At 64.9% G+C, this 107,386-nt stretch carries 128 protein-coding genes, 29 tRNA genes and 6 pseudogenes (1 of these 163 running past the window's edge); 117 read left to right on the top strand and 46 right to left on the bottom strand.

Annotation, left to right across the window (positions count from 1 at the left end; all coding sequences use genetic code 11):
- Together AAHS21_RS14940 and AAHS21_RS14935 are read right to left on the bottom strand one after the other, a co-directional pair.
- Positions 1-458 carry the 5' portion of a CoA-transferase gene (locus AAHS21_RS14940; protein WP_342928394.1) on the bottom strand. Its footprint begins 487 nt before the window's first position, so the window shows 458 of its 945 coding nt (coding positions 1-458); its start codon is at positions 456-458; the stop codon falls past the left edge of the window.
- 177 nt (positions 459-635) lie between these two features.
- A complete protein-coding gene (locus AAHS21_RS14935) occupies positions 636-1,550 on the bottom strand; it encodes a LysR substrate-binding domain-containing protein (protein ID WP_342928516.1) in 915 nt (304 codons plus the stop codon).
- 85 nt (positions 1,551-1,635) lie between these two features.
- On the opposite strand from AAHS21_RS14935, the gene AAHS21_RS14930 reads away from it, so the two are divergent.
- Both AAHS21_RS14930 and AAHS21_RS14925 read left to right on the top strand, forming a co-directional pair.
- On the top strand, positions 1,636-2,859 hold the full coding sequence (locus tag AAHS21_RS14930; protein WP_342928393.1) for a CaiB/BaiF CoA-transferase family protein: 1,224 nt from the start codon (positions 1,636-1,638) through the stop codon (positions 2,857-2,859).
- Positions 2,860-2,888: 29 nt separating this feature from the next.
- Positions 2,889-4,037 (top strand): acyl-CoA dehydrogenase family protein, encoded by a 1,149-nt coding sequence (locus AAHS21_RS14925; protein WP_342928392.1) that lies wholly within the window; start codon positions 2,889-2,891, stop codon positions 4,035-4,037.
- A 74-nt stretch (positions 4,038-4,111) separates the two neighbouring features.
- Here the strand turns inward: AAHS21_RS14925 and AAHS21_RS14920 are convergent, their stop codons facing one another.
- Positions 4,112-5,914 carry a helix-turn-helix domain-containing protein gene (locus AAHS21_RS14920; RefSeq protein ID WP_342928391.1) on the bottom strand — a complete coding sequence of 601 codons (1,803 nt, stop codon included), beginning with the start codon at positions 5,912-5,914 and terminating at the stop codon, positions 4,112-4,114.
- Between the two features lie 324 nt (positions 5,915-6,238).
- Between AAHS21_RS14920 and AAHS21_RS14915 the strand changes: the two genes are divergently transcribed.
- From AAHS21_RS14915 to AAHS21_RS14895, 5 genes are all read left to right on the top strand, one after another.
- Positions 6,239-7,138, top strand: coding sequence for an alpha/beta hydrolase (locus AAHS21_RS14915; RefSeq protein WP_342928390.1), 900 nt, complete (start codon positions 6,239-6,241; stop codon positions 7,136-7,138).
- A gap of 65 nt (positions 7,139-7,203) precedes the next feature.
- The gene (locus AAHS21_RS14910; protein ID WP_342928389.1) at positions 7,204-8,793 is read left to right on the top strand and encodes an NAD(P)/FAD-dependent oxidoreductase; all 1,590 of its coding nucleotides are present in this window, start codon (positions 7,204-7,206) and stop codon (positions 8,791-8,793) included.
- Between the two features lie 74 nt (positions 8,794-8,867).
- Positions 8,868-10,343: an NAD-dependent succinate-semialdehyde dehydrogenase gene (locus AAHS21_RS14905; RefSeq protein ID WP_342928388.1), complete on the top strand. Its 1,476-nt coding sequence runs from the start codon at positions 8,868-8,870 to the stop codon at positions 10,341-10,343.
- Positions 10,344-10,378: 35 nt separating this feature from the next.
- A complete protein-coding gene (locus tag AAHS21_RS14900) occupies positions 10,379-11,131 on the top strand; it encodes a glucose 1-dehydrogenase (protein ID WP_342928387.1) in 753 nt (250 codons plus the stop codon).
- A gap of 137 nt (positions 11,132-11,268) precedes the next feature.
- Positions 11,269-12,381, top strand: coding sequence for an NDMA-dependent alcohol dehydrogenase (locus tag AAHS21_RS14895; protein WP_342928386.1), 1,113 nt, complete (start codon positions 11,269-11,271; stop codon positions 12,379-12,381).
- A gap of 36 nt (positions 12,382-12,417) precedes the next feature.
- On the opposite strand, the gene AAHS21_RS14890 is transcribed toward AAHS21_RS14895, so the two are convergent.
- Positions 12,418-13,152, bottom strand: coding sequence for a TetR/AcrR family transcriptional regulator (locus AAHS21_RS14890; protein ID WP_342928385.1), 735 nt, complete (start codon positions 13,150-13,152; stop codon positions 12,418-12,420).
- A gap of 122 nt (positions 13,153-13,274) precedes the next feature.
- Between AAHS21_RS14890 and AAHS21_RS14885 the strand changes: the two genes are divergently transcribed.
- The 5 genes from AAHS21_RS14885 (at position 13,275) to AAHS21_RS14865 (ending at position 20,392) form a co-directional block, all read left to right on the top strand.
- On the top strand, positions 13,275-14,414 hold the full coding sequence (locus tag AAHS21_RS14885; protein WP_342928384.1) for an acyl-CoA dehydrogenase family protein: 1,140 nt from the start codon (positions 13,275-13,277) through the stop codon (positions 14,412-14,414).
- Positions 14,411-15,964 (top strand): acyl-CoA carboxylase subunit beta, encoded by a 1,554-nt coding sequence (locus AAHS21_RS14880; protein WP_342928383.1) that lies wholly within the window; start codon positions 14,411-14,413, stop codon positions 15,962-15,964. The genes AAHS21_RS14885 and AAHS21_RS14880 overlap by 4 nt, the downstream gene beginning before the upstream one ends.
- Before the next feature lie 26 nt (positions 15,965-15,990).
- Positions 15,991-17,946, top strand: a complete 1,956-nt coding sequence (locus AAHS21_RS14875) for an AMP-binding protein (RefSeq protein WP_342928382.1) — start codon at positions 15,991-15,993, stop codon at positions 17,944-17,946.
- Positions 17,947-18,066: 120 nt separating this feature from the next.
- Positions 18,067-18,567, top strand: coding sequence for a MaoC family dehydratase (locus tag AAHS21_RS14870; protein WP_342928515.1), 501 nt, complete (start codon positions 18,067-18,069; stop codon positions 18,565-18,567).
- A 76-nt stretch (positions 18,568-18,643) separates the two neighbouring features.
- A complete protein-coding gene (locus tag AAHS21_RS14865) occupies positions 18,644-20,392 on the top strand; it encodes a biotin carboxylase N-terminal domain-containing protein (RefSeq protein ID WP_342928381.1) in 1,749 nt (582 codons plus the stop codon).
- 89 nt (positions 20,393-20,481) lie between these two features.
- On the opposite strand, the gene AAHS21_RS14860 is transcribed toward AAHS21_RS14865, so the two are convergent.
- The 3 genes from AAHS21_RS14860 to AAHS21_RS14850 all read right to left on the bottom strand — a co-directional run bounded on the left by AAHS21_RS14860 (position 20,482) and on the right by AAHS21_RS14850 (position 24,481).
- Positions 20,482-20,985 (bottom strand): SRPBCC domain-containing protein, encoded by a 504-nt coding sequence (locus AAHS21_RS14860; RefSeq protein ID WP_342928380.1) that lies wholly within the window; start codon positions 20,983-20,985, stop codon positions 20,482-20,484.
- 81 nt (positions 20,986-21,066) lie between these two features.
- Complete coding sequence (locus tag AAHS21_RS14855) at positions 21,067-22,233, bottom strand: acyl-CoA dehydrogenase family protein (protein ID WP_342928514.1); 1,167 nt, start codon at positions 22,231-22,233, stop codon at positions 21,067-21,069.
- A gap of 346 nt (positions 22,234-22,579) precedes the next feature.
- The gene (locus tag AAHS21_RS14850) at positions 22,580-24,481 is read right to left on the bottom strand and encodes a helix-turn-helix domain-containing protein (protein WP_342928379.1); all 1,902 of its coding nucleotides are present in this window, start codon (positions 24,479-24,481) and stop codon (positions 22,580-22,582) included.
- Positions 24,482-24,588: 107 nt separating this feature from the next.
- Here AAHS21_RS14850 and AAHS21_RS14845 point away from each other — a divergent pair, with 107 nt between their 5' ends.
- The 5 genes and pseudogenes from AAHS21_RS14845 to AAHS21_RS14825 form a co-directional block, all read left to right on the top strand.
- Positions 24,589-26,142: an aromatic/alkene/methane monooxygenase hydroxylase/oxygenase subunit alpha gene (locus AAHS21_RS14845; protein ID WP_342928378.1), complete on the top strand. Its 1,554-nt coding sequence runs from the start codon at positions 24,589-24,591 to the stop codon at positions 26,140-26,142.
- Positions 26,139-27,194, top strand: a complete 1,056-nt coding sequence (locus tag AAHS21_RS14840; RefSeq protein ID WP_342928377.1) for an aromatic/alkene monooxygenase hydroxylase subunit beta — start codon at positions 26,139-26,141, stop codon at positions 27,192-27,194. The genes AAHS21_RS14845 and AAHS21_RS14840 overlap by 4 nt, the downstream gene beginning before the upstream one ends.
- Positions 27,191-27,523 carry an MmoB/DmpM family protein gene (locus AAHS21_RS14835; protein WP_342928376.1) on the top strand — a complete coding sequence of 111 codons (333 nt, stop codon included), beginning with the start codon at positions 27,191-27,193 and terminating at the stop codon, positions 27,521-27,523. The genes AAHS21_RS14840 and AAHS21_RS14835 overlap by 4 nt, the downstream gene beginning before the upstream one ends.
- A 10-nt stretch (positions 27,524-27,533) precedes the next feature.
- Complete coding sequence (locus tag AAHS21_RS14830; protein WP_342928375.1) at positions 27,534-28,559, top strand: 2Fe-2S iron-sulfur cluster-binding protein; 1,026 nt, start codon at positions 27,534-27,536, stop codon at positions 28,557-28,559.
- A gap of 423 nt (positions 28,560-28,982) precedes the next feature.
- A pseudogene (locus AAHS21_RS14825) lies at positions 28,983-29,629 on the top strand (transposase); the annotation flags it as partial.
- Between the two features lie 61 nt (positions 29,630-29,690).
- Here AAHS21_RS14825 and AAHS21_RS14820 read toward each other — a convergent pair.
- Positions 29,691-29,935: pseudogene (locus AAHS21_RS14820) on the bottom strand (integrase core domain-containing protein); the annotation flags it as partial.
- A 253-nt stretch (positions 29,936-30,188) separates the two neighbouring features.
- Between AAHS21_RS14820 and AAHS21_RS14815 the strand changes: the two are divergent.
- Positions 30,189-31,227 (top strand): annotated as a pseudogene (locus AAHS21_RS14815) (IS21 family transposase); the annotation flags it as partial.
- 145 nt (positions 31,228-31,372) lie between these two features.
- On the opposite strand, the gene AAHS21_RS14810 reads toward AAHS21_RS14815, so the two are convergent.
- The 4 genes from AAHS21_RS14810 to AAHS21_RS14795 form a co-directional block, all read right to left on the bottom strand.
- Complete coding sequence (locus AAHS21_RS14810; RefSeq protein WP_342928374.1) at positions 31,373-31,693, bottom strand: 2Fe-2S iron-sulfur cluster-binding protein; 321 nt, start codon at positions 31,691-31,693, stop codon at positions 31,373-31,375.
- A gap of 21 nt (positions 31,694-31,714) precedes the next feature.
- Positions 31,715-32,989: an FAD-dependent oxidoreductase gene (locus tag AAHS21_RS14805; protein ID WP_342928373.1), complete on the bottom strand. Its 1,275-nt coding sequence runs from the start codon at positions 32,987-32,989 to the stop codon at positions 31,715-31,717.
- Positions 32,989-34,251 (bottom strand): cytochrome P450, encoded by a 1,263-nt coding sequence (locus tag AAHS21_RS14800; RefSeq protein ID WP_105387583.1) that lies wholly within the window; start codon positions 34,249-34,251, stop codon positions 32,989-32,991. Before AAHS21_RS14800 ends, AAHS21_RS14805 begins: the two co-directional genes overlap by 1 nt.
- Before the next feature lie 469 nt (positions 34,252-34,720).
- Entirely contained in the window at positions 34,721-36,052 is a 1,332-nt protein-coding gene (locus AAHS21_RS14795) for a HAMP domain-containing sensor histidine kinase (protein WP_342928372.1), read from the bottom strand.
- Between the two features lie 35 nt (positions 36,053-36,087).
- Between AAHS21_RS14795 and AAHS21_RS14790 the strand changes: the two genes are divergently transcribed.
- The 6 genes and pseudogenes from AAHS21_RS14790 to AAHS21_RS14765 all read left to right on the top strand — a co-directional run.
- The gene (locus AAHS21_RS14790) at positions 36,088-36,792 is read left to right on the top strand and encodes a response regulator transcription factor (RefSeq protein WP_099250440.1); all 705 of its coding nucleotides are present in this window, start codon (positions 36,088-36,090) and stop codon (positions 36,790-36,792) included.
- Positions 36,793-36,978: 186 nt separating this feature from the next.
- Positions 36,979-38,085 (top strand): NDMA-dependent alcohol dehydrogenase, encoded by a 1,107-nt coding sequence (locus AAHS21_RS14785; RefSeq protein WP_099250439.1) that lies wholly within the window; start codon positions 36,979-36,981, stop codon positions 38,083-38,085.
- Positions 38,086-38,402: 317 nt separating this feature from the next.
- The gene (locus AAHS21_RS14780; protein ID WP_087140121.1) at positions 38,403-39,902 is read left to right on the top strand and encodes an aldehyde dehydrogenase family protein; all 1,500 of its coding nucleotides are present in this window, start codon (positions 38,403-38,405) and stop codon (positions 39,900-39,902) included.
- Positions 39,903-39,950: 48 nt separating this feature from the next.
- A complete protein-coding gene (locus tag AAHS21_RS14775) occupies positions 39,951-40,355 on the top strand; it encodes an SCP2 sterol-binding domain-containing protein (protein WP_006438776.1) in 405 nt (134 codons plus the stop codon).
- Positions 40,356-40,389: 34 nt separating this feature from the next.
- Positions 40,390-42,021 carry a long-chain fatty acid--CoA ligase gene (locus tag AAHS21_RS14770; RefSeq protein WP_099250438.1) on the top strand — a complete coding sequence of 544 codons (1,632 nt, stop codon included), beginning with the start codon at positions 40,390-40,392 and terminating at the stop codon, positions 42,019-42,021.
- 276 nt (positions 42,022-42,297) lie between these two features.
- A pseudogene (locus AAHS21_RS14765) lies at positions 42,298-42,519 on the top strand (IS256 family transposase); the annotation flags it as partial.
- 53 nt (positions 42,520-42,572) lie between these two features.
- On the opposite strand, the gene AAHS21_RS14760 reads toward AAHS21_RS14765, so the two are convergent.
- Entirely contained in the window at positions 42,573-44,348 is a 1,776-nt protein-coding gene (locus AAHS21_RS14760; protein WP_105387579.1) for an acyl-CoA dehydrogenase, read from the bottom strand.
- Between the two features lie 113 nt (positions 44,349-44,461).
- Between AAHS21_RS14760 and AAHS21_RS14755 the strand changes: the two genes are divergently transcribed.
- Positions 44,462-45,058: a TetR/AcrR family transcriptional regulator gene (locus AAHS21_RS14755; RefSeq protein ID WP_105387578.1), complete on the top strand. Its 597-nt coding sequence runs from the start codon at positions 44,462-44,464 to the stop codon at positions 45,056-45,058.
- A gap of 576 nt (positions 45,059-45,634) precedes the next feature.
- Here AAHS21_RS14755 and AAHS21_RS14750 read toward each other — a convergent pair.
- The 5 genes from AAHS21_RS14750 to AAHS21_RS14730 all read right to left on the bottom strand — a co-directional run bounded on the left by AAHS21_RS14750 (position 45,635) and on the right by AAHS21_RS14730 (position 49,239).
- Complete coding sequence (locus tag AAHS21_RS14750) at positions 45,635-46,402, bottom strand: hypothetical protein (RefSeq protein ID WP_342928371.1); 768 nt, start codon at positions 46,400-46,402, stop codon at positions 45,635-45,637.
- Positions 46,403-46,496: 94 nt separating this feature from the next.
- Positions 46,497-47,414: a hypothetical protein gene (locus AAHS21_RS14745; protein ID WP_342928370.1), complete on the bottom strand. Its 918-nt coding sequence runs from the start codon at positions 47,412-47,414 to the stop codon at positions 46,497-46,499.
- Positions 47,411-48,019, bottom strand: a complete 609-nt coding sequence (locus AAHS21_RS14740) for a hypothetical protein (protein ID WP_342928369.1) — start codon at positions 48,017-48,019, stop codon at positions 47,411-47,413. The genes AAHS21_RS14745 and AAHS21_RS14740 overlap by 4 nt, the downstream gene beginning before the upstream one ends.
- Positions 48,000-48,149 carry a hypothetical protein gene (locus AAHS21_RS14735; protein WP_342928368.1) on the bottom strand — a complete coding sequence of 50 codons (150 nt, stop codon included), beginning with the start codon at positions 48,147-48,149 and terminating at the stop codon, positions 48,000-48,002. Before AAHS21_RS14735 ends, AAHS21_RS14740 begins: the two co-directional genes overlap by 20 nt.
- 19 nt (positions 48,150-48,168) lie before the next feature.
- Positions 48,169-49,239, bottom strand: coding sequence for an ArdC-like ssDNA-binding domain-containing protein (locus tag AAHS21_RS14730; protein ID WP_342928367.1), 1,071 nt, complete (start codon positions 49,237-49,239; stop codon positions 48,169-48,171).
- 150 nt (positions 49,240-49,389) lie between these two features.
- On the opposite strand from AAHS21_RS14730, the gene AAHS21_RS14725 reads away from it, so the two are divergent.
- A complete protein-coding gene (locus AAHS21_RS14725; RefSeq protein WP_342928366.1) occupies positions 49,390-50,166 on the top strand; it encodes a hypothetical protein in 777 nt (258 codons plus the stop codon).
- Complete coding sequence (locus tag AAHS21_RS14720; protein ID WP_342928365.1) at positions 50,163-50,822, top strand: hypothetical protein; 660 nt, start codon at positions 50,163-50,165, stop codon at positions 50,820-50,822. The genes AAHS21_RS14725 and AAHS21_RS14720 overlap by 4 nt, the downstream gene beginning before the upstream one ends.
- Positions 50,823-50,826: 4 nt before the next feature.
- On the opposite strand, the gene AAHS21_RS14715 is transcribed toward AAHS21_RS14720, so the two are convergent.
- Positions 50,827-51,357, bottom strand: coding sequence for an Imm61 family immunity protein (locus AAHS21_RS14715; RefSeq protein ID WP_342928364.1), 531 nt, complete (start codon positions 51,355-51,357; stop codon positions 50,827-50,829).
- A gap of 2 nt (positions 51,358-51,359) precedes the next feature.
- Positions 51,360-51,695: a hypothetical protein gene (locus AAHS21_RS14710; protein ID WP_342928363.1), complete on the bottom strand. Its 336-nt coding sequence runs from the start codon at positions 51,693-51,695 to the stop codon at positions 51,360-51,362.
- An 86-nt stretch (positions 51,696-51,781) separates the two neighbouring features.
- Between AAHS21_RS14710 and AAHS21_RS14705 the strand changes: the two genes are divergently transcribed.
- From AAHS21_RS14705 to AAHS21_RS14665, 9 genes are all read left to right on the top strand, one after another.
- Complete coding sequence (locus AAHS21_RS14705) at positions 51,782-52,324, top strand: hypothetical protein (protein WP_342928362.1); 543 nt, start codon at positions 51,782-51,784, stop codon at positions 52,322-52,324.
- Positions 52,321-53,313 carry a DNA-binding protein WhiA gene (gene whiA / locus AAHS21_RS14700; RefSeq protein WP_342928361.1) on the top strand — a complete coding sequence of 331 codons (993 nt, stop codon included), beginning with the start codon at positions 52,321-52,323 and terminating at the stop codon, positions 53,311-53,313. The genes AAHS21_RS14705 and whiA overlap by 4 nt, the downstream gene beginning before the upstream one ends.
- Positions 53,310-55,103 carry a hypothetical protein gene (locus tag AAHS21_RS14695; protein WP_342928360.1) on the top strand — a complete coding sequence of 598 codons (1,794 nt, stop codon included), beginning with the start codon at positions 53,310-53,312 and terminating at the stop codon, positions 55,101-55,103. Before whiA ends, AAHS21_RS14695 begins: the two co-directional genes overlap by 4 nt.
- 85 nt (positions 55,104-55,188) lie before the next feature.
- Positions 55,189-55,476, top strand: a complete 288-nt coding sequence (locus AAHS21_RS14690; RefSeq protein ID WP_081661302.1) for a hypothetical protein — start codon at positions 55,189-55,191, stop codon at positions 55,474-55,476.
- Complete coding sequence (locus AAHS21_RS14685; protein WP_342928359.1) at positions 55,473-55,829, top strand: hypothetical protein; 357 nt, start codon at positions 55,473-55,475, stop codon at positions 55,827-55,829. The genes AAHS21_RS14690 and AAHS21_RS14685 overlap by 4 nt, the downstream gene beginning before the upstream one ends.
- Positions 55,826-56,551: a DUF5131 family protein gene (locus AAHS21_RS14680; protein WP_342928358.1), complete on the top strand. Its 726-nt coding sequence runs from the start codon at positions 55,826-55,828 to the stop codon at positions 56,549-56,551. Before AAHS21_RS14685 ends, AAHS21_RS14680 begins: the two co-directional genes overlap by 4 nt.
- Before the next feature lie 13 nt (positions 56,552-56,564).
- On the top strand, positions 56,565-57,443 hold the full coding sequence (locus AAHS21_RS14675) for a sce7726 family protein (RefSeq protein ID WP_342928357.1): 879 nt from the start codon (positions 56,565-56,567) through the stop codon (positions 57,441-57,443).
- A gap of 43 nt (positions 57,444-57,486) precedes the next feature.
- Positions 57,487-57,945, top strand: coding sequence for a hypothetical protein (locus AAHS21_RS14670; RefSeq protein WP_342928356.1), 459 nt, complete (start codon positions 57,487-57,489; stop codon positions 57,943-57,945).
- Between the two features lie 131 nt (positions 57,946-58,076).
- A complete protein-coding gene (locus AAHS21_RS14665; RefSeq protein WP_342928355.1) occupies positions 58,077-58,298 on the top strand; it encodes a hypothetical protein in 222 nt (73 codons plus the stop codon).
- On the opposite strand, the gene AAHS21_RS14660 is transcribed toward AAHS21_RS14665, so the two are convergent.
- The 3 genes from AAHS21_RS14660 to AAHS21_RS14650 form a co-directional block, all read right to left on the bottom strand.
- Positions 58,295-58,606: a hypothetical protein gene (locus tag AAHS21_RS14660; protein ID WP_342928354.1), complete on the bottom strand. Its 312-nt coding sequence runs from the start codon at positions 58,604-58,606 to the stop codon at positions 58,295-58,297. The two genes, AAHS21_RS14665 and AAHS21_RS14660, sit on opposite strands and share 4 nt — an antisense overlap.
- 162 nt (positions 58,607-58,768) lie before the next feature.
- A complete protein-coding gene (locus AAHS21_RS14655) occupies positions 58,769-58,948 on the bottom strand; it encodes a hypothetical protein (protein WP_342928353.1) in 180 nt (59 codons plus the stop codon).
- A complete protein-coding gene (locus AAHS21_RS14650) occupies positions 58,948-59,256 on the bottom strand; it encodes a hypothetical protein (protein WP_342928352.1) in 309 nt (102 codons plus the stop codon). The genes AAHS21_RS14655 and AAHS21_RS14650 overlap by 1 nt, the downstream gene beginning before the upstream one ends.
- Before the next feature lie 46 nt (positions 59,257-59,302).
- Between AAHS21_RS14650 and AAHS21_RS14645 the strand changes: the two genes are divergently transcribed.
- The 5 genes from AAHS21_RS14645 to AAHS21_RS14625 all read left to right on the top strand — a co-directional run bounded on the left by AAHS21_RS14645 (position 59,303) and on the right by AAHS21_RS14625 (position 60,812).
- Entirely contained in the window at positions 59,303-59,560 is a 258-nt protein-coding gene (locus tag AAHS21_RS14645; protein ID WP_342928351.1) for a helix-turn-helix transcriptional regulator, read from the top strand.
- 63 nt (positions 59,561-59,623) lie between these two features.
- A complete protein-coding gene (locus AAHS21_RS14640) occupies positions 59,624-59,962 on the top strand; it encodes a hypothetical protein (protein ID WP_342928350.1) in 339 nt (112 codons plus the stop codon).
- Positions 59,963-60,003: 41 nt separating this feature from the next.
- Positions 60,004-60,204: a hypothetical protein gene (locus AAHS21_RS14635; RefSeq protein WP_342928349.1), complete on the top strand. Its 201-nt coding sequence runs from the start codon at positions 60,004-60,006 to the stop codon at positions 60,202-60,204.
- Positions 60,205-60,247: 43 nt separating this feature from the next.
- Positions 60,248-60,595 (top strand): hypothetical protein, encoded by a 348-nt coding sequence (locus AAHS21_RS14630; protein WP_342928348.1) that lies wholly within the window; start codon positions 60,248-60,250, stop codon positions 60,593-60,595.
- 37 nt (positions 60,596-60,632) lie between these two features.
- Positions 60,633-60,812, top strand: coding sequence for a hypothetical protein (locus AAHS21_RS14625; RefSeq protein WP_342928347.1), 180 nt, complete (start codon positions 60,633-60,635; stop codon positions 60,810-60,812).
- Here the strand turns inward: AAHS21_RS14625 and AAHS21_RS14620 are convergent, their stop codons facing one another.
- Positions 60,813-61,148 (bottom strand): hypothetical protein, encoded by a 336-nt coding sequence (locus tag AAHS21_RS14620; RefSeq protein WP_342928346.1) that lies wholly within the window; start codon positions 61,146-61,148, stop codon positions 60,813-60,815.
- Positions 61,145-61,477: a hypothetical protein gene (locus AAHS21_RS14615; protein ID WP_342928345.1), complete on the bottom strand. Its 333-nt coding sequence runs from the start codon at positions 61,475-61,477 to the stop codon at positions 61,145-61,147. The genes AAHS21_RS14620 and AAHS21_RS14615 overlap by 4 nt, the downstream gene beginning before the upstream one ends.
- A 93-nt stretch (positions 61,478-61,570) precedes the next feature.
- Here AAHS21_RS14615 and AAHS21_RS14610 point away from each other — a divergent pair, with 93 nt between their 5' ends.
- Positions 61,571-62,089 (top strand): peptidoglycan endopeptidase, encoded by a 519-nt coding sequence (locus tag AAHS21_RS14610; protein WP_342928344.1) that lies wholly within the window; start codon positions 61,571-61,573, stop codon positions 62,087-62,089.
- A gap of 316 nt (positions 62,090-62,405) precedes the next feature.
- Positions 62,406-63,722: a hypothetical protein gene (locus tag AAHS21_RS14605; protein WP_342928343.1), complete on the top strand. Its 1,317-nt coding sequence runs from the start codon at positions 62,406-62,408 to the stop codon at positions 63,720-63,722.
- Between the two features lie 49 nt (positions 63,723-63,771).
- Here AAHS21_RS14605 and AAHS21_RS14600 read toward each other — a convergent pair whose 3' ends face one another.
- A complete protein-coding gene (locus tag AAHS21_RS14600) occupies positions 63,772-63,927 on the bottom strand; it encodes a hypothetical protein (protein ID WP_342928342.1) in 156 nt (51 codons plus the stop codon).
- Between the two features lie 4 nt (positions 63,928-63,931).
- Between AAHS21_RS14600 and AAHS21_RS14595 the strand changes: the two genes are divergently transcribed.
- Genes AAHS21_RS14595 through AAHS21_RS14585 form a run of 3 tightly spaced genes read left to right on the top strand, consistent with a single transcriptional unit; the run spans position 63,932 to position 65,528 of the window.
- On the top strand, positions 63,932-64,783 hold the full coding sequence (locus AAHS21_RS14595; RefSeq protein ID WP_342928341.1) for a hypothetical protein: 852 nt from the start codon (positions 63,932-63,934) through the stop codon (positions 64,781-64,783).
- Between the two features lie 2 nt (positions 64,784-64,785).
- Positions 64,786-65,067, top strand: a complete 282-nt coding sequence (locus AAHS21_RS14590) for a DUF4031 domain-containing protein (protein WP_342928340.1) — start codon at positions 64,786-64,788, stop codon at positions 65,065-65,067.
- Positions 65,058-65,528, top strand: a complete 471-nt coding sequence (locus AAHS21_RS14585; RefSeq protein ID WP_342928339.1) for a DUF6283 family protein — start codon at positions 65,058-65,060, stop codon at positions 65,526-65,528. The genes AAHS21_RS14590 and AAHS21_RS14585 overlap by 10 nt, the downstream gene beginning before the upstream one ends.
- Before the next feature lie 15 nt (positions 65,529-65,543).
- Here AAHS21_RS14585 and AAHS21_RS14580 read toward each other — a convergent pair whose 3' ends face one another.
- From AAHS21_RS14580 to AAHS21_RS14560, 5 genes are read right to left on the bottom strand one after another with little or no spacing between them, the layout of a single operon-like run.
- Positions 65,544-65,774 (bottom strand): hypothetical protein, encoded by a 231-nt coding sequence (locus tag AAHS21_RS14580; protein WP_342928338.1) that lies wholly within the window; start codon positions 65,772-65,774, stop codon positions 65,544-65,546.
- Entirely contained in the window at positions 65,774-65,956 is a 183-nt protein-coding gene (locus AAHS21_RS14575) for a hypothetical protein (protein ID WP_036423054.1), read from the bottom strand. The genes AAHS21_RS14580 and AAHS21_RS14575 overlap by 1 nt, the downstream gene beginning before the upstream one ends.
- Complete coding sequence (locus AAHS21_RS14570) at positions 65,953-66,132, bottom strand: hypothetical protein (RefSeq protein WP_036423056.1); 180 nt, start codon at positions 66,130-66,132, stop codon at positions 65,953-65,955. Before AAHS21_RS14570 ends, AAHS21_RS14575 begins: the two co-directional genes overlap by 4 nt.
- On the bottom strand, positions 66,129-66,473 hold the full coding sequence (locus AAHS21_RS14565) for a type II toxin-antitoxin system PemK/MazF family toxin (RefSeq protein WP_342928337.1): 345 nt from the start codon (positions 66,471-66,473) through the stop codon (positions 66,129-66,131). Before AAHS21_RS14565 ends, AAHS21_RS14570 begins: the two co-directional genes overlap by 4 nt.
- Positions 66,473-66,709, bottom strand: coding sequence for an antitoxin MazE5 (locus AAHS21_RS14560; RefSeq protein ID WP_342928336.1), 237 nt, complete (start codon positions 66,707-66,709; stop codon positions 66,473-66,475). Before AAHS21_RS14560 ends, AAHS21_RS14565 begins: the two co-directional genes overlap by 1 nt.
- 48 nt (positions 66,710-66,757) lie before the next feature.
- Between AAHS21_RS14560 and AAHS21_RS14555 the strand changes: the two genes are divergently transcribed.
- Genes AAHS21_RS14555 through AAHS21_RS14540 form a run of 4 tightly spaced genes read left to right on the top strand, consistent with a single transcriptional unit; the run spans position 66,758 to position 68,751 of the window.
- A complete protein-coding gene (locus AAHS21_RS14555; RefSeq protein WP_342928335.1) occupies positions 66,758-67,348 on the top strand; it encodes a hypothetical protein in 591 nt (196 codons plus the stop codon).
- A 53-nt stretch (positions 67,349-67,401) separates the two neighbouring features.
- On the top strand, positions 67,402-67,761 hold the full coding sequence (locus tag AAHS21_RS14550) for a hypothetical protein (protein WP_342928334.1): 360 nt from the start codon (positions 67,402-67,404) through the stop codon (positions 67,759-67,761).
- Positions 67,758-67,988 carry a hypothetical protein gene (locus AAHS21_RS14545; RefSeq protein ID WP_342928333.1) on the top strand — a complete coding sequence of 77 codons (231 nt, stop codon included), beginning with the start codon at positions 67,758-67,760 and terminating at the stop codon, positions 67,986-67,988. The genes AAHS21_RS14550 and AAHS21_RS14545 overlap by 4 nt, the downstream gene beginning before the upstream one ends.
- 25 nt (positions 67,989-68,013) lie before the next feature.
- Positions 68,014-68,751, top strand: a complete 738-nt coding sequence (locus tag AAHS21_RS14540; protein WP_342928332.1) for a hypothetical protein — start codon at positions 68,014-68,016, stop codon at positions 68,749-68,751.
- Between the two features lie 11 nt (positions 68,752-68,762).
- Here the strand turns inward: AAHS21_RS14540 and AAHS21_RS14535 are convergent, their stop codons facing one another.
- Entirely contained in the window at positions 68,763-69,257 is a 495-nt protein-coding gene (locus AAHS21_RS14535; protein WP_342928331.1) for a hypothetical protein, read from the bottom strand.
- 61 nt (positions 69,258-69,318) lie between these two features.
- Positions 69,319-69,489, bottom strand: a complete 171-nt coding sequence (locus AAHS21_RS14530; RefSeq protein WP_342928330.1) for a hypothetical protein — start codon at positions 69,487-69,489, stop codon at positions 69,319-69,321.
- Here AAHS21_RS14530 and AAHS21_RS14525 point away from each other — a divergent pair.
- From AAHS21_RS14525 to AAHS21_RS14515, 3 genes are all read left to right on the top strand, one after another.
- Positions 69,476-69,808 carry a hypothetical protein gene (locus tag AAHS21_RS14525; RefSeq protein ID WP_342928329.1) on the top strand — a complete coding sequence of 111 codons (333 nt, stop codon included), beginning with the start codon at positions 69,476-69,478 and terminating at the stop codon, positions 69,806-69,808. The genes AAHS21_RS14530 and AAHS21_RS14525 overlap by 14 nt on opposite strands.
- A 274-nt stretch (positions 69,809-70,082) precedes the next feature.
- Positions 70,083-70,370 carry a type II toxin-antitoxin system Phd/YefM family antitoxin gene (locus AAHS21_RS14520; RefSeq protein ID WP_342928328.1) on the top strand — a complete coding sequence of 96 codons (288 nt, stop codon included), beginning with the start codon at positions 70,083-70,085 and terminating at the stop codon, positions 70,368-70,370.
- Positions 70,367-70,624 (top strand): Txe/YoeB family addiction module toxin, encoded by a 258-nt coding sequence (locus tag AAHS21_RS14515; protein ID WP_342928327.1) that lies wholly within the window; start codon positions 70,367-70,369, stop codon positions 70,622-70,624. Before AAHS21_RS14520 ends, AAHS21_RS14515 begins: the two co-directional genes overlap by 4 nt.
- A gap of 78 nt (positions 70,625-70,702) precedes the next feature.
- Here AAHS21_RS14515 and AAHS21_RS14510 read toward each other — a convergent pair whose 3' ends face one another.
- From AAHS21_RS14510 to AAHS21_RS14495, 4 genes are read right to left on the bottom strand one after another with little or no spacing between them, the layout of a single operon-like run.
- Positions 70,703-71,044 carry a hypothetical protein gene (locus AAHS21_RS14510; protein WP_342928326.1) on the bottom strand — a complete coding sequence of 114 codons (342 nt, stop codon included), beginning with the start codon at positions 71,042-71,044 and terminating at the stop codon, positions 70,703-70,705.
- Positions 71,045-71,082: 38 nt separating this feature from the next.
- On the bottom strand, positions 71,083-71,754 hold the full coding sequence (locus AAHS21_RS14505; protein ID WP_342928325.1) for a hypothetical protein: 672 nt from the start codon (positions 71,752-71,754) through the stop codon (positions 71,083-71,085).
- Positions 71,751-72,011, bottom strand: a complete 261-nt coding sequence (locus AAHS21_RS14500) for a helix-turn-helix domain-containing protein (RefSeq protein ID WP_029367908.1) — start codon at positions 72,009-72,011, stop codon at positions 71,751-71,753. The genes AAHS21_RS14505 and AAHS21_RS14500 overlap by 4 nt, the downstream gene beginning before the upstream one ends.
- A 42-nt stretch (positions 72,012-72,053) precedes the next feature.
- A complete protein-coding gene (locus AAHS21_RS14495; RefSeq protein WP_342928324.1) occupies positions 72,054-73,349 on the bottom strand; it encodes a hypothetical protein in 1,296 nt (431 codons plus the stop codon).
- A 69-nt stretch (positions 73,350-73,418) separates the two neighbouring features.
- Here AAHS21_RS14495 and AAHS21_RS14490 point away from each other — a divergent pair, with 69 nt between their 5' ends.
- The 4 genes from AAHS21_RS14490 to AAHS21_RS14475 all read left to right on the top strand — a co-directional run bounded on the left by AAHS21_RS14490 (position 73,419) and on the right by AAHS21_RS14475 (position 75,484).
- A complete protein-coding gene (locus AAHS21_RS14490) occupies positions 73,419-73,712 on the top strand; it encodes a hypothetical protein (RefSeq protein WP_342928323.1) in 294 nt (97 codons plus the stop codon).
- On the top strand, positions 73,709-73,945 hold the full coding sequence (locus AAHS21_RS14485) for a hypothetical protein (protein WP_342928322.1): 237 nt from the start codon (positions 73,709-73,711) through the stop codon (positions 73,943-73,945). Before AAHS21_RS14490 ends, AAHS21_RS14485 begins: the two co-directional genes overlap by 4 nt.
- A 74-nt stretch (positions 73,946-74,019) precedes the next feature.
- Entirely contained in the window at positions 74,020-74,451 is a 432-nt protein-coding gene (locus AAHS21_RS14480) for a hypothetical protein (protein ID WP_342928321.1), read from the top strand.
- 139 nt (positions 74,452-74,590) lie between these two features.
- A complete protein-coding gene (locus AAHS21_RS14475; RefSeq protein WP_342928513.1) occupies positions 74,591-75,484 on the top strand; it encodes a DUF1942 domain-containing protein in 894 nt (297 codons plus the stop codon).
- A gap of 425 nt (positions 75,485-75,909) precedes the next feature.
- On the opposite strand, the gene AAHS21_RS14470 is transcribed toward AAHS21_RS14475, so the two are convergent.
- Together AAHS21_RS14470 and AAHS21_RS14465 are read right to left on the bottom strand one after the other, a co-directional pair.
- The gene (locus AAHS21_RS14470; RefSeq protein WP_342928320.1) at positions 75,910-76,464 is read right to left on the bottom strand and encodes a hypothetical protein; all 555 of its coding nucleotides are present in this window, start codon (positions 76,462-76,464) and stop codon (positions 75,910-75,912) included.
- A 142-nt stretch (positions 76,465-76,606) separates the two neighbouring features.
- On the bottom strand, positions 76,607-77,719 hold the full coding sequence (locus AAHS21_RS14465) for a hypothetical protein (protein WP_342928319.1): 1,113 nt from the start codon (positions 77,717-77,719) through the stop codon (positions 76,607-76,609).
- A gap of 207 nt (positions 77,720-77,926) precedes the next feature.
- On the opposite strand from AAHS21_RS14465, the pseudogene AAHS21_RS14460 reads away from it, so the two are divergent.
- The 4 genes and pseudogenes from AAHS21_RS14460 to AAHS21_RS14445 all read left to right on the top strand — a co-directional run.
- Positions 77,927-78,292 (top strand): annotated as a pseudogene (locus AAHS21_RS14460) (MerR family transcriptional regulator); the annotation flags it as partial.
- A 120-nt stretch (positions 78,293-78,412) separates the two neighbouring features.
- Entirely contained in the window at positions 78,413-78,877 is a 465-nt protein-coding gene (locus tag AAHS21_RS14455; RefSeq protein ID WP_342928318.1) for a hypothetical protein, read from the top strand.
- A 224-nt stretch (positions 78,878-79,101) separates the two neighbouring features.
- A complete protein-coding gene (locus AAHS21_RS14450; RefSeq protein WP_029367942.1) occupies positions 79,102-79,383 on the top strand; it encodes a hypothetical protein in 282 nt (93 codons plus the stop codon).
- Between the two features lie 344 nt (positions 79,384-79,727).
- Positions 79,728-79,970 carry a hypothetical protein gene (locus AAHS21_RS14445; protein WP_342928317.1) on the top strand — a complete coding sequence of 81 codons (243 nt, stop codon included), beginning with the start codon at positions 79,728-79,730 and terminating at the stop codon, positions 79,968-79,970.
- Between the two features lie 18 nt (positions 79,971-79,988).
- Here the strand turns inward: AAHS21_RS14445 and AAHS21_RS14440 are convergent, their stop codons facing one another.
- On the bottom strand, positions 79,989-81,173 hold the full coding sequence (locus AAHS21_RS14440) for a Fic family protein (RefSeq protein ID WP_342928316.1): 1,185 nt from the start codon (positions 81,171-81,173) through the stop codon (positions 79,989-79,991).
- Positions 81,174-81,338: 165 nt separating this feature from the next.
- On the opposite strand from AAHS21_RS14440, the gene AAHS21_RS14435 reads away from it, so the two are divergent.
- The 5 genes from AAHS21_RS14435 (at position 81,339) to AAHS21_RS14415 (ending at position 83,964) form a co-directional block, all read left to right on the top strand.
- Positions 81,339-81,644, top strand: coding sequence for a hypothetical protein (locus tag AAHS21_RS14435; RefSeq protein WP_342928315.1), 306 nt, complete (start codon positions 81,339-81,341; stop codon positions 81,642-81,644).
- Entirely contained in the window at positions 81,641-81,952 is a 312-nt protein-coding gene (locus AAHS21_RS14430; RefSeq protein ID WP_342928314.1) for a type II toxin-antitoxin system PemK/MazF family toxin, read from the top strand. Before AAHS21_RS14435 ends, AAHS21_RS14430 begins: the two co-directional genes overlap by 4 nt.
- 261 nt (positions 81,953-82,213) lie before the next feature.
- Positions 82,214-82,546, top strand: a complete 333-nt coding sequence (locus tag AAHS21_RS14425) for a hypothetical protein (RefSeq protein ID WP_342928313.1) — start codon at positions 82,214-82,216, stop codon at positions 82,544-82,546.
- Positions 82,547-82,576: 30 nt separating this feature from the next.
- Complete coding sequence (locus tag AAHS21_RS14420; protein WP_342928312.1) at positions 82,577-83,062, top strand: hypothetical protein; 486 nt, start codon at positions 82,577-82,579, stop codon at positions 83,060-83,062.
- A 161-nt stretch (positions 83,063-83,223) separates the two neighbouring features.
- On the top strand, positions 83,224-83,964 hold the full coding sequence (locus AAHS21_RS14415; protein ID WP_342928311.1) for a hypothetical protein: 741 nt from the start codon (positions 83,224-83,226) through the stop codon (positions 83,962-83,964).
- A gap of 69 nt (positions 83,965-84,033) precedes the next feature.
- Here the strand turns inward: AAHS21_RS14415 and AAHS21_RS14410 are convergent, their stop codons facing one another.
- On the bottom strand, positions 84,034-84,276 hold the full coding sequence (locus AAHS21_RS14410; RefSeq protein ID WP_342928310.1) for a hypothetical protein: 243 nt from the start codon (positions 84,274-84,276) through the stop codon (positions 84,034-84,036).
- Between the two features lie 338 nt (positions 84,277-84,614).
- Here AAHS21_RS14410 and AAHS21_RS14405 point away from each other — a divergent pair, with 338 nt between their 5' ends.
- The 10 genes and pseudogenes from AAHS21_RS14405 (at position 84,615) to AAHS21_RS14360 (ending at position 92,624) form a co-directional block, all read left to right on the top strand.
- Positions 84,615-85,145, top strand: coding sequence for a hypothetical protein (locus AAHS21_RS14405; RefSeq protein ID WP_342928309.1), 531 nt, complete (start codon positions 84,615-84,617; stop codon positions 85,143-85,145).
- A complete protein-coding gene (locus AAHS21_RS14400) occupies positions 85,145-85,585 on the top strand; it encodes a hypothetical protein (protein ID WP_342928308.1) in 441 nt (146 codons plus the stop codon). The genes AAHS21_RS14405 and AAHS21_RS14400 overlap by 1 nt, the downstream gene beginning before the upstream one ends.
- Positions 85,586-85,681: 96 nt before the next feature.
- Complete coding sequence (locus tag AAHS21_RS14395) at positions 85,682-86,026, top strand: hypothetical protein (protein WP_342928307.1); 345 nt, start codon at positions 85,682-85,684, stop codon at positions 86,024-86,026.
- A gap of 39 nt (positions 86,027-86,065) precedes the next feature.
- Complete coding sequence (locus AAHS21_RS14390; protein ID WP_342928306.1) at positions 86,066-86,608, top strand: hypothetical protein; 543 nt, start codon at positions 86,066-86,068, stop codon at positions 86,606-86,608.
- Positions 86,609-87,747: 1,139 nt separating this feature from the next.
- A pseudogene (locus tag AAHS21_RS14385) lies at positions 87,748-88,104 on the top strand (restriction endonuclease); the annotation flags it as partial.
- A gap of 174 nt (positions 88,105-88,278) precedes the next feature.
- Positions 88,279-88,566 carry a hypothetical protein gene (locus tag AAHS21_RS14380; protein ID WP_342928305.1) on the top strand — a complete coding sequence of 96 codons (288 nt, stop codon included), beginning with the start codon at positions 88,279-88,281 and terminating at the stop codon, positions 88,564-88,566.
- Positions 88,567-88,691: 125 nt separating this feature from the next.
- A complete protein-coding gene (locus AAHS21_RS14375) occupies positions 88,692-89,378 on the top strand; it encodes a hypothetical protein (protein WP_342928304.1) in 687 nt (228 codons plus the stop codon).
- Positions 89,379-89,388: 10 nt separating this feature from the next.
- Positions 89,389-91,785 carry a hypothetical protein gene (locus AAHS21_RS14370; RefSeq protein ID WP_342928303.1) on the top strand — a complete coding sequence of 799 codons (2,397 nt, stop codon included), beginning with the start codon at positions 89,389-89,391 and terminating at the stop codon, positions 91,783-91,785.
- A gap of 240 nt (positions 91,786-92,025) precedes the next feature.
- The gene (locus AAHS21_RS14365) at positions 92,026-92,220 is read left to right on the top strand and encodes a hypothetical protein (protein ID WP_342928302.1); all 195 of its coding nucleotides are present in this window, start codon (positions 92,026-92,028) and stop codon (positions 92,218-92,220) included.
- Positions 92,211-92,624, top strand: coding sequence for a PIN domain nuclease (locus AAHS21_RS14360; RefSeq protein ID WP_342928301.1), 414 nt, complete (start codon positions 92,211-92,213; stop codon positions 92,622-92,624). The genes AAHS21_RS14365 and AAHS21_RS14360 overlap by 10 nt, the downstream gene beginning before the upstream one ends.
- Before the next feature lie 46 nt (positions 92,625-92,670).
- Here AAHS21_RS14360 and AAHS21_RS14355 read toward each other — a convergent pair whose 3' ends face one another.
- Together AAHS21_RS14355 and AAHS21_RS14350 are read right to left on the bottom strand one after the other, a co-directional pair.
- Positions 92,671-93,096, bottom strand: a complete 426-nt coding sequence (locus AAHS21_RS14355; protein ID WP_342928300.1) for a hypothetical protein — start codon at positions 93,094-93,096, stop codon at positions 92,671-92,673.
- Positions 93,097-93,098: 2 nt separating this feature from the next.
- Positions 93,099-93,335: a hypothetical protein gene (locus AAHS21_RS14350; protein WP_342928299.1), complete on the bottom strand. Its 237-nt coding sequence runs from the start codon at positions 93,333-93,335 to the stop codon at positions 93,099-93,101.
- A 327-nt stretch (positions 93,336-93,662) separates the two neighbouring features.
- Here AAHS21_RS14350 and AAHS21_RS14345 point away from each other — a divergent pair, with 327 nt between their 5' ends.
- The 6 genes from AAHS21_RS14345 to AAHS21_RS14320 all read left to right on the top strand — a co-directional run bounded on the left by AAHS21_RS14345 (position 93,663) and on the right by AAHS21_RS14320 (position 98,327).
- A complete protein-coding gene (locus AAHS21_RS14345; RefSeq protein WP_342928298.1) occupies positions 93,663-94,481 on the top strand; it encodes a hypothetical protein in 819 nt (272 codons plus the stop codon).
- A gap of 85 nt (positions 94,482-94,566) precedes the next feature.
- Positions 94,567-95,820: a helix-turn-helix transcriptional regulator gene (locus AAHS21_RS14340; protein ID WP_342928297.1), complete on the top strand. Its 1,254-nt coding sequence runs from the start codon at positions 94,567-94,569 to the stop codon at positions 95,818-95,820.
- Positions 95,817-96,155, top strand: a complete 339-nt coding sequence (locus AAHS21_RS14335; RefSeq protein ID WP_342928296.1) for a hypothetical protein — start codon at positions 95,817-95,819, stop codon at positions 96,153-96,155. The genes AAHS21_RS14340 and AAHS21_RS14335 overlap by 4 nt, the downstream gene beginning before the upstream one ends.
- 362 nt (positions 96,156-96,517) lie before the next feature.
- On the top strand, positions 96,518-96,847 hold the full coding sequence (locus AAHS21_RS14330; protein WP_342928295.1) for a hypothetical protein: 330 nt from the start codon (positions 96,518-96,520) through the stop codon (positions 96,845-96,847).
- Complete coding sequence (locus AAHS21_RS14325; protein WP_342928294.1) at positions 96,844-97,227, top strand: DUF6283 family protein; 384 nt, start codon at positions 96,844-96,846, stop codon at positions 97,225-97,227. The genes AAHS21_RS14330 and AAHS21_RS14325 overlap by 4 nt, the downstream gene beginning before the upstream one ends.
- A 572-nt stretch (positions 97,228-97,799) precedes the next feature.
- Positions 97,800-98,327, top strand: coding sequence for a phosphohydrolase (locus AAHS21_RS14320; RefSeq protein ID WP_342928293.1), 528 nt, complete (start codon positions 97,800-97,802; stop codon positions 98,325-98,327).
- 212 nt (positions 98,328-98,539) lie between these two features.
- Here AAHS21_RS14320 and AAHS21_RS14315 read toward each other — a convergent pair whose 3' ends face one another.
- Both AAHS21_RS14315 and AAHS21_RS14310 read right to left on the bottom strand, forming a co-directional pair.
- A complete protein-coding gene (locus AAHS21_RS14315; protein WP_342928292.1) occupies positions 98,540-98,731 on the bottom strand; it encodes a hypothetical protein in 192 nt (63 codons plus the stop codon).
- Between the two features lie 11 nt (positions 98,732-98,742).
- A complete protein-coding gene (locus tag AAHS21_RS14310) occupies positions 98,743-99,489 on the bottom strand; it encodes a hypothetical protein (protein ID WP_342928291.1) in 747 nt (248 codons plus the stop codon).
- 174 nt (positions 99,490-99,663) lie between these two features.
- Here AAHS21_RS14310 and AAHS21_RS14305 point away from each other — a divergent pair, with 174 nt between their 5' ends.
- The 35 genes from AAHS21_RS14305 to AAHS21_RS14135 all read left to right on the top strand — a co-directional run bounded on the left by AAHS21_RS14305 (position 99,664) and on the right by AAHS21_RS14135 (position 106,904).
- Positions 99,664-100,215 carry a hypothetical protein gene (locus AAHS21_RS14305; RefSeq protein WP_342928290.1) on the top strand — a complete coding sequence of 184 codons (552 nt, stop codon included), beginning with the start codon at positions 99,664-99,666 and terminating at the stop codon, positions 100,213-100,215.
- Positions 100,216-100,268: 53 nt separating this feature from the next.
- Positions 100,269-100,853, top strand: coding sequence for an HD domain-containing protein (locus AAHS21_RS14300; RefSeq protein WP_029367982.1), 585 nt, complete (start codon positions 100,269-100,271; stop codon positions 100,851-100,853).
- A complete protein-coding gene (locus tag AAHS21_RS14295; protein ID WP_029367984.1) occupies positions 100,850-101,167 on the top strand; it encodes a hypothetical protein in 318 nt (105 codons plus the stop codon). The genes AAHS21_RS14300 and AAHS21_RS14295 overlap by 4 nt, the downstream gene beginning before the upstream one ends.
- Before the next feature lie 137 nt (positions 101,168-101,304).
- Positions 101,305-102,228, top strand: coding sequence for a hypothetical protein (locus AAHS21_RS14290; RefSeq protein ID WP_342928289.1), 924 nt, complete (start codon positions 101,305-101,307; stop codon positions 102,226-102,228).
- Positions 102,209-103,042, top strand: coding sequence for a hypothetical protein (locus AAHS21_RS14285; RefSeq protein ID WP_342928288.1), 834 nt, complete (start codon positions 102,209-102,211; stop codon positions 103,040-103,042). Before AAHS21_RS14290 ends, AAHS21_RS14285 begins: the two co-directional genes overlap by 20 nt.
- Before the next feature lie 577 nt (positions 103,043-103,619).
- A tRNA-Leu gene (locus AAHS21_RS14280) sits at positions 103,620-103,706 on the top strand.
- 20 nt (positions 103,707-103,726) lie between these two features.
- Positions 103,727-103,804 (top strand) — tRNA-Leu (locus AAHS21_RS14275).
- Between the two features lies 1 nt (position 103,805).
- Positions 103,806-103,882: transfer RNA gene (locus AAHS21_RS14270), tRNA-Lys, on the top strand.
- 6 nt (positions 103,883-103,888) lie between these two features.
- Positions 103,889-103,961, top strand: a tRNA-Lys gene (locus AAHS21_RS14265).
- 19 nt (positions 103,962-103,980) lie between these two features.
- Positions 103,981-104,057: transfer RNA gene (locus AAHS21_RS14260), tRNA-Gly, on the top strand.
- Position 104,058: 1 nt separating this feature from the next.
- Positions 104,059-104,132, top strand: a tRNA-Cys gene (locus AAHS21_RS14255).
- A 1-nt stretch (position 104,133) separates the two neighbouring features.
- Positions 104,134-104,209, top strand: a tRNA-Trp gene (locus AAHS21_RS14250).
- Positions 104,210-104,337: 128 nt separating this feature from the next.
- A tRNA-Pro gene (locus AAHS21_RS14245) sits at positions 104,338-104,414 on the top strand.
- A 6-nt stretch (positions 104,415-104,420) separates the two neighbouring features.
- Positions 104,421-104,492, top strand: a tRNA-Val gene (locus AAHS21_RS14240).
- Between the two features lie 15 nt (positions 104,493-104,507).
- Positions 104,508-104,581: transfer RNA gene (locus tag AAHS21_RS14235), tRNA-Met, on the top strand.
- Positions 104,582-104,625: 44 nt separating this feature from the next.
- Positions 104,626-105,123 carry an HNH endonuclease gene (locus tag AAHS21_RS14230; protein WP_342928287.1) on the top strand — a complete coding sequence of 166 codons (498 nt, stop codon included), beginning with the start codon at positions 104,626-104,628 and terminating at the stop codon, positions 105,121-105,123.
- Between the two features lie 75 nt (positions 105,124-105,198).
- A tRNA-Asn gene (locus AAHS21_RS14225) sits at positions 105,199-105,281 on the top strand.
- A 5-nt stretch (positions 105,282-105,286) separates the two neighbouring features.
- Positions 105,287-105,373: transfer RNA gene (locus AAHS21_RS14220), tRNA-Tyr, on the top strand.
- 6 nt (positions 105,374-105,379) lie between these two features.
- Positions 105,380-105,452 (top strand) — tRNA-Gln (locus tag AAHS21_RS14215).
- A gap of 11 nt (positions 105,453-105,463) precedes the next feature.
- A tRNA-Gln gene (locus AAHS21_RS14210) sits at positions 105,464-105,537 on the top strand.
- 4 nt (positions 105,538-105,541) lie between these two features.
- Positions 105,542-105,614, top strand: a tRNA-Glu gene (locus AAHS21_RS14205).
- 6 nt (positions 105,615-105,620) lie between these two features.
- Positions 105,621-105,698: transfer RNA gene (locus tag AAHS21_RS14200), tRNA-Phe, on the top strand.
- A 9-nt stretch (positions 105,699-105,707) separates the two neighbouring features.
- Positions 105,708-105,780, top strand: a tRNA-Glu gene (locus AAHS21_RS14195).
- 5 nt (positions 105,781-105,785) lie between these two features.
- Positions 105,786-105,862 (top strand) — tRNA-Ile (locus AAHS21_RS14190).
- Positions 105,863-105,870: 8 nt separating this feature from the next.
- A tRNA-Asp gene (locus tag AAHS21_RS14185) sits at positions 105,871-105,946 on the top strand.
- A gap of 1 nt (position 105,947) precedes the next feature.
- A tRNA-Ala gene (locus AAHS21_RS14180) sits at positions 105,948-106,025 on the top strand.
- A gap of 6 nt (positions 106,026-106,031) precedes the next feature.
- Positions 106,032-106,117 (top strand) — tRNA-Ser (locus AAHS21_RS14175).
- Between the two features lie 2 nt (positions 106,118-106,119).
- Positions 106,120-106,197: transfer RNA gene (locus AAHS21_RS14170), tRNA-His, on the top strand.
- 10 nt (positions 106,198-106,207) lie between these two features.
- A tRNA-Arg gene (locus AAHS21_RS14165) sits at positions 106,208-106,280 on the top strand.
- A gap of 8 nt (positions 106,281-106,288) precedes the next feature.
- Positions 106,289-106,361, top strand: a tRNA-Arg gene (locus tag AAHS21_RS14160).
- Positions 106,362-106,368: 7 nt separating this feature from the next.
- Positions 106,369-106,446, top strand: a tRNA-Leu gene (locus AAHS21_RS14155).
- A gap of 15 nt (positions 106,447-106,461) precedes the next feature.
- Positions 106,462-106,538 (top strand) — tRNA-Arg (locus tag AAHS21_RS14150).
- 12 nt (positions 106,539-106,550) lie between these two features.
- Positions 106,551-106,624 (top strand) — tRNA-Ile (locus AAHS21_RS14145).
- Positions 106,625-106,639: 15 nt separating this feature from the next.
- Positions 106,640-106,713: transfer RNA gene (locus AAHS21_RS14140), tRNA-Thr, on the top strand.
- Between the two features lie 117 nt (positions 106,714-106,830).
- A tRNA-Arg gene (locus AAHS21_RS14135) sits at positions 106,831-106,904 on the top strand.
- A 163-nt stretch (positions 106,905-107,067) separates the two neighbouring features.
- Here the strand turns inward: AAHS21_RS14135 and AAHS21_RS14130 are convergent.
- Positions 107,068-107,331: a type II toxin-antitoxin system prevent-host-death family antitoxin gene (locus tag AAHS21_RS14130; protein ID WP_342928286.1), complete on the bottom strand. Its 264-nt coding sequence runs from the start codon at positions 107,329-107,331 to the stop codon at positions 107,068-107,070.
- Positions 107,332-107,386: the final 55 nt, after the last annotated feature.

Genomic DNA, 107,386 nt, shown 5'->3' with positions numbered 1-107,386 from the left:
ACGTCGGGTCCACCGTAGGGGTCGCCAACCTTGCGGATGGCGGTGTTGAGCTTCGGCAGGTCGCTGCCGGCATAGGATCGCAAGGGAAAGAACGGCAGGCGGGCGGCACCCGCTTGGTAGCGGCAGACCATCCCGTAGTGGCTGTACTCCTCAACCTCAAGGGGTCTCGGGTAGGCCCGCTCGATGCGCCGGCGCACTTCGTGCAGGGATCCGGCGGAACCGCTTGCGAAAAAGGAGGCGATCAGCCGGCGCACGCAGCCGGCCGCGATCAACTGGTCGGCCAACAGATCGGGCGTCATCCGGCAGAGTGTGAGCTCCCGGCGACCTTGGCGGATGATCTCATGGGCCGCAGCGAATGGGATCAAATGGCCGAAACCCTCCATGGCGATCACCATGCCGTCGGCCACGTGCGCGGCGACCACCGACGCTAGGTCGGTGACCTTGTCGGTTGTGGCCATACGGGCTCCCTGACGAACTCTGGTGGCGGCGAATCGACTTTCAGCGTCCCCGATGTCCAGGGCAGAACTCCAATACTTCTTGGGTCGTCGATTCATACACCTGCTGGTATCAATAGGTCGGAACACATATCCGACCGACGGCAAAACGGGGCAGAGGCCGGCGTAGCCGGCAACAAGTCAGTGCACTCCGTTTGGCAGGTCCGGAGTGGGCAGCGCCTCTTCCGAGGCACGCAGGACCTCCCGCAACGCCGGGTTGGTGTCGCCCTCTCGCCAGGCGAGCCTGGAGTATGTCGGCGTCCGGCCCTCCTCCAACGGAACCACGGCGATGCCGTCCTGGATCACGTTGGCGACCGCGACGTCGACGGTGAAGGTGATTCCGACACCGGCTGCCACCAGCGCCATCACGGTCCAGGAGTCCGGGGCGGTCTGCACGATGTTCGGCGGGTAGCCGGCGTCGTGGGCCGCGCGGGTGAACGCGTCGCGCAGGCTGGATCCGGGGTCGGCCGGCAGCGCGACGAATGCCTCGTCGCGGCACTGCGCCATGCTCACCAGGTTTCGCCCGGCAAGCCGATGCCCCTTCGGGACTACGAGCACGTAGTGCTCTACGGTGACGATCCGGTGCGAGATCGCCGACGGTTCCACGGTCCAGCGCACGATCGCGAGGTCGAGACTCCCGTCGATCACCGAACGTAGCCCCTCGGCGGCGTATGTGGTGCTCTGCAGGCTCAACTCGATGCCGGGGTGGCGCTCGCGAACGAGCCGGCCAAGCTGACCCACCAGGAGGTGCGACGACGGGCCGGCGAAGCCCATTCGGACGCGCCCGGTCTCACCGCGGCCCGCCGATTGCACGGCGCGCCGCGCGACACGGCAGCTCTCGAGTGCCTGCCGTGCAGGATCGAGCAGGGCCTCGCCGGCACTGGTGAGCCGTACGCTGCGGGTCGTGCGCTCAAAGAGGTGAGCTCCCAGGTCGCGCTCCAATTGTTTGATGGTGCGGCTCAATGGGGGCTGGGCGACATGTAGCCGTTCGGCCGCGCGGCCGAAGTGCAGTTCCTCGGCGACCGCGAGGAAGGCCTCGATGTGGTGCAGCTCCATAGCCGGCAACTCTTGCACAAGCGGCAACAATACATGCTCAATTGGGTATTGGACGCGCAAAAGACGATAGGTAATCCTGACAGCTGTGACCGCTGACCTGCTTCCGCTCGACGGCTTGACCGTGGTCGCTCTCGAGCAGGCGGTGGCAGCACCCCTGGCGACCCGGCACCTTGCCGACCTCGGCGCGCGGGTGATCAAGATCGAGAGAGTCGGTGAGGGCGACTTCGCACGCCATTACGACCAAGCCGTGCGCGGCCTCGCCTCACACTTCGTCTGGCTGAACCGAGGAAAGGAGTCGGTGGCGCTGGACCTGAAGTCGGCTGAAGGAATAGCCCTCGCACACCGACTCATCGCCCGGGCCGATGTATTCGTCCAGAACGCAGCCCCGGGAGCAGCCGAACGGCTGGGCCTCGGCGCCGAGGATCTGGTTGCCTGCAACCCGCGGCTGGTGGTCGCAGCCATCACCGGATACGGCACGGGCGGTCCGCTGCGTGACCGCAAGGCATACGACATGCTGGTCCAGGCTGAGGCGGGCCTTATTTCCGTCACGGGCACCCCGGAAACCGCCACCAAGACCGGGATTCCCAGCGCAGACATCGCAGCCGGCCTCTATGCATGCCAGGCCGTGTTGGCCGCCGTTTTTCGTCGGGAACGGACCGGACGAGGCGGAGTGGTCGACATCTCCATGTTCGATGCCACGGTGGAATGGCTGGGCCACCCGATGTACGTCTGGCTCTACGGCGGTCGCCAGGTCCCCCGGATGGGCCTCAGCCATGCCGCAATCGCGCCATACGACGCCTATCCGACCGTGGACGGCCAGATTCTTATCGGCGTCCAAAACGACCGCGGCTGGCGGGCTTTGGTGCGCGACGTGTTCGACCGACCCGACCTCGCCGATTGTCCGCAGCTCGCCACCAACCTGCTCCGCGTCGCGCACCGCGAGGAGTGTGACCGCGTGGTCGCGGGTGAAACCCGCCGCTTCCGCACGGCGGAGCTTGACGCCCGGCTCGCCGCAGCTGGCGTACCCGCCGCCCAGATCAACGACATGGCCCGCCTCGTCGCGCACCCGCAGCTGGTCGCCCGGGACCGCTGGCGGCAGGTGGATACGCCTGCTGGTCCGGTCGACGCGGTATTGCCGCCCGTCTCGTTTCGCGATGTCGAGCTGCCGATGGGGCCCGTCCCTGCACTCGGAGCCCACACCGAGGCGGTGCTCGCCGAGCTGGGTGTGGACGAAGCGAGCGTCGATCGCTTGATCGTAGACGGCGTCGCCGGGCACCGCCCGGCCGACGTCTCCTTTCCCAATGCCTGAGCCCGCCGATCAGTTGAAGGGGTCGCACCATGGAATCCGAGGAATTTGCATTAGTTCTGGACGCCGTCCGAACGTTCGTCCGAAAGGACGTCGTCGCGGCCGAGGACGAGATAGAGGAGACGGATCGAATTCCCGACCGGATCCGGGCGAAGGCCGCCGCCATGGGTCTGTTCGGATTTGCCATCCCGCAGCAGTACGGCGGGCTCGGGCTCTCGATGTCCGAAGAGGTCCGGCTCGTGACCGAGCTGGGCTGGACCAACCCGGCCTTCCGGTCCATGTTCGGCACTAACAACGGCATCGCCGGACAGGTCCTGGTCAACTGCGGCACGCAGGCGCAGCGGGACAGGTACCTGCCCGGTCTGGCCAGTGGCCAACTCGTCGCGGCTTTCGCGCTTACCGAGCCGGAGGCTGGGTCCGACCCGAGCGGGATTAGGACGCGCGCGGTTCGCGAGGGCGATGAGTACATCGTTACCGGCCAGAAGCGATTCATCACCAATGCGCTCGACGCCGACGTCCTTATGGTGTTCGCGCGCACCGGCGACACCGTCGGAGGCACGAAGGACATCTCGGTCTTCGTTGTGCCGACCGACATCCCCGGCGTCAGCGTCGGCCCCAAGGACGCCAAGATGGGTCAGCGGGGCACATCTACCTCCGAGATCTTCTTCGATGGCGCTCGAGTACCCGCCGTCAACCTGGTGGGGGAGGTTGAGGGCGAGGGTTTCTCGGCAGCAATGCGCTCCTTGGCCAAGGGCCGGCTGCACATCGCCGCCCTGTGCGTCGGCTTGGCGCAGCGGTTGCTGCACGAGAGCCTGAAGCACGCAACGACCAACAGTCAGGGCGGGCAGAAGCTCGCGAGTTTCCAGCTGATCCAGGCGATGCTGGCCGACAGCCAGACCGAGGCCTACGCCGGACGGGCGATGGTCCTCGAGGCGGCGCGCAGCTGGGACGACGGCAGCGACCGGCGCCTCGCCCCGTCCAGTTGCAAGCTGTTCTGCACCGAAATGCTCGATCGGGTCGCCGACTGGGCGCTACAGATCCACGGTGGCATGGGGTACATGCACGGAGTACCGGTCGAGCGGTTTTACCGAGACGCCCGGCTGTTCCGCCTCTACGAAGGCACCAGCGAGATCCAGCGCCTGATCATTGCCAACCAGCTCGTGCGGGGTTTCCAATCGTGACGTCCGGGCCCCGGTGAGAAGGCCGGCCCGGGCTCGCCGAGATCCGGTCGCACCGTGTGGGTCGGGTGCAATGGTCAGCCGCCGCTGGTGTTGGTGGACATGTGGTCGGGGCAGTCGATGTGGAGGGAACGAATCTTGCGGTACAGCGTGGTTCGCCCGATCCCAAGTAGTGCCGCCGCCTTGGAGCGATTGCCATTGGCTTCCTGGACGGCGGCAAGGATTGCGTCGCGTTCGGCTTTTTCATAGCCGGTCAGCTGACGTTTGCGCGCCGCGTCCCTCAGGCTCAGAGGCAGATTCTCAAGCTGGACAAGCCATCCTGGCCTGGTGGCCGCAACGTCGACCATCGCCTGTCGAAGCTCTCTGATATTTCCTGGCCACGGGCAGGCCATCAGCGCCTGTCGGGGGGCGGATGCCAAGGTGGTGCCAGGCCGCATGCCGTCCAGGCCGGAGAGGATGGCCTCGGCGATTGCGGGTATGTGCTCCTTCATGTCGCACAGGTTGGGCAGGGTGACAACGGTCGCCGCGCCCTTCACCAATTCGGCGACGTGATCGCTCGCCGCTCGCAGGTCGACGGTGAGCAGCAGTCGACCCGTCTCGCCGCCGGCTGCGGTGGTCACCGCGGTCAGCGCCTTTATCTTGTCGACCGACCCCGGGTCCAGCAGTTCCAGGTGACGCACGATGACGTGGCCGCCGCGCGACAGCACATCGGTCGCATCCGCCAACCACCCGGTGTCGTGCTCGGCCACCAGCGCGGCGACGTCGACTACCCGCGTGGGGTGCTGCGGGGTGGCCTCGGCGATTTTTCGGGACAGGTGGTACTTCCCGGTGCCGGCCCGACCATCGATCGCGATCGTCCTTGAAACCCGAAGTGCGTACTGCAGCCGCTCGTCGATCGCCGGCAACGGATGCAGGAACCTGCCCGTTTCGGGTTCACGTCGGCGAGTTGCCCGCCTGGTCGTCGAATCTCGACTGAACTCCAGCCGGTAGGCATGCCCCGTGGGGTCGGTGAGCCGCTCGGCCACGGCGAGCACGCGTCCGCTGGGCAGGTCGAGTTCGATGGTTCGCGGCTCGCCACCCCAGCTCTGGGTCGTCACGGCCTCCCACAGCAATGGGTGGTGCTCCGGCGTGACGAACCCAAGACCGGCGGTGTTGGAAACAACCGCGTCTGGGGTCAGTACGACCGTCGGCGCCCGGCCCGATGCACCGGCCTTGGGGTTCAGTGCGGCGAAAAGGGCCCTGTTGCGCCCTCCGTCCAGGTCGGCCATCACCTGTTCGATTTGCCGGGCGGCGTTCACCGCCAGGGTCAACATCATCGGGTTGGTGGCTTCAACCGAGCAGGTCAGCGCGATCGAGCCGAGGACGCGACCGGCCGGGGCCATCCGGATGGGTGCGCCAGCGCAGGTCAGTGGCTCCAGCAGCTCGTTGAAGTGCTCGCCGCCGCGGACGAAGAGGGGGGTCTTCTCCTCGAGGACCGTACCGATACCGTTGGTTCCCACGGCACACTCGGAGAAGTCGAACCCCTCGGCGGCACACGAGCCGTCGAGCTTCCTTCGCTGCACGGTGCCGGCCGCCCGCCGGGACAGAATCCGCCCCTTGTGGTCGCTGAGAAAGACCGCCACACCGAGCCCGTCCAGGTCCGCCTGCAGGCGATCGAGCACGGGATCAGCCGACCGGCACAGCAGCTCGGATCGTCCGTCGGCCTCGAGATGCTGAAAGGCGATCCGACCCGTGGGCACGCCCTGGCTCGAAGACCGGCGCCAGCTGCGCATGATCGATTCCCGGACTGTGCCCGACACGTCGACGTGGTGTTCCACGCCTTGATCCAGCAGCCACTCACGGGCCGCTCGCAAGCGGTCCGGCTCGGAAGGCCTCTCCATCGTTCCTCCGAGGACTCACGGGACTCACGTAACTACCGTCAGGCGCCCGGTCCGCCGAGGGAATCGCCCCGCCAACCCCTTCTTGAGCGAGCCGTGCCGGCGCGTCCGCAACAACGCCGGCGACAAGCCTACCGCCCAGGCTGGTGATTTCGGGCGGCCTTTCGGTCCTCGCGGCGGGTCGGCCAGCTCTGGAAGCCGGAAACGTGTGGCTGTTGCCGCCCTGTTTCAAATCGGAACAGTCGTCGATGTTGCGCCGCTCGCACACTGTACTTCGGTCGTCCACGTCACAACACCCGGACAACTGTGATCCGAAAGGCAACGCTCGTGACTGTCTCTCCCGAAGCTGGCTTCCTCGAGGCGCTCTACCGGGACTGGACCAGCCGCATGGCCGCCGACCCGCAAATGTCCATTGCGATGCTGCGCAGCATGTTCGACGAGTGGCACCAGCCGACCAAGGAGCCCGAAGCCGTAACGTACCGCTCGGACGTCATCGCCGGCGTCGAGGGCATCTGGGCATTGCCGCTCGGCGCGGACACGTCGACGGTGATCCTGTACACCCACGGCGGCGGCTTCGCAGTCGGATCTGCGGCCAGCCACCGCAAGCTCGCCGGACACCTGGCCACCGCGCTCGGGACGGCAGCGTTCGTCATCGACTACCGGCGAGCGCCCGAGCATCCATTCCCGGCGCAGATCGAGGACGCCACGGCGGTGTACCGCGCGCTGCTGGACAGCGGCGTCGCGCCCGAGAGCATCGTCACCGCCGGAGACTCCGCCGGCGGCAACCTGGCCATCGCCATGGTGCTCGCGCTCCGCGACGACGGCACGCCGCTGCCCGGCGCGGTGATCGCCCTCTCGCCCTGGCTTGACATGGAGTTCGCCGGCGAAAGCTTGGACACCAACGCGGCCACCGACGGCCTGGTCAGCCGGCAGGTTCTCGAGGGGATGTCGGCGATGTTCCTCGGCGAGACCGGCAAGCCGGACGATCCGCACGTCAACCCGTTGTACGCCGACTACGCCGGTTTCCCGCGGCTATACATCAGCGCCGGCTCGGTGGAGACGTTGCGAGACGACGCGACCCGACTGGCCGATCGCGCTACGGCGGCGGGCGTCGAGGTGACGCTGTCGGTGGTCGACGGCATGCAACACGTGTTTCCTTTCCTCGCCGGCCGCGCCCCGGAGGCCGACGCCGAGGTCGTCCGGATCGGCAGTTGGTATCGCCGCTGACCCTCGCGGCGGATCGACTCGGACGGACACACTCGGGCTCGAAGTAAACAGAAGGAACGAACGATATGACCACTCACCATGACGCGATCGTGATCGGCGCGGGCTTCGGCGGGATGTATGCCCTCAAGAAGCTGCGGGACCAACACGGCTTGAACGTGCGGCTCTTTGACAAGGCCGGCGGCGTGGGCGGCACCTGGTACTGGAATCGCTACCCCGGCGCGCTGTCGGATACCGAGACGTTCGTCTACGGCTACTCGTGTGACAAAGACTTGTTACAGGAGTGGGACTTCGACAGCCGCTACGTCACCCAGCCGCAAATCCTGCGTTATCTCGAGCATGTCGCCGACCGCTGGAACCTGCGGCCCGACATGCAGCTCAACACCGCCGTCGTAGCGGCGCATTTCCACGAAAGCGACAACCGCTGGCACGTCAGGATCGACACCGGCGAAATGCACACCGCGAAATACCTGGTCACAGCGGTGGGGCTGCTGTCGGCCACCAACCTCCCCGACCTCAAGGGCATCGACACCTTCAACGGCGTCTACGTGCACACCGGCGAGTGGCCGGCCGACCTCGAGCTGGCCGGCAAGCGGGTGGGTGTGATCGGGAACGGATCCACCGGGGTCCAGGTCATCACCGCGATCGCGCCCGAGGTCGACCATCTGACCGTGTTCCAGCGCTCGGCCCAGTACACGGTCCCTGTGGGCAACGGACCGGTCTCCAAGGACTATGTCGCCGACGTCAAGGAAAACTACGAAGCCATTTGGGAGCAGGTGCGCAACTCGGTCGTCGCCTTCGGCTTCGAGGAGAGCACCAGACCTTTCGAGTCGGTGTCGCCGGAGGAGGGGCAGGCGATCTTCCAGCGAGCGTGGGAGAACGGCGGCGGCTTCCGGTTCATGTTCGAGACCTTCGCCGACATCGCCACCAACGAGGTCGCGAACAAAGCCGCACAGGACTTCATCAAGGGCAAGATCGCCGAGATCGTCACGGACCCGGAAACGGCCCGCAAGCTCATGCCGAAGGATCTCTACGCCAAGCGGCCGCTGTGCGACAGCGGGTACTACGCAACCTTCAACCGTGACAACGTCGAACTCGTTGACATCAAGGAGAATCCGATCGCCGAGGTCACGCCCGCTGGCGTCAGGACTGTCGACGGGGTGGAGCACCAGCTCGACGTGTTGGTCTTCGCCACCGGGTTCGATGCGGTCGACGGCAACTACAAGCGCTTCGACCTGCGCGGCCGCAACGGTGTCACGATGGCCGACCAATGGAAGGACGGACCGTCGAGCTATCTGGGGATGGCGGTCGCCAACTTCCCGAACATGTTCATGGTGCTCGGGCCCAACGGTCCCTTCACCAACCTGCCGCCGTCGATCGAGACACAGGTGGAGTGGTCCACCGACCTGATCGAGCACATGGAGCAGACCGGTTTCTCCGCCGTGGAGCCGACCGCCCAGGCCGAGCTGGACTGGACCGCCACCTGCCGCGAGATCGCCGCCGCGACGCTGTTCCCGAAGGCCCAGTCGTGGATCTTCGGCGCCAACATTCCCGGCAAGCCGAACACGGTCTACTTCTACCTCGCCGGTCTGGGTGCCTACCGCAACGTGCTCTCGGAGTGTAAAGACGCCGGCTACAAGGGTTTTCAGTTCAGCTGAGCGGACCGCAACGCGCAGGGGAGCGGTCCGGCAAGCAGCGATCATCGTCGACTCCCACGAAAGGAGAGGTTCCGGTGTCTCGAACGATCACCGTCGAATTTCCCGGCACAGCACGCAGGCACACGGTGCCCACCGGGTTGCACATCGACGGTGAATGGGTCGACCTCGGCGAAACCTTCGACGTGGTCGACCCCGCGACGGGTCAGCCGTTCGCATCCGTCTCCGACGGCACCGGCGCCCACGCGCGCGCTGCCCTCGATGCCGCCCACCGAGCGCAGGTCTCGTGGGCCGACGTGGCACCGCGCGTCCGTGGCGACCTCATGCACGGCATCCACCAACTGCTCACCGATCGCGCCGACGCCTTCACCGACGTGATGGTGATCGAGGCGGGCAAGCCACGATCCGAGGCCGCGGGCGAGATGGCGCTGACCCTCGATTTCGTCAAGTGGCTGGCAGAGCAGGCGGCCCACGTGCACGGCTCCTTCTCCCGGGCCTCGCGCGGCGATTTCCGGATCATCGCCACGGAACAACCCGTCGGTCCGAGCCTGCTGATATCGCCGTGGAATTTCCCGGTCCTCGTCCCGAGCCGCAAGGCCGTCGCCGCGCTTGCCGCGGGGTGCACGGCGATCATGAAACCCGCGGAGCAGACGCCGCTGACCTCGGCCCTGCTGATGCAGACCATCATCGACGCGGGCGTGCCCGCGGGTGTGATGAATCTGGTCCACACCTCTCGACCGGGGGAGCTGTCGACCGAACTCCTACTTGACCGGCGGCTTCGCAAGGTCAGCTTCACCGGCTCGGTTGCCGTCGGCTCGTTGATGATGCGGCAGGCAGCGCGCAATGTCGTGAGTGTTCAACTCGAACTCGGGGGAAACGGCCCGTTCATCGTCCTCGACGACGCCGACGTCGGGGATGCCGTCGCAGCGGCCGTTGCCGCGAAGTTCCGCAACGCGGGGCAGGCCTGTGTCGCCGCGAACAGGATCATCCTGCAGCGGGGCGTCGCCGAGGAGTTCACCGAGTTGTTTGTCGAAGAGGTGCGCAGGCTGGTGGTGGGACCGGGGCACCGGCCGGGGGTCGATGTCGGGCCGATGATCTCCGAAGCGCAGCGGCAAGCGATCACCGGCACAGTCCAGGGTGTCGTCGGCGCGCAGGCCGATGCGCTGGTGGGCGGTAAGCCGGTGGGCGGCGACGGCTACTTCTTCGAGCCGACAGTCCTGACGATGCGGGACAAGGCTCCAGAGTTTTCCTGCCGGGAACTCTTCGCCCCGGTGGCGCCCCTGTTCGTCGTCGACTCGATCGATGAGGCCGTCGCCTTCGCAAACGACACGCAGTACGGACTTGCCGGCTATCTGTTCACTCGAGACATCTCCCGCGCGATGTCCGTCAGCGAGCGCCTGGACGTCGGCATGGTCGGCGTGAACCGTGGCCTGATGGCCGACCCGGCTGCGCCGTTCGGGGGAGTCAAATCCTCCGGCCTCGGCCGCGAGGGCGGTCACCACGCGCTCGAAGAATTCATGGAGACCAAGTACATCGCGCTCACCACTTCGTGAATCCGCCAACCACTATTCGGAGAGAGAGACCCCACATGACAAACCGCCTCGAAGGAAAAGTCGCGCTGATCACCGGAGCCGCGCGCGGACAGGGGGCGGCCGAGGCCAGGCTGTTCGCGGCCGAAGGCGCGTCCGTCGTGATCACCGACGTTCGTGACGACGCGCTGGTCTCGCTCGAAAAGGAGCTTTTGGACTCTGGGGCGGCAGTGTCGGCCACCCGGCTCGACGTTGCCGACGAGTCGGATTGGGACCATGCGGTCCAACACGCGACCCAGGTGTTCGGTGACCTGAACGTGGTGGTCAACAACGCCGGGATCCTGGACATGGCCGGTGTCGAGGAGACCTCGCTCGAACTGTGGAACCGGATTGTGGCGGTGAACCAGACGGGGGTTTGGCTGGGCATGAAGTACGCCATCCCCTCGATGCGCAGGGCCGGGGGCGGCTCGATTGTGAATGTCTCTTCGATCTACGGCCTGATCGGCAGCGGCGCGGCCGCGGCCTACCAGGCGACCAAGGGCGCGGTGCGTCTGCTCACCAAGACCGCGGCGGTTCAGTACGCATCCGATGGCATTCGGGTGAACTCACTTCATCCTGGTGTGATCGACACCGGAATGGTGGATGAGGAGGTGCCCGCCGACTTTCGACCCGCACTGCTCGCCGCCACGCCGCTCGGGCGGATGGGACGACCCGAGGAGATTGCCTACGGTGCGCTGTTTCTCGCATCGGACGAGTCGTCGTTCGTCACAGGCTCAGAGCTTGTCCTGGACGGGGGATATACCGCCCAATAGAGGCCCCCGGCGGTACCTCGTGCTGACGCATTGTCCCGGGGTTTCGTCGCATGTTTCGATCGGTCCAGGAAGGGTTCTGAGTTCAGTCAAACCGCGTCCGGCGGTGGGCTCAGGGTAACGCGCAATAGGAGGATCAGATGAAGACGAGGGCGGCTGTGTTGTTTGAGGGTGGTAAGCCCTTTGAGATCGTGGAGTTGGATCTTGATGGTCCTCGGGCGGGTGAGGTGCTGATCAAATATGTGGCGGCCGGGTTGTGTCACTCGGATCTGCATTTGACCGACGGGGATCTGGTGCCTCGGTTCCCGATCGTGGGTGGCCACGAGGGTGCCGGCGTCATCGAGGAGGTCGGCGCGGGCGTGACAAAGGTCAAGCCGGGCGATCACGTGGTGTGTAGCTTCATCCCGAACTGTGGGTGCTGTCGGTATTGCGCGACGGGCCGCTCCAATCTGTGCGATATGGGGGCGACGATCCTCGATGGCTATATGCCCGATGGGTCGTTTCGGTTCCACATGGGTGATACCGATTTCGGCGCGATGTGCATGTTGGGTACCTTCGCCGAGCGGGCCACGATTTCGCAGCATTCGGTGGTCAAGGTCGATGACTGGCTGCCGTTGGAGACCGCGGTGCTGGTCGGCTGTGGGGTGCCGACTGGGTGGGGCAGCGCCAATTATGCGGGCGCGGTGCGGGCCGGGGATACCACGGTGGTGTACGGCATCGGGGGGATCGGTATCAACGCGGTGCAGGGCGCCAGGCAGGCTGGCGCGAAGTATGTGGTCGCGGTGGATCCGGTGGAGTTCAAGCGCCAGACCGCGGCCAAGTTCGGTGCCACCCATGTTTTTGCCACGGCCGACGAAGCCGCGGCCAAGGTCGCCGAGTTGACCTGGGGGCAGATGGCTGATCAGGCCATCATCACCGTCGGCACCGTTGATGAGCAGGTGGTGACCGACGCGTTCGACGCCATCGGGCGGGGCGGCACGGTGGTGATCACCGGACTAGCCAACCCGGAGAAGCTGACCGTGCATGTCTCCGGCGGGGTGATGACGCTGTTCGAGAAGACCATCAAAGGGACCCTGTTCGGTTCGGCCAATCCGCAGTACGACATCGTGAAACTGCTGCGCCTCTATGATGCCGGGCAGCTCAAGCTCGATGAGCTGGTTACCAAGCGCTACACGCTCGACCAGGTGAACGAGGGCTACCAGGACTTGCGGGACGGCAAGATCATCCGCGGCGTCATCACCCATGCTGGTTGAGCCCAGTTACGCGTCCAACGTTGCGGACGGTACTGGCTAACCGCCATTGTCTGGTGACGGCATCGCCGTCACGCCGTGGGGTCGGCGAGAATTTCGAGGGTGGGCGTGCGCCGAGGATGCCGGCGGCGCGTCGGTGGGCTCCGGCGCCGCGGTGCCATAGGCGGGATCCAGCGATGAAGTGAGAGACCGGGCGATCTGCTCACCGAGTTCCTCGGGACTGGCGGCGCCCTCGGCTCGGAACCACTTGTAGCACCAGTTCGCGGCGCCGAGGCACATGTTCATGTACACCGTGGCGGTCATCTCCACGAGTACGCCGGGGTGCTGTGCGAGGTGCTCGCGAAGGGCAGCCAGGAAGAGGTCCTCGAAGGCGTGTCGACGTTGCAGCACCTCGGTGAGCAGTTCGTCGGGCAATTCGTGCTCTTCTTCGAAACACACCGTGAGCAGTGCCTGATTGCGGCAGGTGTAGACCACGCGCGACGCGATGAGATTGCGGATTGCTGCCAGCGGGCAGTCCGCCTCGGCGACTGTCTTTCGACCCATCTCCAGACTCTCGTCGAGCATGTTCAGGTAGAGCCGCACCAGCAGTTCTTCCTTGCTTCGGAAGTAGTGGTACAGCGTGGGTTTCGACAGACCGACGGCCGCCGCGATTTCGTTCATCGAGGTGGCGCGGAAGCCACGTCTGCTGAAGATTTCCGTCGACTCGGAGAGCACACGCTGCCGCTGAGCGTCGGCTTTCCTGAGCGACGCCTTGTACGGTGCGCTCCGCGCCATGTCTGCTCCTGTCTGCCGAGTGTGCGGCGGGATTTCCACGGTAACTCCCGCAAGGGTTGACAGGGCGGCCGTCTCCGACGAAAATTCGACCGTCCGGTCGGTCCAATTTTACGAGGCATGCGATGGCGTGGGAACTCGACGATGATCACGCGACTTTCCGCGAGGTGTGTCGCGACTTCACCGATCGGGAGGTCCGTCCGCTGGTCGACACCGCCGAATCCGGTGGCGTTTTCCCCGCCGAGCTGTGGAAACCGCTGGGTGCCGCCGGCCTGCTGGGTCTGCTGACGCCCGAGGAGTTCGGCGGCTCAGGCGGCGACGCGCTGGCCGTCGCGATCCTTGCCGAGGAACTCACCCGCGCAAGCGGCGGCATCGCGGTGACCGCCTTGGTCAGCGCCTACATGGCGGGCCCTCACCTGGTCCGCAACGGCACCGACGAGCAGCGGCAACGCTGGCTTGCTGCACTGGCCGCAGGTGAAGCGGTGGCCGCCATCGCGGTCACCGAGCCGGGGACCGGGTCCGACGTCGCGGGCATTACCACACGGGCCCGCCATAGCGACGACGGCTGGGTGCTCGACGGGCGGAAGATGTTCATCACCAACGCGGGCCTGGCCGACGTGATGATCGTCGCCGCCCGCACCGGCGGGCCGCGGCATTCGGGCATCACCCTATTCGCGGTTGAGCGTGACACCCCGGGCTTGGCGCTGGGCCGGCCGCTGCGCAAGATGGGCTGGCACTCCTCGGACACCCGTGAGGTCATCCTCGATGGGGTCGCCGTGCCTGCCTCCGCCGTCGTCGGTGCCGAGAATCGCGGCTTCCACCAGATCATGCAGGGATTTCAGCTGGAGCGAATCGCCCTGTCCGGGATGGGCCTGGGACATGCCGCTGAGTGCTTGGACCTGGTCCGGGCCTACGTGCGCGAGCGGGAGGTCTTTGGCGCTCCGTTGGCGCACCTGCAGACGGTTCGACACCGAATCGCGTTGATGGAAATCGAACTGGAGGCGGCCCGGTTGCTGACCTACCGGGGCGCGGTGCGGCTCGATTGCGGGCATCCCGAGGCGGGGTCATCGGTGGCGCAGGCGAAGTACCTCGCGGCGGTGGCGGCCAACCGGATCGTCGATGAGGCTGTGCAACTGTTCGGCGGCGCCGGCTTTGTCGAAGAATCGCCGATCGCCCGGCACTACCGCGACGCCCGGATTCTGCGGATCGGCGGCGGCACCGACGAGGTGCAGCTGGAGATCCTGACCAAAGCGATGGCGTCGTGACGACGACCGCCACCGGAGTGTCAACCGTGGACACCAGCGGTGTGTCGACCGGCCGGGATGTCGCGGCCGCCCTCGACCAGGCCCGCCGCGGCGGGGACTGCACCCGCTGGCCGGAAAAGCTGCCCGTGCGGGAGCGTCTGGCGGTGCTGTTCGACCCGGGGACGTTCGTTGAGGACGGCCTGTTGGCATCTGCTGCTGACGCTGGGTTGCCGGCCGATGGGGTGATCACCGGTGTCGGCCGCGTGCAGGGCCGTCCGGTCGCCGTGATCGCGCACGACTTCACGGTAAAGGCCGGTTCCTGGGGGGCGTTGACCTGCGAAAAGCAGATCCGCATCCTCGAACGGGCTGATCGAGACCTGCTTCCGGTGGTCTATCTTGTCGATTCCGCGGGCGGGCGGCTGACCGATCAGATGGGGTTTTTCCCGGGCCGCCGCGGCGCGTCAGCGATCTTTCACATGCAGGTGCGGCTGTCCGGGCGGGTGCCGCAGATCTGCTGTCTGCACGGGCCGTCGGCTGCCGGCGGCGCCTATATGCCCGCCTTCTGCGACTGGGTTGGCATGGTCAACGGGAACGCATCGATGTATCTGGCCAGCCCGCGTGTCGCGGAGAAGGTCACCGGCGAGCGCACCACGCTGCAGGAGATGGGCGGGGCGATGATGCACGCGACCGTCTCGGGGTGCGGCGACGAGGTGTTCGACAGCGACTGGGAGGCCATCGCGGCGGCCCGGCTGCTGTTGTCGTATCTGCCAGACGACTTTCGCGCCCCGCCCGCACGACGCGAGGCCGCTGAGCCCGAGCGGCCGCTGGGAGACCTGGTTCCCGAAGACCCCAACACCGCCTACGACGTCCGCGACGTGATCGACGGTATCGTCGATCGCCGGTCATTCTTCGAGATCAAAGCCCGCTGGGCGCAGGAGATGGTGGTCGGCCTGGCCCGGCTGGACGGCCGTGTCATCGGCATCGTTGCGAACCAGCCGGGTGTGCGCAGCGGGGCGATCTTCGTGGACTCCGCGGACAAGGCGGCGCGGTTCATCTCGATGTGCGATGCGTTCGGCATCCCGCTGGTGTTCCTGCACGACGTTCCCGGCTTCATGGTCGGCGTCGAGGTCGAGCGCCAAGGCATCATCCGGCACGGCGCCAAGATGGTGGCCGCGATGTCCTCAGCGGAGGTGCCCAAGTACACCGTCGTGCTGCGCAAGGCCTACGCTGCCGGCTACTACGCGATGTGTGCCCCCGGCTTCGAACCCCGGGCCACTCTGGCGTTACCGACGGCCACCATCGGAGCCATGTCCGCCGAGGCGTCGGTGAACGCGGTGTACGCCAACAAGATCGCCGCCATCGCGGACGAGGATGAACGCGCCACGTACGTAGCCGCCCGTACCGTCGAGCAGCGGGCCGACGTCGACCTGTTCCGGATGGCCAGCGATCTCGTGGTCGACGCCGTCGTCGGCCCGGGTTCGCTGCGCGCCGAGCTGGCCACCAGGATGGTCGACGCCGACCGCTGGACCCGGTCGTCGCGACGCCGCCATCACCTGATCAGCCCCGTGTAGCCGGCTATCCGTCTCGGAGGACAACGATGTCGCAGAGCAAAACTCAGGGCACCCCGGCCAACGCCTCGTCCGACCCGCTGGCCCAGCTCATCGCCGACCCGCTGCGCCCCCTTCCGTCGGCGTGGGTCCGCCCGGAGCGGGTGGCCGAGTTGGAGCGCGCCCGGTCCTTCGTGACCGCCGACGACTACTGGGAGTGGGTGGCGCGCCAGCAACGCTGGTCACAACCCTGGCACACCGTACGCACCGGCGACATCTCCGATTTCCGCTACTTCGAGGGCGGTCGGATCAACGTCGCCGACAACTGCGTGGACCGGTGGGCCGAGCAGCCAGCCACCGCGCAACGGACCGCGGTGATCTGGGAGGGCGAACCCGGCGACGTCCGCACATTGAGCTACGCCGAGTTGGCCGACGAAGTCTCGCGGCTGGCGGCCGGCCTGCTCATGCTCGGCGTGCGCAAGGGCGACGTCGTGGGCGTCTACATGCCCAACCTGGTCGAGGCGTTCACCACCATCCATGCGTGCAACCGGATCGGCGCGATCTACACCGTCCTGTTCTCCGGGTTCGGCGAGGAGGCGGTCGCGTCGCGGCTGCAGGCGGCGCGCGCCTCGGTGGTGGTGGTGGCCGACGCGAGCTACCGGCGCGGCCGGCTGATCCCGCTGCTTTCGACCCTGCGCTTGGCCCGCACGCGCGCTCCGTCCGTGCGCGCCACGGTCGTGGTGGACCGGACCGGCAACCGCGTCGCGCTCCAGGCGGGCGAGCATGGTTACGACGCAATCCTGAAGGCCGGTGCCGCGGGCACACCCCCAGTGCCGCTCGACCCGAACGAGCCGTCGTTTCTGATCTTCACCAGCGGCACCGAGGCCAAACCCAAAGGCCTGGTGCACACCGTCGCCGGTTTCCTTCTGGGCGCTTGGGCGAATGCCCACTGGCAGGTCGGCTACGAGCCCGATGACGTGTACTGGGTGGCCGCCGATGTCGGCTGGCTGACCTTTCCGATCCAGGCCGTCGTCGGCGGGCTGGCCTGCGGCATGACCATCGCCTGTTACGAGGGCGCCCCCGACACCCCGACCGCCGCCCGGTTCTACGAGATCTGCCAGCGGCATCGAGTCACCAAAATACTCGCCGCACCGACGTTCGCCCGGATGCTGCGCAAGTTCGGCGACGACCTGGCCGCCGAACATCCTCTGGGGCTGAAGCTGATCACGATGCAGGGCGAGCCGCTCGACGCCGACACCTTCAACTGGACGACGGAGACCTTCGGCGTGCCGGTGGTGAACGCCTACGGCCAGACCGAGACCGGCTCGACCTGGACCTACCCGGTTTATGGAGTGGAGGCATCGAAGGCCGGTTCGGTTGGTACCCCCGCCCCGGGTCACGAGTACGCGGTGGTCGATCGCAACGGCGAGCCCGTCCCGCCGGGCGTGAAGGGGAACCTGGTGCTGACCGCCCCGTTCCCGACGCTTTCGCGCACCGTGTGGGATGACCACGAGCGCTACTTGACCACCTACTTTTCCGAATTCCCCGGCCGCTACGCGACCCATGACGAGGCGGTCGTCGATTTCGACGGGCACCTGTGGGTGCTGGGCCGCGCCGACGATGTCATCAACGTGGCCGCACACCGCATCTCGACGATGGAGATCGAGGCCGTCATCACCGCGCACCCCGGCGTCGTCGAGGCGGCGGTCATCGGAGTACCGCACGAGACCAAGGGGACGGTGCCGGTCGCGTTCGTGACGCTCGGCCATGACGTCGCGCTCGAGGACGTACGGGAAGACATCATGCGCCGCGTCGTCGACGAACTGGGCGGCTACGCCCAGCTGGATCGCGTCTACCTCACCGAATCGATGCCGAAGACACGCACCGGCAAGACGATGCGCCGGTTGTTGCGCGACCTCGTCGTGCACGGGAAGCCCACCGGCGACACCAGTGCCGTCGAGGATCTGTCCGCATTGGACGTTGTCGCCAAGGCGGTCCGAAAGTGAGCGCCATGCACACCACGCGCTCCAGGACCGCCCAGCAGGGGTGGCGACCAGGCAGCCCGAATTCTCCGCTGACCTCTGTCCGAAAGGTAGGGATCGATGACAGGAACTGATGAGCGCGCGGTGTCCGGCCGCTGGTTCGAAGAGCTCGAGGTGGGGACCGTGGTCCGGCACGCAACCCGGCGCACGGTCACCGAAACCGACAACGTGCTCTTCACGACGATGACGATGAACCCCGCGCCACTGCACCTGGATGCGGACTACGCAGCCTCGACCGAGTTCGGCCGTCCCCTGGTCAACAGCATGTTCACCGTCGCGCTGGTGGTCGGGCTGTCGGTTCCCGAGCTGACCCTGGGCACAATCGTCGCCCAGCTCGGGCTTGACGACGTCAGCTTTCCGAAGCCGGTGTTCCCCGGCGACACCGTGCGCGTCGAAACCGAGGTCGTGGCGGCCCGGCCATCGAGATCGCGGCCCGACGCCGGCCTCGTCGTGTTCGAGCACCGTGCGTACAACCAGCGCGACGAGTTGGTCTGCCGGGCCCGGCGGACCGGACTCATGCACCGGCGACCGGGTGGCCCTCGAGACAAAGGCGTGCAGAACGGGAGCCGCACCAAAACCAGTTGATCCGCCCCGAAGGCGCGGTCGACCGCCTCCGATGTGGTCACCTCGCCGCGATCGCCCGTCGAACAGGAGACGTCCGGTGCTGACCGACGAACCCCCCGAACCGCTAACAACCGTTCTCATCGCCAACCGCGGCGAAATTGCCGTTCGGGTCATCCACGCGGCGCGCGACGCCGGACTGCGCAGCGTCGCCGTGTACGGGGAACCCGACCGTGACGCCCTGCATGTGCGGGAAGCCGACGGGGCCCTCGCTTTGGGCGGCGCCGATTTGGCGTCGACCTACCTCGATCGCGACGCGCTGGTCGGCGCTGCCCTCGCGGCTGGTGCCGACTGCGTCCACCCGGGGTACGGCTTCCTATCCGAGGACGCCGATTTCGCCCAGGCCGTACTCGATGCAGGGCTGGTCTGGATCGGCCCACCGCCCGACACGATTCGCCGGCTGGGCGACAAAGTCGCCGCCCGCAAGATCGCGAGCGACGTTGGTGCCCCGCTGGCCGAGGGGACCACGACACCTGTTCGCGACGCCGCGGAAGTCGTGGACTTTGCTCGGCGCTACGGATTCCCACTCGTGATCAAGGCGGCCTTCGGAGGCGGCGGCCGTGGACTCAAGGTCGTGCGGGACGACGCCGACGTCCCCGAGGCCTTCGCAGCGGCCACCCGCGAGGCAGCTGCTCTATCTGGCCGCGGCGATTGCTTCGTCGAGCGGTTTGTCGACCGCGCCCGCCACGTCGAGGCGCAAGTGCTCGCCGATCTTCACGGAACCGTGCTCGTTGTCGGATTGCGGGACTGCTCCCTGCAGCGCCGCAACCAGAAGCTCATCGAGGAGGCCCCCGCACCCTTCCTCACCCCCGATCAGGAGCAGGCCCTGCGCAGCTCATCACAGCGAATCTGTCGTGCCGCGGGCTACGTCGGCGCCGGCACCGTCGAGTATCTGCTCGGCGCGGACGGCACGCTGTCCTTCCTCGAGGTCAATACCCGGCTACAGGTCGAACACGCGGTCACCGAGGAGAGCACCGGAATCGACCTGGTGGCCGAGCAATTCCGCATCGCAGGGGGGGCCGCGCTCGCAACCGGCGCACCGCCGGCGCGCGCCCACAGCATCGAGTTCCGCCTCACCGCCGAGGACCCCGCCACAGGTTTCCTGCCTTCGCCGGGCACACTCACCCGTTTTCAGCTGCCGACCGGACCGGGTGTGCGGGTCGACTCCGGCGTTATCGAGGGCGACACGCTCGACGGCCGATTCGACTCGATGTTCGCCAAACTCATCGTGACCGGGCGCGACCGCGCCCAGGCCCTCGGCAGAGCCCGCCGGGCCCTCGCCGAAACACGGATCGAGGGAGTGCGCACGCCGGTCCCGGTTTACCGTCAGATCCTCGACCATCCCGCCTTCGCCGGCGAAGTGACGTTCGAGGTGCACAACCGCTGGATCGAGCAACACCTCGATCAGATCGTGGGCGGCGCCGAACCGGCCGGTGACCACCTCAACGTCCGCGTTGGGCGCCAACTGATGTCGGTGCACATTCCCGGCCTGGCAACCCTGGGGGACAGGGCTGTCGCGATTCGCCGCGAATCGGGGCAGCTTCGGCACGCCGACGACGAAGAGGTCGCCGGTGACGTCGTCACCGCGCCCATGAATGGAACCGTGGTCCGGATCGCGGTCGAAGACGGACAATCCGTCGACAAGGGGGATTTGATCGCGGTGGTCGAGGCGATGAAGATGGAGAACCAAGTGCTCGCCCGCCGAACAGGCATCGTGATGTCCACGGCCGCATCGGTCGGCATGACCGTCGCCGCCGGCACCATGATCTGCAAGATCGTGAATTCCTGATCAGAGCCCTGCCCCCGCTGACTTCGGGTGCAGACCCCGTTCGTCCGATCGCGCACCTGACGATGACGAGATTTGCGACGGCGGTCGGTTCAGTGGTGGTATCGACCCGGCGGTTCGGTGACGGCCTTCGGCGTCGCCTCGACAGAGCTCAGCTGGGCGCCCGAAGCCGCCAGCCGGACCAGCCAGTGCGACCATAGCCAGTCCCGTCGCCGCAGCAGGTCATCGTCGGAGCCGAAGCCCGACTCGCGCACGGAGAGCCGACTGCCGTGTGGCCCGTCGGCATGGGTCTCGATGGTGCCCAGCAGCGGTCGCCCCCAATCGGCGGCTTGCCAGCGCACCACGAGCCGCTGCGGCTCGAGCACTTCGAGGAACTCGCCGACGATCTCCGGCCACCCGGACATACTCACCCGGATCTCGCCGCCGACGGCCGGCTCGATGGTCACCTCGGCACCCATCCAGTGCGCTGCCGCGTCTTCGGACACCAGCAGCTCGTAGAGCTTCGGTGCGGACATTGCATAGCGCAGCGACTTATCCAACATCGCCTCGGTTCCGCCGGTCCCCGAATCCGGTGGCGGGCTCGTGTGTGCGGTCACGTCGTTACTCCGTTCGCTCAGCCGGCGCCTGGCCGGTGCGGGTGGTCTTCTGCGCCTTACGGATTGCCGATAGTCTGCCGCTCAATACGACCTCGGCAGGCCGAGCACGTGCTCGGCGATGTAGTTGAGCACCATCTCCTGGGAAACCGGCGCGATCTTCATCAGGCGCGCCTCGCGGAAATACCGCTCCACGTGGTACTCGCTGGCAAAGCCGAACCCGCCGTGCGTCTGAACCGCGCGGTCGGCAGCGAAGAACCCCGCGTCGGCGGCCAGGAACTTGGCGCTGTTGGCCTCGCGGGCACACGGCTGGCCGTGGTCATACAACCACGCTGCCCTGTTAGCCACCTGCTCGGCTGCATCCAGTCGCATAGTGGCCTCCGCCAGCGGGAACGCGATGCCCTGGTTCTTGCCGATCGGACGATCGAACACCACCCGCTGGTTGGCGTAGTCCACGGCACGTCGGATCGACGCTCGCCCGATTCCGATCGCCTCGTGCGCGATCAGGATGCGCTCCGGATTGAGCCCGTCGAGCAGGTGGTGAAACCCCTTGCCCTCCTCGCCGATTCGGTGATCGGCCGGGATGCGCAGGTTGTCGATGAACAGCGCGTTGGAATTGACGGCGTTGCGGCCCATCTTCGGGATCTCTCGGATCTCCACGGCCGACCGGTCCAGCGGTGCCAGAAACAGTGTCAGCCCGTCGATCGGGCGGGCGCACTCCTCGCGGGGCGTCGTGCGGGTGAGTAGCAGCAGATAGTCGGCCTGCTGGGCCTTGGTGATCCACACCTTCCGGCCGTTGACGACGTAGTGGTCGCCGTCACGGCGAGCGCGGGTCGTGATCCGACTGGTGTCGGTGCCCGCGTCGGGCTCGGTCACCCCGAAAGACACGTGCAGCTCACCGGATGCGACCTTCGGCAGCAGCTGCTTGCGCAGCTCGGGGGAGCCGTGCTTGACCACGGGGTTCATCCCGAAGATCGTCAGGTGGATGGCGCTGCACCCGTTCATGGCGGCGCCCGACTCCGCAATCTCCTGGAGTAACAACGACGCTTCGGTGATGCCCTGCCCGCCGCCCCCATACTCTTCGGGGATCGCGATGCCGAGCCAACCGCCTTCGGCCAATGACTGGTAGAACGCGTCCGGGAAGCGGTGGTCCCGGTCGCAGGTGGCCCAGTACTCTTCGTCGAATTGGGCGGTCACCTGGCGCACGCCCTTGCGCAGCGCCTCGTGGTCCGGGTTGGGGGCGAAGTCGATCTCTACCTCCTCAGCCGATGGTCGCGTGGCCTCCGGAGACGGACAGAACCTGCCTGGACACAACTCCTACCCGAGCAAGCGGGACAAACCCATCCCGGTACTCGGTCTCCTGCTGCTTTGTCAGCCATCATTGCCTTCGAGACCTCGCAGCGCGGTATACGTGCAACCATAAGAATTCCCCGGCTCGCAGTGGGGCAGCCAGTCCACTTTCAGGACAATCATTATACAACTAAGCAGCCTGATGGTTAATGGCCACGCGGCGCGCAAACCACCGCGCCCCGGGAGCACCTTGTGGGGGTTCTCGTGGGAGGTTGGTGTCATAGGAGAGACCTCATACTCCGGCCCTCTATTCCGGCCCGTGGCGAGATGCGTCATCCCACAGGCCTGACTCCGCGAGCGAGCGTCGACCGGCGCGCAGCCTGATCGCCAACTGCAGGCGGAAGCACTGTTCGGGGTCGGTGAGATCGACATCCATGACCTCGGCAATCCGGTCCAACCGATAGCGCAGCGTGTTCGCGTGCACGACCAGATCGTGGGCCGCTCGGCGGAGGTTCCCGCCGGTGTTCAGGTAACTGGCAAGGGTCTGCCAGCCGTCGAAGCGCAGTGTCGCCGCCGCTTGCTCCAATCGTCGAATCGGCGCCTCGAACTCGGGGTCGCCCGCTTGGGCACCGGGAAGGAGCAGACGGTGTACACCGATAGCGGCGAAGTCCAGGAACCGTTGGCGCGTGCTTACCGCGAGTTGACATGCATAGACCGCCTGCCGCGCGGAGGAGGCCAGCTCCATGGGGTCGCGCACAGCCGACCCAAGCCCCACGGCGACGGCGCGTTGCTGCATGGCGCCCTTCAGTCGATCCGTGGAGCTATCGTCGGCGTCGACCAACGCGACCACCAGGCCCATGTGCTCGCCGTGCGGGAGGCCCAACGAGTCGAGCATCCTGCCAAGCGCGCCCTCGGAATCGCCACGGTCGTCGGGTCGCGCGGTCGTGGCCGGCACGGCATCGGCTGCTCTGAGCTGGTCCAGAGCAGCCACTCTTGCTCCACGTGACCCCACGAGGTGCTCGATCGCCAGCTTGGCCGAATGCCGACCGAAGGCGCCCTTGGCCAGCAGGCTTACCATTTGCCGGCGGGCCTCCGAGCTCAGTCTCGGCCATGCGGCGCGGTGGGCAATTTCGGCGGCGGCCGCCGGCGCAAGGTGGCGGACCCATTCGATGGCTGAATCCGTGTTCGGCCCGCGTGCTGCTGCCGAAAGGTAGCCCAGCGGTTTCTCGGAGCCAAGCCGTGCGACGATCCGGTGTCCAGCTGCCGGCGTCCCCAGCCGAACCAGTTCGGGGACGCCCGGTTTCAGTTGCTCGGCCAGTCGCCGCAGCCGCCCAGGGGTGACCAACTCGGAGAGCGAAGTGGGGGGCAGGTCAGGTGGGTGCCAGATGACCGGAACGAAATCGGCGTCCTCCACCAGGCATTCGTCGGCGCCGTGCGCCGATGCGACGGCCAGCATCTCGGCAAGAAGGCCATCGGACCCGGCGAGCGCCCCACACACCGCGACGCAGTTCGGGGCACTGGAAGCCGACGGCCGAGGAGTGGACTCCGCGTCCTGGGACAGCGTGCGCAGCCGGCGGGCGACCAGTCGCTCGACCGCGCCACCGCTGGATGTCGAGATGGTGCGCGACATCGCGAGATGGCGTACCTGGGCCGGGTTGTCGAGCTGGTCAAGCAAGTGGTCCAGCAGCACGAGGCGACCCTCCGGCGACCGGGTATCGACCTCGGTTCCATCGATCCACAGGACGGTGTGCTGCAGCAGCGCGGGAAACCCGGCACCAGCGGCGTGGGGTCCCGCGAACAAGCACGTCACCGAGACGGAGCCCGCGAACAGGTCGATGACCCGCGAACACTCGTCCGTGTCAGCGGTGAGTGCGCCGTCGGAAGCCTGCGCATGAACCACCAACACGTGCGGTGTGCCGGTGCCGTGGTCACCGATCCGAATGGCGGCGGCACGGAGTCCGGCCTGGCCGGCTCCTCGATGCAGGAACTCGACCGACCCGCCACCCGGCGTGTCCGCGTGATCTCTTTCCTGCAGTTCGAGCTCGATCTGCGCTTGTTCGATCATCCCGCTGTGCAGGACCAAGACCGGACACCCGACAGCGGCCTCGATCAAATCGGCGGCCCGAGAGGCAACCCTATCCGCCCGCTCGAGGACCGCACGATGGCTGGGCTGCAGCCAAATTTCATGCATATGCACCAATCCAGACATGATTATCGTACGTTCCGCCGATGCGGCGGCCGGTCGCCAACCGTAGGGTGATCTCTATCACCACGGATTATTGGGGTGATTGTTATCACCAATGGAGGGAAGCATCGATGCGTAACTTGATCAAGGCGCACGAGCGGGTCAAGGACTTCGACTGGGAGCATTCATATGCCGAGAAGCCCGACCGCTATCCGACCAAATACGTCATACCTCGCAAGACCAAGGACCCCTTCCGCCACCTCATCCGCGATTATGTGTCGATGGAGCAGGAGAAGGACGACCGCCAGTACGGTGCGATGGAGGACGCCCTGGCTAGGTCCAACTCTGCCGGCAAGGCCCAGCCGCGCTGGATGGAGATCCTCAAGATCGCGCTGCCTGTGGTGAACTTCGGTGAGTACGCGGCGATGAAATGCTGCGGGCAGCTGGTCGATACCGTGGAGAATGCCGAACTGCGGCAGGGCTACATGGCGCAGATGATCGACGAGGTCCGACACGTCAACCAGGAGCTGTACCTCAACCGGTACTTCGCCAAGCACGCGGCCGACCCGGAGGGCTTCCACATCGGGATGAAGGCTCGCGCGAACAACCTGTTCGGGGTGGCCGGGCGGGCGGCCCTGGAAGCGTTCTTCGTCGGTGACCCGGTCGAGGGCTCGCTCAACCTCCAGGTGGTCGCCGAGACCGCGTACACCAACCCGATTTTCGTCACGCTCACCGAGGTCGCGGCGGCCAATGGCGACAACGTCACTCCGAGTGTTTTTCTGAGCGTCCAGTCCGACGAGGCCCGGCACATGGCCAACGGCTACTCGACGCTGGCGGCCGTGGTCTCCAACGAGGACAACCTCAAGTACCTGCAGACTGATTTCGAGCGCGCGTTCTGGCGCCAGCACTCCTTCCTGGACCCCTTCCTGGGGGCCGTGTACGACTACTTCCAGAAGGAGCGCGGGCACTCCTATCTGGAGAAGTGGACTGAGTGGATCGCGGAGGACTGGATTGGCTCATACATTTCCAAGATGGAGCCCTACGGCCTTAGCGTGCCGGAATGCTTCCACGTCGCGCAGGAGCAGATGCGCTGGAAGCACCACACCGCAGCGATGCTGGCAGCCGCGTCCTGGCCGCTGCATTTCTGGCGGTGGGATCCGTTGACGGAGTCGGACTTCGAGTGGTTCGAGAACAAATACCCCGGGTGGTACGCGCACTACGGTGCTTTCTGGGAGAACTTCCGCCAAATCACCAAGGCCGAGGACGGTGTCAACCCGATGGCGGCGTTCGAGGCGCTGCCGCCACTGTGCCAGGTGTGTCAGATGCCATGCATATTCCCGCGGCTCGACAACAGCGAAGTGCGGTTCGGTGAATATGGCGGGCGTACGCTGCCGTTCTGCGGGCCGATGTGCGAGACGCTGTTCTTCCAGGAGCCTATCCGTTACGCGCAGAGCAAGACCTTCTGGCAGCACCACCACGGGGTGGGCCTCGCCGATCACCTGGTGGAGAACGGTCTGTTGCGGTCCGACGGCAAGACCCTGATCGCGCAGCCGTCGCTGGAAACCGAGCGGATGTGGACCGTCGACGACATCCGCGCCTGGGGTATGGAGATCAAGGATCCGATGCCGGCGATCACTGCACAACTCGCCGCCGCCAACGCTTCGGGGAACGGAGCGGGCGCGTGACCGCGCCGCTGCCCGGCGCCGTCGAGTGTGCCGGCAAGCCGACCCGTGACTTCACATATATCCCGTCTCGCCGCCGCAGGCTCTCCGAGTACGAGGCGGTCACCTGCTTCGCCCAGCCCGATGTGGACGTGTTCGACAAACAGGGCTGGCTGTTGCGCGACGTCAACGGGCGAACGCCCTGGATCCGGGAATCGACCGCGCTGGTCCATCCGAACTGGTTCGGGTTCCGGGACCCCGCATCGCACTGGCAACGCACCTATGTGCGCATGCAGGCCGAGCAGGAGCGCGCGATTGCGCGCTCGGCAGAGGACGCGGCGGCCGATGGGGTGTTCAACGAAATCGATCCGGTGTGGACCCGTGAGATCCTTGGTCGGCACTACCGGGCCTGGGCGTACGCGGAGTACGGGTTGTTCCGGGCGTTCGCCGTGGCACAACGCGAGGCGCTGTCGGACACGCTCGGCAACGTTTTCTGCTTCGAGGCGTTCGACCGGATGCGGCACGCACAGGACATCGTGCTGCATCTGCTCGAGCTCGAAGACCACATCGACGGCTTCGCCGACGACGGCGCGAAGGCGGTCTGGCTGGAGGACCAGCGGTATCAGCCGACTCGTCGGCTCGTCGAGGAACTCGTGGCGGGCAACGACTGGGGTGAGCTGGCCATCGTGACGAACTTAGTGTTCGATCCGATCCTCACCGAGCTGGCGGTCAGCCAGCTGGTGCGACGGTTCGGCCCCTTCCACGGCGACCCGGTGACACCCCACCTGGTAGGCACCACGGAACGGGACCGGCGTCGCAACATGGCCTGGACCCAGGAGTTCGTCCGCATGGTCATCGACCCGACCGTCCCGGAATGTCAGAAGAACGCGGCGACCATAAGCACCTGGCTGGATTCCTGGACTCCCAGGGTTCAAGAGGCAGCGAAGGCCATGGCCGACATCTACGACGTGCCGCCGTTGCAAGTCGCGCGGTTCGACGAGGTATTCGTAGTCGCTCAGCAGCGCCAGCAGGACCTGGTTGCGGGGCTCGATCTGAAAGTGGGGGCAGCCGCATGAGCACGCCGATCAAAGCCGCTGACGGCAAGGTGGCAGTGGTGCTGATGAAGAGCGAGGAGGCCGACGCCACCATCGACGTGCTCGCGGTCGACCAGCCCGACGTCAAGGTCGTCGACCAGGGGCCCTACTGGTACTTGGAGCACCCGAGCGAGATCCGCGTCGACATGGCCCGCGTGTCGCAGGAGTTGGGCGGCAAGGACATCACCATCGGCCAATGGCTGGTGGTGATGTCAACCTTCGTCGGCCGGGCGGAGACGGACGACAACAGCTTCCGGGTCACCTCGGAGATGCTGGAACTCAACAAACCCGTGCCCGCTGCCGCGAGCTAACGACGGGGTGGTGGCCGTGTACTCAGCCCGGGTCGAACCCGGTGGCAGAGAGTTCTCGATAAAGCCGGGTGAGTCGATTCTGGACGCCGCGCTGCGCAGCGGGGTCTCGCTGAAGTACGGATGTCGGCATGGGAACTGTTCTAGCTGCAAGTACCTGGTGACGGACGGCGAGGTGGACTACGGCAACGCCTCGCCGTACTCGCTGTCCAACGCGGAACGGGACGACGGCTGGGTGCTGCTGTGCTGCGCGACTGCCCTCGATGACGTGCAGATCCAGGACGACCGCGTATTCGATCAGCGGCAACGGCCGCTGATCACGCCGGGGGAGTTTGACGGGCAAGTCACCGGAATCGACCGACTGACACCGTCGCTGCGTCGGCTTCACATCCGCACCGAACAACCGGTCGTCTTCTACGCGGGCCAGTTCGTGGAGATCGCGGTGCCGGGCGCGGCAGATCAGTGGCGGTCCTACTCCCTGGCTTCCGCGCCCAGCTCTGCACAGGAGTTGGAGTTCGTCATCAAGGTGATCGACGGTGGTGCATTCTCGGAGCAGCTGGACCTGCTCGGGGTCGGCGTTCGGATGCGGGTCCGGGGTCCATTCGGCGACGGCTATCTCCGGGAGGGCAACCGCCCCGTACTGCTGGTAGCGACGGGCTCCGGCATCTCGCCAATCCTATCGATCCTCGAGTACGCGGCCCATTGCGGAGACGAGCGCAAGTTCACTTTCTTCTACGGGGCCCGCACCGCTGCCGAGCTTCCCTGCGAGAGCCGTATGGAGGAGCTTCGCGGGGTGCTCGACCTGACGTACTGCCCGGTGCTGTCCAAACCCACACCGGAATGCGGCTGGCTTGGCGAACCCTCGCGAGTCACCGCCCACGTCCAACGTCGGATTGGCGACGGTGCTCCTTATGACGCCTACGTGTGTGGCAAGCCCGAGATGTGCGACGCCGTCATCGCATTGCTCGAAGCCAAGGGCACACCGGAAGAAACGATCTTCAGCGACAAGTTCTTTCCCGCAGTGGAAGACCACGTATAAACCAAACAGGCGTTCCCAAATCCCGGTGGATCACGTTCTGAGCCTTCGCACCTCACGATCAGAGACCAGGCAGCATAGGATTTTCGTCAGATCCCCGATCAACCACCTGCTGCCCTACTTCGTCGATGGCGAACGCGCACTGGGATGGATCGCCGACCGTTTCAACGGGTTACCCACCACACCCCATTGCGTAGACATACCAACCGACTAGACGGCACTGACGTACTTTGCTGTCAGCTCTCCCAGATTCTCGTCGGGAATTCCGGGGCCAGATAATCGGTCCAACAAGCGTTTCCCCGCAGGTGTTGACCGTCTCTCGGGATGACGACCGCTGGGTACTCATTCGGATCGAGGGACTATCGGAATAACGGTGGATCTGGACTTGGTCTGACACGCCGGGCGTGAGCTTGGCGGGAAGGACTGATGATATCCGAAACACTCGAATCCGTGGCGATCGATGTGGATCACAAGGAGCTTGCCGAGCAGCTGCTCGCCCAGGCCAAGGAACAAGGTGTGGAGTTGGTGGTCCCCAACGGCCTGCTCAATCAGCTGACCAAGAACGTGCTCGAGACCGCTCTGGATGCGGAGATGAGCGAGCACCTGGGCTACGACAAACACGATCCGGCGGTCCGGGGATCAGGCAATTCCGCAATGGGACCCGATCAAAGACGGTGTTCACCGAGATCGGTCCGGTCGAGATCGAGGTGCCCCGCGACACCAATGCCAGCTTCGATCCGGTGATCGTCAAGAAGCGTCAGCGCCGGCTGACCGGCGTCGATGAGATCGTTCTGTCACTGACGGCCAAGGGCTTGACCACCGGGGAAATCGCAGCGCACTTCGACGACGTCTACGGTGCCACGGTCTCCAAGGACACCATCTCCTCCAAGGACACCATCTCCTCGATCACCGACAAGGTGATCGAGGAGATGACCGAATGGTGCAACCGGCCACTGGAGTCGGTGTATTCCGTGGTGTTCATCGACGCGATCTTCGTTAAGGTCCGCATCGGCCAGGCCACCAATCGGCCCATTTACGTGGCCATCGGGGTCACCTGCGCCGGGGAACGCGATGACCCGTCCCGGTGAGCCGGAGACTGCTTTCGTTGAATCACCCCGCCTTCAGCGGGGTGTGTCAGTGATCGTAGTGGAGCGTCTCGACGGCTTCGGGGGTGAAGTCGTCGAGGTACTCATGCGGACGTTCAGTGTTGAACCACACCACCCATTCCGCGGTCGCGAGTTCGGCCTGGTTGACGGCGCGCCACGGGCCTTGCCGGCGGATGAGTTCGTTCTTGAACGACCCGACGGCGGTCTCGGTCAGCGCATTGTCCAGTCGCCGACCGAGCCGACCGAGGGATCCACACCCTCGTCGATGAGCCGCTGTTGACCGTCCCTGTGTATGACGACCACGGAGGCGGTGTTCGTCACTGACGATGCCGGTGATGGCTGGGCACCGTGTGCGTCGTCCGCATCATCAACGTGCCCATGACCGCGCTCGCTGAAATTCCCCACTGACGCTCATCGAAATTCCCCACCCGTGTGGCTCCGCCGAGAAGGGCGGGCCTCCCTCGATGCTGCTGGTGTCTGACGCCAGTAGCTCCGTCGAAGGAGGCGCAAGACGGTCCGCAAGTATCTGGCCGGCGATGCCGAGCCTGGTGTGCGCCCGGATCCGTTTTGATCCATTCCTCGATTACGTGTCGGCGCGGCTGGTCGAGGATCCGCATCTGTGGGCCCGCACCCTTTACGACGAACTCGAAGACCTGGGCTTCGGGCTGTCGTATCAGAGCCTGACCCGCAACATCCGCACCCGCAATCTGCGCCCGGATTGCCAAGCCTGCCGTACCGCCACCGACCGCCCCAACGCGATCATCGAGCACCCACCAGGTGAGGAAACCCAATGGGACTGGCTGGAATTGCCCGACCCGCCCTCCTCCTGGGGCTGGGGCAGGAAAGCCTTCCTGCTGGTCGGCTCTCTGGCTCATTCCGGCAAGTGGCGGGCGGTGCTCTCGCCATCGATGGATCAACCACACCTGGTCGCCGCCATCGACACGATCTGCCGCGGTCTGGGTGGGCTGACCCGCATCTGGCGATTCGACCGGATGGCCACCGTCTGCGATCCCGGATCGGGGCGAGTGACGGCGTCGTTCGCCGGGGTCGCTAAGCACTACGGGGTCGCGGTGGCGATCTGCCCGCCGCGGCGCGGTAACCGCAAGGGCGTGGTGGAGAAGGCCAATCACACTGCTGCGCAACGCTGGTGGCGCACCCTGGCTGATGACATGACTGTTGAACAGGCACAGACCAGTGTGGACCGCTTCGCCCGCCTGCGTGGCGACACCCGGATCCGGGCCACCGCAGACGGGCGGTCCTCGGTCGCCGTGGTCGCCACAACTGAGCCGCTGGCATCGGTTCCGGCGGTGCCCTATCCGGTGATCGTCTCTGAGAGCCGGACGGCGTCGCGGCAGGCGTTGGTGTCCTACCGCGGCAACCGCTACTCGGTGCCACCTGAGCTGGCCGCTGCCGAAGTCAGGGTCAGCCATCCGATTGGCGGTGAGTACCTCGACGTCGCCACGATGGGCGGGATCGTGGTGGCGCGGCACCGCATGGCTGCTGACGGGCTCGGGGTGATGGTCCGCGACAGCGGCCACGTCATCGCCCTCGACACCGCAGCATTGAGAAGGTGTGCATCAAACCCGGGTGGTTCAGCTCTCCCCGATTCTCGTCGGGGATTCCGGGGCCTGCCTCGCAATCGCTGGGACTGGCCGATTAGGGAGGGACTGTCTCGATAACGTGTGTAGCTGCGGTCTCGGGTCGGGGTAGCTAGTGTTGTGCAGCTGGTGTCCGTACGACGATGCCATCCAAAGTCGGGCAGATTTTGATTTGGCAGCCGAGTCGGGATGTGCGGTCTACGCCATCGCAAAATTCGAGCATTGCCACCTCTTGGTCGCTGCTGGGCGGCAGTTTGTCCAACCAGTCTTCATCGACGTGCACGTGGCATGTCGCGCATGCGCACTCCCCGCCGCAGTCGCCGTCGATGCCTGGCACGTTGTTATTGATGGCGATTTCCATCAGTGACATGCCGTCTTCGGCGTCAACGCAGCGGCTCGTACCGGTGTAGTCGATGTAGGTGATTTTGGGCATTTCGATTCCTTTATCAGTGGGTTAGAGGGAGGTTGGGGACGTTGCGCGGGTGGGGGCTCTTACCGCCGCCGCAAGGGCTGTGGGGGGGAGGCTCTCGTCGGCGAGTTGCATTGGGTCTACCTCTGCGCGTTCGGCGATAAGGGTTTTCGACGCCATGAATTCGCGCGGCCGGTTGATTGCATCGACGGCCAGCAGTTTCCCGGCGCGCAGGTAGAAGGCTGCAAATGATGCTGAGGACGGATCGCCGCGGATGATCACGTCGTCGTAGCCTTCGTTGACGCCGGCCGTCTGTAGTTTGATGTTGTACTGGTCTGACCAGAACCAGGGGACTTGACGGAACGGCTCGTCTCTGCCGAGGATCGCTGCGGCGGCCGTTTTGGCCTGTTCGATGGCGTTGTGCACCGACTCGAGGTGAAGTGGTCGGCCGTATATGGGGCTCGGGTACTGGGTGCAGTCACCGGCTGCGTAGATGCCAGGTGCGCTTGTCTGGCAACGGCTGTCCACGACGATGCCGCTTTCGCATGTCAGCCCAGCTGCTGAGGCTAAGTCGACGTTGGGGAGCAATCCTATCCCAACTATGACGAGGTCTGCGTCGATGTACTCGCCGCTATCGAGTTCAATGCGTGCGGTGGACGAGCTGTCGTGGATGCGTGTGACTGTGGTTGCGCACCGAATCGTCACTCCTGCTCGCCGGTGGGTGTGTTCGAAGAAGCGGGCCACCGTCGGACAGGTGACCCGTGCCAAGACGGTGGTTTGTGCTTCGAGGACGGTCACGGTCAACCCGAGTTCTGCGGCTACCGCGGCGATTTCGAGGCCGATGTAACCGCCGCCCACCAGGACCAGCCGTGTCCCGGGATGGAACTGGGAGCGGATCCTGTCTACGTCGGTCACTGTTCGAAGGTAGTGGACGCGGGGGTGATCGGCACCAGGGCAGGCCAGCGGGCGGGGGCGGCCGCCGGTGGCCAGCACTAGGTGATCGAAGCTGATAGCGCGGCCGTCGGTGAGCCGGACGCGTCTGTTTTCGGTGTCGAGCTCGCTCACCCCAGTGTCGACCATGACATCGACGTGGGCTTGCTGGTAGAACGCCGCAGGGCGTAGGTACAGGCGGTCCAGCGGGAGGGTGCCGGCCAGGAAGGCCTTCGACAGTGGGGGGCGCTGATAGGGCAGCGCCGGCTCGTCGCCGAGCAGGGTGATCTGCCCCTCGAACCCTCCTTGTCGAAGGCTGGCGACTGTCTGTGCGCCAGCCTGGCCGGCACCGACCACCACAACGGCTTCGGTCACGCCGGTGTGGATCATCAGGCGTTGATGCGCACGGGCAGCGATTCGTAGCCCTTGACGAACGGTGAGAGCACGCGGGTCGGTTCTTGAAGAACCCGGATCTGCAGTGGGTCCGGCCACCGTTTAAGGATTTCTTCCCACAGGATGTTGAGCTGTAGTTCGGCGAGTCTGTTGCCGACGCAGCGGTGGATGCCGAACCCGAAGGACAAGTGCTGGCGGGGCTTGGCGCGATCGATGATGAACGTGTCGGGATTGTCGATGGCCTCGGGGTCCCGGTTGCCGGACACATACCACATCACGACTTTGTCGCCCTGGCGGATGTGCTTGCCGCCGAACTCGATGTCTTCCAGTGCCGTCCGACGCATGTGCGAAAGAGGTGTTTGCCACCGGATGATCTCCGACACCATAGAGCTGATCAACGCCGGGTTGGCGGACAGTTTGCGGTATTCGTCGGGAAATTCGTTCAGGGCCAACACACCGCCGGTCATCGAGTTGCGGGTGGTGTCGTTACCGCCGACGATCAGCAGCACGATGTTTCCGAGATATTCCTCGGGCGCCATGTGTCGTGTTGACTCCGAATGGGCCATCATCGAGATGAGATCGTTCTTGGGTTCGGCATTCACGCGCTGGTTCCACAGCTCGGTGAAATACGTCGCGCACTCCATCAGCTCGGCCATGCGCTGTTCTTCAGAATCGATGATCCCGCCACCGGGCAACGCCGTGGTGACGTCCGACCAGCGCGTCAACTTGGCGCGGTCGTCCCAGGGAAAATCGAACAGCGTCGCCAGCATCTTGGTGGTCAAGTCGATCGACACCCGATGCACCCAGTCGAACTCTTCATTGATCGGCAATCCGTCGAGGAGGTCCGCGGTGCGCTGGCGAATCACCGATTCCATGGTGGCAAGGTTTTCGGGCGCCACGATGGGGCTCACGGTCTTTCGCTGGACATCGTGTTTCGGTGGATCCATGGCGATGAACATGGGAAGCGATGCTGCGGCGTTGTCGTCCATGATGGTGATGCCGCCACTTTTAGCCTCCGACGAGAACACCTTCGGGTTGGTCTCGACTGCCATGATGTCGCGGTACTTGGTCACCGACCAGTAGGGGCCGAACATGCTGCTCTTGCAGTAGTGAACCGGATCCTCTTCGCGCAGGCGTTTGAAATAGGGATGCCAGGTGTTGTCCCGGAACAGCACGGGATTGCTCACATCGATGTCCTCCAAGGCCATCCCGTACGCCGCGTTCGTCGCGTCGTTGGCGGCCACCGTCATTTCGGTCATGTTGGTCCCTTCTCAACCTGGTGCTCTACAGAAAAATGGGCGCATGAGCGGAAACATGTCTCGCCCCAACCGTTGTGCGCGCCGAGCTGTTCCACCTCGACGTGCACCCCGCGCGGCTTAATGTGACCCTCAACACCATTAAGGGTGATAAGTGGCGAGGCCGACGACAAGTGGCCCGCGGGCCACGTCATGACCCCTGCGGGCCACGTCGGGAAGAGGCCGGATGCGGACGTGAGCCGCACCGGACATTCGAGTTACCGCCGATCGGCGAAGTTGCTGCCGGGGCGATCCGGTGCCCACGCAGACGGGCTGGAGCCGATCGTCATGCTGCGCCGGACGTTGCGAATCGTGATTGCGATGGTGACTGCCGCCCTTTCGTTCCCATGATCACGCCAGCGTGGGCCAGTGGGCTGCGTGCCGTTGGCGGCGCCGACGTCTGGCCGACGAGGCCCGCGCAAAGTTGTCCGGACTACCAGCGCGGAGCGGGGGGCGGGTCTGGTTGCGGCGCGGTGATCAGCGGAACACGGAAGGTCGCGACGAGCCCACCACCAGCGCGAGCGGCGAAATTCACCCGACCGCCCATTGCGTCGGTGATCTGCTGCACGATCCATAGTCCCAGACCGGCGGTGCCGCGCTGACCGCCGGCACTGACGTACTTTGCTGTCAGCTCTCCCAGATCCTCGTCGGGGATTCCGGGGCCACGGTCGGCGACGGCGATGACGAGGTCGTTGCCGTGTCGACTGCACGTGACGTCGACCGGCCCGCCGCGGCCGTGGCGGGCTGCGTTTTCGAGCAGGTTGGTCAGCACCCGACGCAATCCCTGGGCGTTGATCGCGACAGCAGTCAGGTCGGCGGTCATCGCAAGCTGTAGGCGTGGCGCAGTGAGGCCTACCGCATCGGCTGCTGCGGTGACGATGTCCGCGACGTCGACTTGGCGTACCCTGCCCCCAGAAAAGGTGGGGCGTCGGCTCAGCGCGACGTCGGAGAGTGCGTCGAGCATGTCGACGACATGGCGAGTGTGTCGGCTGGCCAGCTGCAGGCTGGTGCTGCGGTCGGCGTCCGTCATCGGTGAGATGCCGGCCAGTGCATCGAGAAGTGCCTCCAGCGAGGCGATGGGGGTGCGGAACTCGTGCACCAGCACCTGCAGCCCGTCCTGTTGGGACTGGTAAGAGGTGAGCAGCCGTGAACGCAGATCGCGTTCCTCCTCGGCCGCGGCGTGCTGGGTCTCGGCTTCGACCAGAGCGCGCAGTCTGGAGCGGTGTTCGCGCTCCGCCAAGGTAGACAGGCCCGCGGTGAGAACCGCCGCGAACAACAGATACAACGCCCACCAGCTGGCCTGGAGCCAAGGGGTGGGCGCCGTTGCTGGCATCGATGAAGAGGGCACGATCACCGCGGTGTACGCCAGACCCAAAAGCGTCGATAACAGCAGAGTCTCGATGAATGACAGCCGGGCCGCCGATGCGATAACGACCAGGGGAAGTACCGCCACCACCGGGCTATGCGGTCCACCGGTGACGGCGATCCAGGCAAGGGTGATGGCACTGTCAGCCAGGGCGACCGCCCAGGAGTACCGGGTGCGGCGCGCCTCGAATTTCGGGTTGGCCAGCAGCACCACTGCGTACACCGTCGCCGCAATCAGAATGCCCACAACCGCGGGCACGTGCTGGCGAACCCAGGCGGGTCCCACAAGCACCAGCACCCCGACTGACGCCACTACCGCCATCCGGACTGCCACCACAACGCGAGCCAGTCCGTATTCGTCACCGTCGACAAATGCGGTGACCCGGTTATGCAGTCTCATCGACCTTATCCTGGGGTGCGGCTAACATCGTCACAATGAAGCCTAGCGGCGGCCGGAAAGGGATCGTCGTGGCTATCGTCGATGACCACGAACTGTTTGCGCAGGGACTAGCCTTGCTGCTCACCCGCGAATGGGGGGACATCTTCACCGTGGGGGGCCAAACCAGCTATGTCGAGGAGGCGGCCGACCTCGTCGCCGATTGCGCCGCTGACGTCGCGATCGTTGATCTGACCATGCCCCCGCTGGGAGGACTGGCTGCGATCCGCCACATCAAGGGCCGTAGCCCCACGACCCGGATCCTCGCGCTGTCGGGCACCGATGATCTCGACCTGGCCGAAGAAGCGTTGCGTGCCGGAGCCGACGGCTTCCTGCCCAAGACCGCACGGCCCGAAGCGCTGGCAGGCCCTCTGTGGACGATCGCCGAAGGCATGCGGGTTGTCGATGGCGCCGTCCTCGATGACCTCCTGACCCAGACCCGCCGACCCCCGAGTGAAGTGCTAGAGCATTTGTCCGATCAGGACCTGAAGTTGTGGACGTTGCTGGCGGCAGGGCTGGAGAACGCGGAGATGGCCGACCGATTGCTGGTCTCGGAACGAACCGCCAAGCGCATGGTGGCCACGCTGCTAAATAAGCTTGGCGTAAGCAACCGGATCAGCGCTGCTGCCTTGGCGGGCAAGTTCGGGTTGCTAGACATCAGCGATTACCAGGCTCGGCGCCTGGCCCGTTCGCCCAAACTTTAGTTGCGTTAGTGAGCGCCGCGAATCTGGTCGCATGCAGCTGACTCTGAGAGCCGTGCAAGGCTGCGCGAGGCGTGCTCGATCTGCGTGGCACTCGTGGGCCACTGATGGCACGGGCGGCCCTGGTGTGTGCGCCACATCGTTGTGACGATGGGCACACAACATCAAACATGTGAGGAAGAATCAATAGTGAAGACGAAGGCTGCGGTTCTGTGGGGCCAGAACGAGAAGTGGCAGGTGGAGCAAATCGACTTGGATCCGCCCGGTGAGGGCGAGGTGCTCGTCAAGTTGGCCGCCAGCGGTCTATGCCATTCCGACGAGCACCTCGTTACTGGCGACCTTCCCTTTCCATACCCTCTGGTGGGCGGGCATGAGGGCGCTGGCGTTGTCGAAGCGGTGGGACCCAATGTCGCCGATATCGCCGAGGGCGATCACGTCGTGATGATGTTCTTGCCCGCTTGCGGGCGATGCTCCTACTGTGCCCGCGGCATCGGGAACCTCTGCGACTCCGGCGCCGCGGTGATGCTGGGACCGCAACTCGACGGAACCTACCGTTTTCACGCGCGGGGCGAAGACGTCGGTCAAATGTGTTTGCTCGGAACGTTTTCGGAGTACACCGTCGTTCCTGCCGCGTCGGTGGTCAAGATCGATGACGATATTCCCCTGCATACCGCTGCATTGGTGGGGTGCGGGGTGACCACCGGTTTTGGGAGTGCAGTGCGTACCGGTGAGGTGCGGGCGGGAGACGCGGTCGTGGTCATCGGGGCGGGCGGCATCGGCATGAACGCGGTCCAGGGAGCGCGCATCGCCGGTGCCCGCATGATCATGGTGGTGGACCCAGTTGAGTTCAAGCGCACCAAGTCTTATGAGTTCGGTGCCACGCATACCGCCTCATCGATCGATGAGGCGTGGAACGCGATCAGCGACTTGACCCGCGGCAGGCTTGCCGATGTCTGCATCGTCACCACCGGTGTCGCTGAGGGCGCCGAGGTGGGTCCAGAACTGAGTCTCATCGGTAAGCGGGGTCGCGTCGTGGTCACCGCGATCGGACACCCGGAGGAAACCACTATCACGACAAACCTTCTCGAGCTGACTTTATATGAAAAGCAGATCCGTGGATCGCTATTCGGCTCATCCAACGGCCAGCACGATATTCCGCGGTTGCTGGAGCTCTACGCTCTCGGCCAATTGAAGCTCGACGAACTCATTACCACCGAGTACGACCTGGAGGACATCAATCAGGGTTATGAGGACATGCGGTCGGGCAGAAATATCCGCGGCGTCATCCGCTATTGAGTGGGCCTTCGGACGGTCACCTAGCCGTTCGCGAGACCAGGATTCGGGCATGGTTCGCGCGCTGAGCCCGGGAAACGTAGCGGCTCCAGGAGACTCATGCGCACCACATGGACACCGCTGGCGAAGAGTCGGTGACCAAGACCTGCCGTATCGACGTCTTTTGCCGGTGAACGGAACGTAGTCGGACAATCCCGGCCGTGACCATGTTAGACCCGAGTCCGGTGAGTCATCACCGGACACTGCACAGAGCGCCCACCTAGAGCGCGGCGGGCTTGCCGCGCTGTTCAACAAACATGCAGACAAACAAAGGAATTGTGATGACCACGCTATCAATCGACATACCTGAGACGCTGCAAACGTTTTTGCGTGGTGCGTCGGCGAGCATCGTCATCGGGGCTGACAAGCTTGGGGCCGCCGACGGAGCCGAGGCTGTGACCACCGATCCGGCGACCGGCGCCGTATTGGCCACCATCGCAGCGGGTGGTCCGATCGACGTGGCGCGGGCGGTCGACGCGGCGAGCGAGGCATTTGAACACTGGCGTCGCCTGAGCCCGGCCGCCCGCGGCCGGATACTGCTCGACGTCGCCGACGCGATCGAGGCGCATGCCGAGGAACTCGCCACTCTCGAGACGCTCGACAACGGCAAACCGCTGACGGAATCGTTGTACATCGATATCGGCTTGGTCAGTCAAATCTGGCGCTACTTCGGTGGCTGGACAACCAAACTTGGCGGCCAGACCCTGCCCGTCTCACCGCCGGTGGGCGAGGCACTGGTGTATACGCAACGGGAACCGCTGGGCGTCATCGGCGCGATCGTGCCGTGGAACTTTCCGCTGCTGATCGCGTCGTGGAAGGTGGCGCCCGCCCTGGCCGCCGGCAACACGGTCGTGCTCAAGCCGTCAGAGCACACCTCGCTGACCGCATTGCGGCTGATCGAGATCGCTCTCGAGGCAGGACTACCTCCGGGTGTGCTCAACATGGTCACCGGGCTCGGTTCTTCCGCCGGTCAGGCCCTCATCGAAGACCCCCGGGTGGCCAAAGTGTCGTTCACCGGCTCGACGGAAACCGGTCGCCGGATAATCACCGCCAGCGCACCCAGCATCAAGAAACTCACCCTGGAACTGGGTGGCAAATCAGCCAACATTGTCTTCCCGGATGCCGACCTCAAAGCCGCGGCCCAGGGGGCACTGGCCGCCATCTTCCTCAACCAAGGGCAGGTGTGTTGTGCAGGGTCGCGCCTGTTCGTTCACCGCGACGTGCGTGACGAACTGCTCGCCGAGCTGGAGACCGCGGCCCGGGCGATCGAGCTCGGTCACGGCCTCGATGACAGCACCGAGATGGGGCCCCTGGTCTCAGCCACCCAGCGCGACCGCGTTGAAGGTTTCCTGCGCGCCGGCACCCAGGAAGGCGCCACCCTGCTCTGCGGCGGCCAGCGACCCGGCGGCGCACTGAGTCACGGCCACTTCTTGACGCCGGCCATCTTCACCGACGTCGACGACGCCATGACGATCGCCACCGAGGAGATCTTCGGGCCGGTGCTGTCGGTGTTGACCTTCGACGACGAAGCCGAGGCGGTGCGCCGGGCCAATGCCAGCGCGTACGGACTGGCAGCGGGGGTGTGGACCGACGACCTCAAACGCGCGCACCGAGTGGCCAGGGAGCTTCAGGCTGGCACTGTGTGGGTCAACTTGTACAACGTGTTGGACCCCGCGGCACCGTTCGGTGGCTACAAGGCGTCCGGATACGGGCGCGATCTTGGCGAGGAGTCCCTGCTCGGCTTTACCCAAACCAAGTCCGTGTGGATCGGCTTGGACTAGCCCGGATCTTCCAGCTTTGGCGATCAACGACACGAAAGGATCACCGCCATGGGCGTTTTCACTGACGAGGCAGAGGTGCACAAATACATCGGCGGGGTGTTCGAGAAGGGCCTAGCAGATCCCGACATCGGGCCCAAGCTGTCCGCCTCGGGTGTTGTGCTGCAAATCAACTACACCGATCCCGAGGCGATTGTGACGGTGGACCTTCCCAACGCAACAGTGCTCGCCGGCGCCACCGACATCACACCCGATGTCGAGTTGTTCATGTCGGCAGACACCGGTAACCGATTCTGGCAGGGCAAAGTGAACCTGTCGCTGGCCATGGCCAAGGGTCAGGTCCGCGCCAAGGGCCCGGTGCAGAAAGTCATCAAGCTCGTCCCCACCGCCAAACTGCTCTTTCCCACCTACACCGCGATGCTGGCCGCCGACGGCCGCAGCGACCTCGAACTGTGAAGGTCGACATCGCTTGTGGCGGGCGGAATCGCTGATGCACTCCACCATGCAGGCCGCTCCGCTGTCGGTCGCCTCGATCCTGGCGCATGCTAGCGGCGTACACGGCGCCAAGCAGGTGATCAGCGCCACCGAACAGGGCCTTCGCGCTGCAAGCTACCGGCAGATCGGCCAGCGGTCGGCCCAACTGGCCTTGGCGCTGCGACGTCTCGGTGTGACCGGCGACGACCGCGTCGCCACGTTCCAGTGGAACAACCAGGAACACCTGGAGGCCTATTGCGCGGTACCCGCCATGGGTGCTGTCCTGCACACGATCAATATCCGACTCTCGGCCGATCAAATCCGCTACGTGGTCAACCACGCCGAAGACACGGTCATCATCGTCGACGCGTCCCTGACGCCACTGCTGGCCCCGCTGTTGGCGGATGCGCCCTCGGTGCGGGCGGTGGTGGTCACTGGCGGCGGCGATGCTGTCGAGCTGCTGCGGGGCAACGGCCCCGAAGTAGCCCATTACGACGAGCTGCTCGCCGCTGAGGGTGACGAGTTCCCTTGGCCTGCAGTCGAAGAAACCTCCGCAGCGGCAATGTGTTACACCAGCGGCACCACCGGCGACCCCAAAGGGGTGGTGTACAGCCACCGATCCTTATACCTGCATTCGATGGCCGCATGCACCACAAACGGGCTGGGCATCGGCGAGGGCGATCGCGTCTTGCCGATCGTGCCGATGTTTCACGCCAACGCATGGGGGCTGCCCTACGCAGCGCTGATGGCAGGGGCCGACCTGCTGATGCCCGACCGATTCCTGCAGGCCGAGGCGATCAGCCGGATGGTGCACGAACAGCGCCCGACCATAGCGGGCGCCGTACCGACAATCTGGAATGACGTCCTCTCCCACACGGGACGCGTCGGCACCTGCGACTTCTCATCGCTGCGGCTGGTGGTCTGTGGCGGCTCCGCGGTGCCGCGCGCCTTGATAGAGGCATTCGAGGAGCGCCTGGGCGTCACGGTGTTGCAGGCCTGGGGAATGACCGAAACCTCGCCGCTGGCCGCCATCGCACGCCCGTCGGCAACGGCACCGCCCGAGCGGGCACAGGAGATGCGAACGACCCAAGGCCGCCCCGTGTGCGGAGTCCAGATGCGTCTCGTCGCCGATGACGGTTCAGTGCTGCCGCACGACGGTCAAGCGGTGGGGGAACTGGAAGTCCGCGGGCCCTGGGTAACAGGCGCGTACTACCAGGGTGCCGACGACGACAAATTCCACGACGGCTGGTTGCGCACTGGGGATGTCGGGCGCATCGACGCCGACGGCTTTCTGACTTTGACCGACCGTGCCAAGGATGTCATCAAATCCGGCGGCGAATGGATTTCATCGGTGCAACTAGAGAACATCCTGACCGGGCACCCAGCCGTGTTCGAGGCGGCGGTAATCGGCGTGCCCGACCCAAAATGGCAAGAACGCCCCCTCGCTGCGGTCGTGCTGCAGGATGGACTCCACATTGCGCCCCAAGAGATCAAATCCTGGCTGGCCCAACAGGTTCCACGATGGTGGCTTCCCGAACAGTGGACGTTCATCGAGCAGGTTCCCCGCACCAGTGTAGGGAAGTTCGACAAGAAGCTGCTGCGCGCCTACCATGCGGACGGCAAGCTCAGCATCACCACGGTGCGGTGACTGCTAACTGCAGCGTTGACGCGCGACCATTTTCGTCCCCCTTTGCAGGATGACTACGATGATCTGGCAATTGCGCAGCATCCATCGCAGCTAAGCCGCTGACACAACCACGCACGCGATCACCGCGTCAGCGACAGCGACGCGCCGTCAACATCGCCTGATCGTTGGCGTCTGTGGGTGCGACCGTCGCCGCGTACCCGACCATCAGTGTGGCGATGGCAGAGATCGCCGAGAAAGTGCAGGAAGGTCGGCTGCGATGGCGGTGGATGCCGGACACTGCAGGTCATGTGGGAGCTGATGGAAGCCGACGTGCTCGGCTGGCCGGCCCGACGGGCGCCACGATGCGGCCCGCAGGGCGGTGCGACACGGCCAGGAACGCGCCTCGGTGACATTGGGCGGTCGTTGGCTGCCGGCGTCCCGTTCGCGGGTGCGGGCCGCCGATGGGTTCGGGAGGTGGCGATCGCCCCCTATGAGCTGTTCAGCTCGACCGAGGTGTTGGTGGCGAGTCCCCGTTACTGAGTCCACCTGACCCTGGTTTCTGGGTAGCGGTATCAGAACCAGCTTGGTACGGCATCCACCGTCGAGGTATCTAGGCTGGCTAGCAGATCGAACAGGGGGCCGACCTTGGGCAGTTCATAGGTGAAGAAGAATCTGCCCGCGGCACGCTTGCCGTCGTAGAAGTCGCCGTTGCCGTCCGCGGCGGCCAGCAACTGCTCCAGCCAGATCCACGCCATCACCACATGGCCGGCCGCTTCCAGGTACAGCGTCGAATTCGCCAGTGTCACAGAGATATCACCGGCAGCCCACAGTGTGCCGGTGATGTCGACCAGCCGGGTAAGCGCACCGCGCAGGGCATCGGCATGCTGCCTTGTGCCGACGTGCGTTTCGGCCTTGTTGATGGTCGCGGTGATCCGCTCGGCCAGCAGTGTCAGCCCGGCGCCGTCGTGCATAACCACCTTGCGGCCCAGCAGGTCCAGGCCGTGGATGCCGTGTGCGCCTTCGTGGATGGCGTTGAGACGGTTGTCTCGGTAGGCCTGCTCGACGTCGAACTCCTTGGTGTAGCCGTAGCCGCCGTGCACCTGGATGGCCAGGCTGTTGGCCTCCAGGCACCACTGCGACGGCCAGCTCTTGGCGATCGGCGTCAGCACCTCCAGCAGCAGGTGGGCGCGGGCGCTGTCGGGTTCGGTGCCCGAACGCTGCTCGTCGACCAGGCGGGTGCAGTAAAGGCCCAGCGCCAACGCACCTTCGACATAGGCCTTCTGCGCCAGCAGCATTCGCTTCACGTCGGCGTGTTCGATGATGGCCACCTGCGGCAACGACGGGTCCTTGGCGTTCACCGGGCGGCCCTGGGTGCGGGCCTTGGCGTATTCGACCGAGGCCAGGTACCCGGCGTATCCTGTGGCGGTGGCCTGCAGCCCGACGGCCACCCGCGCCTCGTTCATCATGTGGAACATATACGCTAGGCCCTTGTGCTCCTCGCCGACCAGGTAGCCGACCGCGCCGGCATCGCCCGCGGGTCGATGCGTCCCGTCGCCGAAGTTGAGCAGGGCGTTGGTGGTGCCGTGATTGCCCATCTTGTGATTGAGCCCGACGAGCGCCACGTCGTTGCGGGTGCCGTCGGTGAGGTACTTCGGCACGACGAACAGCGAGATGCCCTTCACGCCGGGGCCACCGCCGGGAGCCTTGGCTAGCACCAAGTGCACGATGTTCTCGGTGAGCTCGTGGTCACCGCCGGTGATCCACATCTTGGTGCCGGCGATCCGGTAGGTGCCGTCCCGGGCGGGCACGGCCTTGGTGGTGATATCGGCCAGCGACGACCCCGCCTCGGGTTCGGATAGGCACATGGTTCCGAAGAATTTCCCTTCGAGCATGGGGCGCACCCACGCGTCGATCTGCTCGGGGGTGCCGTATTCGACCAGCAGGTTCGCGTTGCCGATGGTCAAGAACAGGTAGGAGGTGGTGGCGGGATTGGCGGCGCGGAAGAACGTCATGGCCGCCTCGGAGACCACCGCGGGCAGCTGCATACCGCCGACGGCCTCGTCGAACGACCCGGCCAGCAGCCCGGACTCAGCGAAGGTGTCCAGGGCATCCTTGATCTCGTCGATGAGCACGACCTTGCCGTCTGGGCCGACGGTGGGCTCGACCTGATCGCCCTTCTTGCGGTGCGGGGCAAAGCGTTTGGTGGCGATGTCGGCGGACAGGTCCAAGACCGCGTCGAACGTGTCGCGCGAATGCTCGGCGTAGCGGCTGCGCTCGGTCAGCTCTTCGACGTTGAGCCACTCATACAGCAGGAAGTCGACGTCACGCCGGGAGATGAAGTCGGCCATCGGGGAACCCTTTCGCGAAACGAAAACATTAGCGAGCGCTAATATTCTTAGCGTGCGTTAATGTCGCATGATGTGCCGGGCTTGTCAACGAACGAGGTACAGTTTCACACGCCATGACCACCGACCGGCTCGCCTCGTCCGCCGCCGCGGAGCGGATCCTGTGTGCGGCGATCGAGGTCTTTGCCGAGTCCGGATACGGCGGCAGCTCGACGCGGGAGATCACTAAACGGCTCAACATGAGCGCCACTGCGATCTACCCCCACTATGCGTCGAAGGAAGAACTGCTCTACGCGATCGCCCTCGACGGCCACAGCAGTTTGCTTCAGGCCATCAAGGGCGCCGATGCGCAGGCCAGGGCCGCGGCCGGTAATCACACCGAACGGCTCAAGGCGGTGGTAGCGACCTTCACGATCTGGCATGCGGAGAACCGCAAGAAGGCGCGCGTCGTGCACCACGAACTCCACGGGCTGACCCCGTCGCACTACCGGTCCATCGCCGCGCTGCGGCGCCAAACCATGGCGTATGTCGGCGCCATCATCACCGACGGGATCGACGCCGGCGAGTTCCATGCACAGTGTGGCGACGATGTCGTGGTTGCGATCTCGTCGCTATGCGTCGATGTCTGCCGCTGGTTCCCGTCGCGGCAGCATAGCTCCCCGCACAAACTCGGTGCGGTGTACGCCGACATCGCCGAACGTCTGGTGCGCTAAAGTGCCGCGTCTCGTTGAATATATGACGCGAGCCGTGCGAGGAGATGTGCCAAAGCGGTTGTAAATCAACGACATTACCATCCGCGGAACCTATAATGGCAAGGTGCACTGCGCGGTGGTCCTGGATACATTATGCCGATGGTTCTTCGGTTCGTCGACGACTCCAACCAGACTCCCGCACTGACCATCAACGCGCTGACTGCAACCATCAGCAATCGTGACCCGCAGGCCGGGTGGGGGACCAAATCACTCTGATTCGGCATACAGTGCGGATTCGCGCGTCGTCGTTGTGTTGCAGCCGGCGGGAAGGTGGTCCCATCACCCCTGGTAGGCGACAGTAGCGCGAAGGATCGTTCGGCGAGATCAATTTGCTTGTGGCGGATTTCGTCGAGCGTCGGTGGAGGCCCCGGGCGCTGCCGCCCCCACGTGTGACTGCGGTGACGCCGCACGACGATCCCGCTGAGTACCTTGGCGAGCATTGCCTGGTTGTTCGTTTCCCGCCAGTGACGACCACCGAAGGTGGGCAACCATGCCCGTCGACCGAGGTGTGGAACTTGAGGCCGGTCCACCCCACGACTATCGGGTGTGGTGAGCAGCGGGATCACCCCCGGTTTTCGCAATGCGCCTTCGCCCATTCGACAATTGTCGAATGGGTGAGTGAACACCCGACTGGATCCGGCCAGGGCAGATCTGCACATCGAGGCTGCGGGTGATCGCGTCGAACTCCCGAGCCATCACGGCCCGGTCACGGGCAAGTGTGTAGGTTGCTGACGGCGGCCAATTCGGGTCAGTGGTCGTACAGGTCGCGGTCGCGGCCACCGTGTCCGCCGACGGCGTACTGCGACAGGCTCCGGCCGGGAAGATCGCGTTGAGCCGCTTCAACAGCTGATCATCCGGACCGGGGGTGGCACTGGGCGGTGTGGACTCGTGCGTCGTGCTTGTCTCGGTGTCGCCTGGAGTCAGCATCCACCACGCCACGGCGGCGGCGACCACCAGCAGCGCCGCCGCTCCTGCCGCGATGGCGGCGACCGGCGCCCTGGGGCGGCGTCGCGGGGATGCAACAACCAAGCTGGCAATGATGGAGTCCGACCACGACTCCGACGCCGGTGGGGACACGTCGACTGGCGGGTCGATCGGCTCATGACAGGGAGCCGGCACCTCCGGCACTTCATGTTGAGATGGCGTAGGGGATAGCGCCGGCGACGCCGCCTCGACGACGTGGCCCATCACCTCCTCCGTGACGACAGGAATTGGGTCGGTGGGCGGATTCTCGTCGACGACGCGTCGCAGAGGCATACCCGCGGCGTCAGGTGCCGCAGGTACCGACGGTTCAGGCGTCGTCACGCGGCCACCCTCCTCTACGGCGGCGACGCGGCCAAACCGCGCATCAGGCATCGAACCCGCCATTATTTGCCTTCCACCAGCCGTTGCACCCCGGCTACAGCACTCTCAGCAGATTACTCAGCCGCGCCAAACGCTGAGCAGCCGTCGCGCAATCGCGCGCCGCGCTCGACACGTCACCGGACCCTCCCAATGCGTCGGCAGCCAGCGCTGGGTCTAGCCGCAAAACCACCTCCAACGCGGCACGCAGCTCGCCAACGTCGGCCGTATCACCACGGACACCTGCAGGCGCCGCAGCGGGCAATCCTGCGGCCCTCACATCAACGGTGGGCGTGGAGTCTGTCGGCTCGTGACGATCGGGCGGATGCTCGCCGACCCCGCGGCCCTCAAAGCTTCCGGCGGACTCCCCGGCGGGGGAGACATGGGCGCCCTGCCCAGCGACGATTGCAAGGCCAGCCGCCGCAGCGCCGGCAGCTGGCTCGTCGGCCGCCGCCGGCAGGGACTCAGGCACGGCATCGGAGGGTAAGACGTCGACGACGACGTCGGCTGCGATGTCACGACGGCGCCGTTCACTGATCACCGTGTCAATCAGCTCGCGCAGCGCCGCGGTGCGCTCCTCAGCGCTACCGACGCCTTCCAACCGTCCTGGGGCCGCTTCAATCACTCGTGAGGCACCGGACAAGCCAAGAACGGCAACATCATTCGGTGTTACCGGGATACGAACCTCGGCACCGGTGATTTCCAGCAGCGGCGCCACCAGCGTCTCTACCCCCTGGCGGTAGCGCCTCGCATTCGATTCGGAGCCGCCGAGCTTATCGCGGACGAATCCGACGAAATCCCGGTACGGCTCCCCGCACCGATCGCGGAGGTAACGCCAGTCCTCGTCACGATAGATCGCCGCAAGAACCTCCAGAACACCGCTGACCGCCCTTGCCAACTCATCGACGCGGCGAACGGCACGTTCCTGCGCTGTTTCCACATCGGCCGCCGTCACGGTGCAGACTGTCACGCTCACTGCGATCCCTGGGCCGCGGTGGCGGTTATCGCGGGACTTGCTGTCGCTCCGAGGAATTCGTCGAGCCGTTCATGTGTGTGAGGATCGGTCAAGGCCTGCCGGACCACCGTGGCGAGGGTCTCGGTGAACACGCCGAGCTCGCTGTGAACAGCGCAGCGTAGTCGGATCCGCCGGCGTGTTGTTCCGTCGGCGAGCACCCGGATTAAACCGACAGTGACCTTCCCTGATGCCAGCGCGGCGGGCCCGCTGCGCACCCAGCCCATGACCCGGTGCTCCACGAGCAGCCCCACCAGCGGATCCTGCGGGCTGCCCAGCGGCAAGGCCTCCAGGGGCCCGTCGGATTCGTTGGCATGCCCCAGCTCGGCGCGGCGCTGGTATTCACGGTCGGCCATGGACAGACCGGCCAAGTAAATCTGTCGCAATGCGACACGGTCCTCGCCGTCGGCCAGCTCGAATCGGCGATAGGTTTCGCAGGCCCCGTCCGGGGTGGACGTGTACTCGATGTGTGCTTGGCGGAGCCGATTGCGGGCTGCCGCAAGACGCTTGCGCACTGACGCCAGGGCCCGGCGCTTATCGGCGATCGGGTCAGTGGTCGTCACGTTCACGTCGCTCTGCTTCGTCGACGGCGAAGAACGCGTCGATCTGTCGGTCGACAGCGGCGTCGTCGGATCCTTCGAAGACGTGGGTCACGCCGTCGGTCGGATCGGTTACCTCGGCCTGAATGCGTGCAGACATGATGTATTCCCTTCCGGTGTTAGGTGGTCTGTAAGAGCTTGGAGCGGGCCATGATTCGATCGGTGGCTTTGATCACGGATTCAGCGGTCTTGCGTACCTTCTCCTTGTCGCCGTGGGCCCAGCCGTCGATGTAGGAGAACGACGCGTTGTCGGTCAAACCCCATCTGCGACCGACGACGTAGGAGACGCTTTGCGCTTCCACCTCCATCGTTGAGCGCTCGCCGCCGGCGCCGGTGTGGTACTTGTCGGTCTGCTCGGTGTGGCCGCACTCAATGTGGGCGAGTTCATGGGCTAGCACCAGCCCTTGGTGGGCGTGGCTGTAGTGGGTGTTGATGGTGACGGTTTTCAAGTCCGGGACGGTGCGCCCGTCGGGAATCCCAGGTCCGTCGCCGAGATCGTCGTACACCACGCGGTATCCGTGTCCCTCGATCTGTGCCGTGAGATCCTCGTGCATTCCCTCTGGCGCGGAACCCGACATCCGGTCGACCTCCACGACGGGACGCTGGGGGAGCGGCTCGCCGTCGGTGGAGGACACGTCGAACACAGGCACTGTCTTAAACCCGGTAACCTTCTGTTCGTACCGGGGTTTGCCCTTGGCATCTAACACCGGGTTGCCCTTGGCGTCCTCGACGCGGACCTTGCGGACCATCGGTGCGAAAATCCAGATTGCCTTCTCGCCCTTATTGACTGAACGGCCCAGTTCTTTCCACTTGTTGAAGCCGGCGACCTGAGTTGCTTCCGGTTTCTGCATGTAGATCAATAGCTGGTTGTTCAGCGAGTACTTGTGAAATTTTCCCGAGAACTCCAACCACTGCTGCCAGTTCTCACCGGTGTTGAGGTCGTTGATCGCGGTGTCGATCTCCCGCCGAATGTCTTCGGTGCGCGTCTCCTTGTCGGGGAAGCTCACCACTGGCCGCGCGGCGCCGCCATTTGAGCCGCCGGCACTGTTGTCGATCGCGGCCAATTCTTGCAGCAGTTCGGCTTCGGCATGCTCCAGATCCAGCACTGCCACCGCGGTGCGGTGATAAGCCGCCCGCGCGTCTCCGGGGCACCGGCGCGGACCGTCGGGGTCGCGTTCTGATCGGCACATTTGGCCACATCTCCTTCACCTGGCTGACAAGGGGATCTGGTTCCCCAGCATCAGCCAGCTCAAGAGCCGTCTTCAAGAGGACTGTGCTCCCGCCGGCGGCCGCTTCGGTGTCCTGTGGAAAACCCCAATCGCTGCACATACCGTCAGAATGTGACCACTGCATCAAGGGCTGCCAGCGAAGACGTCCCGCGTCATCTCCTGACTGCCGTCGACGCGGTCACCACAGCGGTCGCCCGGGCCCGCCACAATCGGCTGGAAGCCGAACAGAACGAACACGACGTGATTGGCCTGGCGTTCCTGACGATGCGCCAGCTCGGGTTCAGCGACCACTACATCGCCCGGGAGCTCGGCCACCCCAGGGCAGAACTGCGCGCGTACGCCAAAGCCGTCCGCCAGCTACCGTCGCACATCCAGGACGCCACCACCTCAGCGGCCCGATCGCAACCGGAGCTGCTGTGGCACGCCGCCCGGTACGCCGCCAGTACGTGGGTCGAATCGGAGACGATCACCAGCAGCCGCGATGTCATCATCGCCAACAACATCGACGACATCGAATACGCTCTGCCCGTGGCCACCCTCGACACAGACGGCGCCGAGTTCGTCCATCAGCGCACGGGCGAGAAACTCATCATCTACTCACCGCAGCGGTGGAAGGGTACACCCACCGTCGTTGACGGCCGCCCCACCAGCTGGGATCACCAAGGCCACTACCGCATCGAGTTCATCAGCGCCGCAGGCGAACGCGGCGCCATGGCGCCGACCCTGCTCGGCCTCACCCCCGAGGACACCCACTTCGACACCAGCCATGCCCGCCGCCGCGACGACCATGACGTGACCTTTGTCCGCATCGTCACCGCGCTGCGCCGTGTCCACGCCATCCTCCCGCCCTACAGTGTCGCCGCCGCGGACGCGTTCACCCTGCGATGACCGCAACACCACATTCCAGCCCCGACGCCGACGACGACGACACCGGCGACGAATCCCAACCCACGTGGAACATCGACATCGCCAGCCGCCTCGCACACACCACCACGGCCATCACCGAATTCCAACACCACATCGCACGCCTGACCTTGCTGCGGGCGCACCTACTCTCCGCCCGCGACGGCACCCTCACAGCCACCTGGCGAGACAACCTCAGCAGCGCCCTGGCCGCACCGGACGGCCTACCGCCAGCGCAACACCAGGCCCGTCTCGACGCCGCTACCGACCTGGCCAACCTCCCACGCGCGGACTGGGAACCAGACCGCGGAGTGGGCTGGCGAGCCTCCCTCGACGCCTGGTTCGAAGCGATCAAACAATGCCTCACCGACACCGACGACACAGAACAGCGACTTCGGGCCCAGACCGGCATCAATCTCGCCGCCTCCATCGTCGGAACCGCCATCGACCGTGACCTAGCCACCGCCTCCTACCGGGCCGGCATGGCCGCCGCCGGCCTCGACGTCGACTGGTACGACTGGCTGCTCGAACGAGTCCACCAATGGCCCGACAAGCAGCGACGCTCCTACCAACTCGACCTCATGACCTTGGAACCCACCTACCGCGAAAGCGTCGAACAGCTGCCCAGCTACTGGCGGTAACACCTCACCGCCGGTACCCGCCAGCCGCCAACAGCGGAGCACCGTCCACCGCAAGAAACGACCGTCTCAATTCCGCGAGCGTCAGCAGCATGAACCTCGACAACGGGACCAGTCGCGACAAACCAGGCTCGTCCCCGGCAGCTGCCGCGATCGGCCCCACCCCAGCCCGAGACAACGTCCGATACCCACGCGCAACGCCGCTGACCGCAAAACCGATAGCGAGATCGCCAGCACGCCACGGCAATTCGAGAAACGGCAAGTCAATATGATCGCGAATGTCGTCGCCAAGTGCACCGATCAAAAACCGCTCGGCCACATCCATGTCGACGGCGAACAGCAGGATCTCGGTCATGCCGTCGATATCGGTTTCCGAGAGCTCCACACGGCCCATATCACCGCGGCGCCGTAGCTGATACCAGCTACGCCCGCCACCGACAGGCCATAGCACGGTCGCCTCACGGTCGACGCGGACCTCATACCCGGCTGTGCGTGCCCAACCCGCACATTCCGCGGACAACACCGGCACTTCGCCCACTGCTACAGCGTTTGGTCGGAGACGAAGAACCGTGGCGACACTCCGAAGAAGTCGGCGATCACGCAGATGTCGTCGAGGTAGGGCAGGCTCTCGGCCCGGTAGAGCCGATACATCTGGGACTGCGACAGGCGCCAACCCGGATATTGGGCAGTAAGCATCTGCTGCAGCCGCAGAGGTGTGAGCTTGCGGGGCTTTCCTGCCGGCGTGCGGACGCGGTACTGGCTCATCAGGGTCTTGAGTTGTTCGGCGAAATACGCCGCCGCAGGATGAGGAGAGGTGGCCGCAGGCTCCAGCGAATCCGCCTCGACGATCTCCATCGACTTCCGGCCGCTTGTCATACACCACAGGATAGGCGGATTCAACAGCTCCAACCCTTGCCGCGGTCCTCTGGAAAACCACCACTATCGGCCCATACCGTCGGGACATGGCAACCCGAGCCAGCCTCACTCCGACCAGGACGCAACTGCATCACTGGATTAGTCAGGACGCCCACCTGGCCCACATCTGGGCTGAGCGCCACCCGCGTGCCCGCGACACAGTTAACGATTTCGCCGAATGGTGCACCGCTACCGCCGGGCAGCTAGCATCTCCGCGCATCATCGATCCGGACGCGATCGTCGCCGAATGGCGGCTGCGGGCATACGGCAGCGGTATCCGTGTAGCCAGCTGGCCCATCACTGCCGGCGCCTTCGCCGCGGCCGCGCTGATGGCCGGGCTCGTCGTCGTCGCTGCTGGACATCCAGCCGCTGGCCTGGCTCTGCTGCTGCCCGCGCTGCTGGGGGTCGGGATCGTCATCGCCGCCAGGCCGACACCACATCTGCTCGTCGGACCTGCCGACCGCACGCGAGCCGACCGTACGAGATCGGCGAAACGGCTCTACTCGCCAACACTTTTCGCGACACGAACTGTCGCCACCGCGATCAGCGTGTGGCACCAACTCCCCAAGAAACGACGGACCGCACCGTGAGTATCACCACCGACGCCAAAGGCGAACTGAGCCGTGTCCACGTCGACAACACCAACGCCCGCAAGGCAGAAGTCACCGCCCTGCTGCGCTACACCGACAGCCTCCGCATCGTCGACAACCACCTCGTCTTCGCCGCCGAGCTCGACCTCGCCAGCACCGCCCGTCGCCTGCAGGCCAACATCGAAGAGCTCTACGACTGCCACGCCAGCCTGCGCGTCGCTGCGGCCGGCGCCACCCGGCCCGCCACCGGCTATCTCATCTACGTCGGTAAAGACGCCGAACCGCTGGCCCGTCGGACGGGGTTGTTGGACCGCCGCGGCGCACCCGTGCGCGGCATGCCTCCGCACATCGTCAGCGGAACGATCGCCGACGCCGAATCCGTGTGGCGCGGCGCCTTCCAGGCCCGAGGCACCCTCGTCGACAACGGCCGCACCACCGCCCTCGAAGTCCACTGCCCCGGCCCCGAAGCCGCCCTCGCGCTCGTCGGCGCCGCACGCAAACTCGGCGTTCACGCCAAGATGCGCGTCATTCAGGAACGAGACCGCGTGACCATCCGTGACGACGACATCAGCGAACTGCTGTCCCGGATGGGCGCACACCACACCCGACCGATCTGGGACGCACACGTCACACGCCGCCGCGCACACGCAGCCAGCACCCCTGGGGAACAACTCGCCAACTTCAACGGCGCCAACCGCCGCCGCTCAAGCCGAGCCGCAGCCGAGGCCGTCGCCCGGGCGCAGCGGGCCCTGGAAATCCTCGGCCCTGCCGCACCCCCAGTGCTCGCCGACGCCGGACAACTGCGTATCGCCCACCCCGACGTCTCCCTCGATAAACTGGCGCAGCTGGCCGAACCGCCGATCAGCAAAGACACCGTGGCCGGACGGATCCGCCGACTCATCCGGCTCGCCGACCGCACCGCCCACCGGGCGGGAATACCCGACACCGAAGCCGCTCTAGCCTGGGACCAGCTCAAACGCAGTTCATGACCGATCCGAATCCGGACACCTGGCCACGGTTCCTGGCACACCATGCACAGACACCGCTGGCCGAGCTGGTCGACGGCTTTGCCGGCATCACCGAACTGCCCGTCCCCTACGCACAGCTACCACGCCGAGTCCGCACCGCGTTCGGGGCCATGTTCACCCGCTGGGCGGACTTCGCACCACACAGCCTGCACACACTGCTGAGCCTCCCCGGTGTGGGCGATGCCAACGCGCGCGACATTCTCACAGCCGCCACCAAAGCAGCCGCCGCGCACCAGGCGGCCATCAGCAGCGGTGAACGGCCATCCGCCGACGCTGCGGTGGGGCAGCTCCTCGACGCCCTCCCCGAGCGGGACCGCATCATTCTGGCGGCGCGACTGTGGGCCGCCGAACCCGAACCACCGGCAGCGCTCGACGAGAGACTCGGCGTCTACCACGGCTGGGTAACTCGCTACCAACGCCGCTCCACCGCCAAGTTCACCGAATTGCTCGCCACACCCGCGCACCATGCCGTCACCGACTACGCCCACGACTTGGGACACCAGATCGGCCCTTACGCCCACGCCCCAGTTGTCACAGCAGCACTCGCCGCAATCCGAGTAGATCCAGCGAGCGAAACCGCACGAGTCTTGCTGTACCTGGCCGGCCCCTATATCCGTCGTGGCGACTGGTTCGAGAACCCAGGTGGCAGCGACCGCGCCGCCGCCGCCATCGACACCGCGTTCACTGTCAAGCAGGCGCCGCACTCCGCAGCTCTCCTCGACGCACTTCGCGCGATCGGGATGGCACCGCAGAGCGCCCAGGCCTATCTGCACAACCAACTGGATGCCCGCCGCTTCGGTGATCAGTACGTCCGCTGGGGAGAAGTGCTCGCCGACAAGATCGAAGCTGCTCTGTATGTACTTAACGCGCCGGCCACCGTCGATGAGATCACCACGACCATCGGGCACGACGAAACCACCCGCCGAGCCGTTCACGGCGCGCTGATCCGACATCCCCGATTCGTCCGCATCAGCAGGCGCTCTTGGGGACTGCACACCTGGGGCCACCATGAATACAAGGGAATCGTCGACGAGATCCGAACCCGCATCGACGCCGCCGGCGGCCGCATCAACATCACTGAACTCATCACCGATATTCGCGCCACATTCCCCGACATCGCGGAAACCTCGATCCGCACCTATGTGGGCACCCTGGCCTTCATCATCGAAGCCGGAACCGTGCGCCGGCGCCGACGCACAGACCCGTGGCCCGTCCCCGCACCCGTCAACACCGTCCGCGGCGCCTTCCTCAGCGCAGACACCCACCTCCGACTGGCAGTACCCGTCACCAGCGACGTCATGCGAGGTTCGAGCCAGCACTTCAAGACAGCAGTGGCCGCAGCCCTCGGAATTCTGCCAGGACATCGACGCGTCATGACCGGCCCGCACGGTGCCATCACCCTGAATTGGCCACTAACCTCCACCACCGGCGTGCGCACCAGCTCGCTACGTCCCTACGTGCAGGCGGCCGGCGCCAGACTCGGCGACACCTTGGTCCTGATCCTCTCCCTCGACGACGACTCGGTGGACGTCGAACTGATCGGGTCCACCCTGTCCGAGCGCCAACGGCTGCAGAAGCTGGTCGGCCCCAGGCTGACCGTCAGCGCGCTCGCGAGAAGTCTGCAGTGCAAGCCGGCCGAGGTGACCACCGTGCTGCGGGCCCGCGGTGACGCGGATCTCGCCGACGTCGTCGAGCACCTGCCCCGACACCCGGTGAAGGGCACGCGCCAACGCGAAGGACGGTCCTCTTGAAAGCCCTCACCGCCCGAACCACGATCGAAACCGTGGTCAACGTGCACGCAAACCCCACGAAGTCTTACCACTGGGAGGTGATGGTGTGGCCCTGGTGAGCACCCGCACGGCGAACCTGCGAAAACGCATCCTGACCGTCCTACGCGCCTGCCCCGACACGAGCCTCTCCACTACCGAGATCTGTAACCGCGCCGGATACAACAACTTTGAACACCACGCCTACGTCGGCCCCCAACTTCGAGCCCTAGCACGTATCGGAGTCGTCACCCAAACCGAACGACCACCCGGCGGCGCCGCACGTTGGCAGCTCAACAGAACCGATCAAACCGACGCGGCCTTCAATGCCGCAGTAGAGAAAGACTCCCTCCGATGACCGCCACCGAAACCCGCACCGGACAAGCCGTTCTCGCCGACATCCTGGCCGCCTACATGCCCGAGGCCGACACCGGACAAGACGGCGCCCGCAACCATCAGATCGCCGGCGAAGCGTTCACCGCCCTCGCCGAGCACGGCTACGCGTTCGTCAAACTCCCGCCACCACTGCACGACAACGAGGGGAGCGCTCACGTCGCGTACTCCGGCGCCAACACGGTCTACTACGCCATGCCGGGCCACATTGACTCCGACACCTTCCAAACCTGGGATCACCCCGGCGACGCCCGCGACGACGCCACCGCTCTCATGGCCGCCGCCCACGCCGCCGACACCATGGAGTCCACACAGTGAGCCTGACGCCCGCCATCCAGCACCTGCCCCACCGGCCAGGCACGCACTGGCCGACGAAAACCACACTGTGGAAACTGGATTACCAAGGTGACCCGATCGCCTGGTGGCCCCATGTCCCCGAATGGCGCCAACCACACCGCGTCCGCGTCGACATCGACACGATCCTGGACCCCGATGCGCCGGAGTGGTTGGCCCACACCTTCTTCCAAGAAATCGAAACCGCGGACAAACACGTCTTCGAAGTCATCACCACACGCCCAACTCACCTGCGCACCATCATCGTCGACCGCGAACAACACAAACGCGACTACGCCGACGCATTCGACAACCACCCGCTACCAACTCGACGAAGCAGCCCCGCCGCCCGTGAAGCACACCGCCGCGCCGGCACCCCGCCCCGCCACATCTGGCTCGGCGTCCTCATCAACAACCAGCACGACGCCGACCAACACATCCCGCCCCTACTCGACACCCCCGCAGCGATCCGATTCGCCGTCGTCGACCAAGACACACCCGTCGACCTCACGCCCTGGATGAGCGCACCAGGATGCCCCGCATGCCGCGGCTGGACCACGCCTCACGCCTGCACCCAACCACCACTGGACCTGATCACCATGACCATCGACGACACCCGCCCCATCAACGAGACCTGGATCAACGACCTCCACGCCCAAGGCGACGAAAACGACATCCCCGTCGACATCCATCCCGCCCACCGATGAGCGGGGAGATCCGATGACCGCCACGGCCCGCGAACTGGCCGCGGCATTCTCAACACGCGTCGTGCGCGAGCTTTCCAAACCACACCCGGCCGTGTGGGCGAGGGAGCGCATCGTGCCGGTCGCCGAACTCGTCGCCGGTGATGTGCCACTGAGCCTCGCGTTCGAAGCCGCCCACGAACAACTCGCCAGCAACTACCGGTGCGAATACGTGTACAAGTCAGCGGTGATCAACCAGGCCATGGACACCGAACCATCCGCACACGCAATGACGGGCGTACCTGTCTTCCTATCCATCGCCGACGTCGTCGTGGCCGGCGACGCCGCGTCAGCGTTCGAAATCAAAACAGACCTGGACAGCTTCGCGCGCCTAGACCTCCAAGTGCTCAGTTACTCAAGATGTTTCGAATACGTCCACGTAGTGACATCCGAAACCAAAGCCGCCCGGGTGCTTGATGCGGTACCAGAGCACGTAGGCGTGCGCGCCCTCGGCGAGGGCTCGTCCTCCCTGACCACGGTGCGGCCCGCCTCCGGCGGGCCCTCGCGACTCGACCCCGTGTCCCTATTCCGGGTACTTCGTCAAAGTGAACGGCTCGCTGTGCTACATCGGCAACTTGGATACACCGTCGACGTCCCCTCGGCACTGCTGTACCGGCGCACCGCCGAACTCTTCACGAGCCTTCCCCTCGACGCCGCATACCAGGAATTCGTCACTGAACTCCGCCACCGTGACGCGCGCCAACGAGCCGCCGCTGCCGCCGCCGCGCTGCCTGCATCATTGGCGGCCGCAGCTGCCGGCCTGACACTCTCGGCAATTGCATGGCATCGCCTAGGAGAGCTCCTACAGAAACCGGTGGCTCAGCTGGCCAACATCACACGCGGCTGGGCAGCGTAACCACCAGCCCAAGCAGCCCAAGAACGATAGGCGGGACAACACGATGGCCGAGCAGTTCATGCAGGAGCGTCGAGATCATGTCGCCCGCGACGTCGTGCCCTGGCGCCCGTACGCCCGCTACACCGAATGCGGCCGCCTGGCCATCGACGTCGCCACCGTCATCACACCCGACGATCTCCACGAACGAATCCGCATCCACGGCCAGCAACGCACCGCCTTCACCGTGTGCATGACCTGCTGGACCACCGCCCGGCACACCAGCCGGTGGCGCACAAACCCAGCCGCAGTCCTCGTCCGAGAACTCACCCGGGTGCGTGGCTACAGCGGCCACGACGCCGCACCGACCGACCCCGAGGCCATGCGAGCCAACAACGAACTGCGCGCGATCGCCGCACTCGTGGAGGCACACCGAGCAGAGTTCGACGGCTACCTCGATGGTGTGGAAGGCGCGGTAGACCTCACCCGCCGCCGTCGGCAACGACGCGGACGCGCCGGCACATAGGTATCGTCGAGTGCCGGCCTACACCCATTCGCGTTCGAGCCGGGTCGTGTTGTATCGGACGCCCGCGGGCTTCGACGTCGCACTACTACCGGACTAACAACCGTAAACCGCGGGGAGAGAGGAGAGCGACGGTGGCGGTATCGCCTCCATTGAATCCGCCTCGGCTGGGCGACCCGGTCGGCGGCGGCTTCGGCTATGTCAAGCGCGCGAGCGCGGAAAGGCAGGCCGGGTACTTTAACATCGTGCTCGCTGACGACCCGGCGTTGGGGCCGAGTTGTGGCCTCGTAGTTGGTGTGTCGCCGATCAAGGATCAGGACGGCTACTACCCGCTGGTCTGGGTCGCCGCGCCCTAACCAACGATTGGGATGGGCTGCGCAGCGGACGGAACGTTGGGGCTTACCCGCAGTTGAACGCCGTAATGGCCGTCCGCGAAAGGGTCGTACTCGGTGTGTTCCACCTGATATCCGCGAAGCCGCAGATCACGTTCTGCCGCTAGGGCATTGCCACCCGAGTTGACATGCAGAATGACCGTCCCGGGGTGCGTGCCGTCACGTACTACCGCGATGATCGCCGGCGCATAAGGTCGGCCCAAGCGCCGTGCGATCGCGCGTCGGGCGTGCCGTTCGACATGGTGGACCTGAACGTGTCTAACCGCAGTCACGTGAAACTCCTTGAGTGGCAGACGCTATGCTCATCGGTAGGCGCTGAACTTCGCCGATTGCGGAGCTAGGCACCTTCCGGCCCCGACCGCAAGGTCGGGGCCTTTCGTCATCGTGGACGCGAAAAGCGTTTGAACGCAGGGGAAGACAATCGTCGACCACGATCAGTCCCGCTCAGCCCACAGGAAGTTTGCCCACCAATCGATTCCGCCATTGACGGCGAGCTGACCGTCCCAATGGTCTGGATCGCTGGTGGCAACCCCTTCGTGTACGTACCCGAGAGCGCCCCACGTCACCCGATCGCCGGTCTGCACCAGGGCGCGGTCAGTGATCTTCACCGTCATCACTCGCCGGTCCTGTCCGGGTCGAGTTCGACGATCGTGAGTAGATCTTCTTCACCGTCCGCGGCGACGAGCGCGTGCGGCTCACCGGCATAGAGATACGGGCGGTGAGGAACTCCAAGGCTGCGGCGGGAGATATCGCGGCCGAGGATTGCGGCCGCCCACGTTTCGCCGCGGCGGTCGAGCGCATCGGTGCACCTACGCAGCACGTCAGGGTCGACGAAGCCGTGGTCGCGGCTCTTACCGTCGCGCCTCAGTTCGATCAAACGTGCTTCGGTGATCCTGGTCGCGGTATCGGCGCCTCGGGACATATGTCGACTATAAGCGACACCACAAGGGTCGTCTATAGTAGACATCGTGCCGATAGACGCCGCCGACCTCCAGAAGCTGGGCGAAAGGCTGCGCGCACTCCGCCACGCCGCCGGCGAGACCCAAGAACAAACCGCCAACAGCGTCGGCCTCACCCGCACCTACCTCACCGAAATCGAAGCCGGCCGCAAAAACATCACACTGAGCACCCTCTACGCCCTCGCCAACCACTTCAAGATCGAGCCGGCCGAGATCCTGCGCGGGGAGAAGCGCAGCACCGCCCGTGGATCCGGCAAGTCCTGTTGAAAGTGCAAGCGCACGCGATAGACGATCTATCCCGTGCCCGCGATGAAACGACAGGAGGTTCAAGTGAGCGACGACCGCCAGAGCGACCCCGGTTTCGACTACACGATGCACACCCGGGCCCACGGCCGCGCCGATGCCTTCGCGCGCAACGCGAGCTCATTCAAGCAGCTGGCCGAGCAAATGGACGAACGCAGCACGGGCCAGGCGGCGGCAGGTAGACCGAGGTGGAGGACCTACGCCACCGCATTTCTGCGCATCGCCCTGATCGTCGTCGGGATCCCGCTCGTATGGGTCTATAGGACTGAATTCGACTGGTCGACCTGGAAGGCAACCGCGGCCACACTTGTCCTGGTTCTGCTCGCCACCGGGCAGGCCTTCCTGGCTGCGGTATGGAGCCCATAGCCCACGTATCAACGAAAACCACACGAAGACAAGGAAATACTGTGCCGGATGACAACAACGACCCGCATGGTCAACCCCAGCAGTTCACGCAGATCACCCAGCAAATGCAGCAACAGCCGACCCAGATCACTCAAGCGCTCGACCAAGAACCCGTACAGGTAGCCCAGCAGATGCGGCAACAGCCGACCCAGCTCGCGCGACCACTCTTTCCGACCGACGAGCCCGAAGGCCCGCCAGCGTAGCTCGCTCCAGCTCACCGGCCCCCACGAGAGGAACGCATCACCGATGAGGTATTTCGGCATCCAGGAAGGCCCGTTCACCGGCAAGATCAACGTCGGCCTCCTCAACCCGTCGAACACCGAGTTCCTGGCCGGCGAAGACATCATCGACCCCGATTCCGACACCACCGACGAACTCACACCGCAGCTCGCCGACTACCTCGCGCGCCTGCATCACGAAGACTGCACCGACATGGCCATCCGCGTCGTCGCCGAACATGTCCTCACCCACTACGACGGAGACCTGGAGATCAACTACCGCGACGGCACCACCTTCCGCATCCAGATCACGAAGTCGGACACCGACGAGGCCCGTTGCACACCAGTCGAACCCGCCACAGCCCCACTGGGCTGACGCGACCACCGCGATGACAACGCACTCAGAGTTGGACGTGTCCGCCGCGCGGCAGATCGGCCGCGACGACGCAAAGGCCGGAAAACCCAACAGCCCGTTGTCCAACGACACGCTTCACGCTGAATGCGTTGATGCACCAGTCGGCGCCAAGACGCACCTCCTGCGTGCCTACAACCAAGGCTGGCATGAACAGAACGCAGCGGGTGTTGCCGAATGATCAGAAGCGGATGCCGCGCTCAGCTAGGGCCTGACGCCACGCTGCCTGCACGTCCTCACTGCAGTGTGCCAGGGCGTCGTTCCAGGTCGGCCACCGGTCATGCTCGGCGTAGAAGGCGTACTGGTAGTGCAGGGACTGGGCGTCGTGTGGTTCGTCCGGTTCGTGATCGCGTGCACACTGCGAGCACACGCCTGGTGGCGCCGGCAGCAGCGTGAAGCCGGCGTCCTTCCGCGGATCGCCGAGCTGCTTGATGGTTGACGGCAGATGGCGGACTACCGGTGCCGGCGTGCTCACCTCGAAATCGCCTGCCGCCTCATCGGGGCCATGCTCGATCATCGTGACTCGCTTTCGACTAGATCCTGCAGCGCCACCTCGTAGGGCGCGTAGGTGCGGATCTCGGTTTCATCGCCAGTGATGCTGTCGCGCAGCGTGATCCGAGCCGTACCTCCGTTTCGCGAGACCCGGCGTGCGGCGGTATCGGCCGCCCCGTCGTCGCTATGGGAAGTCGTTCCGGCGATCGGGCGTGAGGTGTCGACGACATAGAGGCCCGCCATGGATTCGTCGTCGCTGAACGCCTTCGTGCCGTCGAAGCGAAAGTGCACCTTCCACGGGCGCGTCCGGCTCGCTGGCGCACGGCGCCGGCGAGGTGAGGGGGAGTAGCTCATGGCGGTGGGGTGCTTCCTGCTCTAGTAGGTGCGCGCCGCGCGGCGCGATGTCTACTATAGACGACATTCGGGAATGTCGGCTATAGTAGACATATGTCCTCAGTCCCCGACAACTCGGCGGCCCCAGAACATGCTGTCGAGATCGCATACAGCTACCTCGGACTCCCGTACGTCTTCGGCGGCGGAGATCTGGACGGACCCACCAACGGCGGGTTCGACCGTGCCGGATTCACCCGCCGCGTCGTGTATGCCGCCACGGGCACGGATATCGGTAGAACACTCGACGTCCAGCTGGACCGCTGTACGCGACTGCCGGCGGGGGAGATCGCACAGCCCGGCGACATCCTGTTCTGGACCTCTCCGGGCGGATTTCAGCGAGTCCATCAGCAGGCGTTCTATACCGGGATGATGACGGTGATCGCACTGATCCCCGAGGATCTCGTAACGCCAGGGGCCCCGTTCGACACCCGCGTGATCGCCTCCGTTATGGGCACCGTCTTCCACGAACAGACAGTCGAGCGGGATTTGATCACCACCAAGCCGCCAGACGGGCCGGACAAGCCCGAAATCATCATCGCCCGGCCGCCCTACTCCGAACACACATCGGCGTGAGCGCCACGACGCGACCGACGAGTTCTGTCGGTGGCCGTAGGCACCATAGGTAGAAAGATCACCGCTCGCCGGCGGTAAACCCCCCGGCGACGGTCCTCTTGAAACCTCCTGAACGGGTCCGAAGGATCGACTGACATGGGTGACATTGGTACCAGCCCGCGCAGGGTCGAAGTGATCCCGGAGACCCCTCCGGTGAGGCCGCTGCTTCGCGTGATCGGCACCATGATTGTCGGCCGAGTCGAGGATCTTGTTCGCAACACAGGTCCAGAGCGAGCGCGGTAACAGCGTGACCAGGCCTACACCACGTTTGATTTCGATGCCCGGAACGGAACTGGACACCGTGGATATGCCCGACCCCGCCAACACTGACCTGCCGGCTATTCAGGACCAGGAGGTGATCACCGCCGCGCCGGTGGCCTTATGCCGGGCCGTACTCGACAATGCAGCGGTTCTGGTGCAGGCATCGCCGTCGATCCCGCCGGCGCTTGCGCGCGTGATCGCCCGCGAAGAGGGCTACGTCCACCGATTTGAGCGGCACTGCCTCGACCAGCTGAGGGGGAGAGGCGGCGCCGGTGATGAGCCATGGATGACCACTGGGCCGGTACAGGCGATTCTGCTCGACCCGCTGCTGGCAAGTCTCACGGGTGACCAGCGCATCGCTCGCGTTCAGCAGATCCTCGACGAAACCGAGCCGCCCTCCATCCTGCGCGATAGGGGACCGCTGCTGTTATCGCTCATCGGCATGCTGGGATTCTTCCTCTTGCTCGGCGCCGGCCTTGTACCGCTGCTGGTCGCACTCCCGGGTGCCGTTATATGCGGCTACAGCGCGATGATTCCGCGTCGACGCGGCGCGTACCTGCGTGGCCCACGCGAACTGGTGTGGCCACCACGCTATCCGACGATCTCGCTCGACGACGCGCTTCAACTCGCAGCGCTGAATCGGTCTCCCGTTTCACCTGCGAGCGGTTCACAGGCCCCGGCTACACAGTCGTCCGTAGGCCAGGCCATGCGCGGACCTGAGTCCGATCGGATGATGAATCCCGCCGATCGCCACCGCGCAATCGCCGACGTGCACGTCGCGATCACAGAACTGGACACGGAATGGCTGGAGTACCAGCTGGATACGCATGCGTGGTTCCTGGCGAAGCCGCAGCTGCGAAACCTCAACGACCCGATCATCAAGACGTACCGCGAAGCTGAAGCCGAATTACGCGACCGCACCGAAGAATTGACCGACACCAGTACCGACGAACAGATCGCCGCCGCACAGGATGCCGCGCGACACGCACTGAAAGCGTGGGGGACCGCCAACCGGCACGCTTTGAAGATCGGCGTGACAAACCTCAGCCCGTCCGAAGAGGCGGCCCTGGGAACACTGCACGGATTGGTCGGCCAGCTCAACGACCGCGCCACCCCGAAAGAAATGTGGCCGCAACTCATCAACGCCATCACGCGCACCATGACCAAACTGACCACCGTGCCCTGCACCCTGGCCGATATCGCCAAACTGCCTGTCATCGAATCGGAATCCCGGCTACGGGCCATCGAACAGCGCTCAGCCTACGGGCAGCCGCCGTGTCAGGAAGCCACGGACACGACCTCGGCTCACCGGAAGGACGGAAGCACGCCATGACCGCCGCGCCGCGACCACGCTCGATCAACGAGACCACGATGCACGGCCCCTACACCGCGACGACCCGGCCGGACGCAAGGATTTTCGTGAGGACAACGTCGACCAGACCGATGCCGGGAGGCCCGTACACCGCGCCGTCGGTCATCCGGATGGGGCTCTGGCCGATCGAGATAGCGTTGAAACTGCTCGTAGCGGCCTGCGTCACCTACATGAGTCTGTACCTCGCGGCCGCGGCGATCCCCGCGAACCCAAACCCGACCGTCCTGTCAGACAAACTCGCGATCGACATGTTCGGGAATTTCCTTGCGCAGCTGCGTGACCTCGTCGGACATGTCATCACCTTCGGCGGAACCGGGACGCCATCATTAACCGGCACCGTGTTGACCGCCGCGATCGCGCTCGGAACCGAAAGAACGATCCACGCCATCACCCGGCCGCCACGCAGCCGTCTCCTGGACCAGCCTGCAGGTATCCGGGCGCTCACGCCCGTCGGCCCAGGAACCGCGAACCAAGATACCGCCGATGACCCTGAACGGAACAAGAAACGGATCGACGAGGTCCGCGCCGCCCTCGCCCAACTCGACGCGGAATGGCTTGCCTACGAACAGAATTTGGAAGCCTACTACCTCACCAAGCCCGTCCTACGCGACCTCAACGTCCCCGAAACCGCCGCCTACCGCGCCGCACTCTACGACCTGCGCGAGCAAGCCGAGGCCCTCAGCGAATCAGCCAGCGCCCGCCAGATCACCGCCGCCGAACACGCCGCCGAAGCCGCACTACTGGCCTGGGGAGCGGCCAACGACCACGCCGCGGCGACCGGTGTCAGCGACCGCAGCCCGACCGAACGAGCCGCACTGCGCCGGCTGCACGCCCTCGTCAGCCAACTCGCCCACCCATCCACACCGAAACCGATGTGGACCAGCATCACCGACGCGATCACACGGGAAATGACCAAGCTCACCACCGTCCCCACCTCCTGGAATCACCTGCTGAGCCTGCCTGCACTCGAACACCGCAACCTGGCCGCTATCGCCGAACGCGCCAACAACGAGGCCTCCTAGAATTGACCGTCTACGTCGACGACATGCGCCTACCAGCCAAAGTGAACGGCATTTCCGCGCGCTGGTCACACCTCATGGCCGACACCGACGACGAACTACACACCTTCGCCAAAAGGCTTGGACTCAAACAGGAATGGGCGCAAAAGCCCGGCACCTGGGAATCGCACTACGACGTCACCGACCGGCTACGCACCGCCGCCATCAGGCTAGGCGCGGTACCCATCGGTGTGTTCAGCGCCGAAGCCCTCGCACTCATGGAAAAACGGATGGCCCAATGCGACTGACGCAGAAGCCCAACTGCCAGGTACGTGGACCAGCGCCACAACCGTGCGCCTCGTGTCCATACCGCCGCGACGTCCCGAGCGGAATCTGGGCCGCCGAGGAGTACGCCAAACTACCCGCCTACGACGCAGACACCCCATTCCAGCCGCCACACCTATTCCTCTGCCACCAAACCAGCGCTGATGACCCCAGAGCGCGAGTGTGCGCCGGCTGGGTCGGCTGCCACGGCAGCGACCTGCTCGCCCTGCGCCTGGCCGCCGCCCGCGGCATCATCGACGGCGCCGAACTAGACGTCAACCGTACGACCACAACCACATCGGTGCCACTATTCACCTCCGGCGCCGCGGCCGCCGACCACGGCCTGCGCGACATCGACACCCCAGGCATAAAGGCCTGTGAAATCATGAACAAAATCGCCGAACGCCGCAGCGACACAACAACCCTGGGTGACAGCACCGCTTAAGGTTTTGCCGCGGGGTCAACTTCCATGCCGGCGGCCGGCATCCCAATCCCACACCGGATCCGGCACCGGCAGTGGTACAAGAATGCCCCCATGCTGGTCTGCGTGCTGCCGGGCCAGATCTTCTTCGTCCGCAGTGAACGCCATGGTCTGCGCCGGTGCGTGCGGAACACGCACGAGCCAGACGAGATCCTTCAAGCGCACACCCGGATTCCGCGGTTTCACCCTGGACACGTTCGGCTCAGTCATCAGCCGTCCTTGCGCGGTCTGACACGGCGGGCGACCACCGTGGTGTAGATCTCGGGCGTTTCGATTTTGATGCTGTGCTGCCAGGCAGCGTCCGCGTCGTCGAACAGATCGGACGTGCTGGCCTGTCCGGTCTCTCGGTTAACGCTGATCACCCAGTACCCGCCGCCGCTACTCGGGCTCACTGTGGTCTGCTGCCTTCTTCACCCTCGGCGTCGAGCAGCTCAACCACGTCGTCGGGATGGTCGGCCGCGAACAGGTCAGGTTCACTGGCGTAACGCATCGCGTCCAACTCGGTGTAGCCGAGATCGCGCGCCGCGGTGTACAACACCGAATACGGCAGCGTACCGATATCTGTCATGTCACACCACCTCCGAAATCACAAGCGACAGCGACGTTTAACGCCGCACACACCGCACGCATACGGTGATCTGAAAGCCGGCCAACACGCTCCACGAGCATGGCAAGAGACACGCTCTCCACCGAGTCCAGATTCACCACGGCCGGCCGAGGTATCGGATCCGCTCCAGGCTCAAGAACAACTTCACTAGCCAATCCTCGAATCGTCGTCGTGCACGGCGCCACCAGCGCACGACGAAGGCGGGGGATCGCGGCGTCACGTGACAGAACGACTACCGGACGCCGACCAACATCAGCCAGCTCGCACCACCACACCTCACCGCGCCCAGGCACGCCCGTCATCACGATGCACCGGCGGCGCGCCGCCACGAAGCAAGATCGCCCCACTCGTCGGGCTGGTCGAGCGGCTGCTCGTCATAAACGCGGTAGCCGATGTCGATCTCGGCCGCACGATGCACCGCCAACAGTGCCCGCAGGGCCTCGTCCACCAACGGCGCGTCTTTCGTACCAGGGCGTAGCTGCCGGGCAGCACCGATCAGGTCGGCATCCACTGTCGTGGACAGTCGCACGCGCGCCATGCCACAATTATGGCGTCAATATGGCATGACGGCTAGAGGGTGGGGCAGGTGGATAAACCAGTCGATACCTCTTCCCCTCCCCGCACCGGCGAGCCGCCGTCGCGGCCCCCACTGATCCGCGACTTGGACCCGGCCACCGACCCGGACCTCTGGAGGGGATCCGCGCCTCCCGACCCCGCCGCCTGGACGACACCCACAGTCACCAACCACGATCCCTGGGGCACCGACATCGGCCTCACCACCGCGGTCCGCACTCCGAGAGCGTCATGGACCCCGAACCGTCGAACAACGGCCATCCTGGCTGTCATGCTCGTGGCCCTGCTCGCCCTCATCGCTGCGGTCGTGATCTTGATGACCCGCGAACCTTCCGCCCGCGACAATCCCGCACCGGCGCCGCCGACGTCGACATCCCCGACAGCCACGACGACGCCGGTGACCAGCGCACCGCCGCCCCCACCCCCGCCGCCTCCGCCGAGCGAGGAGCCGCCGCCGGCGCAGCCGAATTACCCACGCACCTACTACCCGCGCACCCCGAGCCCGGAGCGCCCGAACGTGACAACCCCACAGACCCGTGGACCCGACATCAGCGTGCGGCCCTCCCACCGACCCGCCTTCCCCGGCCAGCCCGGCGAGAACTGACCCGCCACAAACAGGTGCGCGCTGATCCACCGATTTTGGGTGATGATTGAAAAATGATCTTTGCCTACCTCGCCGGCGCCGTCGTGGTCGCACTGGCCGCGTGGCTGTTCGGCTCGATCATCGCCCGCATCTTCGGCCTGTTCTTCGCACTACTGGGCTTGGTGGGCACGGTCGTCTACGGCACCCACAACCAATTGGGGGCCGCTGCAACATGTTTCGCAGCGTTCGTCGGTGGACTCACGCTATGGCTGGCTGGGCACTGGATGTACGCCTACAAGCATCACAGCTGGCCCAACCCGATCGCACGGCGCCTGTTCAACCAGACGCCCCTGCGGCGCATCGACCCCACGCGCCGGTGGGGGATCCGCGTCGTCAACGTCGACCACAGCGCCAACAGGAAGGACCGACGATGACCACGACTACACGCCTCTACGCACCAGGATATTTCGGCCCGGACGGTGATCTGCGTGTGATCGGGCAGGAAACGGCGTGGCTTCCGGGGGCGCTCGCCGAAATCACCAACCTGGAACTTGAGAGCGAACCGGGTGCCGCCGACCTGTTCGTCGCCTACCGCGACGTCCCCGCGTGGCAGCGCCTGCCCGCAGACGCTCTATCAGAGGCCCTCGCCCCACAGTTGTGACAGCGTCGAGTATGGGGGATAGGTCATGAATAAGCCGAGGGGCCGTGTCAGGTATTGGCACGGCCTAGGCGCGTGCCCCGCGCCGTTCGCGGTCCGCAAGATCGAAACCGCCGCGATGCGGGGGCTGCCGGCGCGGCCCAACGCGCCGCTGGAGTGCCGGGAGTACGTGTACGCCAGCACGTCCTGGGACGTGGCATTGGCGTTCAGCACACTCGGTGGAGGCCAGGCGGTGTGCGAGGTCGATCCCGGCGGACTGGCGGCGGAGGTGGACCCGGATTTTCCGAACCTCGGTGTCCGATTCCGCGGCCCAGTCAAATCGGTGTCCGTCGACGTGGTGAGCGAGTCCGAGCTGCCGACCGCCCGACAGATCGTCGAAGTATTGTCACCCGACTACGTGTGGCCGGACGGATCTGCCAAGTACGGCAAAGACGGGCATCTCCTGGCGCCGCCGTTCGCGCGAGCGTGGGGCTACGACGATGAGGATTTCCGGTGGCTCGGCCGGTGGTACCCCATACATTTCCTGCTACCCAGCGCCGACGGAGCGACCTTCGCCATCAACGAGAAGTGCCGGGCGCACCAGATGTATCCGCCGGCTCATCCCGATCTGGACGGGCGCCGCCGCGTGCCGCTCGGGTCGCTCGACGATGCCTGGCGCCAGCCCGGGCTCTACCCAGCGACGGCAGATCTACTGGAGAAGATCCGGGTCAGGCTTGAGCGCGACGACCCCACGCTGGAGCCGATCCGGCGACCGTGGGATTGGTGACCTGCCGGGCCCTACACACGCGGCGTGTCGGCGGATGCGGCAGATAACGTGTGGCCATTAATGATTCGCCAGTCCGCGATGTTCCACGACGTCAACGACATCACCGTCCACGCCCGCCGCGGCGGGTATTCGAGCTCAGTGATGTCCTCGCGGTGGGTGAGGACCGCCGAACCAGGACCGTCCCGATCCCACCAGAACAACGAAAAATCCGGACCCGGCCCACGCCTGCGACTGGGCCACCGCAAGGCGCGCCGCCACACCTGCATACAACTGGCCTCAGCGCATTCATGAAGGTGCGCAAGGCAATCCACTGGTGCGCGAACCGTCAGGTCGTAGTCCACGAGATAGACGTCGACAGGGCAAGACGTCACACCCTCAAAGGTGACGGGAAGCAACTCCACAGCGGTGGAGGACTGACCGGACCAGCGCGGGATACCAACTACTCCGGCATCGGTCATGAGATGGGCCAAGTGGCGGCCGCCATCAAACGGACTCAGCGCGGTCATGTGTCCAGTCTCCCAGACTGCAGATGCACTATCGGGCAGGAAATTCGCAAACGGTCTCTGCTCACGCCGGCGGCTGCAATAGGGCCGCCCAGCGCGCCGCCTCTCCGTCCCGGGAGCGCCGCCGCTGCTGGCGCACGTAGTCGGCGAACCGCCTGCCCAGTACCCAGTCATCGCGGACGCCGAGTTCTACGTCGGCCAGCCAGCGGACCTGCTCATCGGTGAGATCCGCCAACTCGCCGCTGGCGTCGCGGCCGGACAGCACAACATTTGCCGAGCAGCAACGGCACCTGTCGCGCAGTGAAATTCGTCGTGGAAAGCAGAAGTTTGACCGCCTGGTGGTTCACCAGCCGGATGGTGCGATGGGCGCTGAACCAAAAGACAATACGCCGGTCAGCACTGGCGAGGGTTTCCAGACGGTGCTCGCGGACGAGATCCGCGACGTCGTTAATTCCATGGAGCTGCTTCAGGTAGAGACTCCCGTTGTGGCTGGCATGCAGCGTCTGAACCATGGCCTCGATTCTAAGCGGGCCGGCGCCAGGGAAGCTCGCTGATCAGCCAGCGGATCGACTGCGGAGATCGTGTAGGTGCCGAGGTGAAACATTTCGCGTTCAAACTGCCCGCGCCCCGTCGCCAAATAGGCGCATACGCGCAGGTCATCAGCTCCAACGGCGGCGCGCATCACGGATGAAAATGTCATGAACTCGGCCATGCCATGCACCACGAGGAACTAGGACGCCCTCACAACCGCCCGGAAATATCCAGTGCGAGAGTACAGTACAATAGCGGTACGGTAACCTCGTACGACTCATCCAAGGTGGTAGGAACATGGCAATCAGCGCCAGCGAAGCGCGTCAGCGCCTCTTTCCGCTCCTCGAACAGGTGAACAACGACCACGAACCCGTCCGCATCACCTCCAAGGCAGGCGACGCCGTGCTCATGTCGGCCGACGACTACGACTCTTGGATGGAAACCGTCTACCTCCTGCGCTCGCCAGAGAATGCGCGCCGACTCATGGACGCAGTCGCACGTGATAAGGCCGGCCATGCTGCATCATCGGCCGAGCACACCACAACGATTCGCGAACTGCAGGAGATGGCCGGCGGAGAGGCGTGAGGAACATCAACTTCGATCCGGATGCCTGGGACGACTTCCTGTTCTGGCTGGCATCCGACCGAAAGATGGCCCGACGAATCACCCGACTCCTCAACGAGATCCAACGCGATCCCTTCACGGGCATCGGAAAACCAGAGCCCCTCAAAGGCGAGCTGTCCGGGTATTGGTCGCGGCGGATCGACGACGAGCACCGCCTCGTATATCGCGCCAACAACGAGGAGATAAAGATCCTCAAGGCTCGCTACCACTACTGAAACCAGCAGGGCGCGCCCCTGGGACGCCCGACCTCATCTCGCCTAGGGCCAAGCATCTTTCGCCCCGGATAGGCGCAGTTATCCCTGTCGGGCGCGCTGCTCGTCGATCTCAGCCAACGCTGCCTGCAGCGCATCGAAATTCGGGGGATTGTGCACCCGCTCTGCGGTTTCGGCGTCCAGCTCATAGACACCTGCGATCGGACCTTCGGCCAAGTGCAGGTTCAACGCTGTGATCTGCCAGTCGTCGTCGGCGCCACTGCCCATCCGCTTGCGCTGCTCGATACCCAACTGATCGCGCGCCGACCCCTCGTCCGGGCCGCTGACGTCCCAGTCCGCCCCGGGGTATCGCGCAGTCCACGTCCCATCCGCATTCTCCGCGATCTGCGGGACGAACACGAACGTGGTCCCGGTGGTGCGCATGAGATCTTCCATGTCCGCGCGACTCTCGATTTTCACCATCAGCAGGGCTGCCCTCCTGTGAGATCCCATTGCGACCAACCGCTCGTCACTGAGCAGTTCGGCCACAAGTACTTGCAAATGAAACCCAACCCGCGCCCATCCGGCGTGCACCAGATCGTCACGAATCCCGCTTGTGGCGGCGCGATTTGAAAGCCAACAGGTTCGAATGCGGATCTCAGATCCTCGCCGCCGCGGGCGGACCTCTTCCCGGGTTCGTCGCCGGCGGCAATGGCCGGTAGCCGCTGCGCTGCTGCCGCGAAGCGGGTGGCGGCGTCACGCACAATCTCCTGCGCCTCGTAGACCCGCGCCGCGCCGGCCTGTAACAGAGACCCTTGGCCGTAGGCAGAACCCGATTGTCTACCGAAGACCGCTTTGTCTTGAGCCCACGACGATTCCACGGCATCCAAGGCCTTGCGGGCATCACGAGAGATCGCTGCCGCCTCGGCGATCACCGGCCGGGCCGCCGCGCGCTGCTGCGTCAGTTCTGTGCGCCTGGTGTCGAGCTGCGTGGTGGTTGTCGCCGCACGGTCGGCCGCCGGTCCTGCCCAATTGGGCGGAACGGACAACGGCTCGGCCTTCGGTGTCGGTGGCAAGTCGTCGGGTCCAGCGCCGTCGCCTAGTAGCCGGCGGGCGGCGGCAAGGGTGGCATCGACAGTGTCGCTGAAACTCATGGCCGGCTGTCTTCCCGCGGTGCGCCGTCAGGTGCGAGGACGAAGTTCAGGCTGGTGTCACCCACCGTGACCACGAGTTGGGCCGTGGCGCCGGCAGCTCGGATGTAGCCCGCGACCGTGGACAGCAGGACGTCGCGCTGAGCCTCGATCTTCGACACCGCGGACTGCCCGACACCAAGACCGGACGCGAGCTCGACCTGCGTCAGCTTCGCGGCGTGCCGGATCGCCGAGAGGTCCAGGGGCCGTTCTGTCACCACGCGACCAGTATCACTAGCGATACATATGCCGTCAACGGAATATCACCTGGTCCGTGACGCCTGGTCGGCGACCGGCTCGGCCGTCGCGGGGCTGATGGCGAGTTTCGCCGGGCGCGTGATCACGCTCTGGTCGACCCCGTGATAGTTCTCGTGCGCCTTGACGGTGGCCGCGCCCATCGTGAACGTGTCACCGACCTCGATGTCGAGGGCCTTGCTGGCATTCCACACCACGGTGTGCCCGTCGTCGGTGATGGCGACCAGGAACGTCTTCATGCCGTAGTCGCCTTCGGAGTACACAACAGTCTTGGCGGTCGCCGAGATGTCTCTGACCCGCTCGCCGACCTCGCCGATGAAGCCGGCCACCACCGGGTGGGCCTTGCGTTCGGCTTCGAGCTGCTGCTGGCGGGCGTAGACCTTGACCAGGGACGCCAGGACGCCCACGTTGCGGCCGGATACATGGTCACCGGCCAGCACGACCCGCAGATTGCGGCCGTAATCACTATCCTCTGCGGTCTCGGTGACGGCAGCCTTGATCGCGGCGATCAAACCCGTGTCGGCGAGGTAGGTAGCCGCCTCGGCGCCCTTGGCAATGTAGTAGGCGCGGTCGGCTTCCTTGAGCCGGTTGATATCGGAGAACAGGCTGGTACGGACATGCGAGACCGTCGAGACCCCTAAGCCCGAGGAGGGGACGTAGGCGCGGCCCTTGTCCGCGTGGGCGAACGCATACGCCAGCACCAGGTCGACCGAAGCGCCGTAGGAGCGCGGACCGAATCCGCCGGCCAGATCGTCACGCGTGAAGTCCGCCAGATCCTCGTCGAAGGTCAACGCCCACAACCCCTTCGGGGCGATACCGGTGTAGAGCTCGATGCAGGAGTGCCCCAACTGGACGATTGAGCCGTCCCGCTCATCGCGCACCAGGTACAGCCGTGTGCGGGACCGGGCGACGTTGCAGTGATCGCACTCGTTGGTGCCTTTAGGGGCGTAACCGCCCAGTTCCTGGCCGGGAGAAGAATGGACGGTGATGCCAGCTTCCTCGGAGACCAAGCTGGCGACAAACGTGAAATGACCGTGCCGCAGCGTCAGCGGACCCGTCAACGTGGCGCGCACCCAGGGCTCGTAGACATACACCGCGTCATGCGCGCTCACCACGAAGCGATCGACTGCCGAGACGTTCTTCTTCACTTCGAATTCCTCGTAGGAGACCTCGAAACGGGCGTCCAGACCGGCCCGGGCCAGCTTTTTGTTGGCCTGGGCGATTTTGGTCTGGAAGGCGTCCAGTTTGTAGGCCGGGATCTCCCACCCATGGGTCTCGACGGCCTGTGGGCTCGGGGCGATCATGACCCCAGTATGCCAAACGCAGTTGGCATATGCCAAGTGTGGTTGGCCAAATAGATTATGCTTACTGACGTGGATGACCTAGACCGCGCCCTCACACGTCTACATCGGGCCCGCACCGCCGAAGCCGAAGCCCTCGAAGCCCTACACGATGTGATCCGCCAACGACTCGACGCGGGCCCCCGCGGCGCCCAAGCCGAACTTGTCAGACGCACCGGCTACACCCGCGAACGACTACGCCAAATCCGCAACGACGCAACCACCACGCCACGGCACCAACCTGCCCGCCGCCAGGAACGCGCCGCGCCGAACCCACAGGGCGGCAATCGGGCGAAAACCACACGCAGGCAAGGAGACCCCACATGACGAGGCGATTCGACGTCGGTGACCTCGTCCAGATCAAGTCGGAGTACGAGGAGCACGGCAACCCGAGCCTCTTCCGGATCCATGAGATCGCCGGTGGGCAGGCCCGGCTCGGTCAGCTCAGCAGCCAATACGACGGCTTCATCGGCACCGACACCTGGATCGACCTCGACGACCCTGACCTGATTGCGCCGCACCGGGAGATACTGCAGCGCTACGCCAGACGCCATAACTAGACCGCCACCAAGGCACCGTGGCCCGCAACATGCATGTCGCTAACACGTAACCGCCGGCACGTAGCCTCGCCTTCATGCCCGCAGCAGAATCGACCGACCTGGCCGAAAAGATCTTCCGCGAGCTGCTCAGCGCGGCAATCGCCCGGGGCCGCCGACCCCACCACACCGCGGCGCTCGGCCCTACAACATGGCTCGCCATCGACGCCCTCGCCCGCGAACATCCCGAAGCCACCCCGGACCACATCGTCGCCGCACACGACGCCTTCAACCGCGAACACCGCGGCACCCCCTGCACCGAATACAGCGAAGATCAGCACACCGCGCGGGCCGCGGAATATGCGGCCATCGACAACCTCGTAGCTCAACTCCGGATCACCTACCCCACGGTCGCCCCGGAGGCGATCGCCATAATCGTCCGGCGCATCCACGCCGACTTCGACACCCACAACGACCGCGACTTCATACCCCTGTTCATCGAGCAGGCCGTCCGCGAACACCTCGCCTGACCAGCTCCTGCCGCGCGCCGGCAGTGGTGGCCGCCAACGCTTGAGGAAAACCGGTCTTAGGCCTGCTAGCTTGCTGATGAGGCGCACGACGACAGGAATCCGGGGAGGAACCGTGAAGATCGCCACGTCAAAGAACCTGATGGTCGCCGCGGCTGCGGCTGCTGCGAGCGTCAGCGTCCTCTACGCGCCAGCGGCGATCGCCGACGACTCGGTGAACCACACGCTTGGCAGCGCCGCGGAGCTGACCAACGGTGATGTCGTGCAGGCATGGACCGTCAGCGACCTGAAACCCAGTTCCGACGCCATTCCGTATCCGGTAGCAGGAACGCTGTGGGAGGCCACGGCTACCGATCACGCGGTGCGCGGGACGGTCACCCCGATCGTGTCCAACCTGAACGCCCGCGCGCACAGCGGACAGACCTATCGGGTGCTGTTCAGCGTCGCGACACCCCAAGGTGTGAACCCGTCAACCTTGCCGCAAGGCCAGAAGACGACCGGCAAGGTCTACTTCGACGTCACCGGCGACGCCCCAGACAGCGTGCTCTACAACGCCGGCGGGCCGGATCTCGCGGTGTGGGTACAGCCGCCGCCGGCGCCGCCGCGATCGTCATCGACAGGCACCGGTTCGTACACCTCGCCGGGGACGGGTGCGTCGACCGCGGCGCCGACCGGATCCGCCCCCGCCGCGCCGACCCCGACCGTCGCCCCCGCCGCGACGCCGGCTGACGCAGACAGCCCGGGCGCACCGCCGCAGGGCGGCAGCCAGGGAACGCCGTTGCCGCAAGTGAGTCAGGGCACGCCGCTGCCGGCGGATAGTCAAGGGACGCCATCGACACCCGCTCCCGCAACTCCGGGTGCACCGACCACTACCGCCGTGACCCCGGCACCGGCGGTCGCGGAACAGACCCCAGCCCCGGCCGGGGCGGGCAGCACAAGCACGCCAGTGACCCACGGTGGAGCTGGGCAGTCCCCCGGAGCTGTGGCGCCAGCACTACCGTCGACGACGGTGGTGATCCCGCCGCCGGCGACCTAGAGCCAGCCAAGGGGAGATCTGCGATGGGTTGGGATTCGATCCCCGGCACCGAGAGTGGAGCTCGGCCCCGGCTGTCGATTGCTGCGGCGCTGCAGCGTGAGTATCCGAATGCAGTCGCGATAGACGCGAGCGTCGCTAAGGGCCGTGCCTATCTTGCCGTCCGTTGCGAGGACGGCGAGGTGCGACCGTTGTACCTCCTACTAGATCGAGAAGGATTCGCACACCTTGGTGACCCGGGCGATGATCCGGTGTGGGCCAAGGTGTTTCCGCTCGAAGAATCGCCAATGCGCTGGCCCGAAAAGGTAGCGCATGCGCTCACAACGTGGGACTGGCCGACAGTTCGGTGAAGCCATCATTTCTATGACGAGCGCCGTGAAGCGGGCTGCAGCTGTGACACATCGACATCGCCGGGCCGCCCCTCTCGGTTACCGGCGGCGTAGGTTGACGCCGAGCATTGCCGACAGGAACGTATCGAGTGCGTCGGTGGCCGGTCCGAAGTTCCTCGGGCCGGCTGGTTCGTCGGGGTGCTCGACGCTGGTCTCGACGGGTTCGCCGCGGTTTTGGCTGACCAGGAATCGGCGGCCGCCGCGTTCGACGGCGTAGATCATGCGCTGCTCCACGCGGTCTGGGTGGTGGGGGACGGCGCCGGCGGCCGCTGCCCTGGCTGCGTTGTCCCATTCGTCGGCGTTTGCGGGCACAGTCACTGCCCACGCTTCGCAGAAGAACGCCAGCCCGAACAGTCCTGGTGGAACTGCCCGCCGTAGTGCATCCTGCTGGGCGGCGACCTCCCGGGCCAATCCGGCCAGCACATCAGTAGGACGATGTCCTGTGTCGAAGACACTCTGGTCGATCGGGAATAGGTGCATCGTTACCTGGCCGGCGGTGAGTTCGAGCCAGTACAGCTGAGCGGGTTCGTCCCATTGGCTGCGGACGGTGATGTTCTCGACCAGTGCGCGCGATACCTTTTCCACGAGTCCCATTGGGGTTACCGCCGTCCTCGGGGAAGGGAGGCGGCCACGGCGCCCTGGTGTTGAGGCAACAACGGATGTCCTTTCCGGGGCGCGAAGCTCAGCCCTGCGCCGCGATCCAGCCGATTATCGTGAATTACGTTGGCGGGCAATGTCATGCTCCGTTTCTGCTGTTCTGTTCGTGGAGGATGTCTTCGACGAGGTCGCGGGCGTGCTGTTTGGTCGGCACGTCGGGGAAGAGGCGGTCGACGATGACCCAGATTTCGGCGGCGGTGGTGATGCCGAGGTGGCGGATGAGGATCCGGATGTCGTCGGCGTCACGGACAGCACGCGCGGCCAGGACTTTCATGGCCAACAGGTGATCGGCCGGGGTGGCAGCGACTTGCAAGTAGGGGTGATCGAACACACGGGGGCCTTCGCCACGGTTGCGCGCGACGTAGCTGGCGGCCTGGTTGTTCATCCAGGTAGACGGCCACCCGTTCTCGGCGGCCACCTCGCGGATGGCGTCGACCATGGGCCCGTCGGGTTCGAAGAGGGCATCAATGTCGCGGGTGACAGCTCGGTTCGGATTGTAGGCCAACAGCATTGCCGCGCCGCCGAATACGTGCACCTGTCCGACGATGCTGCGGCGCTCAAGCTTCTTAGCGAGTGAGGCGAGAGCACGGAGGACTTCGGTGGTGTCGAAGAGCGGTTCTGGCATCGGGTTGACTCCGTCGTGGGTGAGGTCGCGGCGGTCGAGGAATACGCCGCGGCGGCGGAAGGAACCGGGGGTCCACAGCATCGCCTGAATGCGGGCGGAGGGCAGTGCGGTGATCCACCAGGCGCGGTACAGGAAGCGGTCCGTGGTGGCTGTCCACAGTGGGGCGGGCAGACCGTAGCGGGACGTGATGTGCTCGGCGATCGCGGCCAGGAGGGCGTCATAGCGGGGATCGCCGGTCAGGGGTGGTTCTTCGGTGACGAGCGAGAGAGCTGTGGCACCGGCCTCATCGGCGCCGCGGGTGAACTCGAAGAACAGCCGCAGCCGAGTGGGGTCGTCATCGGGGTGTTTGGCGATCGCCTGCGCGATGGTCGACAGGCTCGCGGCCTCCGTGGCGGGCGTTGGCGGGGCCAGGTCGGTTCGGGCGCCCTGGCGGCGGCGGACGGAACGGATCTCGGCGACGGGGTAGCCAGACGTGCGGCGGATGTGGCGGCTGGACAGGATCGAACGGGCACGCGCGGGAGTGACGCCCCAGTGCTGGGCAGCCTGGTCGACGGTCCACAACTCCACAACACCAACATACGCGCAATACGCGCGCAGGTTGGTGACGAGGGGGCGTTTGGCCCTCTTGCGGAACCCAGCGCGTCACAGGCACCCGCCGACCCGGCCGACCTACCATGGAAACCCGGGAGGGCCACTATGACGGAACAGCTCAGCTTCGAAGACCTGGACGCCGAAGCGTTCGACACCCTATCCGCGGTCGCCGACGACGCCCGGGGCTGGCGTGGACCGGCCGCCTGCGCCGTTGTGGGCATCACCTACCGGCAACTCGACTACTGGGCACGCACCGAGCTGGTCCAACCATCCATCGCCACCGCCTCCGGATCCGGAACCGTGCGCCTCTACAGCTTCCGCGACCTGCTCGTCCTCCGGATCGTGAAACGACTCCTCGACGCCGGCATATCTCTGGCCAACATCCGCACCGCCGTCGCAGCGCTACGCGACCGTGGCGTCACGGACCTCACCGGACTCACCCTCGTCTCCGACGGTGTCGGCATCTACGAATGCACCACCGCCAGCGAAGTCGTCGACCTGCTCGCCGGCGGCCAAGGAGTCTTCGGCATCGCCGTCGGCGCCGCCCTGCCGAGCCTCCGCGAGGACATCCGCCAATTCCCGTCAGAAACCGCCACCGGCGAACGCCAGCCCGGTGTCGTCGACGACGAACTCGCCAAACGACGCAACCAAGTCGCCTAGGACGCGTTCGTGAACGAATTCGACGGCCATCTCAGCGACAACGATGAGCTGCTGGTCGATAAAGGCGTCGACATCGGCGTCGCCATCGACAAGCACGAGCAGATGTCGCTTGTCGAGATCACGCCGAACCTCCTATCCGAACTCCTCGGTGATCACACCGAAGCGGTGAGCGTCCGATCCGGAATCGTGTTCTGGTTCAGCGCAGCCGGAACGTGGGCAACGGTCAACAGAATGGCGACCCTGAACCTGCTCGCCGCCAGCTCCTTTCTGCCGCGCACCGTACCCCTGCTGTGGGGCCCAGTACTCATCACCGGCGCCGCGGTCGATGGAAAACCACGAGGACTCACCGACGCCCAAATCGACACCCTGACAGACGGACCGGAACCGAACTGGCTCGAACAACGCGTCCTGTTGCTACGTCAGCAGCGAGCCGAACGACGGCGACGCAATAGCACACTCCACCGTCCGGCTTAGCTGTGAAGTCTCAGCACGTTGGTGACACGCCCTGCGCACAGAGCCCCATGGTGTGGCGCGGGAGGATGCCAGCGAGCAAGATCATGACGACTCAGACTTGCCGGCGCGGACGCTTATACCGGCGCGCGTTGATCTAGGAGGCGCGACCCAGCCTTGACCAGCAGTTTTCCGGCGCCATATGGAAAGCTTGCTCGCCACGTCGGCCCTTCGACAGACTTGCGCCCATGAACATCTTCGCAAACGAACCCAGCTCTGACGGCCCCGATTCCCAGTCGCCTACTGCGGGACGTACCTGCCACTTCTGCGGGCGCGTCATCACCGACGCCATGGAACCCGCCGCTGTTGTCGTCTCGGCAGACTATGCGGTGTGCGACGATCCCAACTGCCACGAGGCAGCTTTCCATGGAGCCCAAGACGATGTAGCCCAGGCATTCACGGCGATGAACGAGGCGATCGCCCGCCAGTACCCCGATGCCACATCAGAGACGAAACCTCCACCGAAGTAACCAATCTCATGAGATAGAGCTGCTGCGACAGGCTGCATTGACACAACAAACGCCAAAGCGGTTGTCGCCAGACTATTTGGAAATCAACGATATTCGGGGACCGGCCCAACCGCGCCGAAAGTGCCCGGAGGGTCACGAGTCGGTAACGATCCAAGACGCGCTCTGCCAGGCTCAGGGCGTCGCGCCGGACATCATCTGACCCCGATACCACCGCAACCACACCGGTTCGCGTCAATCAACCACAACAAACGATCGAATACGGCACCCAAAGCACGAAGCGGCCACCCCTGAGCCGTGGGCAGCGCTAGTTGCCAAACACCACACAGACCACCACAGTGAAGGCCATGTCAAATGACCCATTTACCATGAGCGACAATATATTTGAACGAATCGAAACCCACCTCGAAGCCGCCCGATCAGAGCTTGACTCCTTTGTCGACGACGCCCGCGCAGCGGTAGATCAACGATCGGGCGCTTGGCAGGAGACCGAACGCGGAGAGGCGGTGCTCGATTGGATTGATCAACTGCAGGACCGCGCGGACGAGATATCCGCATTCGCTCGCGAGCTCCTCCGCGCACCAGAATGACGGCGTGCAGAACAACCGTCAGCCACGGACGCGTCGGCCGACCGCGGCGCTGAGTGCGTCCAACTCCACCAGGACGTCCCGAGCTGCCCAGATTCGATTCCGGCGAGACGCAGACACTACGTCAAGCACACCGGACTCTGTGAGCCGATCCAGCGCCTTATACGTACTCGGCTCACTGGTTCCGGTGATCTCAAAAGCTGTCGCGGCGTTCAGGATCGGCGTAGCCAGCAGATGATCCACCAGCTTCTCGTCCGCTGAATTCGCCCGTGGCCGAGACACTGAGCGCCAGTGGCCGGGTAGCGCACTCAAGCGTGCCGCGGACTGCTCGGCCACCGAGGATGCGATCACTGCCGCCTCCGACACGTAGCGCACGAAGCTATCCGGATCGCCGCGGCGGTACGCAGTCAACTCATCGAAGTAGCGGCTGGTGTCGGCGAGCATTACCGACGCCAGCGGAACGGTGATCCGTCGTGTGAGTCCGCGCCGGCGCAGCATCGCGCTGATCAACGCTCGCCCGATGCGCCCATTGCCGTCCGTGAACGGGTGAATCGACAGAAACTGAGCATGCGCGATCGCCGCCTGGGCCACGATGGGCACGTCTGTGCGGTTGACGAACGCCAGCAAGTCCGCCATCAGGTCCGGGACCAGCTCGGGCGGAGGAGCCACGTACATCGCATCCAAAGGCGTGTAGTCGCTGCCGCCGATCCAGTTCTGCACCGTCCGCAGCGCACCGCTCTCCGCGGCCGCGTAGTAGTCCGGCACCATCAGCAGTCGATGTGCCTCCAGGACACCAACCAGCGTGATCGGACCTACGCCTGCGGCTTCGACCATCGCCGCCAGTGCCCGTGTCGCCGCCAACTGCGACTGGGCCTCGTCGCTGGCCCGCCCACCCGCGACCGCCTTGGCAAATGCCGGCCAACCAGCGTCGACGTGCTCGATCTTCGACGAGGCGACCGACTCACTGCGCAGCAGAAAATCAGCCAACGGCGCCAGGTGCTCGCCGAAGCCCGCCTCAAGCCGCGCCACTGCGACGAGTGCGTCCTCGTGCACGCGCGCTGTCGGACCGGTGGGGTCGTAGTCGAGTCCGCTGATAGCCGGCGGAATCGTCACGTCGACGTGGGAGAGCATTCGGTCAGCGCGGCTGCCGTGTCGGCCCTGCGCCACCCACGGCCGAGTCTCCGTGGTGTGTCCTGGCCAAGCCACGCGACTCCCTTCGAAGAAGAGTTAATCTACCCGGATCATACTAAAGAACAGAGGGAATAACATTTAGTATAGGTTCGTAGCTGACGATACTGCCTCCTAGAGCCTCCGATTCACACCACATGCTACGCCGGAACGTGCGCCGGAAATCGGTGTAAACTATGCGCCATGAGTAAGCGAGTGAGCCTCATCCTCAAAGACGCCGACGAAGCGATAATCGCGCCCTACCTCACCGAAGGCTCCGCCTCGTTCCAGGTGCTTCGCCAGTGGGCCAACAAGCACGGCGAGAACGACATCAAATCCGAGGCCGCCGCTCTACGCGCTCTGCTTCAGGCCGGCGCCGAAGCGCTCCGCGAACAAGTCCTCGACACCGGATACGCCCAACTCGCCGAAGAGTTCAACAGCGAACCTGCCCACACGGAGCGGCGCGCGGCGCGCGACCGCTACGCCCGCCGGACCGAGGCCAATCTGTGAATCGCGGGATGCGCAGCCAGGCATACCGGGTCGACCTCGGACACGGCCCAAAGCCCTGGGTGATCCTCAGCAACAACTCACGGAACAGAAACCTCGACACCGTGCTCGCAGCTCGAATCACCACAACGAGCAGGAACGCGCACATACCCACAGTCGTGCCATTAACCGCCGCCGACCCCCTTGCCGGGTTCGTCCTCGTCGACGACATCATGCAGCTCTACCACGACGAACTCACCGAACCACTCGGCGCCCTATCGCCACCAACCATGAAGGAAATCAGCGAGGCGCTACGGATCGCGCTGCCCTGAGCTCAGAAGCCCGTAATCCGAAGCGACAAAGGAGATTTGATTGCCCACACCGAAACGCGAGGGTCAACGTGCCTCGAACGCCGACCTCACACAGTCGATGACACAGATCCCTGAATTGGTACCCGAAATCGGTTGACGAACGGGAACGATAGAGACAGGAATAATGGTGTAGCGATGCCAACAAACAGGCCAGCCCCGGTGGCGACCGGCCGCAATGGACGATGGGTGAAGCTGGGGGAGGTCGGAGTGGACTCAGCCACTATGGCAATCACCGATCCGGGCATGGCCGGTCCACATGATGCCCTGACGACTGAGGTCTTCGCCGCACGGTTTGGCTCTGGCGTGCGCTTCTGGTCTGGATTCGGCGACGGTGGGTACGAGGTGTGGGGCTGGGTGGCTGACTATGGGACGGAAGACAAGGTCGATGAGCGTCTGGGGCAAGTGGTCGTCACCATGATTGACGACCACGACCTGGCACAGTGGCACTCCGCTCACTGCCCGAGTTGTTCCGTACCCTGCGGCGGATGTCACGGCAAGGGATGCGACGAGTGCAATTGGGAAGGCCGCATCAACAGCGAACAGCCCTGCAAGTAGTCCGATACGAAGATTTGGAGACTGATCACAATGACTAACGGTGAACCGGAGCCGGGGATAGGTCGGATCATCTCCACCGGCAATGAGCCGGTCTACCTCGACCTGAGCGCCAATGCGAAGGATCAGATCGGCGATCACCTGGCTGATCTCTGGCGCCAGGAACGTGGATCCGAGTGGTGGCGCCGGTGCTTCATCATGCATTGCAGTCGCGGCGGCCGCCCTCTGTATCCCTTGGCGCTGCTCGATGACGGCACTGTGCTCCCGAACTCGTACGACTCCGACGAAGCATTGCGCGTTCACGCGCAGGTCGTCGGTTTCGCCGACCGCACCTATGCACAGATCGTCGGACACGAATACCCCTCTGAGCCGATCGGAGGCGGCGCGGTCCTGTCGTGGGAGAGCGCCGTCGAGAACCAGAGTGCCGCAATGGGACGGTGTCCGATCTACCGCAGCCGAGATGGCAAGGCGTTCATCGACCAGGCAGTCATCGACAAGTTCGCCGAACTGGACCCGTAACCAAGACCACGTCCACCCGCGTAGGTCTCCTTGCACGATGCGACGGCCAGTTGTCACCGCCGCCAACTAGATTCAGGACCATGCACCCAGCGCGCGAACTGATCCGAAGAATCCGCCGCCGCCCGCCCCGCCGGAGTATCGGAAGAGTCGCCGATGTTCACATGTGGACGATCCGGGACGGGTGGACTTCACGGGCCCAGGCCTTCCGCGACGAGACCGGCCGAACGTTCACGGTGATCACCCGCCGCGTCGGTGACACCGGGCCCGGACACATCAACGGCGCCGAGATGTTCCGCACCGACGCCTGGGCCCAGTTCTTCCCCAACGAGCAAGCGCCACCAATCCTGATCGCCAACGTCCTCGACCCCCTCTTCAAGTTCAAGGACTCCCCGCAGATCGTGACCCTGGACTTCGACGTCGACGGGATATTCGACCGCCACCACGCCACCGACCCCACCGACATCCAGACCCTGATCCGGCTCGGCGCCGAATGGGACGAAGGCGCCGACTTCGTGCCCTACACACCACCACCACCCAAATACGCCCACGTCTGGCGCCGGTTCCCGGTCAAAGACCTCCCGCCACGGCGCCTCTTCCGCGACATGAAGCCGTACATGACCGCCGACTGGGGCAAAGCTGTCGAGGTGGCCATCCAAGCCATCCAAGACGGCGGCCAGATCCCCGACGACGTACCACCCAGCGTGGACGCCGCCGCGAGAACCCTGCTGTACGAATCCATCGAACTCGGCCGCGAACCCGACAACGTCTGGTACATCAACGGACAACACCGCACCGAAGCAATGCTGCGCCAAGGCGTCGAAGAAACAGTCCTCCGAGAAACAAGACTCATCGCCGAGCCACCGCTACCCGGAGAAATCGGCCAGATAGGCGAGTCCGCGTGAATAGCCCACTCGCCAGCCACGCCCCGGTGGCGAAGACATCCCCATGACACCAACGTGGTGGCACAGTGCTCACTCGGGATCAGGCTCGTTCCGCAGCTGAAACTCCGTGCCTTCGAGGAGCTCCTCAACCGTGGGAGTGACTCTGTCCAGATCGTTGCCTTGGCCCGCGAGCACGATGTTGATCACCGCAACAGCACACCGCCGATCGGCATCGAGCAGATCGGCGAACGTCGGCCGCGGACCGACCCCCTCCAGATAGTCCAGGTAAGCGTTCACAGCGAGCTCGACCGAGTTCAGTTCGTTGTCGTCCATAAACGTATGTCGTCAACTCTGCACGAATCGAAAGCCAAGCCACCTCGCAAGGGGGCGGGGCGTTGATCAGCTGATCAGCCAGGCGAGGCGGCCGGAGGCCTCGGAGGCCAGACGTCGGCGACTCCTCTTGAAACCCACGCGACCGCTGCCAAACATTGACCCATGAAGCGTTTCCTCACCGTGATTCGACGCCTCCACGCTGCCGATTCGCTGCACCGCACTACCGCGGCTCCGCGGCCGCCTGACCGTCAACTACTTCTACCCGTGCACGGGGCGCCACCAAAGGCGGTGGCTACCCGTGACATTCACTCGCCCACCACGAAGGAAGGCCCGCAGCGATGACCATGACACCGCACCTCATTTCCGAGTTCCTGGCCCCATGGGCACTGGCAGTGCTCTCCTACCCGATCCTGCTACGGTCCGCGCGCTGCCTCGTTGTCAGCGGTCCCCGCGTCGCGGCGTCGGTATTGACCCGGCGGCCGCCGTACGGCAAAGGCCACCGCCGTCCCTTCACGCGCAGAGACGTGGAGTCGTTGGCGAGCCTGGCGGTGACGAGCTGCGCGCTGGCTTTGCTGATCGACGGCCTCGTGCCGGGACCGCAGTGGTGGACCCACGAGCTGACGTCGGGATGGGAAATCAGCTTCGGATTCGCGATGGTCGCCGTCGCCGTCGCCGGACCGCTGCTGTCTGTGATGGCGGCACTGCTGACAGCGATGATCGGGCTGGCGCTTGTGTCGTGGCTATCCGAACCGGTCGACGACGAGCCGGAATCGCCAACCCGCATGCAGACGGCGCGGCGGGCATCAGCGCAGGCCTGGAACAACACGTTCCGCCGCGGCCGTCTCGCGCGTGAAGCAGGGCGTGCCTGATGCGGTCGCGGATTGCGCAGCTGTTGTGGCGGTGGTGTGCCGGGCATCCTCGTCGCGGTCCTGGCGATCGCCGGTCTGACACCCGTCCCGCTGAGCAATCGCCGCAGCCCACCACAACGACCGCCCTCAACCCGAAGGCGGCGGCCGCAGTACGCCAGGCCCTCGTCGACACCGAAGCACGAGACAACCTCAGCAACCGCGTAGCGGTCGGCCCGATATCACGCGGCGCGGCCGAAATGCTCTGGGACGAGCCACAGCCCCAGAAGGTCGACGCCCGCGACCCGCTCGCACCCGTTGACCCCGCAACGGCCAGGCCCGGCGACATCGCAGTATTCGCCGACCACACCACAATCGTCGCCGACAACGGTCAACTGATCGGCCCCGCCGGCCAGGAGCATCCAGCAGGACCAGGATTCCAAGGCATCTACCGCCCCGCCTGATCGTTCGGGAAGCAGTTGCGCCTACCGGGCGAGAAGCATGACGCCACCCGTCCACTAGAACGCAAACATCAACGAAATCAAAGGAATTGGCGAAATATGACTGACATCGACCAAGAGGACGAAGCCCTCGCCGACACGATTCCGGCCGAGCTGCTGACGATGACTAGCGCCGACATCCAATGGCTCTTCGCAAGCGGCTACGGCGAAGGACCAATCGCCATCTACAACCGCCGCGCGACGGAGATGAGCATCGCCTACGAAGCAGAAAACGGCGACGTCTACATCCAAGCCGTCAAGACCCGAGACGAGGACGGCACCCCCATCCCAGACGTCACCGCCGTCTCTGACGACGACCAAACCGAGTACCTCGTCTGGATACCTACGGGCCGTGGTTTGGAATTCGCACGAGAAACGCTCCCCTACCGGCGCGTAGCCCAGTAATCGAAATGAAGGTTGTGATTGCTCACGATCGGCACGGTCATGGGTAGGCCGTCGGCCCGGACGGTCGCGATCCGCGACCAGATACTCGCCGCACTACGCACCGAGTGGCCGCTGCCGATATCGACGCGCCGCGTCTGCGAGCTGCTCGGCGCACACCGATACAGTCAGACCGGTTACCGAATCTATCCGCAACTGTGCGCCCTTGACCGCATGGGTCTCGTCGAGCGCATCCGCCGCGACGCCGGCTGCCGCGACGTCTTCTGGCGCTTTCTTGGCGATCCCACGGACGCTGAACTGAACGCGGTCGTAGACGCCATGGACTCGCCTCAGCCGGCGCCCGCGGCGCCAACAGGCAGCACTGACCGACTTGACGCTGACACCGAGATGATGCTGTCGACGTTGGACAGCTACATCAACTCACTCGACGCGGCAGAAACACGCTTCGTCGACGCCGCCGCATCAGGCGATCAAGACAAAGAGACCGATGCGGCCGACCACCTGGCCGCCGTCGTACGGCAGTTCGTTGATTTCTGCAACAACTGGCCCGCACCAGCGAGCGCGAACAACGATCGCCCGAAATAGAAACGTGAGCAGCACGGAGACATGTCTCCGATGCCAGTGCGCTTCGCGCTGGGCCCCACAACTGCCGCCGAGTGCGTACGAAGAGGGAGACTCACGCCGCTGGTGAGAGGCGAAGTCCGAACGTGGGCCCGGGTCTGTCCCGCCTGAACGAACTGGTGCGACGACGCGTTTGAGGGAGCCACTGTCGCATCGGGATCGCCTGGCGCGCCCTACGTTTAACGAAGCGCGTCTGCGGGCCGGCGTGCTCCGACGAATCCTTCGATAGCTCGTCGGTGAACATGTATGAGGACGACCCGGTCTCCGCCCAGGAAATGTTGGCTGTCCCAGATAGCCCGTAGAGGTCGGCCAGCGCACTTACCATTTACTGTGTGGCTTATCTCGCGAACGCGCACTGCGAACGGTGCCGGACACCGGTGCGCAAAAAGCGACACTGCGCCACCTGTCGACAGGCCATCGCCCATCTGGGGCCACAGTACAGATACGCCGCGGCGAACATTCTCGCCAACTCAGGGCCCCTCAGCCAAGACTGGGCAAGCCTTGAACAGTGGCGCAACGCCGTCAGTCTGCCGCTTGACAACCTGATCGCCGACCTTGCCGGCGACTGGTTGAACAGATGCGCTTCCACCGCCTTGCTCGACGGCAACGTGACCGCAGAAGCCTTGGCGCTGTTCCAACGTGCTGCGGCCGCCCTGGGATGGCCACAATCCGCTATAACCCTCAACCAACAGCTCCAACGAGAGCACCAACTCGCCATGGTCCGAGCAGGACACCTCCCCACCGTCGACGGGCAGAACTCGCTCATGCTCCCGCGAGGTGAACGCTGCCACATGTGGGTGCAAGCGGCCCGCTGGCGCGAACTCAAATCAGGCCCCCAGGCCACCAAAGGGTCGCTGATCATCACCGACAAACGCATCCAATTTCGGACCCTCCAAGGGTCAGGAGAAGTCGGCCTCAGCAAAGTTCTCGGCGTGCACTACAAGCCGCCATGGGTCATATTCGAATCGACCAACCGCACAATGAGCGGCAACTTTCGCTTCGCCGACCCGCAGTGGGTGGCAACAGTCGCTCTCGCGGCGATCCAAATCGAACGGAAGATCCTGCACCCCGCCGGCCCCGCTGCAGCGAACCGTTCAGATGAGATCGATGTGATGACCGGCGAAGAGTTCGAGGACTACGTCGCAGAGCTGCTCCGCCGCGTCGGATGGCACGTAACCCACACGGCTCGAACTGGTGACTTTGGAGTTGATCTCATCGCCACCTCCGGACACATCCGTAAAGCTGTCCAATGCAAACGGCTTTCCCAACCAGTCGGCGTATCGGCGGTCCAGGAAGTAGTAGCCGGAGCAACTCACCACGGCTGCACCAGCAGCATGGTCGTGACCAACACGACCTTCACCAGGGCGGCACGAGACCTCGCGTACACGCACAACTGCGAACTGGTCGGCAGCGACCAGCTGCTGCGGGCACCACTGGAGCCCGACCGCCAAATCTCCTGAGCGAACGAATTGCGGCGTGTTCAACGAGGCAACCTTGCCGGGGCCCAAGGGGGCGTCCACGTACGAGATCAACCCAGCGGACCACACAGAGCCCTGACCTGCACGAATCCTGTCTCTGTCGGATTCACCGCTCAACGCTTAGACTGGTTACCTGGACAAACAGGGGAGGTAGGCATGGCTATCCGCGGTGACACGACAGCCGGCGCGCAGGCAGCGCACTCGGCGAGTATGCACCTGTCCACTGACACGCCCGAGATCCCCACCGGAAGCGACACCAAGAGCACCGCGATCGCGACCGCCCTGCAAGCCATTGTCGACACCGGGAAGACCGAAACCACGACGTACAACACCAGCGTCGACCAGCTCCGCCAGGGCCTTGCCGCAGCAGCTGACCGAATCACCGCCGCGGACCAGCAAGGCGCCGCCACCGTCAACCAAAGCGGAGGGACACGATACGTATGACCACATACGCACCGCAGACTGCGCCGGGCCGCTGGATCAGCGCGGCCGAACTCGCGCGCGAGTCGGGCCTCCGTGAAGACCTTGTGCAGCGGTTCATGCCGGCCGACACGACCGGCCCTGCCCCGATGTACAACGCCGGCGCCGTTCCGCTCGCTAAGTACATCAAGCGGCTCACCGACATGGGCACGCCCGCGTCGGCGATCGACGCTGCCGTCCGCGAGCTCCACAACAACTCGGGCGCGATGATGCAGATCAGTCTCGCCGCACCAGAGGCACCCAGCCGTCGGGGCCGCATCCTCGCGATCTCCGGCGCCGCCGCGGCCGCTGCACTCATTCTCGGTGGAGTGATCGGCGGGCTCGTGGGATCCGGCACTCGCGACGCCGCAGCGCCGACCGCGCCGGCGCCGGTCACTGTGACTGCAGAGGCGCCGCCGATCGACGTGAGTGTTCCCGCGTCGGCAGATCCTGTCTGCGCTGAATGGTCACCATTGGCAGACGGTTATCGTGCGAAGCGAGCAGCCTGGGTTGCCATAGATCCAAATATCGCCGCTGCCCAATGGACACCCGACCAACGGGCGGCGAATATGGCGGTGATCCCGACGCTCCGTGCGGAAGCTGATGACCTGCGTCGACTCGCCGGGAAGGCGCAAAACGATCTGTTGGCCACGCTGATGCGCAGCCAGGCGCAGTACGAGGACGCGTATGCGAATCGACTGCCGAATTACCAGCCTAACGATCAGCGGCTCTGGCAGGCGGTGACTGATTTCGGCAATTCAGTGAACAGCGTGTGCACCGTCACGGGACCGCGCTAAGCGAGTCGGCATGATTGAAAAGCCGCCGAGTCCGCATGGGCTGATCGGTGATCATTGGCCTGAGATCGATGAGCTCGGCATAGCCAAGGTGGCGACGGCGCTGGCGAATGCCGGCACTGGCGCAGGGACAGCTGAGCAGAAGTCGTACCAGGACGGCACTTCCTACCAGGCGTTGCTGCCGGAGGGCTTCGAAACGCAGGTCGATGCGGCGTTCAAGGTCGGCGGTATGGCCGCCGACCTCTCTGGTTGGTTCACGAAATGCGCTACGGAAACCGGGGTAGTCGCAGAGGGTGTCGCGCTAGGCAAGCTCCTGATCGCTGTGACCACCATGGTCGCCGAGGCGGTGATCGCCTCCAAGGAGGCTGAGATCGCAGCCCTTCAGTTGGTGAGTTTGCGCCCAGAAGTCCGAGCGCAGCGGATTCAGCAATTGCGTTCTGAGATCAAGCAAATCACTGACGACGCCAAGGACGCGATTCAAGAACTCTACGAAGGCATCTACACGCCGACAGCTCCGGCATCACCCGGCTTGCAGCCCCTGATTCACAACGATCAGCCATTCCCGCAGTTTCAGTATGGGCAGATTGTCCCTGCAGGTTCAGGTACTGGCTCCGAAACCGGCAAAGGTGATACCTCGGCGCTCGACAATCCGATCCCTGGCACGAAAGGTGATGTGAGCCAGGGGATGACCGACTCGAAAGGTGATGTCCGTCCTGCCGGCGACGGAACCGGGAAGGGTGATACGGGGAAGCCTGCCGAGCTTTCAAACTCGACTAAAGGTGATGTGCGACCGGCAGGTCTTGTCGAGAACTCTCAACCAAGTGTGGCGTCCCCTTCGGGTTCGGCCAGTGCTCCGTCCCCGACAGCCCCAAGCACTTCTGGATCAAGTAGTGCGGCGTCGGGTCTGTCTTCAATGGGTAGTTCGATGCCGAAGATGCCGTCGGCGCCGAGCGCGCCTTCCGGCGGCGGTCTTGGCGGCGGTAGTGGGTTGTCGGGGCTCGGCTCGGGTGGTGGTGCGTCTGCGTCGCCTGCTTCTTTGAATCCGACGCAGCAGTTCTTGAATGGTGCGGCGCAAGGGTTTTCGCAGTCTCCGGTAGCGACTGGTGCGTCGGCGGCGACTGCCGCTGCGCAGCCGTTCAGGCCGCCTGCGGGTTCGACGATGCAGACTTCGCCCGCGCCGTTGGCGCCGACGGCGCCGGCCGCGGCGACCCCTTCGGCGCCGGCTGCTCCTCAGCAGGTTGTGACGTCGTCGCCGAGCGGGCCGGTCGGAGCGGGTACCCCGCCGATGGGCGCGGGAGCGGGAGGTGTGCCGTTGGCCCCTCCGCCAGCAGCGGGTGTGCCGAATACTGCGCCGCCTCCGTCGCCGGTTGCTCCTCCGCCGGCGGCGGCAGCTCCGCCGGGTGGCGGTGGTGGTGGGCCGGTGTCCGGTCCGCCGCCCGGGATCATGAATCTCGGCGGGAAGAATGCGGCGCTCAAGGCTATGCAGATGGGTGCTCACACGGTGGGAGAGGGGCTTCGGTCGACCCCGGAGTTCAGTGCGGCGATGGCGCTGGTGGCTGCGCTCAACGATCCGGAACGGCCTGCCGGCAGCCTCATCTTGGGTGGGTGGTCGTGCGCGGTGTTTGGGGCCGGTGCGTCGATGCGATTCGTCGTCGCCGAGCGACACGGTCTGTCGTGGATTCCAGCCGGCGTCTACCTGCCGGCAGGGGTGACAGTGGCGCATCTGGATGAGCGGGTGCCCGCCGATGTGCGGCACTCCTGGCGTGGCCTCGACCCGTCGGCGCTTGTGCTCGCCGAGTACGCGAAAGCCATTGGGGAGCAACCACGCATCGTGGTTGCTCGTGCCTATCATCCGGGTATGCCGGGCTGGTTTGGCCGTGATGTTGTGTTGGCTGCCGATGAGGCGAGTCGGGTGATCATTCCGAATCCGCTGCATGAGCCTGGTGAGCCTGGTGGGCGGCATCGGTTGGAGTTGGCGGCGCCGGAGCATTGGCGTTGGGTGATGTCTCTGCCGGATGCGGTGTTGCCCGAGGAAGTCCAGGCGGTCGCCCAGTGGCTCGTCGGTGAGCATGACCAGATGTTCGCGCAGTGGCCCGATGCGGCCGCTGATGCGAAGCTGCGGGACTTGGCGCTGTCTCAGATCGGTCGGGAGGGCGGCGCGGGTGATGTCAAGCAGTTGCTGGCCGCGAAGATGGGCGAGTTGGCCACCCGGTTGATCGGAGCTCCGAATTATGGGACGCCGCAGTGGGGTATCCACACGGGCATGGAGATGGCTCTGCGTGGGTGGGAGGCGCTGCTGCTCAGCTTGGGGAGTCCGTCGCGGACGGTGATGGCTGATATCCAGTACGCGGTGTTGATGGCGACGCAGCCGATCCTGCCGCCACCGATCGTGGTTGCCGCCGGCGCATAACGCGGGCCGCCGCCCTGCGGTCTGTTCGGGCGCTGTATAGCTCTCAGGTTCTTCAGCGTGCGTAGTTGAACTTCACAAGCACCGGCAGGATGGGCGCACGGGTACGGAAAATGGGGCTGCGCGGTGCTGGGTGGTGGCGAGATCCACACTCCTTCGGTCATTCGTTGGACGCTCTCAGTAGGGGGAGCGGCAAGCTGCCCAGCCGTATATATGCACGGTAGCGGCGTATATACTGCGGTTGTGGGAAAGCACCTGATCGACATTGACGAGCAAGCCCTGGAGCAGGCCCGCGTGGAACTTGGCACCTCCACGATCAAGGACACTGTGAACGGTGCTTTGCGGGCGGCTACTGCGCAGCGTAAGCAGCGGGTGACGAAAGCCTTGGATGCGTTGGCTGCCGCACCTCGCGACAACCGCGACGACGCATGGCGCTGAGCTACCTGATCGACACGAGCGTCGTCAAGCGGATGGCCGCTCCCACAGTCCGGCAAGTAGTGCAACCCCTTGCCGAAGCCGGCGAGATCGGTCGCGTCCGCATCACCGATCTTGAGGTCGGATACTCCGCGCGCAACGAACAGGAGTGGGACGAGCTCATCGGCGCACTGGATATCTTCGAAGCGGTCGAGTCCACCGCTGCGCACCACCGCCGCGCTTTGCAGGTCCAGCGCCTCCTGGCCCGGAGAAGTCAACGAGGCCGAAAGATTCCCGACTTACTGATTGCGGCTGCCGGCGAGGAACACGGGCTCACCGTGCTTCACTACGACGCGGACTTCGACATCATTGCCACTGCCACTGGACAACCCACTCAGTGGGTTGTTCGTACTGGAACCATTGATTAGGCCGAACAGTACTGTTCTCGCAACAGCGCTAAGGCATTTGGTGGTGTCAGGCGCGGTCGTGTGGTGGATTTTCTTGAAGGTACACACGTTTCGTGTACGACCGGGCTGCCGCGCGTCGGCGTTCAGCTTCTTCGAAGGCCTGTTGGGTCTCCAATTGGCCGAAGTGGCTGCGGAGGTAAAGGAATAGCTCGCGGTCGAGCGCGTAGACACCAGGGATTGGCTGCTGAAGGTGTCGTCTGAGAAGGTCGCGAGGTGGCTGAGCGTCCGGTTGGCCGGTGTCGTGGCGACGAAGGGCTTCTTTGGTGATTGCGTCGCCGACGGCGTGTTCGCTGTCGGCGATGACGTGCCAGTTGACGCCGGGGTATTGGGCACGCCATCTCTGGTCCCCAGCGGGAGCGATGATCGGTCGAACGTGAATGGCGTACTGGCGGTAGAGGGCTTCGAGGTCGTCGTCTGCGGACTCGACGGGCATGGTTACCGCCGCGGCCGATAGGTGCGCTTCACCGCGGTGGATGGGTCGTCGAGGAACTCGTCGATGCGTGCGCGGACGGCGGTCGGGAGCGCGAGGTAGGCGGCTTGTGCGACTGACATGTCCGTGGCCGGTTCCAGCACCAACACGCCGTCAGCTTCCTCGTGCAGGAAATAGGCCGAGTCCGGGTGGCCGACAAGCGTGACGCGGCCGCGGCTGTCGGTGCGGATCAGTTCACTCATGCCACCACGCTTCCTGGTTGCTGGCCAGACCGTGAAAAGGGTAACTCCTCAGTTTCGGATCGATGCCTCTCGCGACCGCTACGCCCGCCGGGCAGCTGGCCAACCTCTTATCCAGTCGTCTTGAACTTCCTGCGGCGGTCAGTAATCATCGCTGTAACCGTCGTGCCTGTGCGGCGGTCCTCGTTCGGAGTCCACGGCTTCGATGGATCGGGGCAACGCCCTTTGGGCGACGCGGGCGACCCGACCTATTGGCTCAGCAGTGTTGTGGTGACCGTGGATCGCCTTACATCGACACTGCGTTGCTTCGATAGGAAGGTAGGTACCGTCATGGCCACCAATCCCGAACGTAAGCCGCGCAATAACGCGCGGAAATCCGCTGCGCGAGAGCTTCAACGGAAGAATCCGGGCATGGGCTATAAGGAGGCCCTGTCGCTGACCCCGTCATCAGATTCTCTGGCGATTGCCCGGTTTCTTCATCACTCCGAGCAGTTGAGTGCTGCGCTGGAAAATGTCGAGAACGCGGTGTTCCGGGGCATGAGGGTGCGGCGCTCGGCGCCAGATAATCCCTATCTCACAGTGGAGCTCGATGGTGTGGGAGAGCTGACGCGACTGTGGTTCGCGACTGTCGCTCGCCATACCCCGGAGCAGATCGGCGCCATGACGATGGCGGCCATCGCTGAGTGCTATCAAGCCTTGGGCGAGTGCCAGCGTCGCGCGATGGATGCGGCGACTCTGGCCAACGGGCTCTCTGCGTCCCAGGAGGAGGGTGAGTGGAGTGTTCCTGACTGGAGCGCGGAGGCTCCTGGGCCCGATGCGGAGCAGAGCTTCTCGGTGAGGCAGTTCACGGTCGTCGATCCAGCCGGCTCGGTGTCCGTCTCAGTCTCCGGGCTCGGGCGGTTCGCGGCTATCACCGTCACCTCTGCCGATGTTGACCACGAGTCGTTGGCAGACCGGATCGTCGCGGTGGCAGGGTTGGCACGGGCCAAACGTCTCACGGAACTTCGGCTATGGGCGTTGGCCAACCATAAGGCTGAAGGGCGCAACCCTGATCGGTTCGACCACTTCTTCCGCGAACACCGAAAATGCCCCACCCCCGAGGAGTACCAGGCTTTGGAAGATCGCGTGTTCGCCAGCGGAGCGTCCTGAGCGCTCTGCACACGACATGCACTGGATTCCGTGAAGCATTAAAACGGTATGTAAGACGTGTCGGGCGGGTGGTACTGTACGCCACATGGAGAGTCTTGGTGATCTGGTCGATCGGCTGATCAACGAGCGCGGCGAGACGTTGACCGCGTTCGCGGAGCGGATGGGAACCAACCGCCAGACTGTGCGCGGCTGGCGAACGAGCTTCCCGGCGCCGGCCACGCTGCGTCGGATCTCTGAGGCGCTCGAAGTGCCGTACTCGACCGTGCTCACCGCAGCGCTGTACACCGCCGACTACATCGAAGGCATGGAAGACGTCCTGGCGAACCAGACCGTCCACGTTGTCGTTCGAAACGAAGGCGGCGCGTATGACCGGGGTGAGGCGGCGCCCGCTGCGGTGTTCACAAATGCCGACAGGGCAACGGAATTCGTCGAGATCTCCGACGCGGTGACCCCGGGGGCGGACTTCGTCGAGGGCCCCATCATCGTCGACGCGGCTGAACCGCCGCCGGCGGTACGCGTTCACACGCTGACGTGGTCACATAGGGCGGACAAGATCGCCGAATCGTCGATGCTGTACGGCAGTGTGCCCACCCGCGTCGGTGACGGCGGCGTGAGCGCCGTTGAAGGCCTCGAACTGAGTGACACGGGCGAGATCTACCAGCTGCGAGTGGACAGCCTCGATCCGGATGCGGGACGTGAAGTACTCCAGGCGGCCTTGCGGAAGCTTCGGGGTGACGGCCGGCTCCTGCCGCCGGAAGTCGACGTCAACGGCGGGCACAGCGGGCTGTCCGCGTGGGCGTACGAGCAGAGCCTGTTGAGCCCGTTCGACATGTCGCCGTTACAACGCATGGAGTCGCTGCCGCAACGCACTGACGCCTCACCGATGCAGCGCATGCCCATGGCCATAATTCGCGGCGGCGGTATGGCACCACGTCCTGCGGGGTTTGTTCCAGTCGAGACAGATGATCTCCGGGCGGGCGATGTCGGCATCTTCGACGACCACGCGGTCCTGGTCGCCGAGCCTGGACGGCTCATTGGCACCGACGGTCAGCACATACCGATAAGTGAGGTCGTCGACCATCCCGGATTCAAGGGATTCGTCCGCCACGCCAGCTCCACAGAGCCTTCATCGCCGACCGATGGTGATCGCACTGGCCGATCTGAACAAGAGGCGCACACCCTGGCGAAGGTGGCGAAGGCCGCCGAGCGCGCACTGGGACTTCCGTACGTCTGGGGCGGCGGGACCGGCCCAGACCGGTCGCGTGCGAACGAGTTTCGTCCGCGACGACGAGTGATCGTCAACATGGCAGAAACCGACGAAGGAGATGCTGGAGCATGAAAACCCCAGAAACGATTGACCGGACAAGCGAGCGGTTCGTGATCGACTACGGCGACCCGGAACACAGCCCGGCCCGCATGGTCGACGTCGACGAACTCACCGAACGGCTCGCACGCGATATCGAAGCACATCACTACGGGTACGCAGACTCCGACGCGGCGACCGTCTACCGCTACGTCCCGGGCAGCCCGCCACGCCTCGAACAGCTCACCCTGACCTGTGTGCAGCGAGAAGAGTACGACGAGAACGACTGGGCGTACCCAGCGTGGGAACTGACCGGCCCCGACGGCACGTCATGGGCCACGGTCGGAGTCCGGATAGACGGCCGGGCCTGACAGACGCATAGGCATCGGAAAGGGACGGCAATGAACCTGGGACTCTGGTTGTTCAGCTTGGAGCACGACGGGGTGCGTGACTGGTTTTGGTGGGTTACAGCCTGGATCTGCTGGCTTGCCGGTATCGCTTTTACTGTTGGCGTTCCCCTGGTGCTGGCACTTAGTCACCTAGTCCGGTGAAGGTATTCCGCGGCCGGGACCGTGGTCGGGAGAGCCGCGAAACTCATTGGCGTCTTGGAGTGGACTGCAGGAGGATCGTTCAGATGGATAGCTCAGTCGAATCGCTATTGGTCCGTGTTCGGGCGGCGAGAGTGCATCGGAATTGGCTCAATACCGGGCGGCGTCGTGGACCCGTGCGGTTCTTGACGGTCGTTGAGAAGGATTCAGCAGGAGCGTCTCAAGTTCTTGCCTACCTGCCGATGGCCGATGAACGTGATCAGCGGGCGGCTTTTGAGTTTCCCGGCCATGTCGTGGTTCGGAGCGAGCGTATGTACGCAGTTGAGAAGTTGGCCGCCGACGCTGTGAGCGTTGAAGATTCGCGGTTTGTGTCCCCGGAGCAGGCCGCGATGTTTCTCCTGGAGGTGGCCGACCTGGATATCGGCGAAGACCTCCTACGGCAGGGTGGGCTTGGTGAGTTCTTGGCATACTTTCGCGCCCATCCGATCGCGAAGCCGGCCTTCACCGAAGCATGAGCAAGCTGCCGTACTGTGTTCGGCCGTGCGCTAATTGCCCGTGGCGCAGGGATTCTGCGGCGCGCGAGTTTCCGGTTGAGCGGTATGAGGCATTCCGTGCGACGGCCGGTGCACCCGGACGAGAAGCCGGACTCGGTGCGCCAATCTTTGCCTGCCACAAGTCGGAGTCGGGGCGTGACCGGGTGTGTGTGGGTTGGCTCGCGATCGCCGGAACTGATCACCTCGGTATCCGGCTCGCGGTTGCGGTCGGTCGCCTGCCGGCCGGTGTCCTCCAGCGTGCCGAGGACTGGCCCGATCTGTTCGGTTCCTACGACGAGATGGCCGAGCGGAACGGGGTGAAGAGCGCCGACGTCCCGTGTTCGAACCTGCTATTTGGGTGACAGCGGCGGTGATATCGCGGGCGAATGCTTGACGGTGCACTGTTGCCCATTATGGGAAAATGGGCGGTAGTTTTGCTGTATGGAACCTGCGATTATCGAGACTGACGCGCGAAGCCGTGCTGTCCTCCCGGGTCAGCCGAATGCGCGGTTCTTAATGCGGGTCAACGAAGACGGGAGCATTCTGCTTCAGCCGGCACGCGTCGTGACCGAAGCGCAGCATGAATATGACTCGACGCCCGCGCTGCGTGAGCTGCTGTTTCGGGCTGCGGGTTCGGCCACCGTGCGGCGGTCTCGGGCAAAACGTACGTGAGCTCGGAGGGCGACTACTCAGCTGTCGCTGACGGTCAACTCGATGACCTTGAGCAGGGTGCGGACGTTGACTTGTACAACGCGGTGCTCGACGTCATCGAGCTCATTTCCGAGCGCCAGGGCAGGCTCAGTTCTACTCGACGGCGATCAGCACAGCAGAGGCAATCAAGATGCGGGATCCGGGCTTCGGCGACTACAAGGTGTTCTGGTCAACGGACGGACCACGCATTGAGGCCATCTTCAAGCACCTGTAGGGGGCGGCGATGTCCGAATATGTGATCGCGGCAAGGGAATTCGCTCGGCGCGCACATACCGGGCAGCGAGACAAAGCTGACCGGGAGTACTTCGAGGGGCACCTCGTGCCGATCGCTTCGGCGGCGCAAGTATTTGGACCTGATGTGGTGGCCGCTGCGTGGTTGCATGACGTCCTCGAAGACACCGCGGCGACGGCGGAGGATCTGGCCCGGGCAGGCATTCCCGCGCATGTCATTGCTGGGGTGGAATCGGTCACCCGCAGACCGGGTGAGACGTACTCGGAGCTGATCCAACGAGCGTGCGCTGACTCTGTCGGCCAGTTCGTCAAGCTGGTCGACAACGCATGGAACATCACCGCGAATCCCAACCTGGTGCAGGTTGACCCGGCCAGGGCGGCGTCGCTATTGAAGCGACGTTACGAACCGGCGCGGCAGGAACTGATGGCGGCCTGCAGGTTGGACCTTGCGGCGCCGGCAGTCCTGGAGATGCAGCGCGTCCTCGACACCTACATGGCCCGATCGCACGGCCAAATTTGAGGGGGCGCTGTGCAGATGCGTCGCGACGCGACGTGAAGGCGTCGAAATTCGACGCCACTCCTAAGTATGTTTGCTGAACGGTCGAGCGAATGCTTGCTTTCGTACTGCGATATTGACGCTACGTTCCTGGTCAACCAGTCGAGAGGATCTACTGTGGGCGTCTTTGCTGCACCGCGATGGTCGGCCGTCGAGCGGCCTCAGGAGAATGGTGATCAAAGGGTCTCGCCGATGGCGAGCTTGTAGCAGTGGGAGGCGAGGCGGCCACAGGCGTCGTAGTGGTACCGATAGATTCGTCGCTGCTCGGGTTCGAGGTTGAGGTAGCGATCGCGGTGGCTGCCAGTCAGTCCGACTGGAACGCGGTCGGTGTCGGCGGCATAGGTTACCGGAACCGTGGTGTCGCTCATGGTCGTCAACCTCAATCCTTGTTTGTGCCTCGTCGGTTCGGGCGTTTGAACGGTCGGACGTTCGCCGTGGCGTGGGCGTCGTCGAGTTGGTCTGACGCGAGTGTGTCGCCGGCTTCGAATTCGTCGAACGTCGTGATGAGCGCCTCCCACTGTGCCGCGTCGTCTTGGTATCTGCGCTCCAGTTCACGCCGGAGAGTTCCGGGCCCGAGTAAGCGCGCTTGAGCGAGGTCATCTGGCGACGGGGGGAGCGGTCGGCCGGCGAGTGCCCACATCATCCACTGATCGCCCCACTTCCACGGCTTGGCGAAGAAGTCGACGACATCGTGCGGTGTGCTGAGTCGATCGGCTTCGACCAAGACCGATGCCAGGGCGACGACGTCGTCATGGTGTGAGTACCAGGGTTCGACGTCGCTGAGCGCTGTCGAGGTAGAGCTCATGGTGTCTTCTTTCTTGTCGGTGTCGGGTGTGGACCGGCCTTTGCGCCAGCCGCGCCCCGGGCGGTTCTGGTGGTGTTGCCACACGAGTTCGGCGGGGTAGGTGTTCTCGCCGCTGCGGCCGGGGCCCCGGCTGATGGGCTTAACGCCCCAGCGGCGCAAGGTATCTCGTGCGGCGCGGGAGTCTTTGACACCCAGGACGGTGGCGACCTCAGTGGCCGTCAGCAGGGATCGCAGCAGGAACTCGTCAGCGGCGAGCGGTGTGAGTCCGCGTTCAACAAGGGTTGCTTGCGCTGCTGCCCGGTCGAACGTCGCTATTCCCACACGGCCACGATACGGCGTAATGCCGTAAGGTGGCAAGAGGCGTTGCGGCACCAGGGCAGATGGTTCGCGGAGGTGCCGGCGCGTAGCGCGGTCAATGAGGGGACTGTGCCCCCTCTTGAAGGGGACGGCCGACTCGTAAAGCATTGCAGTGCAACCCAAAAAGGGAGACTGGCTGTGTGCCGAACCGATAAGGAACCCGGTGGTCCCCGGCGCTGTCCGGGAGATGCCCGCGCTGCGTACGGACGGGCGGCGTCGACGGTGGCCATGCTGGAGGCCGAAGAGGCCTCGATACTGGCTGACCTCGATGAGCCAGAAGATAGTCATCGCGTCGACGGCAGCTCGGCGCCGCAGGCGTACCTGTCGTGCTGCCCTCAGACAGCAGGGAAGCTGAGTCGCCGGCGGATCGTCGAGATCGTCGCCAGCGTCGGGTTGAATCTGCGTGACTGGGACATCGACGCGATCACTAAGAGCGCGAACTCCTCGATCGAAGATAGGCTCTATGACCTTGGGCCTGAGGACGATTGGACTCAGGAGGACGTTGCTGCCGCATACGCGGAGCATGGCGAGTACGCGGCGGTCGACTTTCTGGAGTTGGTCGCCGAGAATCCGGCACACGACGCCGCGCCGAACTTGTTCGAGAACCGGTTTGGACTGCGGTACCTGGGCCCGACACGCTTCGACACCTGGCCGCCTGTGTGGCGGGCAGCCTCACCGCCGCCGAAATAACCCCGGCTAATGTCCTGTTGAGAACCAGTTAGCCGAGGCTGACGATCAACATCGTGGTTACCGTGAATGTTGACCGTGCGCGGCGGATCGCCGAGGAGCTTCTCGCCGACGTGTTGCCCCGCAGATGGTCGCACACCATCGGAGTGGCGGCGGCCGCCGCGGACCTCGCTGACATCCTCGCGCCGGAAAACGCTGACACCATCGTCGCGGCAGCTTGGCTGCACGACATCGGCTACGCACCCGACCTGATCAACACCGAGTTTCACCCGCTCGACGGCGCGACCTACCTGGCCACCCACACCGTTCCTGATGAGGCCATGTCAGCTGAAGTGATCCGCCTGGTCGCCCACCACACAGGTGCAGCGTTCGAAGCGCGAGAACGAGGCCTCCACGACGCTCTGGTCAGCTATCCCGCGCCGGCTGACGCCTTGTTGGCGATTCTCAGCTGCGCTGACTTGTGCACCGGTCCTGACGGAGTACCGGTGGATCCGGGAGCCAGGATCGCAGAAGTCCTTACCCGATACCCGGCCGGCCATCCGGTGCACCGAGCGATCAGCACATCGGGGCCCGGCCTTATCGCGGAGGCCCGCGCCATCCTCGACGCGGCCGCGACCGCCCGGGCAAGAACAGCGCCATGATCCTCAAGCCCCTGCCGCGGCCACGACGACTCCAGCCGGTTGCCGATCTCGGCCCGTACGAGATCAACGTCGGGGCGCTCTCGGCACGACATGTCGGGCTGACGATCGCCGTGCGCCGGGGTCGAAACATCCTCACCGGACCGCTGATGCACACGCCCGCCGAGTCGATGACCAAACCGTTCCTCGTGCTTCGAGTCGGCGACTTCGACGTGGCACTTCACCCCGGCGCAGTTGTCATGGTTATTCCCGAGGACTACAAGGCGACGATCACGGTCGGCCCGAAGAGCGAACCGGCTGATAGTTCCGAGCAGTGAATGCATCAAACATGTTGGTGCGTTGGGCGGTTCGGCAGAAAGGTCGTCCGGCTGCGAGGATCGCGCGCCGAGTTGGTGACCAGAGCGGCTGGTCGGGCACAGCGTTGATCGTCGGAGCCGTCAGCTAGCCTTCGCCCATGTCGGCGGCTGAATTCGAGGTCTGGGATGTCACCGAATGGGAGATTCACAGCGACGAGACCGAGGGCCAGGAAGAGAAGTGGTGGCTGATCGATCCGTCGACGAGCGAGATCTGGCTGTTCAAGCCGCCAGTGATCAAGAACGGCGTGCGTCAGGGCGAGGACTGGGCTGAACGAGTCAGCACGGAGTTAGCCGACCTGATCCGGGTTCCGTGCGCTCGGGTGCAGTTGGGGGTCCGGGACGGCCGGCGAGGCAGTATGTCGCGCGACCTGAAGCCGCCCGGATGGGAGCTGCAGTCCGGCCAGCTTCTGCTGGCCGCGACCGATCCGAGCTACCAGACCAAGCGCAAGGGCCGGCCAGGGCATTCACTGCACCGAATCCGCGAAGTGCTGCGCGGGGTCGACCCACCGCACAGTCCCGCGATCCCGTCCGAGTTCGATGCGTTCGACGTGTTCGCGGGCTACATGGTGCTCGACGCCTGGATCGCCAACCGCGACCGCCACGACGACAACTGGGCCATTCTGCTGCCTCCACCCGGCAGCACCGAAAACTATCGGCTGTCCGATTCCTACGACCAGTCCAGCAGCCTGGGCTACAACGTCCGAGACTCCGAGTGCACCGCGCGCCTCAGCCAGGACGGCGGCGTGCAGCGCTGGGCACAGAAAGGCACGGCGTGGCGGTTCGAGCACGACCCGGCGGTCGGACCTCCGACACTCGTCGACCACGCGGTGGCGGCATTGGGCATGTGCCGGCCGGCGGTCGGAGAATATTGGCTGGACAATCTGCGTAGCGTCAGTCACGACACGGCTACCGACGTGCTCCTGCGTGTACCGGAATTGTCGGAGCCTTGCCGTACGTTCGCAAGTGAGATACTGCGGATAAATCGAGAAAGGTTGTTGGGTCATGCGGGCCGCCACTACTGACACCCACGTTGCGGGTGTGCGCGCGCCGGGAGCGCTGCGCCAGCTGGTGGTGACGTGGCAGCACCCGATCGAGCGGTCGATATCTCCAGTGGGGCTACTCGGCTTCGACGGCGAGACGTACAGCTTCTGCTACATCCGCAACGCCCTGCAGGTGCCTGGATTCCGCCCGTTTCTTGGGTTCCCCGACCTTGACCGCTGGTACGAGTCGCCGGTGCTGTTCCCGCTGTTCGCGCAGCGTGCGATGGGTTCTCGTCGGCCCGACTTCGCCCGCTGGGTGACCCGCCTCGGGTTGGGCGCCGACGCTTCACCATGGGAGCAGATCACACGCTCCGGCGGCCATCGCCAGGGCGACACTATCCAGCTTTTCCCGGTCCCACGGATCAGCGCTGGCCGTCTGGAGTGCGGATTCCTGGTGCACGGTATGCGGCACGTCCTTGAGCGGCCGATCGTCGTCGGGGACTCCGTCACCACAGTGTCTCGGGAAGAACTTGAGCGGACTCTGTCGGAGCTTCGCCCAGGCGACGAGCTCGGCCTGTGCGACGAACCGACGAACCGGGCCAACCCGCGGGCCATCCTGACGACCGCCCGCGGCGAAGTGCCCCTCGGATGGATACCGAACCTGCTCGTCGAGGAAGTCCACCGGATCCCAGACCGGCGCCAGGCCACCGTGACAGTGCGCGCGGTCAACGGTCCCGACGCCGGCTGGCACCTGCGGCTCCTGGCGAAACTGTCCGCGGCCGTGCCGCCTGGCTTCGATGTGTTCACCGATCCGATGTGGGAACGGCTGGCCAACCCACGGACGATGGGAATCTGATAGCGCTCAGCCCGCGCCCGAGTTCGGTATCGGGGAGGTCGACCCGCGGTGGCCGGAAAAGTTGTTCGGGAAATGTCGGGGCCCGCTGCTACCGTTGAATCCGTGACCATGATCCGCCGCGACTACTACGCGACCGCCGGGATGCACAAAGCATCATCGGCGGCCTTGTCGTGCGCGGACCTCACCAATGAATTCGTCCCGTCGTGGGCGATCCTGGCTGAGCAGCGCGGCGGCATCAGCCAGCCCAGCCGCTTCCGGTTATCCCGTCTTGTACTGCCTTCCGCCCCATCCGTGGGCGTGCGCCCCGACCGGAAGCTAGGGCCAGAAGAACAATCTCATACATCTCTCACTAATGGTGTTTGCGCTGCTAGGAATGTCGCCTGACATTCCTATAGTTCAGTGCACCCAAACACCATGTGCGCCAACTAATTCCGGCGAAATAATCCCCTAGACAGCACCCGTTGACAGGTGCACCATGAGTAACCAGCAACGCACACCACGCCCGGTGTGCAATGCAGACCAGCAGCGAATTGCGTTGCTGCGTCAGTCCCTTGAGAACTTCACAGTGGTGGCATCCGCGCTCGTGGCGGAACATCTGGCAGACGCGCCCGGCTCAAAACCGGGTGCCCAACCGGGCATGCAGGTTCAAATCCTGCCGAGCGCACACACGGTACCAATTGCCTTGCCCCGCTAGGCAAATTGGAAAAGCCGCCTGACTTAGGATCAGGTGCTTTGGGGGTTCGACTCCCTCGCGGGGCACCACGCGTCGCTAGCTCAGAAGCGCAGAGCAACTGGCTCTTAACCAGTGGGTCCAGGGTTCAAGTCCCTGGCGGCGCACCACAACTCGCGCCGCAAGCATTGAAGCGTGATGCTCTGGCCTTTTAAGCCTGAGAGCAGGGTTCGAGTCCCTGGCGGCGCACCGCACCATTTTCGCCAATGCCGTTGAGGTGTAACAGGAAATGCACTTCAGTCTTCCACGCTGACAGAGCGGGTTCGAGTCCCGTCAACGGCTCCACGCGGCTGTGGCCGAGCGGCAAGGCAGCGGTCTGCAAAGCCGTCCACGCGGGTTCGAATCCCGCCGGCCGCTCCAAAGGGGTGTAGCTCAATCGGTAGAGCAGCGGTCTCCAAAACCGCAGGTTGCAGGTTCGATCCCTGTCACCCCTGCCAGGCATCGCGACGGCGACGCCGAAATCCTGCACAAGCGAATCCGGAGTGCACGCCGGACCGCAAGCAAGTCGCCCACCAGAGGTGGGGTGGACAGGGCGCACGCGGGCACGCAGCGTCAGGCAGGGCAACGGGATGTAGCTCAACTTGGGAGAGCACCTGCTTTGGGTGCAGGCCGTTGCACGTTCAAATCGTGTCATCCCGACCAACATTCGCCCTTGTAGCTCAGTGGGAGAGCGCCTCGCTTACAACGAGGACGTCGGGAGTTCAATTCTCTCCAAGGGCACAGCTTGAAACGCACTGCGCGGTAGGACAGTTAGGCAGTCCGCTGGGCTCATAACCCAGAAGTCGGTGGTTCAAATCCACCCCGCGCAACCGAACAAGTCCGCAACAACGAACCTAGAGAGGAGGCACGCGGCATGAGGCAACTTCGTCAACGCGCCACCCACCGCCGGCAGACCGTGGCGGTGTACAACGCCGACTACCGCGTGCTAACCCACGTGACTTGGCAGGAGGCCGTACGGCTGCTGCTGCGGGGATCGGTCTACGTGATCGAACGCCACAGCCCAGCCGTGCACATACACAGCCCATCGACCGTGATCGAGCTGCCCCTGTCGGTCGCCCTTCACCAGTACATCCACGTTCCCTACCGACGTGGCACCCGGGTCACCCGTGACGGCGTACTCACCCGCGACAGCTACACCTGCGCCTACTGCGGCGGACACGGAGACACTCTCGACCACGTCATCCCCGAGTCTCGCGGCGGCCAGAACACCTGGGACAACCTGGTCGCCGCGTGCGCACCGTGCAACGGCCGCAAAGGCAGCCGCACCCCAGCCGAAGCCGGGATGCGGCTGCGCTGGGAGCCGTACGAGCCACGCGAACGGGACCGCTACCGCGTTCCCGCGATGGCCTGACCGGACCCGGTATCCACCATTGTGCCGGGGCGGACGAATTTCATCACCTCGTCCGCCCCGGCCGGCCCGACACATTCCCCGGTCGCCTAAACGGCAGGGCAGCGGCCTGTTAAGCCGCCGAGCAACGCTCATTCCTGGTTCGAGTCCAGGTCGGGGAGCCCATCTGCGCGCGGTGACGACGGCGTGTCACGACTGACTGTAAATCAGTTGCCTTTCGGCTCAGGGGGTTCAAATCCCTCCGCGCAGACCAGCCTTTTGCCCCGTGGTGTAATTCGGCAGCACAGCTGATTCTGGATCAGTCAGTCTAGGTTCAAATCCTGGCGGGGCAGCTCAACAACAATGCCTCGTAGGGTAATTCGGTAGCCCACCGGAGTTTGGTTCCGGGCAGTGCAGGTTCGAGTCCTGCCGAGGCAGCAAGGGTCCGTTGGTGTAATTCGGGAGCACACCTGGTTCTCAACCAGACGGCGCGAGTTCAAGTCTCGTACGGACTACCCAACGCCGTTGTAGCTCAACGTTGGCAGAGCGCCCGAGTGAAGTCCGGGAGGCTGCGAGTTCGATTCTCGCCGACGGCACCAACAGCCCAAGCCCCGTTCCGATATGGGTTAGTCAGCCGCCCTTTCAAGGCGGCAGAGCCGGGTTCGAGTCCCGCACGGGGTACCCACGGTCCGGTAGCTCAGTCGGTGAGAGCGCCGCTCTGATACAGCGGAGGCCGGAGGATCAATACCTCCCCGGACCACCAAACACATTGGCCCTGTAGAGCAGTCGGAAGCTCGCCACCCTGTCACGGTGGAGGTCGCGGGTTCAAGCCCCGTCAGGGTCGCCATGGGGTGCTAGCTCATGATGGCAGAGCGCCTGCCTTGCAAGCAGGAGGTGCGAGGGTTCGAGACCCCGGCACTCCACCACGATCGGGAAGTGTGGCAGAACGGTAATGCAGCGGCTTGCTAAGCCGTCGTCGCGGCCTCCGCGACTGAGGGTTCGATCCCCTCCACTTCCGCTGTGACGGTAGCTCAACTCTGGCAGAGCACCGGGTTGTGATACCGGCGGGTGCGGGTTCAAATCCCGTCCGTCACCCCAACATTCCCAAGCCCCTGTAGCCCAACGGACAGAGCATCGCCCTCCGACGGCGAAGGCTGGCGGTTCAAGTCCGCCTGGGGGCACGCCTGACGCCCATGTAGCTCAACGGAAAGAGCAGCGGTTTACGAAGCCGCAGGCTGCTGGTTCAAATCCAGCCATGGGCACCGCACCGTCCCCGTAGCCCAACCCTTGGTAGAGGCGGCCGGCCTAAACCCGGCACCGGTGCGGGTTCGAATCCCGCCGGGGACACGGGACACCCACCCAGCCTGCGTAGCTCAACGGACAGAGCGCCGGTCTCCTACATCGGAACTGTGCGGGTTCAAATCCCGCCGCGGGCACCACAAGAACTCCAGGCGCCGGGAGCACGGACGGTCAGTGCAGCACTCTTATAAGGTGACGGTAGCGGGTTCAAATCCCGCCCGGCGCACAACAGTTCACCATTGCCGGATTAGCTCAACAGGCAGAGCACCTGTCTCGTAAACAGGTTTCGCGCAGGTTCGAGTCCTGCATCCGGCTCAAACAGCCACCACTGTCAGGGAGGGCAGCGCCCAGGGCGGCAAAGCGGCGTCGAAACCCGTGCCGGGCATAACGACCCGATGGTTCAATTCCATTGTCCTCCGCCAACTGTTCACCGCCTCCGTAGCTCAATGGACAGAGCGGCGAGCCTCTACCTCGCGCTGCTGCGGGTTCGAGTCCCGCCGGAGGCTCGGCTACCCAGGAACCCCACCCATGAATACATTGCGTTGCGGCCACGAGGGAATCAGTCGGCGCCCGCCAACTGCGCCACAACACCGCGGACATCATCAGTGCCGCCGAAGCCGGTCAAGAATTCCACGTCACCCGATCGCGAGTTCCGGATGCGCCCAATAGTCAGCGCCGGCGACTGAAAATCTTGCGCAGAATCGTGCCGACCGTGGGAAGGTTTCGCCAGCCGAACCCGCCCCCACCAGGCCCAGCACTGATCCGAGAAAGCAGCGGCCTGTTGGCGCGTAGTCGCTCGTAGTCCGACATGCTGACGATTACGGCGACGTCGGTGTTGTCGTCGGCAATGACCACTGCCACCCCGGTCGCGGCAACCTCGCCGACCACCGATCGAAGTGTCCAGCGCAGGTCACGCAGCTCGTGCCTGGTCATGAGGTTCGAGGTGCGTGAGAACGTGCGCCGATCACTGTCATTGCTTGGTGTCCCC

Source organism: Mycobacterium sp. 050272 (assembly GCF_039023525.1).
Lineage (GTDB): Bacteria > Actinomycetota > Actinomycetes > Mycobacteriales > Mycobacteriaceae > Mycobacterium.
Note: the sequence above shows the minus strand (reverse complement) of the source record. Positions and strands in the feature narration are given on the sequence as shown.

Excerpts from the sequence above, each read along its gene's own strand:
- AAHS21_RS14935 (WP_342928516.1), bottom strand. The coding sequence starts at position 1,550 with ATGGAGCTGCACCACATCGAGGCCTTCCTCGCGGTCGCCGAGGAACTG.
- AAHS21_RS14925 (WP_342928392.1), top strand. The coding sequence starts at position 2,889 with ATGGAATCCGAGGAATTTGCATTAGTTCTGGACGCCGTCCGAACGTTC.
- AAHS21_RS14920 (WP_342928391.1), bottom strand. The coding sequence starts at position 5,914 with ATGGAGAGGCCTTCCGAGCCGGACCGCTTGCGAGCGGCCCGTGAGTGG.
- AAHS21_RS14910 (WP_342928389.1), top strand. The coding sequence starts at position 7,204 with ATGACCACTCACCATGACGCGATCGTGATCGGCGCGGGCTTCGGCGGG.
- AAHS21_RS14900 (WP_342928387.1), top strand. The coding sequence starts at position 10,379 with ATGACAAACCGCCTCGAAGGAAAAGTCGCGCTGATCACCGGAGCCGCG.
- AAHS21_RS14895 (WP_342928386.1), top strand. The coding sequence starts at position 11,269 with ATGAAGACGAGGGCGGCTGTGTTGTTTGAGGGTGGTAAGCCCTTTGAG.
- AAHS21_RS14890 (WP_342928385.1), bottom strand. The coding sequence starts at position 13,152 with ATGGCGCGGAGCGCACCGTACAAGGCGTCGCTCAGGAAAGCCGACGCT.
- AAHS21_RS14885 (WP_342928384.1), top strand. The coding sequence starts at position 13,275 with ATGGCGTGGGAACTCGACGATGATCACGCGACTTTCCGCGAGGTGTGT.
- AAHS21_RS14875 (WP_342928382.1), top strand. The coding sequence starts at position 15,991 with ATGTCGCAGAGCAAAACTCAGGGCACCCCGGCCAACGCCTCGTCCGAC.
- AAHS21_RS14850 (WP_342928379.1), bottom strand. The coding sequence starts at position 24,481 with ATGTCTGGATTGGTGCATATGCATGAAATTTGGCTGCAGCCCAGCCAT.
- AAHS21_RS14845 (WP_342928378.1), top strand. The coding sequence starts at position 24,589 with ATGCGTAACTTGATCAAGGCGCACGAGCGGGTCAAGGACTTCGACTGG.
- AAHS21_RS14835 (WP_342928376.1), top strand. The coding sequence starts at position 27,191 with ATGAGCACGCCGATCAAAGCCGCTGACGGCAAGGTGGCAGTGGTGCTG.
- AAHS21_RS14810 (WP_342928374.1), bottom strand. The coding sequence starts at position 31,693 with ATGCCCAAAATCACCTACATCGACTACACCGGTACGAGCCGCTGCGTT.
- AAHS21_RS14805 (WP_342928373.1), bottom strand. The coding sequence starts at position 32,989 with ATGATCCACACCGGCGTGACCGAAGCCGTTGTGGTGGTCGGTGCCGGC.
- AAHS21_RS14800 (WP_105387583.1), bottom strand. The coding sequence starts at position 34,251 with ATGACCGAAATGACGGTGGCCGCCAACGACGCGACGAACGCGGCGTAC.
- AAHS21_RS14795 (WP_342928372.1), bottom strand. The coding sequence starts at position 36,052 with ATGAGACTGCATAACCGGGTCACCGCATTTGTCGACGGTGACGAATAC.
- AAHS21_RS14790 (WP_099250440.1), top strand. The coding sequence starts at position 36,088 with ATGAAGCCTAGCGGCGGCCGGAAAGGGATCGTCGTGGCTATCGTCGAT.
- AAHS21_RS14780 (WP_087140121.1), top strand. The coding sequence starts at position 38,403 with ATGACCACGCTATCAATCGACATACCTGAGACGCTGCAAACGTTTTTG.
- AAHS21_RS14775 (WP_006438776.1), top strand. The coding sequence starts at position 39,951 with ATGGGCGTTTTCACTGACGAGGCAGAGGTGCACAAATACATCGGCGGG.
- AAHS21_RS14770 (WP_099250438.1), top strand. The coding sequence starts at position 40,390 with ATGCACTCCACCATGCAGGCCGCTCCGCTGTCGGTCGCCTCGATCCTG.
- AAHS21_RS14760 (WP_105387579.1), bottom strand. The coding sequence starts at position 44,348 with ATGGCCGACTTCATCTCCCGGCGTGACGTCGACTTCCTGCTGTATGAG.
- AAHS21_RS14755 (WP_105387578.1), top strand. The coding sequence starts at position 44,462 with ATGACCACCGACCGGCTCGCCTCGTCCGCCGCCGCGGAGCGGATCCTG.
- AAHS21_RS14735 (WP_342928368.1), bottom strand. The coding sequence starts at position 48,149 with ATGTCTGCACGCATTCAGGCCGAGGTAACCGATCCGACCGACGGCGTG.
- AAHS21_RS14730 (WP_342928367.1), bottom strand. The coding sequence starts at position 49,239 with ATGTGCCGATCAGAACGCGACCCCGACGGTCCGCGCCGGTGCCCCGGA.
- AAHS21_RS14720 (WP_342928365.1), top strand. The coding sequence starts at position 50,163 with ATGACCGCAACACCACATTCCAGCCCCGACGCCGACGACGACGACACC.
- AAHS21_RS14710 (WP_342928363.1), bottom strand. The coding sequence starts at position 51,695 with ATGACAAGCGGCCGGAAGTCGATGGAGATCGTCGAGGCGGATTCGCTG.
- AAHS21_RS14705 (WP_342928362.1), top strand. The coding sequence starts at position 51,782 with ATGGCAACCCGAGCCAGCCTCACTCCGACCAGGACGCAACTGCATCAC.
- AAHS21_RS14695 (WP_342928360.1), top strand. The coding sequence starts at position 53,310 with ATGACCGATCCGAATCCGGACACCTGGCCACGGTTCCTGGCACACCAT.
- AAHS21_RS14685 (WP_342928359.1), top strand. The coding sequence starts at position 55,473 with ATGACCGCCACCGAAACCCGCACCGGACAAGCCGTTCTCGCCGACATC.
- AAHS21_RS14675 (WP_342928357.1), top strand. The coding sequence starts at position 56,565 with ATGACCGCCACGGCCCGCGAACTGGCCGCGGCATTCTCAACACGCGTC.
- AAHS21_RS14670 (WP_342928356.1), top strand. The coding sequence starts at position 57,487 with ATGGCCGAGCAGTTCATGCAGGAGCGTCGAGATCATGTCGCCCGCGAC.
- AAHS21_RS14655 (WP_342928353.1), bottom strand. The coding sequence starts at position 58,948 with ATGACGGTGAAGATCACTGACCGCGCCCTGGTGCAGACCGGCGATCGG.
- AAHS21_RS14650 (WP_342928352.1), bottom strand. The coding sequence starts at position 59,256 with ATGTCCCGAGGCGCCGATACCGCGACCAGGATCACCGAAGCACGTTTG.
- AAHS21_RS14630 (WP_342928348.1), top strand. The coding sequence starts at position 60,248 with ATGAGGTATTTCGGCATCCAGGAAGGCCCGTTCACCGGCAAGATCAAC.
- AAHS21_RS14620 (WP_342928346.1), bottom strand. The coding sequence starts at position 61,148 with ATGATCGAGCATGGCCCCGATGAGGCGGCAGGCGATTTCGAGGTGAGC.
- AAHS21_RS14615 (WP_342928345.1), bottom strand. The coding sequence starts at position 61,477 with ATGAGCTACTCCCCCTCACCTCGCCGGCGCCGTGCGCCAGCGAGCCGG.
- AAHS21_RS14610 (WP_342928344.1), top strand. The coding sequence starts at position 61,571 with ATGTCCTCAGTCCCCGACAACTCGGCGGCCCCAGAACATGCTGTCGAG.
- AAHS21_RS14605 (WP_342928343.1), top strand. The coding sequence starts at position 62,406 with ATGCCCGGAACGGAACTGGACACCGTGGATATGCCCGACCCCGCCAAC.
- AAHS21_RS14595 (WP_342928341.1), top strand. The coding sequence starts at position 63,932 with ATGAGTCTGTACCTCGCGGCCGCGGCGATCCCCGCGAACCCAAACCCG.
- AAHS21_RS14585 (WP_342928339.1), top strand. The coding sequence starts at position 65,058 with ATGCGACTGACGCAGAAGCCCAACTGCCAGGTACGTGGACCAGCGCCA.
- AAHS21_RS14580 (WP_342928338.1), bottom strand. The coding sequence starts at position 65,774 with ATGACTGAGCCGAACGTGTCCAGGGTGAAACCGCGGAATCCGGGTGTG.
- AAHS21_RS14570 (WP_036423056.1), bottom strand. The coding sequence starts at position 66,132 with ATGACAGATATCGGTACGCTGCCGTATTCGGTGTTGTACACCGCGGCG.
- AAHS21_RS14565 (WP_342928337.1), bottom strand. The coding sequence starts at position 66,473 with ATGACGGGCGTGCCTGGGCGCGGTGAGGTGTGGTGGTGCGAGCTGGCT.
- AAHS21_RS14560 (WP_342928336.1), bottom strand. The coding sequence starts at position 66,709 with ATGGCGCGCGTGCGACTGTCCACGACAGTGGATGCCGACCTGATCGGT.
- AAHS21_RS14550 (WP_342928334.1), top strand. The coding sequence starts at position 67,402 with ATGATCTTTGCCTACCTCGCCGGCGCCGTCGTGGTCGCACTGGCCGCG.
- AAHS21_RS14545 (WP_342928333.1), top strand. The coding sequence starts at position 67,758 with ATGACCACGACTACACGCCTCTACGCACCAGGATATTTCGGCCCGGAC.
- AAHS21_RS14540 (WP_342928332.1), top strand. The coding sequence starts at position 68,014 with ATGAATAAGCCGAGGGGCCGTGTCAGGTATTGGCACGGCCTAGGCGCG.
- AAHS21_RS14535 (WP_342928331.1), bottom strand. The coding sequence starts at position 69,257 with ATGACCGCGCTGAGTCCGTTTGATGGCGGCCGCCACTTGGCCCATCTC.
- AAHS21_RS14520 (WP_342928328.1), top strand. The coding sequence starts at position 70,083 with ATGGCAATCAGCGCCAGCGAAGCGCGTCAGCGCCTCTTTCCGCTCCTC.
- AAHS21_RS14510 (WP_342928326.1), bottom strand. The coding sequence starts at position 71,044 with ATGCGCACCACCGGGACCACGTTCGTGTTCGTCCCGCAGATCGCGGAG.
- AAHS21_RS14505 (WP_342928325.1), bottom strand. The coding sequence starts at position 71,754 with ATGAGTTTCAGCGACACTGTCGATGCCACCCTTGCCGCCGCCCGCCGG.
- AAHS21_RS14495 (WP_342928324.1), bottom strand. The coding sequence starts at position 73,349 with ATGATCGCCCCGAGCCCACAGGCCGTCGAGACCCATGGGTGGGAGATC.
- AAHS21_RS14485 (WP_342928322.1), top strand. The coding sequence starts at position 73,709 with ATGACGAGGCGATTCGACGTCGGTGACCTCGTCCAGATCAAGTCGGAG.
- AAHS21_RS14480 (WP_342928321.1), top strand. The coding sequence starts at position 74,020 with ATGCCCGCAGCAGAATCGACCGACCTGGCCGAAAAGATCTTCCGCGAG.
- AAHS21_RS14475 (WP_342928513.1), top strand. The coding sequence starts at position 74,591 with ATGGTCGCCGCGGCTGCGGCTGCTGCGAGCGTCAGCGTCCTCTACGCG.
- AAHS21_RS14470 (WP_342928320.1), bottom strand. The coding sequence starts at position 76,464 with ATGGGACTCGTGGAAAAGGTATCGCGCGCACTGGTCGAGAACATCACC.
- AAHS21_RS14450 (WP_029367942.1), top strand. The coding sequence starts at position 79,102 with ATGAACATCTTCGCAAACGAACCCAGCTCTGACGGCCCCGATTCCCAG.
- AAHS21_RS14445 (WP_342928317.1), top strand. The coding sequence starts at position 79,728 with ATGTCAAATGACCCATTTACCATGAGCGACAATATATTTGAACGAATC.
- AAHS21_RS14435 (WP_342928315.1), top strand. The coding sequence starts at position 81,339 with ATGAGTAAGCGAGTGAGCCTCATCCTCAAAGACGCCGACGAAGCGATA.
- AAHS21_RS14425 (WP_342928313.1), top strand. The coding sequence starts at position 82,214 with ATGGCAATCACCGATCCGGGCATGGCCGGTCCACATGATGCCCTGACG.
- AAHS21_RS14420 (WP_342928312.1), top strand. The coding sequence starts at position 82,577 with ATGACTAACGGTGAACCGGAGCCGGGGATAGGTCGGATCATCTCCACC.
- AAHS21_RS14415 (WP_342928311.1), top strand. The coding sequence starts at position 83,224 with ATGTGGACGATCCGGGACGGGTGGACTTCACGGGCCCAGGCCTTCCGC.
- AAHS21_RS14410 (WP_342928310.1), bottom strand. The coding sequence starts at position 84,276 with ATGGACGACAACGAACTGAACTCGGTCGAGCTCGCTGTGAACGCTTAC.
- AAHS21_RS14405 (WP_342928309.1), top strand. The coding sequence starts at position 84,615 with ATGACCATGACACCGCACCTCATTTCCGAGTTCCTGGCCCCATGGGCA.
- AAHS21_RS14400 (WP_342928308.1), top strand. The coding sequence starts at position 85,145 with ATGCGGTCGCGGATTGCGCAGCTGTTGTGGCGGTGGTGTGCCGGGCAT.
- AAHS21_RS14395 (WP_342928307.1), top strand. The coding sequence starts at position 85,682 with ATGACTGACATCGACCAAGAGGACGAAGCCCTCGCCGACACGATTCCG.
- AAHS21_RS14390 (WP_342928306.1), top strand. The coding sequence starts at position 86,066 with ATGGGTAGGCCGTCGGCCCGGACGGTCGCGATCCGCGACCAGATACTC.
- AAHS21_RS14380 (WP_342928305.1), top strand. The coding sequence starts at position 88,279 with ATGGCTATCCGCGGTGACACGACAGCCGGCGCGCAGGCAGCGCACTCG.
- AAHS21_RS14375 (WP_342928304.1), top strand. The coding sequence starts at position 88,692 with ATGTACAACGCCGGCGCCGTTCCGCTCGCTAAGTACATCAAGCGGCTC.
- AAHS21_RS14370 (WP_342928303.1), top strand. The coding sequence starts at position 89,389 with ATGATTGAAAAGCCGCCGAGTCCGCATGGGCTGATCGGTGATCATTGG.
- AAHS21_RS14360 (WP_342928301.1), top strand. The coding sequence starts at position 92,211 with ATGGCGCTGAGCTACCTGATCGACACGAGCGTCGTCAAGCGGATGGCC.
- AAHS21_RS14355 (WP_342928300.1), bottom strand. The coding sequence starts at position 93,096 with ATGCCCGTCGAGTCCGCAGACGACGACCTCGAAGCCCTCTACCGCCAG.
- AAHS21_RS14350 (WP_342928299.1), bottom strand. The coding sequence starts at position 93,335 with ATGAGTGAACTGATCCGCACCGACAGCCGCGGCCGCGTCACGCTTGTC.
- AAHS21_RS14345 (WP_342928298.1), top strand. The coding sequence starts at position 93,663 with ATGGCCACCAATCCCGAACGTAAGCCGCGCAATAACGCGCGGAAATCC.
- AAHS21_RS14340 (WP_342928297.1), top strand. The coding sequence starts at position 94,567 with ATGGAGAGTCTTGGTGATCTGGTCGATCGGCTGATCAACGAGCGCGGC.
- AAHS21_RS14335 (WP_342928296.1), top strand. The coding sequence starts at position 95,817 with ATGAAAACCCCAGAAACGATTGACCGGACAAGCGAGCGGTTCGTGATC.
- AAHS21_RS14325 (WP_342928294.1), top strand. The coding sequence starts at position 96,844 with ATGAGCAAGCTGCCGTACTGTGTTCGGCCGTGCGCTAATTGCCCGTGG.
- AAHS21_RS14320 (WP_342928293.1), top strand. The coding sequence starts at position 97,800 with ATGTCCGAATATGTGATCGCGGCAAGGGAATTCGCTCGGCGCGCACAT.
- AAHS21_RS14315 (WP_342928292.1), bottom strand. The coding sequence starts at position 98,731 with ATGAGCGACACCACGGTTCCGGTAACCTATGCCGCCGACACCGACCGC.
- AAHS21_RS14295 (WP_029367984.1), top strand. The coding sequence starts at position 100,850 with ATGATCCTCAAGCCCCTGCCGCGGCCACGACGACTCCAGCCGGTTGCC.
- AAHS21_RS14290 (WP_342928289.1), top strand. The coding sequence starts at position 101,305 with ATGTCGGCGGCTGAATTCGAGGTCTGGGATGTCACCGAATGGGAGATT.
- AAHS21_RS14285 (WP_342928288.1), top strand. The coding sequence starts at position 102,209 with ATGCGGGCCGCCACTACTGACACCCACGTTGCGGGTGTGCGCGCGCCG.
- AAHS21_RS14230 (WP_342928287.1), top strand. The coding sequence starts at position 104,626 with ATGAGGCAACTTCGTCAACGCGCCACCCACCGCCGGCAGACCGTGGCG.
- AAHS21_RS14130 (WP_342928286.1), bottom strand. The coding sequence starts at position 107,331 with ATGACCAGGCACGAGCTGCGTGACCTGCGCTGGACACTTCGATCGGTG.